This is a genomic window from Hymenobacter convexus, from assembly GCF_030580955.1.
GTDB lineage: Bacteria > Bacteroidota > Bacteroidia > Cytophagales > Hymenobacteraceae > Hymenobacter.
In genome coordinates this window covers 230,686-343,285 of record NZ_JAUQON010000006.1, presented here as the reverse complement: position 1 = coordinate 343,285, position 112,600 = coordinate 230,686, and the positions used below count along the sequence as shown (strand labels likewise).

Sequence of the window (112,600 nt, the reverse complement as noted above, 5' to 3'; positions counted from 1 at the left end):
AAAACTAGCTTGCCTTCGTCGCGGCCCTCGCCGCCGGGCCGCTACTACTGGCGCGCCCAGGTGCTGGCCTGGACGCTGTACGGCCTGTTCAATCTGATTATTTTCCGGGTGTTTGTGCCGGCAAACGGGCACACGCCGGCCTGGGTGTTCGGGGCGATGAGCGGCATCATTGCGGCCTCGTCCCTGGGGGCCTCGCACGTGCTGCGGCAGCTGCTGTGGCGCGGCAACTGGCTGGCCCGGCCGCCGCTGGCGCTGCTGGGCCGGCTGCTGCTTGCCAACGCGGCCTTGTCCGTGGGCTGCGTGCTGGTGATTGGGTTGGTGGCGCGGCTGGTGCTGCCGCGGTCAATTGCGGGGCAGGGGCCGCCGGGCTGGGGCGAGCAGCTGGGCTATGCGTTGAACATCAGCATCCTGCTTTCGCTGTGGGCGGCGGCCTACGTGGGCTGGCACTACCTGCAACGCTCGCGCCGGGCCGAGATTGAAAAGTGGCGCCTGACCGCCGCCGTGCGCGAGGCCGAACTGAACACGCTGCGGGCCCAGCTCAACCCGCATTTTTTGTTCAACGGCCTCAACAACATCCGGGGCCTGGTGAGCGAAGACCCCGCCCGCGCCCGCCAGGCCCTGGCCCACTTGGCCGAGCTGCTGCGCTACGTGATGCAGCACAGCGCCACGCCGCTGGTGCCGCTGGCGCAGGAGTTGGAAATCGTGGCCGATTACCTGGCCCTGGAAGCCCTGCAACTGGAAGACCGGCTGCGCTATTCCCTCGACGTGGACCCCGCCGCCCGGGCCGCCCCGCTGCCGCCCCTCACGGTGCAGCTGCTGGTCGAGAATGCCATCAAGCACGGCGTGGCCCCGCGGCCGGCCGGGGGCTTCGTGGCCCTCACGGCCCAGCTCGACGCCGCCGGCTGGCTCTGCCTCACGGTGCGCAGCACCGGGCGCTACGCCCCGGAGCAGGCGGTGGCCGGCAGCGGGCTGGGCCTGCGCGGCCTGCGCGAGCGGCTGACGCAGGCGTTTGGCCCGGTGGCGGAATTCCGCCTGGAAAACGAGCCCGCCGCGGCCGATGCGGTGCTGGCGACGCTGCGCCTGCCCGTCCTCGCTTTTGCGCCACCGGGCCAGGCCCTCAGCCCTGCCACGCACCCCGCCGCTCATTCCCCCATTTACTCATTCACCCCTTGATGAAAGTGCTGCTGGTTGATGATTCGCGCCTGGCCCGCGCCGAGCTGCGCCGCCTGCTGGAAGCCTTCCCCGACGTGGAAGTGGCCGGCGAAGCCCGCGACGCGGCCGAGGCCCGCGTGCAAATCGCCGCCCAGCGGCCCGATTTGCTGCTGCTCGACATCCACATGCCCGGCGAAACCGGCTTCGAACTGCTGGCCACGCTGGACGCGGCACCGCCCGTGGTGTTCACCACCGCCTACGACGCCCACGCCCTGCGCGCCTTCGAAGTCAACGCCCTTGATTACCTGCTGAAGCCCGTGCAGGAAGCCCGGCTGGCCGCGGCGCTCGACAAGGTGCGGGCCCAGCTGCCGGCTCCGGCGCCCCGCCCGGCGCCGGAAACTGCGCCGCCCGCCGCCCCGCTCACCGAGCAGGACCAGGTGTTTGTGAAGGACGGGGAGCGGTGCTGGTTTGTGCGGCTGGCCGAGGTGCGGCTCTTTGAAATCAACGGCAGCTACACCCAGATTTCCTTCGACCAGCACCGCCCGCTCATTCCGCGCACGCTGGCCCAGCTCGAAGCCCGCCTCGACCCGAAGGTGTTTTTCCGGGCCAACCGCCAGCAGATTATCAACCTGAACTTTGTGGCAAGCGTCGAACCCTGGTTCAGCCACAGCCTGCGCCTGACGCTGCGCGGCGGGGGCGAGGTGGTGGAAGTATCGCGCCAGCAGTCGCAGCGCTTCCGCGAGCTGCTGAGTTTGTAGCGGGGGCTGGTTGGTTGAAGGAACGGATTGAACGTCATGCTGAGCGCAGCCGAAGCATGACGTTCAATTACCCACTTTTCAACCATACTCGCTATAATTGGGCATGACGTCAGCCCCGCCCATCCCCATCGAAACCCGGCCGCTCTTTGCCGAACTGGACCGCCTGCTGCTGGAGCTGCTGCGCTCCCTCGCGCCCGACGACTGGCAGCGGCCCACCCTGGCCCGGCTTTGGACGGTGAAGGACGTAGCCGCCCACCTGCTCGACGGTAACCTCCGCACTCTCTCCATGCTGCGCGACGGCTACTTTGGCGAAGCCCCCGACGACTTTTCCTACGCCGGCCTCGTGGCCTACCTCAACCGCCTGAATGCCGACTGGGTGCGGGCCGCCCGCCGCCTGAGCCCGGCCGTGCTGACGGACCTGCTAGCCCAGTCGGGCGCCGAATACACCGCCTACCTGCGCACCCTCGACCCGTGGGCGCCGGCCGCGTTTTCGGTGGCCTGGGCCGGCGAGGCCGAGTCGCTGAACTGGTTTCACATTGCCCGCGACTACACCGAAAAGTGGCACCACCAGCAGCAAATCCGGACTGCCGTGGGCCAGACCGACGCGCTGATGACGCCGGCCTTGTTTCGGCCCTTCATTGAAACGCTGCTGCGCGGCTTGCCGCACGCCTACCGCGCGGTGACGGCGCCGGCGGGCACGCGGGTGCGGGTGGGCATCGAGGGCGGCGGCACTTGGGATTTGCTCAAAACGGCCGAAGCCTGGCAACTGGCGCCACCTACCGCGGCGGCATCCAGCGCCGAAATTACCCTGCCGCCCGACGTGGCGTGGCGTCTGTTCACCAAAGGGATGAGCCCGGCTGAAGCGGAGCCGCTGGTGCAGCTGGCGGGCGATGCGCAACTGGCAAAAGCCGCCCTGAACCTAGTGGCCGTGATGGGCTGAGCAGCGCTCCGCCAGGCGCGGCACTAGTGGCCGCAGGGCTGGACGCTGCCGCGAGCGTATTGCCCTGAAACCGAATTAAAAGCGGATTAAATGCCAACCCTTACTGCGTGGCGGGGGTTTAAGGCATGATTCTGTTTTAATTCTGGTTTTTTATCGGCCTTCCGAGATAGGCTTTTTGCTATGCTTACTTTTACCAAGTTGTATCGCCGGGCGCGGGTAGTGCCCGCGCTGGCGCTGCTGGGTTTGGGGGGCTGTAACCTCATCGAGTTCAGTCCCAACGACCACCGCGTCCCCGAAGAATTTACCAACCTCACCGAGAAAAACCTGGCCCGGCTGCAGGCCAAGCCCCTGGCGGCCGGCGACACGCTGCGCTTCATCTTCACCGGCGACTCGCAGCAGTTCTACGATGAAGCCGAAGCCCTGGTGGCCAGCGCCAATCAGCAGCCCGGCATCTCCTTTCTGGTGGTGGCCGGCGATATTTCCGATTTCGGCCTGGCCCGCGAAATGCAGTGGGTGGACGAGAAGCTGCGCCGCCTGACGGTGCCCTACGTCACGGTCATCGGCAACCACGACCTGGTGGGCAACGGCCGCCCCACCTACGGCCACATTTTCGGGGCTTACAATTACTCTTTTGTGTACGGCGACACCAAGTTCATCATGGTGGACACCAACGGCCGCGAATACAACTTCGACGGCACGGCGCCCGACATGGGCTGGCTGCGCCCCCAACTGGCCAACCGCGACGGCGCCCGCCGCCAGGTGGTCATCAGCCACGTGCCGCCCACCAACGACGATTTCGACCCCGCCCTGCGCCAGCCCTACGTGCGCGCCCTGGCCGAAGCCCAGAACCTGGTGTTTGAGATGAACGGCCACAACCACTCCTTCAGCATCACGCAGCCCTACAAAGACGGCGTGACTTACGTGAATTCCGACGCCTTTTCGGAGCGGCACTACATGGTGGTGACGGTGTGGGGCGACAAGCAGTTTCGCATCAAACGGGTCAAGTTCTAATGAAAAAGCTTTTTCTCCCGACCCTGCTGCTGGCCGCGCTGGCCGCCAATGCTGCCCCCGCTCCGGCGGATACTACAGCTGCCATTGCCGCTACGCCGGCCCCGGCCGCCACGCCGCCCGCTGCCACTACCGAGCGCAAGTGGTTTCGACCCAAGCACCTGATGCTGCAAACCGGCGGCGGCCTGGGCATGGTGGCTGCCGGCGCCGGCTACGAATTCGCGAAAGACCGGCTTGAAACCGACATTCTCATCGGCTACGTGCCCAAGCACTACGCCGGCTCCACACTCAGCCTGGCTTCGTTGAAGTTTATGTACTCGCCGTTCCGGCTGCCGGTGGGCGAGAAATTTCAGGTGGTGCCGCTCACGGTGGGTGCCTATTTCAGCTACACCCACGGCACTCTCAACGACGAGCTGAAGGGCCAGTATTCGGCCGATTACTACTGGTTTTCGACCGATACGCGTTATGGCCCGTTGCTGGGCAGCCGCCTCACGTTTCTGGCGCCGCCGGTGGCCGCCACGGGCCAGCCGCGCAAAATTTCGGTGTACTACGAGTTGGGCAGCAACGACTTGTACCTGGCCAGCTGGCTCAACAACCGCAACGGCGGCCTGGGCTTCGGCCAGCTGCTGACGCTGGCGCTGGGCGTGAAGGCTGATTTTTGATTTTTCAATGCCCTAAAGCCAAACGGCCTCGACGCTCACCCGTAGCGTTGGGGCCGTTTAATTTTAGAGGCCAAGTAGGGAAAGTGGCGACGCAACTTTTGGGCGGGATGGCCGGTCATGGGGGAGCACGGCGCGCGCAGCGGCGGGGCCAATTCCTTCCATTTCTGATGAAAAAGTATCTACTCCTGTGGCCTTTGCTGGCCCTGGCGGCGCCGGTAGCCGCGCAGCACACCGAAATCCAGGCCCGGGCGGGCGTGGGCTTGTCGCGTTTTGGCGGGCCGGATGCGCAAAGCACCTCCTTCATCAACTACACTGATTTTCCGGGGGCCAGCTACACCAACAGCCCGTACGGCAGCCGCTGGGGCGTGGGCGTGGCCCTGGGTGGCCGCGCCGAGCGGGTGAGTGCGCGCAATGGCCTGCTGGCTTTCGACCTCGGGTATGAGTGGCTGCAAAGCCGCACCAACATCACCGCGCTATCGGGGGCAATTCCTATTTATAGCTCTTATGTCGGTTCTTACAGCGCTGACGGCAGCACGGCCCTGCAAACCCACAACCTGACGGGCTTTCTGGGCTTCGGTCATCGCTTCGGGGCCGGTAAGCTGAACGTGGACGTTTTGGCCGGGCCCGAAGTGGCATACGTTTTTAACTTCCGGGAAAAAGGAAGCGGCTCCTTCGACTACAACGGCAGCGCCACCTGGAGCACCGATGTGGACCACCGTGCCTTCAACCGTTTCGATGCGCGCCTGCGGGCCGATGCCACGGTATGGTACCAGCGCCTGGGTTTCAACGCCAGCTACTCGCACGGCCTGCTCAACTACCAGGGCGGCCTAGTAGGCGGCAGCCGGCAGGTGTATGCGCGCGTGTTGCGCCTGGGGCTGGCCTACCGGCTGCGCTAGGCCCGGCCAAAATATGTAGGCTGTTGCTGCGTCTGCGCGAGCAAGCCGCCGAACGCGGCTGTTTTTCAGCCCCCATTTCATGCAGCTTCAAGCCCCCCACAACGGCAAAGTTTACCAGAACGCTATTCCGACTTCCGTCAGCCCGCCCTCCGGCTACGGCGCCCTGCTGAAGCGCTGGCTGTTTGAAAAAGCCGAACGCGAGCCCCGGAAGCCGCTCGGTCCTTTCCGGGCCGATGCCGCCGCACTGGCCGCGCCCGTGCCCGCCGATGCGCTGCGGGCTACCTGGCTGGGCCACAGTACCCTGCTGCTCGAAATCGACGGCCGCCGCCTCCTCACCGACCCGGTGTGGAGCGAGCGGGCATCGCCCTCGCAGTTGATGGGCCCGAAGCGGTTTTTCGCCCCGCCGCTACCGCTCGATAAGCTGCCGAAGCTGGACGCCGTGGTGCTCTCGCACGACCATTACGACCACCTCGACCCGGCCGCCATTCGCGTGCTGGGCCGCACGAGCGTGCCGTTTTTCTGCCCCCTGGGTGTGGGCGCGCACCTGCGCCGCTGGGGCGTGGCGAGTAATAAAATCACCGAGCTGAACTGGTGGGAGCAGGCCGCACTGGCGCCCGATTTCACGCTGGTGGCCACGCCGGCCCGGCACTTCTCGGGCCGCGGCCTCACCCGCAACGACACGCTGTGGGCCTCGTGGTGCCTGCTGGGGCCGATGCATAAGGTGTTTTTTGGCGGCGACTCGGGCCCGCTCGACGAGGGGTTTCGTCAGATAGGGGAGGCCTACGGTCCGTTCGATTTGGTGATGCTCGAAATCGGGGCTTCCGACCCCGAATGGGCCGACATCCACCTCGGCCCCGACCAGGCCCTCGTGGCGCACCGGCTGCTGGGCGGCGGCCCGCTGCTGCCCCTGCACTGGGGCACATTCAACCTGGCGTTTCATGCCTGGCGGCAGCCCGTGCAGCGCCTGCTCGAAGCCGCTGGCCCCCAAGTGTCGCTGCTGCTGCCCGCCCCCGGCCAGCGCGTGGATGCGGCTGTCGGCCCGCTCAACTCGCGCTGGTGGGAGCGATAACGATTCTGCAAAACCGTCTGTCATCCTGAGCGCAGCGAAGGACCTTGTCACGATAGAATGAGTTGCAGCAGTTACTGCTCCAAGCGTGATAAGGTCCTTCGCTGCGCTCAGGATGACGGCGTTTTTGAATAGCAAAGCTGCTTTGGAAACATTTTTCGCGCCCGCCGCTTATACCCGCTCGATGCCGGCCCGCAGTCGTGGTACCGGAATCCGACTTTATTTTTGCCCCGTGATACAAACCCTCGCAGCCGCTCCTTCCCTGGGAAATCGGCTGGCTTCCACCAGCTTTTCCCCCAACCTTGCCAGCCTGCCGGTGCCCATGTGTGCCGCCGTGGCAGGGTGCTGTTGCTGTTGTGGGTAGAATAGGGCGTTAGCCGGTAGGATGTCGTTTCCTTACCCGGCCGAATGCCAAACCAGAAAAATGCGGGAATATGCCCCGGCGCCCCAGTTGCCGCCGGGTAGCTGCGCAATAACCTTTTAGGTATTTCTGGTATATATACTTTATTGAGTGTTGGTGGATGCCTTTTGGCGTTGGGGCTGCCTCGTAGGCGGTTCCCGCCGATGGCTGCTGTGGCTTTTCTTTTTCCTGGGATTATTCGGTTTGAAATGCCCGTGTGGCCGCCGGAATCCCGCTTCATTCCCCTCTTTTCTTGTTATGACACACGCAACAACTACCCGAATCGGGCTGCTGGCGCTGCTTTTGTGGCTGACCACGGCCGCCGCCTGGGCCCAGAACCTCACCGTAACCGGCCGCGTGCTCGACGCCGCGGGCCAAAGCCAGCCCGGCGTGACCGTGCTGGAGCAAGGCACCGCCAATGGCACCAGCACCGACGGCGACGGCCGTTTTTCGCTCAGTAACGTGCCCGGCACGGCCACGCTGGTATTTTCCGCCGTGGGCTCGCTCACCCAAACCGTACCGCTGAACGGCCGCACCAGCCTTGAAATTCGCCTCGCCGCCAACCAGACCGAGTTGAACGAAGTGGTGGTGACGGGCTCGCGCGCCACCGAAGGCCGCTCCAACATCCTCACCACCGCGCCGGTGGACGTGATTTCGGCCCGCGAAATCAAGGCCTACGCCCAAACCGACGTCACCCAGATTCTGACCTACATAGCGCCCTCGTTCCAGAGCACGCGCCAGACCGTGACCGACGGCACCGATTTTGTGGACCCCGCCACCCTGCGCGGCCTCGGCCCCGACCAGGTGCTGGTGCTCGTGAACGGCAAGCGCCGCCACACCTCGGCCCTCGTCAACATCAACGGCACGCCCGGGCGCGGCTCGGTGGGTACCGATATGAACGTGATTCCGCCCGCCGCCATCAAGCGGATTGAGGTGCTGCGCGACGGCGCGGCCGCCCAGTACGGCTCCGACGCCATTGCCGGCGTCATCAACATCCAGTTGAAGGACGACACCACCGGCGTGAGCGTGAGCAGCACCGCCGGCCAGACCGCCAAGAGCGACGGCCAGCTTTTCCAGGCCGATGCCAACCTGGGCTTTGGCCTCGGCCGCCGGGGCTTCGTGAACGTGAGCGGGCAATTCTCGAACCGCAGCTTTGTGGACCGCAGCGGCGCCGACACGGCCCCGCTCATCTACCTAGGCACCAGCGGCGGCGCCTACCCCGGCGGCCTGAGCGACGCGCAAAAGCTCGACCTGAAGGCACGCGACAACGCCCTGGTGGCCCAAAACGGCTTCAATCGCCGCGACATCCGGGTGGGCAGCGCCGACACGCGCACCTACGGCAGCTTCGTGAACGCGGCCTACACGCTGGCCCCCAGCATTGGTCTCGAAGCCTACGTTGCGGGTGGCCTCACGCGCCGCACGGGCCGCTCGGGCGCGCTCTACCGGCTGCCCACGCAGGTGACCCAAACCGATGCCAGCATCTACCCGAACGGCTTTTTGCCCTTCATCAACAGCACCGTGAACGATGGCTCGGCCATCATGGGCCTGCGCGGCCAGGTGCTGGGCTTCGCCGCCGATTTGAGCAATACCTACGGCCGCAACGCCCTCGACTACGACATCACCAATACCCTCAACGCCTCGCTGCCAGCGGGCACCAGCCCCACCAGCTTCTACGCCGGCCAGCTGGCTTTCCAGCAAAATACCACCAACCTGGGCTTCACCCGCAAATTCACCGAAATAGGCCCGCTGGCGACGCTGAACGTGGCTTTTGGCGGCGAATTTCGGGTGGATAATTTCCAGATTAACGCCGGCGAATCGGGTTCCTACATCCTCGGGCCGCGCTTGGTGAACGGCACGCCGGCCGCCGCCGGCTCGCAGGGATTTGCTGGCTACCGGCCGTCTGATGCCTTGAACCAGAGCCGCAACAACGTGTCGGGCTATATCGATTTGGAGAGTGACCTGACCGATAAGCTGCTGGTGGACGTGGCCGGCCGGGCCGAGCGCTACTCTGACTTTGGCTCCAACGTGAGCGGCAAAGTGGCTGCCCGCTACAGCATTCTCAACGGGCTGGCGTTGCGCGGGGCCCTCAGCAACGGCTTTCGGGCGCCCTCGCTGCAGCAGCGCTACTTCACCAACTCCAGCACCCAGTTCACCAGCGGCGAGCTGCGCGAAGTGCTGACCACCAACAACGACGACCCTATCACCAAAGCCTTCGGCATTGGCTCGCTGAAGCAGGAAAAATCGACCAATTACAGCGTGGGCCTCACGGCGCGCATTCTGAAAACCATTACCTTGACGGTGGATGCCTACCAGATTGACATCCGCGACCGGATTGTCCTTAGCTCGCAGTTCAGCCGGGGCAATGCCGTGGTGGCGGGCATTCTCACCGCCAACCAGCGCCCCGGCCAGAACCCCGTGCAGGGCGTGCAGTTCTTCGCCAACGCCGTGAACACCCGCACCCAGGGCATCGACATCGTGGCCAACGAGCGCCTCACCCTCAGCCCCGACAGCCGCCTGACCCTGACGGCCGCCGCCAACTTCAACGAAACGCTGGTGCGCAGCTTCAACAGCTCCGCCTTTATCGACAACAACGCCAGCCTGCAAAACACGCTTTTCGACCGCGCCCAGCGCGCCCGCCTCGAAAACGGCCAGCCCCGCAGTAAAATCAACCTCAGCGCCGACTACGGCTACAAAATCTTCGGCGTGAACCTGCGCACCGTGCGCTTCGGCGAGGTGCAAACCAAAGACGCCGACCCCACCCGCTCGTTCATCGACCAGACCTTCTCGGCCAAATGGGTGACCGACCTGACCATCAGCGCGCAGGTTATCAAGAACATCGGCCTGAGCGTGGGCGTGAACAACCTGTTCAACGTGTACCCCGACCGCCTCTACCAGGACCCTAACAACAACGAGCAGAACCTGGCCTACTCGACGCTGGATGCCACCAACCGCGGCCGCTTCCCTTACAACTCCAACCAGTTCGGCTTCAACGGTGCGTTCTACTTCGGACGGTTGAATTTCACGCTGTAATCATTTCGATTGGTAAACGAAAAGGCCATTCAGCATGCTGAATGGCCTTTTCGTTTTAGGCGTTCGGTATGTTTGCCAGACCGCTTAATTGCCGCTGTACTGCAGCCGTGCCACCTGCGTGCCCGCCGCATTCCGGGCAAAGTAGAGGCCGGCGGGCAAAGCCGCGGCGGGCTGCCACGCCACGCGGCCATCGGTAGCCGTTTCGAGATGCGCCACAGTGCGGCCCAAGGCATCGGTGATGATGACGGGCTGGACGCCCGGCCCCGCAAACTGAAACCGCACCACCTCGCTGAACGGCACCGGGAAGGGAGCTTGTGCCAGCGGCTGTTGTGTGGTAGTGGCCAGCACCTGTTGCGTCACCAGCACCGAAATAGTCGCCACGGTGAATGCCGGTGCCGCGCAGTAGTTGTCGAGCGCCGTAGCGGCCAGCTGATAACGGCCGGGGGGGAGCATGGCGGGCACCTGCCAGTTCAGTTGGGCCTGCCCGCCGCCCAAGTCCTGAACCGTGACGCCGGGCACCGTGCCGGCAGTGCTGCCAAGTAGGGTCAGCGTCTGGCCGGCGTCGGGGTCGGTGGCCGTGAGCCGGAGCGCCAGCTGGGTCCCCGGATTGACGCGGATGGTCTGGCCCAATAGCTGGCCGCTGGGCGCGCTGGCCAGCGCCACGCGGGTGAAAACCGGCACCTGGTTGTTGCCAGCCAGTACGAAGTAGGTCATGTCGCGGGTGATGCTCCCGATTTGTTGCCAGGTGCCGTTCAGGCGGCGGTATTCATCGACGCGGGCGGCCAGGGCGTAGCGGCCCTGCTGCGTGGGACCGGCCACCGTAAGCAACTCGCCGGTAGCGGCGTTGGCCTGGAATTGTGGCGCAATGGCGCCCGTGGTGGGCGTACCGCACAAGGCCGTCGGCGTCGGGCTGGCGAGGGGCTGCACCAACTGGTACACCAGCGAATCGCCATCGCTGTCGAACGCTCCGATGCTGTAGCGCTGCTGGGCCTGCGAGCTGGTGAGCTGAATAAGGCGGTCGACGAGGAAGCGGGGCGAGGAATTGAGGAGGCCACTGGTGCTGTTCAGCGCCGCTTTTACGAAGATGCTTTGCAGCTGCGAGTTGGCGATATTTGCCACGCCCGAGGCTCGGTTCTGCGTATCGAGGCTGAGCGTCCAGCTGGCTGGTGGCAGCTGCACGAGGCCATCGTACGTGCTGAGCGCATAGTTGATGGGGGTGCTGTTGCAACTCGCCGAAATCGTTGTGCTGCTGGTGCGTGGCACCGTCACGGTGAAGCTGCCGGATGTTGCCGTACCACAGCCGTTGCGGCCACAAGTCAACGTCACGAAAGGGTCATCAACCAGCGAGCCCAGGTCCCGGAACAGCCGCACTGTGACATGGTACTGGTCGGGACTGGCCGCGGTGCCGGCGTATTCATAGCTAATGTCGGCGCCCAGCGCATGCGAAGCCCAGGCCACGGAGACGCTCCCCAGCCACAAAAAAAGGACGGCAGACAGACTGCGAAAGCGGAAAATTGAAAACATAAGGGAGAGAAAAGAAAGGATGAGCCACCGGCCTCCGACCGTCGAATTGCCGCACTTCTCAGGCAGCAAAAATCAGGCCTCTTCCCTTGCTTAACTCCTTATTTGCCAGCGGGTGCGGCCGGCGTGCTCGAATTGCTGCCCAGAATCTGAAACAGCTCATCCAGCTTGGGGGTGAGGATGATTTCGGTGCGGCGGTTCATGGCCTTGTTCTGGGGCGTGTCGTTGGCGGCCACGGGTACATACTGGCCGCGCCCCGAGGCGGTGACGCGCTCCGGCGACACGCCGCTGGTGGTGAGCAGGCGCGCAATTTCAGTGGCGCGCAGGGCGCTCAGGTCCCAGTTGTCGGTCATGCCGGCCGTGCCGCGCAGGATGGGCACGTTATCGGTGTGGCCTTCCACCACCACGTTCACGTCTTTCTGCTCCTGGAGCACGGTGGCCAGCTTTTTCAGGGCCTCCTGGCCTTTGGGGTCCACTTTCGTGGAGCCCGATTTGAAGAGCAGCTGCTCGGAAAGCGACACATATACCTTGCCGTCCTTGAGCTTCACCTGCAGGTCGTTGCCGCTGAAGCTGAGCAAGGCCTTGCTCACGCGGGCTTTCAGGTCGTCCACGGCTTTGTCCTTGTCGGCCAGGGCCTGGGTAAGTTCGGTGAGGCGGGCTTCGCGGGTTTTCAGGTCGGCGGCGAGGCGGTCATTGTTGGCTTTGCTTTTCTGGAGCGTGGTTTCCAGCTCGCCCAGCTCGGCTTCGCGGCGGGCCAGGTCCTTGGCCACTTTGTTGTAGTCGGAAGACTTGTTGGCCAGCTCCCGGTCGCTGTTTTTGAGTAGCTTGTCGTAGCTGTTGTTGAGCTCGTTGTAGAGGGTGCGGGTTTTGCGGTAGGCGGCGCCGGTTTCGGCCGAGTCGTTCACCAGCCGCTTTTGGGTGAGGCGGAGCTGGGCCAACTCGTCGGAAGCCTTTTGCAGCTCGGCAGTGGTGCTGCGGAGCTGGCGCTCGGCGGCGTCTTTGCCTTGGGCGTCGGCTTTTTGGCGGGCGCTCAGGTCGTCGTATTTGCGGGCCGTCACGCAGCCGTTGAGGGTGGAGGCAGCTAACAGCGAAAGGCCCAGCAGGGCAGGGGAGAAGCGTTTCACGGGCAGAAAAGGGCACCAGGCCAAGCCATCGGCGGCCGGACTGCCCGGCCGCGTTGGCAGGGCAAGGTAGCGCTTAATGCGCGTCTGGCCCCCTAAAAACCCGTTCTGCCTCCTTTGCGGGCTATATTTGCTTACACCACCCGGCGCGCGTTGGCTGGTTGTCTTCTTCCTGTTTCACCCCGTTCCGCATGGCTGCCTCCCTGTCCCTGAGTCCTGAGAACGAAGCCCTGCTCGCCTACACGGCCGTGGTGAGCAAGGAACTGCTGCACGCCCCCGGCCCCGACTTTCTGGACCGCAGCTTCGGGCCCGGTAGCCGCCCGCCGCAGGTGCTGCGCAGCCTCGGCGCGCTGTATCACCACGGCCGGCTGGCCGGCACCGGCTACGTGAGCATGCTGCCCGTCGACCAGGGCATTGAGCACACCGCCGGCTCCGCCTTCGGCCCGAACCCGATGTATTTCGACCCCGAAAACATCCTGCGGCTGGCTCTGGAAGGCGGCTGCAACGCCGTAGCCACCACCTTCGGCACGTTCGGCACGGTGGCCCGGAAGTATGCGCACAAAATCCCGTTCGTGGTCAAAATCAACCACAACGAGCTGCTGACCTACCCCAATAAGTTCGACCAGATTATGTTCGGCTCGGTGCGGCAGGCCTGGGACCTGGGCGCTACCGCCGTGGGGGCCACCGTTTACTTCGGCTCCGAGGAAAGCAACCGCCAGATTATCGAAGTCAGCCGGGCTTTTGAGGAGGCCCACGCCCTGGGCCTGGCCACTGTGCTCTGGTGCTACACCCGCAACAACGCCTTCAAAACCGCCGATAAGGACTACCACGTATCCGCCGACCTCACCGGGCAGGCCAACCACCTGGGCGTGACCATGGGCGCCGACATCATCAAGCAGAAGCTGCCCGAAAATAACGGCGGCTTCCGCACCCTGAAATTCGGCAAAACCTTTCCGGCCATGTACGATACCCTCAGCACCGACCACCCCATCGACCTGACCCGCTACCAGGTGCTGAACTGCTACGCCGGCCGCATCGGCCTCATCAATTCAGGCGGCGAAAGCCTCGGGGCCGGCGACCTGGAAGCCGCCGTGCGCACGGCCATCATCAACAAGCGCGCCGGGGGGCAGGGGCTGATTTCGGGCCGCAAAGCTTTCCAGCGGCCTTTTGCAGAAGGGGTAGCGTTGCTCCACGCCATTCAGGATGTATACCTCGACGAAAAAATCACGCTCGCGTAAATAGCGGACGGGCCGCCGCCTTCCGCTCGCACAGCATCGACAGGCGCCGCGTTTGACTTATCTTTGACGCCCTGTTTATCAATGGCCGCCAGCCCGAAGCCAGCGGCTCATCCAATGTATTTTAAAGCTACTAGCCACCCGCTAACAGCTCACAGCTAACGATATATGGCCTGGTTTAAGCGCGTAGAAAAGGGCATTGTGACCCCCACCGAGCAGAAAAAAGAAACCCCGGATGGCCTCTGGCACAAGTGCCCCGAATGCAAAACCGTGGTGACCATGGCCGAGCACAAGCGCCATTTGTTCGTGTGCAGCAACTGCAACCACCACGACCGCATCGACGCCGCCGACTACTTCGAGTTTCTCTTCGACGGCGGCCAGTTCACCGAGCTCGACGCCAACCTGACGTCGGGCGACCCGCTGCACTTCGTCGATACCAAGGAGTACCCCAAGCGCGTGGCTGCCACCGAGCGCAATACCGGCCTGAAAGATGCCGTGCGCACGGCCCACGGCCTATCGGCGGGCCAGCCGCTGGTGGTAGCCGCCATGGATTTTAAGTTTATCGGGGGCTCGATGGGCTCGGTGGTGGGCGAAAAAATTGCCCGCGCCATCGACTACGCCCGCCAAACCCGCACGCCGTTCCTCATGATTTCGCGCTCCGGCGGCGCCCGCATGATGGAAGCCGGCTACTCGCTGATGCAAATGGCCAAAACCTCGGCCAAGCTGGCCCTGCTTTCGGAAGCCGGCGTGCCCTACGTAAGCCTGCTCACCGACCCCACCACGGGGGGCGTCACGGCCTCGTTTGCCATGCTGGGCGACTTTAACATTGCCGAGCCGGGCGCGCTCATCGGCTTTGCCGGGCCGCGCGTCATCAAGGAAACCATCGGCAAAGACCTGCCCAAGGGCTTCCAGAGCGCCGAATTTGTGCTGGAGCACGGCTTCCTTGATTTCATCGTGGACCGCCGCGAGATGAAGCAGCGCCTCGCCGACCTGCTGGGCATGCTCCGGCCGGTTCCGGCCGCCGCCCCCGAGCAGCGCGAAGCCCGCCGCACCGCCACAAAAGCCCATTAGCGCGCTGCGAGGGCCGTTTTTTGCTTTCGGCACACTTCTTGAAAAGCCCGTTTCCGATACCGGAGCGGGCTTTTCCCGTATAAGGCTGCATATTCACCAATTCTTCATTTCATGAACACCTCCAAATCCCTTCTTTCGGTCTTGATGGCCTTCGTGCTACTGTTTAGCTCCTGCGCCACCTCGCAGCAAGCCAGCACCACCCAGCCCGACCTTTCGACCAATAACGGCACCGGCGCTCGCAAAACGGGCATGAGCAAAACCACCAAGGGCGGCCTGCTGGGCGCCGGTGGCGGGGCCGTGCTGGGCGGCGTAGTGGGCGGCCTGCTGGGCGGCGGCAAGGGCACGGCCATTGGCGCCATTGTGGGCGCTGCCGCGGGTGGCACCACCGGCGCTATCATCGGCCGCAAGATGGACAAAGCTGCGGCTGAACTGCAAACCGACATGAAAGGCGCCCGCGTAGAGCGCGTAGGCGAGGGCATCAAGATTACCTTCGATTCGGGCATTTTGTTCGATACCAACTCGGCTACGCTGCGTCCGGCTTCGGAAGCCGACATCGCCAAAATGGCTGCCGTGCTCCAAAAATACCCCGACACCAACGTGCTGATTGAAGGCCACACCGACAACTCCGGCACCGACGCCATCAACCAGCCCCTGTCGGAGCGCCGGGCCCAGTCCGTGGCCAACTCCACCATTGCCAAAGGCGTTGCGTCGAGCCGCATCACCACCCAGGGCTACGGCTCGACCCAGCCGGTGGGCGACAACACCACGCCCGAGGGCAAGCAGGCCAACCGTCGTGTAGAAGTTGCCATCTATGCCAACGAGAAGATGAAAAAGGCTGCCGAGCAAGGCCGCCTGTAAACCACGCCCTGACTCCCACGCTGCTTTGCAGCTTGGGTTGAACTTAAAAAAAGGCCGCCCGATTGGGCGGCCTTTTTTTAGATTTTTTCTGGCTGGAACCGGCGGAAGTAATAATGACAAAACCTCTGCGCGCACGTCCTCGTTTAACTCCCGTTGTTTCTGTTTTTCATTCAAAATCAACTTTCGTCATGAAGACTTTCAAAATATATTTCCTGTTGGTAATGGCCTTTTTGATGCTGGCCGGTTCGGCCGCTCAGGCCCAAACGCCCAAGAAGGGCTGGAGCAATAAGGCCAAAGGCGCGGCCATTGGCGGTGGAGCCGGTGCCGTGACCGGCGCGGTGCTGGGCGGCGGCAAGGGCGCCCTGATTGGCGGTGCGGCCGGCGTGGTGGGCGGCGGCCTCATTGGCCGCAACAAAGACAAGAAGAAAGACCCGGCCCGCTACAACGCCTACCACAACAAGAAATAAGCCGGAGCGCGGCCCGGTAATTGTTTCGAACAAAAAGGCCCTGTCTTCACGACAGGGCCTTTTTTTGTGGTCGTACGGCCGAGCCTGAATAGTTTGGCAAGGTGGTTGCAAATAGCGTACTTGCCGCCTCATTGCTCCAGTTGCGCCTGTGGCTGGCCTCTTTTATCCAAACCCTTTTTTAAACATGAAATTTCTTCGTTCGTCCCTCACATTTCTGCTGGCCCTGCTGCTGTTGGTAAACAATTTTGCGCAGGCCCAAACTTCGACCGTTTCGACGGATAAGCCCAAAGGCATGAGCAAAACCCTCAAAGGCGGCCTCATTGGCGGCCTGGGTGGCGCGGTGGCCGGCGGCGTGGCGGGCCGCCTGATTGGCGGCAAGTCGGGCACGGCCAAGGGTGCCATCATTGGCGCTGTGGTGGGTGGTGCCGGTGGGGCCCTCATCGGCCGCAAAATGGACAAGCAAGCCGCCGAGCTGCGCCGCGACCTGGAAGGCGCCACGGTAGAGCGCGTGGGCGAAGGCATCAAAATTACCTTTGCTTCGGGCATCCTGTTCGGCACTAATTCGTCGAGCCTGACCCCGGAAGCGGCCGGCAACATCGACCAACTGGCCGCCACCCTCAAGAAGTACGCCGACACCAACGTGCTGATTGAAGGCCACACCGATGCTTCGGGCTCGGACGCCATCAACCAGCCCCTGTCGGAGCGCCGTGCGCAGGCCGTGTCGAATGAGATTCAGGCCCAGGGTGTTGACTCCGGCCGCATTCAGGCCAAAGGCTACGGCTCGAGCCAGCCCGTGGGCGACAACAGCACGGTAGCCGGCAAAGCCGCCAACCGCCGCGTGGAAGTGGCCATTTTCGCCAACGAGAAAATGCAGAAGGCCGCCAAAAAAGGCCAGCTGTAAGACAAAGCCGGCTGCGGCAAGCGCAGCCGGTATTCAACTAAAAAAGGCCGCCCGGTTAGGCGGCCTTTTTTTATGCTTTGGAGCCTGAACTGGCGCGCCAAAGCAACCTTGTAGCGGGGCCTTGGGTACAACCCGAATGCCTTCTCCCGACGCTACCTACACCTCATCGGCCGCTGAAAAAGCCTGGGCCGACCACCAGATTCTCGACCATTTCTACGGCCACCTGCCGCCCGAGCCGCGCCGCACGCCCATGCGGGAGTTGATTTCAACCGTGTTGTCGCACCGCACCACCCACGCCGACGAGGAATTGGCCTACGACCGCATGCTGGAAGCCTTCGGCAACTGGGCCGGCGTGGAGGCCGCGCCCACCCAGGAGCTGGCCCACGCCATCCGAACCACGCGCTGGCCCGATACGCAGGCGCCGCGCATTCAGGAGATTCTGCGGCGCATTCAGGCCGAAACAGGCGGGCCGTTCGACCTGGATTTCCTGGCCGACTGGCCCACGGAAAAAGGCATGTCCTGGCTCACGGATATGCCCGGCATTGGCCTGAAAACAGCCTCGCTGCTGCTACTTTTCAATTACCACAAGCCGGTGCTGCCCGTCGATACGCATGTGCACCGGGTGGCGCAGCGGGTAGGTTTCCTGGGGCCGAAGGTGTCGGTGGAGAAGGCGCACAGCGTGCTGCTGGCCCTGTTGCCGGCCGATGGGGAAACGTTGTTCAACTTCCATAAGCACAACTACTGGCACGGCCAGCAGATTTGCTTTTTCCTGAAGCCGAACTGTGCGCGGTGCCCGTTGAAGGGCTTTTGCAATTATTACCAGGAGCATTATGGGGAGGCTACTACTGAGGCGCTGGCCTCCACGCCGACGCAGTGGGACCCGGCCGCCTGGGGCAAGCTGCCGCATTAGCTTTGTAGCGCGGACTTTTAGTCCGCGAGTTGAAAACCATTCAGGTGCGTGCTAGGTAGTCCGCGGTTGAAAGTCAGTTCACGCACGGACTAAAAGTCCGCGCTCCCGCCATGCGCCTCGTCAAGCACCCCGTTCTCTGCAATTACTACGTCACCTACCGCTGCAATGCGAAGTGCGCGTTTTGCGACATCTGGGAGAAGCCCTCGCCCTACATCACGCTCGAGGACGTGACACAGAACCTGCGCGACCTCAAGCGGTTGGGCGTGTCGGTGATTGACTTCACCGGCGGCGAGCCGCTGCTGCACCGGCAGCTACCCGAGTTTCTGGGGCTGGCGCGGGAAATGGGCTTCATCACCACCGTGACGACCAACGGCCTGCTCTACCCCAAAAATGCCGAAAAGCTGCGCGGCAAGGTCGATATGCTGCACTTTTCGCTCGACTCGGCCGACCGCGATACGCACGACCTGGGCCGCGGCGTGGCCTGCTACGATTTCGTGCTCGAAAGCATTCGGGTGGCCAAAGAGCTGGGCGAGCGGCCGGATATTCTCTTCACCGTATTCCGCAAAAACCTGAAGGACCTGGAAGCCGTGTACCGCGACATTACCCAGCCCAACGGCCTCGTGCTCATCCTCAACCCCGCCTTCGAGTACGGCGACGTGGAAACCGGCGAGCAGCTTACGCCCGAGGAACTGGATTACCTCTCGGCTTTTGGCAAGCGCAAGGGCGTGTATTTGAACGAAGCCTTCATTCAGCTGCGGCGCGACGGCGGCAACCATGTGGCCGCGCCCGTGTGCCGGGCCGCCAGCACCACGCTGGTCATCTCGCCAAGCAACGAGTTAGTATTGCCCTGCTACCACCTCGGCGAGCAGAAATTCCCCATCGAGGGCCAGTTGTTCGACCTCTACAACGCGCCCGAAACCCAGCGCCTGGCCGCGCTCGAAGGCCGCCTGCCGGCCTGCGAGGGCTGCACCATCAACTGCTACATGCAGCCCAGCTTCGCGGTCGAAACCAGCAAATATTTCTGGCAGGCGCTGCCGAGCACGCTCAAGTATAACTGGGAGAAAGGCACCTGGAAGCGGCTTATTGGCGTTTAAGCCGCAGGCGCCACCGTGCTTAAGCCGGGTATCGCCAGTTGCCCCAGCGCCTGGGTGATTTCGGCGGGGCGCTGGGTGCCCAGCAACAGGCGGTTGCCGTCGCGTAGCACGAGCTGCAGGCCCTGGTCGCCGGAGATGTTGAGGGCGCGGTTGCTGCTTCGGCCTTTCAGGCCCCAGCCGCCGTACTCGCCCAGCGGGTCGTAGGCGCGTACGTAGGCCTGTGCGATTGAGGCCCAGGGCCGGGAGCGCCAGGTCCATTGCAGCGGAAACAGGCGGTAGTGAGCCCCGGCCGCGTCCAGCCGCGTTTCAAGGCGTAGCGTGAGCAGCAGGCAGACACTCAGTAGTACCACCACACCTGCCACCACGGCCGACCAGTCGGCGCGAAAGGGCTTGGCCGGCAGTAGCCAAACCAGCGTGATAATTACCACGGCCGGCGTCAGCAGCAGCGGCCACCAGCGGCGGATAAAAAGCTGACGTTCCTGAAAAAGCATGGGATAAGAAACAAGCTGTTGAACCATAAACGGCCGCATATTTACGGCCGAACTAACTCTTGTATCGCTATGCCCGCCCTCGTATTACCCGTTCACGGCATTTTTCCGCAAATTCCGGCCGACTGCTTCGTGGCCGACAACGCCACCATTATTGGCGATGTGGTGCTGGGCGCGCGGTGCACCGTTTGGTTCACGGCCGTGATTCGGGGCGACGTGCATAGCATCCGCATCGGCGATGAGACCAACGTCCAGGACGGGGCCGTGTTGCACTGCACATACCAAAAAGCGCCCCTCAGCATCGGCAGCCGCGTGAGCATCGGGCACCGGGCGCTGGTGCACGGCTGCACCGTGGCCGACGATGTGCTCATCGGCATGGGCGCCATCGTGATGGACCACGCGGTGGTGGGCACGGGCTGCATCATCGCGGCCGGGGCCGTGGTGCTCGAAAATTTCGTGTGCGAGCCCGGCTTCCTCTACGCCGGCGTACCAGCCAAAAAAATCAAGCCTGTGACGGAAGCGCAGCGCGAAGGCTTGAAGCGAACAGCTGCTAATTATCAGACCTACGCCAGCTGGCTGTAAAGCTAAACTTTGAGTCTTAAAATCCAAAAAAGCCCGTCTGAGATAACAGGCAGGCTTTTTGAACTTTAAGTGGCGTTACAGCTCGTCGCTCAGTTCGCCGCGCGGGGCTTCGCGCTCGGTGGGCGTGGTCACACGTAGCTGCACCAGCTCCACGGCGCGGCGCGAGCGTTGGAGCACCCGAAATTCGTAGGGGTCGAGCACGGCCACGTCGCCCACCTCGGGGATGCTGCCGTAGATGACGTTGAGCAGGCCGCCCACGGTTTCGTAGTCTTCGCCCTCGGGCAGGGGGAAGGGGAGGTACTCGTTGGCGTCGGAAATGGGCGTGGCGGGGTTCACGCGGTACTCATCCTCGGCCACCTTCTCCACCACGGGCACCTCGTTGTCGTACTCGTCCTGGATTTCGCCCACCAGCTCCTCCATGATGTCCTCGATGGTGACGATGCCCGACACGCCACCGAACTCGTCGCTCACGATGGCCATCACAATGTGCTTGCGCTGGAACTGGCGCAGCAGGCGGTTGATTTTCTTGGTTTCGGGCACGAAGTAGGGCGGCCGCATGATGCGGGCCAGCTCCACGGGCTCCTGCCGCCGGATGATGGGCAGCAGGTCCTTCACGTTGAGCACGCCCACGATGTTGTCGATGTTGCCCTCGTACACCGGCAGGCGCGAGTAGCCTTCGGTGAAGATGATGTCGAGAATCTGGTCGGCCGGCGCGTTCACGTCCAGGGCCGAAAGCTTGGTGCGGGGCACCATTATCTGCTTCACCATCCGGTCGTTGAACTGGAACACGTTCTCAATCAGCTCGTGCTCGGAGTCCTGAATTTCGCCGCTCTCCTTGCTCTGGTCCAGCAGCAGGCGTAGCTCGTCGGAAGTGTGCGCTTCGGTGCCGTGCAGGTTGGTGACGCCCACTAGGCCCAGCATGAAATTGGAGGCCTTCGACAAAAACCACGTCAGCGGCAGCGTCACGTAGTAGAATATCCGCAGCGGCAGGGCCAGGGCCATGCTCACCGATTCGGAGCGCTGGATAGCCAAGGCCTTCGGAAATAGCTCGCCAAACAGTACGTGCAGAATGGTGATGATGATGAGGCCAATAACCACCGAAAGCGTGTGCGCGGCGGCCGGGGCAATGGTGAAGCCCGACTTCTCCACCACGCTCTTGATGAGTTCGGTGGTGACCTCCTCACCCACGGCACCCAATATCAGGGAAGCAATGGTGACGCCCAGCTGCGTGGCCGACAAGTAGGCGTAGAGGTTGTGAAGGATGCTCAGAACCAGCTTGGCCAGGCGGCTGCCTTCCTTCGCTTTAATCTCAATGGCCGACATTCGGACCCGGATGAGGGAGAATTCGGCGGCGACGAAAAAGCCATTCAGCAAAACGAGCAGAATGGTGATTAGTATTTTTAAACCCATGTCGGCGGCCCCCGCGACGCGGTCGGTCTGGAGGCCATTATGCTTCAAAAGTACGCAGTTTGGCGCAGGTAGTTGGCTCGATGAACTTTTGCCTCATCTATTTGTCATCAGCCCAACCTTATTTTGTGAGGCCTAAACCAAACCTGCGGCCACCAGTTGCGGCGGGTGCTTAGTGCCTTCAGAGGCGAATGCTGCAACGAGAACCGAGCTTTTTCGGTTATTACCCATCCCGCCCCGCACGCTTGGGGGCTGGCTATCTAGCACGAATGAATACTTCCCGGATACTTAAATTCTTGTTGCTCTGGTTGGGGCTGGCTACGTCAGCCGGCGCCCAAATCCTGACGCCCACGCACTTGACCACCGCCCTCAGCAAGCCCACCGCCAAAGTAGGCGAGGAGGTCGAGCTGATTATCAACGCCCGCATCGACGACAAGTGGCACCTCTACGCCTCCGATTTCAGCGACGAAGTCGGCCCCGTCGTTTTCACCATGGCCTTCAAGCCCGGCCCGGGCTACGCCCTGGTGGGCAAGCTGCAATCCATCAAGTCACACCACGAGCAGGACGAAGTATTTAAAGGCGAAGTAGCGTTCTGGGAAAAAACCGGCCAGATGCGCCAGCGCATCAAAATATTGCAGCCCGGCCCGCTCACCATCAGCGGCACCGCCGACTATCAGTCCTGCACCACCGTCGACGGCCGCTGCGTGCCCGGCAACGAAACTCTCACCTTCGGCCCCCTCACCGTGACGGGCGCCGCCACTGCCGCCCCGGCCAAGCCCACCGGCGCCGTGGTGCCCCCCGCCGATGCACCAACTAAAGCTACTTCGGTGACGACAGCCCCTGCCGCCACCGAAGTAGCCACCGCGCCCGCCGCCGCTGTTGATACGGCAACGCAGGCAACTGCCCTGGCTACTCCCGCTCAGCCGGCAGCCGCAGCAACCGTAGCAACTGCCCCCAGCATTCAGGTGCCCGATGCGGCTCCCGCCACCACCGTGGCGGCGGCCACCCCCTCCAACCAGGCGGGCGGCGCGGGCCTGGGGCTGTGGCAGTACTTGCTGCTGGCATTCGGCGGCGGCCTGCTGGCCGTGATTATGCCTTGCGTGTACCCGATGCTGCCCATGACGGTGTCGTACTTCACCAACATGGGCGGCACGCGGCGCCGCAGCGTACTCATGGCCTGCGGCTACGGCCTCTCGATTATGGCCATTTATACCGGCGCCGGGGTGTTGCTCAGTCTGCTGTTTGGAGCCGACGCGGCCAATTTCATCAGTTCGCACTGGCTGCCGAACGTGATTTCGTTCCTCATTTTCATCGTGTTCGGCCTGTCATTTCTGGGCCTGTTTGAAATCAACGCGCCCTCGGCTTTGGTGAACAAGGCCGATGCACAGGCCGATAAGGGCGGCTGGACGGGACTGTTCTTCATGGCGGCCACGCTGGTGCTGGTGTCGTTTTCGTGCACGGTGCCCATCGTGGGCTCGGTAGCTATTGCGGCGGCCAATGGCGAGTTGCTGCGGCCCACGCTGGGCATGCTGGCTTTTTCGCTGGCCTTTGCCCTGCCGTTCATCGTCTTTGCCTTGTTTCCTACCTGGCTCAAGTCCCTGCCCCGCTCGGGCGGCTGGCTGAACGTATTGAAGGTGGTGCTCGGCTTCGTGGAGCTGGGCATGGCGTTTAAATTTTTGAGCTCCGCCGACTTGTCTTACCACTGGGGCCTGGTGCCGCGCCCGCTATTCCTCACCATCTGGATAGTGCTGGCCGCCGTGCTGGGATTCTATCTGCTGGGCAAAATAAAGCTGCCCCACGACAGCGAAACGGTGCACGTGAGCGTGCCGCGCCTCGTGCTGTCGATGGTGGCGTTTATGTTCGCTGTGTACCTGGTGCCGGGCCTGTTTGGGGCGCCGCTGCCTACGCTGTCGGCTATTGTGCCGCCCGCTACGCGCCACGATTTCAACCTAGCCACGGCCGGCACCTCCCTGCCCGTCACGCCGGTCGCAGGGGCCGACAACTGCGACCCTGCTCGTTACGCCGATATTCTGGAACTGCCGCTGGGCCTGAATGGCTACTTCACTCTGCAGGAAGCCATCAAGTGCGCTAAGCAGCAGGGCAAGCCGATTTTCGTCGATTTCACGGGCCACAACTGCGGCAACTGCCGCCGCATGGAAGCCGATGTGTGGTCGCACGAAGAAGTGTTGCGCCAGCTGCGCGAGAAGTACGTGGTGGTGGCCCTCTATGCCGACGATAAGACGACCCTGCCCGCTACCGATTGGTACACCTCGCCGCGCGACAACCGCCAGAAAACCAGCATCGGCGAGCAGAATCTGGACTTCCAGATTAGCAAATTCAACGCCAACGCCCAGCCGTACTACGTGCTGCTCAACCCCGATGACGCCACCAACAAGCCGCTGCTGGCTCCCATTGCCTACGAGCCCGACGTGGCCAAATTCAGCGCCTATCTGGAAGCGGGCGTGAAGCAATATCAGAGCCAGCGCACCCCCGTAGCGACCCGCTAATGCCGCGTGCTAACCCTCTAGTTTTCAGAGGTAGCTTGTTTCCGCAATCGTTTTAAACCACGAAGAGGCGACCCCCACCCAGAGGTCGCCTCTCACTTGTGTGAGGCGCGCACCCACCCAGATGCGCTGCCTCGTTTTCCCCTCTTCTCCTCCGTATCCAACCACGGCAGCTGCGAAAATAACCGGCCCTGTTTGAGGGGGGTAGCTTGCAATTAGGCCGGAGATACTCCGTTTCTTTGCAAGCTCATCTTTTGCAACCTTTGCGCCGTGGCCTTCTGCCTTGGATTGTGACAAATGTAAGAGGAGAACTGAGGTGGTGCAAATATTTTTGTGGTTCAACTCAAAATTTGCAATAAAATTAATATTAACACCTTAATTTTGTAAAGCATTCAATACACTCCTGCAAAAAATGGCTAGAAATTACGAACTTGATGACACCGACCGTAACATCCTGAACCTGTTGATTCAGGATGCCAAAATGCCGTACACGGAAATCGCCCGCAAAGTCAACGTTTCGGGCGGCACCGTGCACGTGCGCATGGCCCGGCTCGAAGAAATCGGCATTGTGCAGGGCGCTACCCTGCGCATTGACTATCAGAAGCTTGGATACGGCGTGAGTGCCTTCCTGGGCATCTACCTGCTGAAAAGCTCGGTGTACACCAGCGTGGTGACGCAGTTGAAGGAAATTCCGGAGGTGGTGAGCATTCACTTCACCACCGGGGCCTACGGTGTGTTCGCCCGCCTCGTGTGCCGCGACACCCAGCATCTGCGCGACGTGCTCCACGACCGCATTCAACCTATCGACGGCATCGAGCGCACTGAAACGCTCATTTCGCTGGAAGAAGTAGTGAACCGCCCCACGCAATTGACATAGGGCTGGCCGGACAAGAAAACGGCTGCCCAACAAGCCGCGCACAAAGCAGAACGTCATGCTGAGCGCAGCCGAAGCATCTCTACCGCAAGAGTTAATAACTACTCTCGTGGTAGAGATGCTTCGGCTGCGCTCAGCATGACGTTCTTTTTATTCCCTTATGCTTCTATAGCTCTTTCGATTCGGAAGAAGCTGAGGGTTGTGCCGCGTTTGGCGGTAGGGGAGGAGTAGCCGCTGGAGCAGTGTTAGTCAGCTGAGCGGTTTGCTGCTGGGCCAATAGACCGATGAGGGCTTCGACCAGCCCGCCGCCCGCGCCGGTGCCGCCGCCGTTGGCCTGCACCTCGGGCACAATTTTCACCTGCCGGTCGCCGATAATCTGCATCAGCTGCAGGCCGGTGAACTCGCGGGTGCCCAAGGCCTCGACGCCCACGCGGTAGGCTTCGGCCTTGGCGTTACCGATGGCGCGAATGGCTTCGGCCTCGCCCACGCCGCGCAGGCGGGTGGCTTCGGAATCGGCAATGGCGCGGAGGCGGGTGCTTTCGGCCTCGCCGCCGGCGCGCAACTTGGCGGCTTCGGCTTCGCCGCGCACCTTTTTCACCTGGGCATTGGCTTGCAGCTCGGCAATGTTGACGCCCTGCTCGCTTTGCACGAGCGAGTTCTGAATGTCGGCGATGCTGGTTTCGCGCACCAGGGCCTGGCGCTGGGTTTGGGCGGCCTGCTGCACCTCGTAGGTTTTCTTCTGTTCCTCGGCCAGCTTACGGTCGGTCTGGGTGGTCATGAGCTGGGCCGGGGGCACAATGTCGCCGATGAGCGTGTCGACGGCCTGCACGTTGTACTCGCTCAGGGCGGTGCGGATGTAGGCAGAGGCCTCGCGCTGGCGCTCGGCGCGGTTGGTGAGGTAGTCGAGCACGGTGAATTCCTGGCTGGAATTACGGAAGTAGTTGCCCACGATGGGCTCCAACACGTGGTCGACCAGGTTTTTCATCGAGCCTACGCGGGAGATGACGCGGGGCGCGTCGAGCGCGCCGACGTGGATAATCTGGGCCACGTCGAGGTTGAAGGAGAAGCCGTCGCGCGAGCGTACCGTGATGCTGCTCAAATGGTCGTCGTAGTGGTGGGCTTCGGTGCGCACAGCCCAGTTGAGCACGATGTTGGTGGTGGGCATGAGCTCCACTTTCATGATGTGCGTGTTCAGGGGCTGGCGGCCGGGGTAGAGCGGCGTGGCCCAGATGCCCTTGTGGCCCACTTCCACGAGGTTGCCGTGGGTGAAATCGGCCCCGCTCACGTCCACGGCCGGGCGCCCCACGAAGGAAATGACCACGCCGACGTGGCCGATGGGAATTTCCGTCATGGGCACCTGCTCGACGCGGGCAAACCAGGGATTCAGGTTCCAGGAGCCGGACAGCAGAATTTGCTCCTGCAGGCCGCGGCTGCCGCCGGCCGAGAGGAAGGCCTGCGCATCCTGAAAGTTGTTGTGGTTGGGAATGACCGGACCGGCAATTTCGCCGGGCGTGATGGGCACGCCGTCGAGCGTGGTGACGATGCCCACCGCGTCGGGCGCCACGCGGTAGATGAACAATTCCTCAGGCCGCATGCCCATGGTAGCGGCCGTGCGCTGGGTGATGACCGTGAACAGGGCCGTGTTGATGCGGTAGGTGCCGGCCGTGAGCATGCCGATTTGCCGGCCTTTTTCGCCGCCCTTGGTGAGAAAGGCGCGGGCATCCTGGAAGTTGTCGCAGTCGATTTCGCGAGCCAGAATGTGGCTGGGCGGGATGGGCTCGCCGCCGTTGGCCACTACCAGGCCGATTTCGCCCTGCGGCACGATGACCACCGGCTCTTTGGTGACGTCGTATTGCCAGGGCCAGAGGAAGAAATGCCAGCCCGGGGCCAGCGTATCGGCCTGGTAGCCGGCCTCGCCTTCGAGGGCGATGAGGCGGCCGGCGGCCAGGTTGCGGCGCGAGAATTTTTTGGCCACCACGCCCACCTGCATCTCGCCGATGACGACGATGCCGAGTAAGGATTTGGCCAGCAGCACCAGCAGCAGCAGGCCGATGAGGATGCCGAACAAGGTGTAAGCCAAGGTAACGGTAATGACTAAAAGCATAAGCAGAGTAGAAAAAATGATTGGTGAAGCATTCTGCAGCCCCTGAATCGATGAATCGGACCAAAGATTACAGGCCCAGCCAATAATTACACAGGCTAGAACCGGGCTGAAAGGTAGGCGTTGGGCTGAACAGTGCAACAGCCGCTGCTGAAGGTGGCTGGCCCGGCGTAATTTTGCGCTACCCCATGCCCGATTCGCCCCAAGCCACGCTGCTCATCCAAACCGCTTTCATCGGTGACGTCATCCTGATGACGGCGCTGCTGGAATACCTGCACCACGCCGAGCCCGCTACGCCCGTGGATGTGCTGGTGCGGCGCGGCAACGAAGGCCTGCTGACCGGCCACCCACACGTGCGCCAAGTGCTCATCTGGGACAAAAAGCACCGCAAATACGCCGCCCTGTGGGACTTGCTGGGCCAGATTCGGGCCGCGCACTACGGCCGTGTCGTGACCTTGCAACGCTTCGCCAGCACGGGTTTCCTCACCGCTTTTTCGAAAGCGAAGGAGCGGGTGGGCTTTGCCAAAAACCCGCTCAGCCGGTTTTTCACGCGCCGCGTGCCGCACCACATCGGCGACGGGACGCACGAAGTGACACGCAACCTGCGCCTGCTGAGCAAAGCCGTGCCGACGCCACTGGTACCGCCGCGCTTGTACCCGTCGGCGGCCGATGAAGCGGCGGTAGCGGGCTACGCGGCGGCCGGGCCCTACATCTGCCTGGCACCTACCTCGGTCTGGTTCACCAAGCAATACCCGGAAGCCAAGTGGCTGGAACTGCTGGCCACATTGCCCCCGAAGGTGCGGGTGTACCTACTGGGCGGCCCGCCCGACGTAGCCGCCTGCGAGCGCCTGGCCGCCGCCAGCGGGCGCGAAAACGTGGTCAGCATTGCCGGTAAAATCGGCCTGTTGGCCTCGGCGGCCCTCATGCGCGGGGCCGTGATGAACTACGTGAACGACTCGGCCCCCATGCACCTGTGTTCGGCGGTGGGCGCGCCCGTCACGGCAGTGTTTTGCAGCACGGTGCCCGCGTTTGGGTTTGGGCCACTAGCGCCGACCTCGTTCGTGGTCGAAACCCGGGAGCCGCTGGACTGCCGGCCCTGCGGGCTGCACGGTCACGGCGCCTGCCCGCTGGGGCACTTTCGCTGCGCCTACGGCATTGAAGTGGGGCAACTACTGGCCACCTTGCCGGTTGATGTAGCGCGGACTTTGTAGTCCGCGTTTCGCGTCGTTTGTGCCGCGTCATTTATAACAATATCGTTTTGGGACGCGGACTACAAAGTCCGCGCTACGGTACCTTTGCATTACTTATGCTCGATTATCACATTCACGAATATCCTAACGGCATCCGCCTCTTACACAAGCAGGTACCGCACACTAAAATAGCGCATTGCGGGTTTTTGCTCGACATCGGCTCGCGCGATGAGGCCCCGCATCAGCAGGGGTTGGCCCACTTCTGGGAGCACATGGCCTTCAAAGGCACCGAGAAGCGCAAGAGCTTTCACATTCTGAACCGCCTCGAAACGGTGGGTGGCGAGCTGAACGCCTACACCACTAAGGAGAAAATCTGCTTCTACGCCGCGCTGCTCAGCACGCATTTCGAGCGGGCATTTGAGCTGCTGACGGACCTCACGTTCAATTCCGTGTTTCCGGGCCGCGAGGTGGAGAAGGAGCGGGGCGTGATTCTGGAAGAAATGAGCATGTACCAGGACGCCCCCGAGGATGCCATCATCGACGATTTTGACACCGTGATTTTCGGCGACCACCCGCTGGGTGTCAACATCCTGGGCACCCGCGAGAGCGTGAGCCGGTTCCAAACGGCCGATTTCCACGCCTTTTTGCAGGAGCAGATGCGCACCGACCGGCTGGTGTTCAGCTCGGTGAGCAACCTGCCGTTTGAGGCGGTGAAGAAGCTGGCCGACAAGTTTCTGGCGCCGCTGCCGGCCCGGCGCGGGCCGCGGGTGCGCCGCGCGGTGGGCAGCTACGCCCGCAAAACGCAGACGGAAACCCGGCCCATTTCGCAGGCGCACTGCCTAGTGGGCGGCCCGGCCTACGCGCTGACGGACCCGCGCCGCATCCCGTTTTTCATGTTGAACAACATCCTCGGCGGGCCGGGCATGAACTCGCGCCTGAACCTGGCCGTGCGGGAGAAGTACGGCCTTGTGTACACCATCGACAGCACCTACTCGCCCTACACCGACACCGGCCTGTTTGGCATCTACTTTGGCACCGAGGGCAAGCAGCTCAACCGCACGCTGGGCCTGGTGCAAAAGGAGCTGAAGCTGCTGCGTGAAAAGTCCCTCACCACCAACCAGCTGCATACGGCCAAGCACCAGCTCATGGGCCAGCTGGCCATGAGCGAGGAAAGCAACAGCGGCCTGATGCAACTGCTCGGCAAAAGCACCCTCGACCTGGGCCGTGTGGAGCCGCTAAGCGAGATTTTCGAGAAAATCGAGCGCGTTTCGGCCGCGCAATTGCAGGACATGGCCAACGAGGTGCTGACCGAGGACCACCTGAGCGTGTTGCAATACGTGCCGGAAGGGAAGTAAGCAATGCGCAGGATGAGCGGTGTAGCGGTTTGGTTACTAGTGCTTTTTGCGTTGGCGGCCCCGGCGACCGCGCAAACCGTGCAGCGGCAGCGCGTGCAGCCAACGGACCCCGCCGACCTTTACCGGAACGGCAAACACGCCAAAGAACTTGCTTACTACTCGTTGGCTCCGACGGGCCCGCCGCGCGGGGTCTTGCTGTTATTGCCGGGCTTCGGCGGCCCCGCCGAGCGGGTTTTGAAGGAAACGGACCTAGCCCAGGACGCCGCTCGTGCGGGCTTCGTGGCCGTGGTGCCGACGCTGAACAACCGCTTGCACCTGGATTCGGCTGGGATGCGCTTGCTGGGGCAGGTACTGGGCCGGGTGGCGCGGCAATATCCCGCTGCGGGCCGTAACCTGTGCATCGGCGGCTTCTCGGCCGGCGGGCAGCTTGCGCTGGCGTATGCCGAGACACTGCTGCTCGATACAACCCGGCAAACGTGGCGGGTGAAGGCCGTTTTTGGGGTAGACCCGCCCGCCGATTTGGCCAACTTGTGGCACATGGGCCAACGTCGCATCGACCAGAATTGCAGCTCCTTGCTCGTGCGCGAAGGGCATTCCTTGCTTGAAACGCTGGGGCGTGCCTTCGGCGGCTCGCCGGAGCAATTTCCGACCGTGTACCAGCAGTATTCGGCTTTTATCAATACCAGCCCGACCGGCGGCAACCTGGCCCGGCTAGCGGCCACACCCGTGCGGATGTATTGTGAGCCGGATATGGCCTTCTGGCGGTGGCACTTCTGCGCTAGCATGCAACTCGAAGACCTGAACGCGGTGATGCTCCGGCAACTGGTGGCTTGCCTGCAGCGCCAAGGCAACACCCGCGCCGAGTATATTGAAACTACCGGTAAGGGAAGAACGAACGGGCGCCCGTTTCCTCACTCCTGGTCGATAGTGGATGCGCCCGAATGTGTTCAGTGGCTGCAAACCTGTTTAAACCGCTAAGCTCATGCCAGTCCCCGTTTTCGGCCACCCAGGCACCTACCGGCCCGGCGACACCTTCCGCAACCGCATCGACCTGTCCTTGAGCGGCGTGCACCGGCCGCGCCGGGCTGGCGTGTGCGGTACCCCGCTGCTGGGCGCCGAAAGCATTGTGCTGGCCGGCCAATACGAGGAGGATGACTTCGGCGAAGAAGAAATCCTGTACTCCGGCAACGGCGGGCGCGACCCCGAAACCGGCCGCCAAATCATGGACCAGGTGGCCACCACCGGCATCCTGGCGTTGCTGAGAAGCGTCGAAACTGGCCGGCCCGTGCGGGTGCTGCGCAAGGTGCCCGCCGAGGACGGCGGGCTGGAGGTGTACCGCTACGAAGGCCTGTATCGGGTGATGAGCTCCAGCTACGGACCGGGAAAATCAGGCTTTCAGGTGTACATATTTCGGCTGCGGCCACTGCTGGGATAAAACAGTTCTGCGTCCTGCCGCAAAAACCTCCGCGTACCTCTGCAGCGACTTCCCGAACGCCCCATTAGTAAATCTATGACCGACCCCTTCCAAACCTACGCCGAGCTGCACACCGTGCCCGAGCCGCCGCTGCTGGCCCAGCTCACCCGCGAAACCCACCTGCAGCTGCTGATGCCGCGCATGAGCAGCGGCCACCTGCAGGGCCGCTTCCTGAGCATGCTCAGCCACCTGATGCGTCCCCGGCGCATCCTCGAAATCGGCACGTTTTGCGGCTACGCGGCCTTATGCCTGGCCGAAGGGTTGGCGGAGGATGGCCAGTTGCACACCATCGAAATCGACCCGGAGCGGGAGGCGCGCATTCGGCGCTACGTGGCGGCGGCGGGCCTTACGGCACAGGTTCAGCTCTATATCGGCGCGGCGCTCGATGTTTTGCCGGGCTTGGTCGATGAAGTGTGGGACTTGGTCTTTATTGACGCCGACAAGCGCAACAACGACGCGTACTTTGAAGCCGTCATTGAACAGGTGCGGCCGGGCGGGCTGCTCATCGTCGACAACGTGCTGTGGGGCGGCAAGGTGCTGCCCGAACACCCGTTGAAAACCGGCGATAAGGATACGCCCCTGGTTCGAGCTTTCAACGACAAAATAGCCCGGGATGCGCGCGTGGAGCCGGTTTTTCTGCCCCTGCGCGATGGGCTGCTGCTGCTTCGCAAGAAGTAGAGGCTACACAATCGATTGTTTCGATTATCGAACCTTGCCCGACGGATTGCCGTCAGACTTATTTTCAGCGCTTTACTTATCTCTATGCGGCACGTTTTCCTGTTTCTTCTCTTGCTGCTGAGCTTGAGCGCGGCCCGGGCGCAGGCGCCCACCACGGTGAGTGGCCGCGTGGCCGATGGCAAAGACCAGTCGCCGCTCATCGGGGCCAACGTGCTGCTCATTCACTTGCCCGACTCGGTGAAGCGCGGCACGGCCGTGGACGCCGACGGCAAGTTTCAGTTCGACAACGTGGCCGCCGGGCGCTACGTGCTCGATGCCTCCTTTGTGGGCTACGCCAAGCTGAGCCAGGCCCTGACGGTGAGCGGCACGCCCGTGCAGACGGGTACGCTGGCCCTGCAAACGGGTGGCGTGCAACTCAAAGGCGTGGTGGTGACGGGCGCCGCCGCCCAAAGCGTGCAGAAGGGCGACACCACCCAGTTCAACGCCCGCGCCTTCAAAACCAACCCCGACGCCACCACCGGCGACCTGCTGGAGAAGATGCCCGGCGTGGCCCGCGGGGCCGACGGCAAGATTCAGGCCCAGGGCGAAAATGTGGCCCAGGTACTGGTAGATGGTAAGCCCTTCTTCGGCACCGACCCCGACGCGGTGCTCAAAAACCTGCCCGCCGAAATGGTGGACAAGGTGGAAGTATTTGACCAGCGCAGCGAGCAGAGCCGCTTTTCGGGCTTCGACGATGGCAATACGACCAAGACCATCAACATTGTGACCAAGATTGAATTCCGCAACGGCACCTTTGGGCGCGTGGTGGGCGGCGCCGGCCCCGACCACTACAAGGCCAGCGGCAACATCAATAAGTTCAACGGCGCGCAACGGGTGGCCGTGCTGGCCCAGAGCAACAACGTGAACGAGCAGAACTTCGGCACCGAGGACCTGCTGGGCGTGGTGGGCAACTCCAACTCCGGCGGCGGCGGCCGTGGGGGTGGGGGTGCCCGCGCCGGCGGGGGCGGCGGCGGCAACGGCGGCAACGCCGGCGACTTTCTGGTGAACCAGAGCGGCGGCATCACGACCACCAATGCGGCGGGCCTGAACTACTCGAACAACTGGAACAAGAAAACCGACCTCTCGGCCAGCTACTTCTTCAACCACGCCAACAACGCCCTGAGCAGCACCACCCAGCGCTACTACGTCGACACGGCCAACACGCGCTACAACCAGGCCGCCATCGGCCGCAGCCTCAACACCAACCACCGCTTCAACCTGCGGCTGGAGCACAAAATCGACTCGGCCAACTCCATCCTGTTCCGGCCCCGGTTCAGCTCGCAAACCAACAATTCCAACAGCTTGCTCAACGGCATCACCAGCCGCCGCGGTACCGAGCAAAGCCGCATCAACAGCACTTACACCGGCGAAAACCAGGGCCTGAACACCGGCGGCGACCTGCTGCTGCGCCACCGCTTCGCCAAAATCGGCCGCACGGCCAGCCTCAGCATCGGCGGCACGTACAGCCAGAAAACGGCCACTACCACCTTACAAACCGAGGACACGGGCTCGGCCCTGAACAACCTCAACCAGCTGAGCACCCTGAAGCAAAACGGCGGCAGCATCAATGCCAACCTGGCGCTGACGGAGGCTATTTCGCGGCAAAATCAGGTGCAGGCCAACTACGCCATCAGCTACGCGCCCAACCACTCCGATAAATACACCTACGACCGGCTGAACGGCGACACCCGCCAGCTGAACGAGGGGCTGAGCAACGTGTTTGATAACTACTACCTTAACCAGTCGGGCGGAGTCACGTTCCGGCACGTTACGCAGAAGTTCCAGGCGGGTATTGGGGTGGCGGGGCAGTACTCGGAACTGTACAGCGACGCGCAATACCCGCGGCCCAGCATCGGGCGCTACTACTTCGTGAACGTGCTGCCCAACGCCAACCTGAACTACCGCTTCACGCGCCAGAAAAACCTGCGTCTGTTCTACCGTACCAACACCAACCCGCCCAGCGTGAGCCAGTTGCAGGCCGTGGTGAACAACTCGAACCCGCTGCAGCTCACCATCGGCAACCCCACGCTGCGCCAGGAATTCCAGCATTCTGTTAACGTCCGCTACTCTGCTTCGAATCCCGAGGTGTCGAGCAACTTCTTCGCCTTGCTCTCGGGCTCTTACACCCAGAATCCGATTTCGAACCGCACCATTGTGGCCGCCCGCGAAACGACGGTTACGCCCGAAGGCGCCCCGCCCGTCACCATCCCGGCCGGCGGCCAGCTCACCCAGCCCACCAACCTGAGCCAGGAGTACAACGTCCGCTCGCTCATCAGCTACGGCCGGCCCATCAAGCCCATCAAAACCAACGTGAACCTGAGCGGCAACGCCGGCTTCACCCAAACGCCGGGCCTCGTGAACGGCGGCCTGAACTACGCCCGCGTGCCTTCGTTCGGGGCCGGCCTCACGCTCAGCTCCAACATCAGCGCCAACCTCGACTTCACGGCCTCCACCACGTCGAGCAAGAACTACGTCATCAACACCCTGCAAACGCGCTTGAACACCAACTACTTCTCGCAGGTGACGCGCGGCCGCCTGAACTGGATTGTGGGGCCCGGCATCAACATTGCCACCGACGTGGTGCACCAGGCCTATGCGGGCCTCTCGGCCGGCTACAACCAGCAGTACATTCTCTGGAACGCCAGCATCGGCAAGAAGCTGTTTCCCGGCCAGCGCGGCGAAATCAAGGTGTACGCCTTCGACCTGTTGGGCCAGAACCGCAGCATCTCGCGCAACGTGACCGATGCCTACTACGAAGACGTGCAAACCAACATTCTGCAGCGCTACTTCATGCTCATGTTCACCTACAACATCCGCAGCGGCAACGTGATAGCGCCTACCTCTGAAGGTGGCAGCCGCGAAGGCCGGGGCGAGGGCCGCGGCGGTTTCGGTGGCCCTCCCGGTGGAGGAATGGGCGGCGGCATGGGCGGCCCGCCTCCCGGCGGTGGGGGAGGGCCACAATAAGAACGCAGTCAGAACGTCATGCTGAGCGCAGCGAAGTATCTCGCGTGAGGTAGTACCTCAATCGGCTGTGCTCAGGATGACAGGCGGCGCGAGCGAGATGTATCGGCAAAGCGTGACATGACGGGCTTTTTGCTCAAAAATCAGGTTCTTTGCAACTTCCGGGCGGGAGGGGGCCGCGGTGGCCCCCTCCCGCCCGTCTTGCTTATGCGAAATTCTGTTGCCCTGCTCCTGGGCCTGAGCCTGTTCTTGATACGGCCGCTGGCCGCTCAGTCCATTCCTCCAATGCACCCCACCGTGCCCGCCGCGATGGATGTGGCCGGCCTGCACCTCGTGCTGAACGCCGAAGCCCAACGCCTGGTGCAGCAAAAAGCCGACGGCCTGAGCCGCCACCAGCCCTCCTTCCAGGCCCGGGTCGATTTGGCCGATGCCTCGTTCCCCATCGTCGACCGCGTGCTGCGCGAGGAAGGCGTGCCGCTCGATTTTCGTTACCTGGCCTTGCAGGAAAGCGCCCTCATCGGCGACGCCCGCAGCAACCACGACGCCGTGGGCTACTGGCAGCTCAAGCAGGAAACTGCCACCGGCCTGGGCCTCACCGTGAACGGCGCCGTGGACGAGCGCCAGCACCTGGCCGCCAGCACCCGCGCCGCCGCCCGCTACCTCACCCGCAACAACAACGCGCTGCACAACTGGCTCAACGCCCTGCTGAGCTACTACACCGGCCCGAGCGGCGTGCAGCCCTACACGCTCCCTTCGGATTTCGATGCCACCGAAATGGCCGTCACCGAAGCCACCTCGCCCTATGTGCTGATGTTTCTGGCCCACAAGGTGGCCTTCGAGCCGGCCTGCGGGCTGAACCCCACGCCTCCCCTGCGCCTGCAGGAGTTTCCGGCCACCGCTGGCCAGTCGCTCGACGCCCAGGCCCTGGCCCTGCACGTCGACCCCGCCGCCCTGGCCACCCACAACCACTGGCTGCTGGCTGCCGCCGTACCCGCCGACCGTCCCTACTCGCTGATAGTGCCCGTGGGCGACGTGACGCAGGCCGCCGGCATCGCGGCCAACCAGCGCCTGCAAAGCACCGGCCAGCTGCTGAACCTGCCCACCGTGGCCGGCAACACCGCCGAGGTGCGCATCAACAAGCTGCGCGCCCTCATTGCCCTGCCCGGCGAAAGCACCGCCGACCTGGCCCGCCGCGCCCACCAGCGCCTGGGCGAGTTTCTAAAGCACAACGAGCTGAAAGCCTTTGATGTGGCCGTGACGGGCCGCCCGTACTACCTGCAAAGCAAGCGCGACGCGGCCGCCGTAGAATACCACGTGCTGCAGCCCGGCGAAAGCATTTTCGACGTGGCCCAGAAATATGGCGTGCGCCAGAAAGCGGTATTCAACAAAAACCGCATGGCCCGCAACGAGGAGTTGCGCCCCGGCCGCGTGCTCTGGCTGCAGCACACCCGCCCGCGCGAAACGGCCGTGGAATATCGCTCTCTGAATGAAGCCGTAGCCCTGGAGCGCCCCACTGCGGCCCCAACTGCCGCCGAGCAGGAAACCGATGCCCTAGTGAGCACCGCCAACGAAGCAGTGGCCCTGCCCCGGCGCGTGACCACCGAAAGCGGCCAGGTGAAGGTGAAAGTGAAGGTGAAAAGCGAGGACGGCAAAACCAAGTCCAAGCGCGTGGTGACCGACGATGCCGACGGCTGGGGCGAAACCCTGGCCACGGCGGCTGCCACGGCGGCCACCGCCCCCATGCCGGCTCCTGCGCCAGTGCCCACAGCGCCCGCCGTAGTAGCCGCCGCACCTCCGACGCCAGTGCCTCCAACATCGGCGCCGCCCCGCCCATTGCCGCCCCCCGTAGCACCCCGTCCCTCGGCGGCCAAAGTCACTTACCTGCCGCCTGCCGCCGCGGCCCCGGCGCCCGCCCCCCTCGCCGATGAGCCCGGTGAGCCGGAAGCGCCCAGCGCGCCGGCACCCGCGCCCAAGCCGGTCTTGGTGAAAGAAGAAACGGTGAAGGCCCCGGCGCCGGTAGCCAGTGCGCCCAAGCCCGTAGCTGTGGTGCCCGAGCCGGGAGCGGCTGCTTTAGTCCGGCCGGTCAGCGGCAGCCGCACGCACGTTGTAGCGCCGCACGAATCGGTGTATTCCATTGCTCGCCTCTACCAGATGGCCCCGGCGGCCCTGATTGCCGCCAACCAGTTGCCGCCCCCGTATGGCCTGACCGTGGGCCAGGTGCTGGCGTTGCGGGAAGCGGCAACCGAAGCTTCCCCAGCGCCAAAGCCAGAGCCGGCCGCGGCAGCCCACCCCGCCGCGCGGGCGAATCCGGCGCTTTACGTGCCGAAAGCGGCCGCCGCGGCCGCCGCGGGGCCTGCCGCGCCCGGCGCCATTCTTCACACTGTAGCCAAGGGCGAAACGCTTTACAGCATTGCCCGCCAGTATAAGGTAACCGTTGCCGAGTTACAGGCCTGGAACGGCAAGGCGCCCGAAGATGCCTCGGCCAAAATTGGTGAGGTGTTGCGCGTGCAGGCCCCCGCTAAGTAAGAGCCGTGGGGGACAATTGAACTGTCCGTTTGCTTACTTAAAATCAAGGAGACTAACCGGTTTGCAGCTGCGGAAGGCTAGAGAAAACAAAGGTTTTTATGCACATTTGCAACAACCTTTCTTTCATCTAAACTTCATGAAAAACCGTTACGCTACCCTCGCCTGGTTGTTGCTGGGCAGTCCGGCCTGGGCCCAGACAGTCAGCAGCCTTGTGCCCGCACGCAATGCTTCGGCGGCATCCCGTGCCACTGTAGTTTCCGCTACCCTGGTCGCACCGGCGCCGGCGGCCGCGCTGCGCGTGTTCAGCGCCCAGACGGGAGGCCGAAAAGCCGGCAGCGGCACCGTGAGCGGCAATACCGTGACGTTTGACCCGGCGGTGGATTTTCGGGCCGGTGAAACGGTGACTAGCAGTCTCACCGGGGCCGCGCCGCACGTGTGGCAGTTTGTGGCGGCGGCCACGGGCGGCACGGGCACGTTCACCACCGCCAGCTCGGTCGATACGGCGCCCGGCCAAACCAGCGGCAGCACCTCCACCATCACCCCGGCCGACCTCGACGGCGACGGCGACCTCGACGTGCTGGTGCCGGGCGGGTTTGGGTCGCTGCTGATGTGGTATTCGAACGACGGCACCGGCCGGCTCTCCAACCCCAACCGCTCCATCCCTACGACGAACATTGCGCAGAATGTGGCCGTGGGCGACATCGATGCCGACGGCGACCTGGACGTGGTGGCCGCCGCCGCCCGGCCCTCGCAGTTTGACATCGCCCGCAACGACGGCGCCGGCAATTTCACCGTTTCGGCCTTATCCACGTCGGCCACCAACACGTCGGCCAGCGGCCTGCTTTTGTTCGATGCCGACGGCGATGCCGACCTCGACCTGGTGTATTACAACTGGAACAGCGCGGCCGCCCGTCAGATTGAGGTGCGGCTCAACAACGGCACCGGGGTATTTGGGGCCGCCATGGTTTCGGCGGTGCCTACGCAATACGGCTTTGCCACCATCCAACCGGCCGACCTCGACCAGGACGGCGACCTGGATTTGCTGCTCTGCTGCAACTCGACCCTGAACGGGAGCAATGGCTTTGCGCAGTCCTTTTTCAACAACGGGACCGGTAGCTACACGGCCGGCGCCGTTTACCCGGCCGCCAACTACTCGGGCGGTGCCGCACTGGGCGACGTCGACCAGGACGGCGACCTCGACCTGGCCGTGGTGGATTACCAATCGGCCAGCCCCGTTCGGCTGTTGCTCAACAACGGGACCGGCGTCTTCGCGGCGGGCACCACACTCACGTCCGGCTCTGGCGGGCAGCGCGCTGCTTTCGCCGACCTCGACGGCGACGGCGACCTGGACCTGCTGATGCACGGCGTCGGCGACTTTGTGCACCTCAACGACGGCCGGGGAAATTTTGGCGCGGCCGCCACGGTGGCCACCACCGGGGCCCCCAACGGCCTGGCCGTGGTCGATATGGACAACGACGGCGATTTGGATTTGCTCACCATCGAATCGGCCGCCAATGCGCCGCTGCTGGTGCGCCGCAACACCAACAGCACCACCACGGCCACGCGCCCTCATTCCGCCACCGCCTTTCGTTGCGGGCCCAACCCCGTGGCATCAACAGGCCAGTTGCGGGTAGAATTGCAAGCCCCCGCCGCCGCTACCGCCACCCTGCGCAACGCCCTGGGCCGGCTGGTGCAGCGGCAGGCGTTTAGTGGTCAGGCTACTTTCTTGAGCACCAACGGTCTGTGCCCGGGCGTGTACCTGCTCACCGTACAAGCCGCCGCCCAAGCCCCGCTGACGCAGCGCGTGGTAGTTGAATAATGGCAGGTAAAACGCAGCGCTCAGGGAATCAGCGGGCAGCAAAATGGGGTTTGGGAATGCCCGCCGGACGGGGGTATCTTTACTAAAACCGTTTCGCCCGATTATCAACAGCTCACTGCTAATTGATAACTGATAACTGAAAAAATGCCTGTTTTCTCGCACCTTCACTCGCACACGCAATACTCGCTGCTCGACGGCCAGGCCAGCATTTCGGCCCTGATGAAGAAGGCCCAGAAGGACGGCATGCCCGCCGTGGCCCTCACCGACCACGGCAACATGTTCGGCGCGTTCAACTTCGTGGCCGAGGCCAATAAGTACAACGTGAAGCCCATCGTGGGCTGCGAGTTCTATTTGGTAGAAGACCGCCACAAAAAGGCGTTCAGCCGCGAAAAAGGGGAGCGCGACACCCGCCACCACCAACTCCTGCTGGCCAAAGACCAGGCCGGCTACCACAACCTGGCCAAGCTCTGTTCCATGAGCTTTATCGAGGGTGTGTACTCCAAGTTTCCGCGTATCGACAAGGAGCTGCTGGTGAAATACCACGAGGGCCTGATTGCCACAAGCTGCTGCATCGGCGCCGAGATTCCGCAAACCATCCTCTTCGGCACGGAGGCCGAGGCCGAGGAAAAACTGAAGTGGTGGCTCGATTTGTTTGGCGACGACTACTACATCGAAATCCAGCGCCACGGCCTGATGAACTTCGACGGCACCGGCAAAAGCCAGGAAGACGTGAACCAGATTCTGCTGGGCTTTGCGAAGAAGTATAACGTCAAAGTCATCTGCACCAACGACTCGCACTACGTCGACCAGACCGACTACGCCGCCCACGACCTGCTGCTGTGCGTGAACACCGGCGAGGAGCACAGCATCCCGGTGGGCGACATCCGCACCAATTACTACACCCTGATGACGGGCAAGGGCGAGGTGAAATACGACCTGCTCGACAACCTGCGCCGCGACCACTCGCGCGACGAAAACGCCCAGCGCCAGTTGCGCCGCATCGACGAGGAACTGCAGAAGCCCAAGCCGCACACCCGCTTCGGCTTCGCCAACGACCAGTTCTTCTTCAAGACCCAGGCGCAGATGAACGAGCTGTTCGCCGACGTGCCCGAGAGCCTGGATAACACGAACGAAATTGTCGACAAAATCACGCCTCCGAAGCTGGCGCGCGACATTCTGTTGCCGAACTTCCCCATCCCCGCGCCCTTCGCCAACGCCGACGAGTTCCTGCGCGAATTGACCTACGTGGGCGCCTTCGGCCCCAGTGCCGGCCAGGGCGTCGTGACGATGAGCAAGCCCCCGCGTTACTCCGAGCGCACGCCCGAAATTGAAGAACGGCTTGATTACGAGCTGCGCATTATCCAGACGATGGGCTTCGCGGGCTACTTCCTCATCACCCAGGACTTCATCAACCACGGCCGCAACATCGGCGTGGCCGTGGGCCCGGGCCGGGGCTCGGCCGCCGGCTCGGCGGTGGCCTACTGCGTGGGTATCACCAACATCGACCCCATCAAGTACTCGCTGCTGTTCGAGCGCTTCCTCAACCCCGAGCGCGTGTCGATGCCCGATATCGACATTGACTTTGACGACGTGAACCGTCAGAAAGTCATTGACTACGTGGTGAATAAGTACGGCAAGACGCAGGTGGCCCAAATTATCACCTTTGGCACCATGGCTGCCAAATCGTCCATCAAGGACGTGGCACGCGCCATGGAATTGCCCCTGCCGCACACCAACGACCTCACCAAGATGGTGCCCGATAAGCCGGGCACCACCTTGGCTGGTGCCTTCGCCGAAAACCAGGAGCTGGACATGATTCGGCGCGACGAAAGCCCCGAGAACCTGAAGGGCCAGATTCTGCGCCTCGCTACCCAGCTCGAAGGCTCGGTGCGCAACACGGGCATTCACGCGGCCGGCGTCATCATCGCCCCGGACGACATTACCAAGTACATCCCCGTTTCGACATCTAAGGACTCGGACCTGCTCATCACGCAGTTCGACGGCAAGGTGATTGAGTCGGCCGGCATGCTGAAGATGGACTTTCTGGGCCTCAAAACCCTAACGGTCATCGTGGACGCCATGAATCTGATTGAGCGCAACCACGGCGTGAAAATCGACATCGACAACATTCCGCTCGACGACGAGAAAACCTATGCGCTCTACCAGCGCGGCGATACCATCGGCACGTTCCAGTTTGAATCTGAGGGCATGCGACAGTATCTCAAGGACTTGAAGCCGACCAACATCGAGGACCTGATTGCCATGAACGCCCTCTACCGCCCGGGCCCCATGCAGTTCATCCCGAACTTCATCAACCGCAAGCACGGCCGCGAGGAGGTGGAATACCCGCACGAGCTGCTGAAACCCATCCTGGAATACAGCCAGGGCATCATGGTGTACCAGGAGCAAATCATGCAGACGGCCCAGATTCTGGCTGGCTACTCGCTCGGCGGCGCCGACCTTTTGCGCCGCGCCATGGGTAAGAAGGACATGAAAAAGATGGCTCTGGAGCGGGAGAAATTCATCGAAGGCGCCAAAACCATCCACGGTATTCCGGCCAAGAAGGCCAACGACGTGTTCGACGTAATGGAGAAGTTTGCCGAGTACGGCTTCAACCGTTCGCACTCGGCCGCCTACTCGGTGGTGGCCTACCAGACTGGTTACCTGAAGGCTAACTACCCGGCCGAGTACATGGCCGCCGTGCTCACCAACAACATGGGCGACATCAAGAAAGTGACCTTCTTCATAGAGGAAGCCCGCAAGCAGGGTGTGCCCGTGCTCGGGCCCGACGTGAACGAAAGCCTCCTGAAATTCAACGTGAACCAGGAAGGTGCCATCCGCTTCGGCATGGGCGCGGTGAAGGGTGCGGGCGAATTGGCGGTGGAAAGCATGGTGCAGGAACGCGAAAAAGCCGGCGAATACACCGATATTTTCGACTTCTCGAAGCGCGTGAACCTGCGCACGGTGAACAAGAAAACCTTCGAAAGCCTGGCCCAGGCTGGCGCGTTCGATGGCTTCGGCAAGCACCGCCGCCTGTATCTGGACTCGCCGGCCGGCGACCAGAACCTGATTGAGAAGGCCATGCGCGTGGGCCAGCAGCATGCGGCGGCCAAGGAATCGGCCCAGCACAGCCTGTTTGGCGCGGGCGCATTCGGCGCGGTGGCCGCGCCTATGCCCAAAATCCACGAGATGGAGCCGTGGAGCAAAACCGAGCAGCTGCGCCGCGAAAAAGAAGTGGTGGGCTTCTACCTCTCGGGCCACCCGCTGGATAGCTACAAGCTGGAATTGGACGCTTACTGCACCTGTGGGCTGGAGAAAGTTGACGAAATCAAGAACAAGGAAATGGCGGTGGCGGGCCTCATTACCAACGTCTTGTTTAAGACCACCAAAACCGGCCAGCCCTTCTGCACCTTCACGCTGGAGGACTACGAGACGAGCATCAACCCCGCCCTTTTCCGCGACGACTACACCAAGTTTGCGCCCCTCATCAACCCGCGCAACTACCCCAACGAGCAGGTGCCGCCCATGTACGTGCGCCTGAAACAGGAGCTGCGCCGCCACACCCAGGACCAGTGGGACCTGCGCATCCTTACCATGGAACCGCTGGCCGACGTGGCCGAGAAGCGCAGCAAAGGCGTGCGCGTACGCCTCGACTTGCGCACCGTGACCGCGCCCATGCTCGACCGCTTGGAAGAAGCCATTGAGCATGCGCCCGGCGGCAAGCGTCTGGAAATTCAATTTGTGGAGCCACACGAGCATTTGGCGGTAGACATGTTCTCGCGCCGCTTTCAGATTGAGCCCAAGGCCTTTATCGAAAAGATGAAGGAGCTGGATATGGAAGTGTGTACGCTGATTTAGGTTTTCTGTGAAACTCCGAACGTCCTGCTGAACGCCGCGAAGCATCTCGCGTGCTACCATTGATTATTGACGATTGGTTTACTGCGGCATGCGAGATGCTTTGACTACGCTCAGCAGGACGGGCGGCCGATTCAGATAGCAATTCCGGCCATTCGCCGGCCAGCCGCTCGCCCAACCTAGCCCCGCTGAACTTTCCCCCGGCCACCATGTTAAGCATCCAATATCTGCTACCTTGCGACCCCGTTGGCCGTATACGCCAGACTTTCATTAACCCCAACCCAAATTGAAATGGGACACAAAGCAATTGAAATAACCGACGCCAACTTTGAAGAAATCATCGCCGGCGACAAACCCGTACTGGTTGACTTCTGGGCCGAATGGTGCGGCCCCTGCCGCATGGTAGGCCCCGTGGTGGAAGAACTGGCCGGCGAGTACGAAGGCAAAGTCGTGGTAGGCAAGGTGGACGTGGACGCCAACCCCCAGACCTCGATGAAGTTCGGTATCCGCAGCATTCCGACGCTGCTGGTCTTCAAAAACGGCCAAATCGTTGATAAACAAGTCGGCGCCGTGCCCAAGCACGTACTCGCCCAGAAACTTGAAGCCCAGGTAACGGCTTAAGGCTCCTCCTAGGCACAAAAAAATCCCCTTGCTGCATCAGCAAGGGGATTTTTTTGTGCCTAGGAGGAGCCAGTTATCAGTCGTGGGTGTGGCTGCGGCGGATGCGCGACATGAACTTGGCGTGCGTTTTCAGCTGCTTCTGGTGACCGTGGAGCTGGCGCCTGAGTTGGCGGGGCGAGGTCACGGTTTTGCTTTCCTGCAGGCCCAGCACCACCAGCACCATACGCTCCATCTTGGCCGTGAAGCGGCGCGATTTAACCGAAAGCTTTTTCATTTTTGAAACCTGTTTAGCAGCCGTGGCTTTCTCACGGGCGGCCGCTTTCTGCTCGGCCGCGGCGGCTTTGCGCTGGGCATCGGCGGGGTTTTCGGTGGTGGGGAGGCTGCGGACGGCAGCCGTCGCAAAGTTGGGGTTGAAACACAGGAGCCCAACAATAGCCAGTAATGCGTAGAAGTGTTTTTTCATGAGACGGAGGATGTAGGGTGTGAAAGTGTGCTTAGAATATGCACTAAAGTAGTAATAGGTATCATATTCACAAAATAAAGTAATAATAATTCGAGATATGTTCAAAAAATACAACCCAGAGACGTGTTCTGCCTTAATATGTACAATGCGAAGAATGGGTTGGCAGGCAATAATGCATCATCAAATCTTACCTGAGTATTCTGGTAAATAGAAATAGACAAATTATTTCGGCGAACCTCAACTATGCCGGTGGAAGTAGCGTAGGAGGCCCATCTCACACCCTTTTTTCTCTTTCAACATGAAGCGTATCCTCGGTTTTCTTGTATCCCTGAGCTTGTTGGGTGGCACGGCTGCCCTTGCCCAGACGCCCGCGGCCACGATGCCCGCGCCGGCCTCGACCAAGATGAGCAGCAGCTCGTCGACCATGACCACCAAAACGACCCAGCCCGGCACGAAAACCACTGTGAAGTCGAGCACGATGCAAAACCCGGCGGGTATGTCAAAATCGAGCACGACCACCAAAAGCGCGGGCACGATGAGCAAGTCGAGCACCATGACCACGCCCTCGGGCACGACCAAGTCGTCCTCGACGTCGAGCAGCACCCACCTGAAGGCCGACGGCACCGCCGACATGCGCTACAAGGAAAGCAAAATGACCAAAACCACCGGCCCGCTGAAAGCCGACGGCACGCCCGATATGCGCTATAAAGCCAACAAAACGACGGTGAAATCGACTAAAACCAAAATGTAAGGTCTGGCCGTTATGGATTTCGAAAAGCCCTTGCCGCCCCGGCAAGGGCTTTTTTTATTTATCGGCGCGAAGCGGCGGGCCACCGCAACGGCGGCCGGCCTAACTTGCGCCTCCCATTCCCAACTTCCCCTTGCCCATGCGCTACGCTCCCCTTGCCCCCGAGCTTTTTGTTGAGAACCGCCGCCGTTTCCGCGAACTGCTGCCCCCGGCGTCGCTGGCCATTTTCCAGAGCAACGACGTGATGCCAACCAACGCCGACGGCACCATGGCCTTCCGCCAAAACAACGACCTGTTCTACCTGAGCGGCGTGGACCAGGAGGAAAGCATCCTCGTGATTTTCCCGGATGCGCGCCTGCCGCAGTACCGCGAAATCCTGTTTTTGAAGGAAACTTCCGAGCACATTCTCATCTGGGAAGGCTACAAGCTGACCAAGGACGAGGCGCGCCAGAACTCCAGTATCCGCACCATTATGTGGCTCGACAGCTTCAAGTCGGTATTGCCTGCGCTGATGAATGAGGCCGAAAACGTGTACCTGAACTCGAATGAGCACATCCGGGCCGTGGTGGAAGTGGAAACGCGCGACGCCCGTTTCGTGAAAATGCTGCAGAGCCAGTACCCGCTGCATAGCTACCGCCGCGCCGCGCGCCTGTTGCACCAGCTGCGCGCCATCAAGAGCCCGGAGGAAATCCGGGTGATGCGGCAGGCCTGCGACATCACGGGCAAGGCGTTTCGGCGGCTGCTGGGCTTCGTGAAGCCGGGCGTGTGGGAGTTCGAGATTGAGGCCGAAATCGTGCACGAGTTCATGCGCAACCGCAGCCGCGGGCCGGCCTACGGCAGCATTGTGGCCAGCGGCAAAAATGCCAACGTGCTGCACTATACCACCAACGACAACCAGTGCCAGGACGGCGACGTGATTCTGCTGGATTTCGGCGCCGAATACGCCAACTACGCGGCCGACCTCTCGCGCTCCATCCCCGTCAACGGCAAATTTACCACCCGCCAGCGGCAGGTGTACGACTCGGTGCTGGCCGTGATGGCCTTCGCCAAAACGCGCCTTGTGGCCGGCGCCGAAATCGAGGAATACCACCGGCTGGTGGGCGAGTGCATGGAGCAGGAACTCATCAAGCTCGACCTGCTGAATGCCTCGGACGTAAAAAACCAGGACCCCGCCGCGCCGCTCTACAAGAAGTATTTCATGCACGGCACCAGCCACTACCTGGGCCTTGATGTGCACGACGTGGGCTACAAATACCGAGTTTTCGAGCCCGGTATGGTGTATACCATTGAGCCAGGCATCTACATTCCCGCCGAAGGCCTGGGCATTCGGCTGGAGAATGACGTTCTCATCACGCCCGGCGGCAACGAGGACCTGATGGCCGATATTCCGCTGCAAGCCGATACGATTGAGGATTTGATGGCAGCAGGGCGGTAGAGTCAAGCCGGAAAAAGCAGAACGTCATGCTGAGCGTAGCCGAAGCATCTCGCGTGCAATAGTAAACCCAATCGTCAGGTTTAGTTATGCGGTAAAGATGCTTCGATTACGCTCAGCATGACGGTCTTTTTCTGGTGCTTTTTGACCAGCTAAGTGCGCGCTACTTTGCCGTGGCCTGCACCAGCTGCGGCAGGTACTTGCCCAGCGCTTCCACTTGCGACTTGGTGAAATTGCCCTGCACCGAAACCAGCACGAACGAATCGGCCACATCCGGCAACGTGCCGAGGGCGGCAAATTCCGACACGCTGTTGCCCGAGCCGCGGGTGGAAATGGCGTAGTTGCTCCCGCCAAAGCCGGCCGTGGAAAGTGGGTCGTACTTGTTATTTTGGAGGATGCCGGCGGCTTCGGCGCGCAGGCCTTGGGCGGCCAGTTCTTTGGCCGAAGTGGTGGTGGGCGTGAAGCTGATGACGCGGGCCGAGCGAATGCCGGTGATGCCGTTGGTGAGGTCGGAGCCGCCGAGGAGCTTGGCGGCTTTCACCAGGGCAAGGCGCTGGAGCAGGTCGGCTGACCATTCGGTGGCCTTGAAGCCTTCGCGGTTTTCGTATTTGGAAAAGAAGGAGGCCACGGTTTTGGCCGGCGTGCCGGGCCCGCCGGCGCGGCAACTGGCCAGCAGCAGAATGAGGAAAAGGGCAGGAAGACGCAGTTTGGTAAGCATACAGGAGCGGTGGGATGAATGAGGAACGGAAAATCAGCGTACGAAAAGAATAGAAAAAACGTCATGTCGAGCTTGCCGAGACATCTCGCGTGCTTTACAAACCCAATCGTTAAAAGGGGATTATTTCGGCACGCGAGATGTCTCGGCAAGCTCGACATGACGTTGCTTTTCCTCGTTTTGCTTTTCCGTTACTCTGCCTAAAAAACCACCGCATTCAGGAAGAATACCTGGCGGTCGGGGCCGTGCTCCACTTTCACACGCTGGTAGCCGGTCGCCACGAAGCGGCTGCCGAACCACGGCAGCAGGTCGGCCTGCGAGGTGTCGGTCACGCGCTCGGGAGCGGTTTCAGCGGGGCCGCTGCCGGTCCTGATGACGACCTGCTGGTCGTTTGGGGCGTCTTCGCCGCGACGCACCACCTTATAGTGCAGCTTTTCTTCGTCGAGGTAAGCCAGCACGAGGCGGCCATCGGGGAGGGTTTGCAGGCGTACGGCTTCCTCAAGCTCGACGCGGCGCAGGTTTTCTACCACGAACGTGTTGTCCCAGATGAGGGCCCCGGTCCGGTCGAAGCCGCACACCACGGCGTGGGTGGTCTGGTAGCCGTCGAACACCCGGGAGTTGGCGTAGGGGGAAGTGCCAAACTGGTTGCCCAGATTGTTGAACGGGCCGGTGTAGGTGCCGTAGCTGTTGTAGCGGTAGTGGGGCACGTAGGCTTCGGCCACCAGCACGTAGCCGCCGTCGGGCTGGGGCAGCAGCTCGTGCAGCAGCAGGCGGTAGTGCCAGCGCATGGGCGGCGCGGAGTGGGCCAGGCGGCGGGCCATGCGCTTGCGCAGCCGGGCCTGGCGCGAAGGCTTGAGGTAGTCGAAAAAGTGCTTCAGGTGCAGAAAATCGTAGAAACGCAGCGGCTGCTTGGTGCCGGGGCTGGCCGCCGTGCTCAGGTCGGTGGCAAAAAGACCCTGCGCATAATCGAGGCCGCGCAACGCATACGTGCCCATGAGCAGGCGGGCGGTGGTGTCCTGCGGGGGCGTCACCTGGGCCGTGATGAGGCTGCGCTCGCTCTCGGCCTGCACGAATTCGGACTTCACGAGTTGGCCTTTTTCGGTGAGCTGCTTGAGCAGCAGGCGGGTTTTGCGGCCGTTGGTCTGGCTCAGCACGTACTCGGCGCGGCGGGTGGCGGCATCGGCCACAAAGGTGAGCTGCGTGGGCAGCGGCTCGTACACCGAGGGCAGGTACTGCATCTGGCCGGTGGCCAGGTCGAGGAGCAGGGCCGTGACGTGCAACTGGTCATTCAGCAGCACCGTGGCAAACAGGCGGCTGTCGAGCGCTTTCAGCTCCACCACTTCGCGGCTCAGCTTGGTTTCGAACTGCTGGGTGCGTACCTGGGCCAGGTGGCCGTTGTAGGCGGCGGCCCACAAGCGGCCGGGGTTGCTGTGCGACGAAAACAGGGCGTACACGGTACTGCCTTCGGCGCACATGCGCGTGAAATCGAACTCGTCGGGCACTTCCAGCGGGGTTTCCTGCCGCAGGTGCAGGTTGCGGTCGTACTGCTGAAAGGTGAACGTGGACTTGCTCGACAGCGGCCGGTCGCGGCCCAGCAGGATAACCACGGTGCTGTCGGCGGGCAGGGCCTGCACGTGCACTTCGCTGTCGGAGGGTTCGAGGGGCAACTCGGTGCGGGCCGTTTGCACGGGCGCGCCGGGCGCCGGAATGGCCGCCAGCTGGCCCCGTTTCTGACCGAGCGCGCCGGAGACTCCCGCGCAGGTGCAGACCCAGGTTAGCAGAAGAAAGGAGCGGAGTTTCATGCCCGTGTGCTCAATAAAAGCAGTTGGAAATACCTACTCCAACGAGCGGTTGCTTCGCTAAAGTTAAGCCCAAATGCAGCGGTTTCGTGCCCCGTCAAATCAGTTTATTTCGCCCCTAATGCCAGCACCACGTCGAACTCCTCGGGCCGCACCGGCAGCACCGACAGGCGCGACTGGCGTAGCAGGGCCAGCTCGCCCAGCCGGGCATCGGCTTTGATTTGGGCCAGGCTCACGGGCTGGGGCAGGCGCTGCACGGGGCGCAGCTGCACGGCCACCCAGGGCGAACCGGCCTCGGCGGTGGCATCGGGAGCGGCCGGGGCGGCCACTTCGGCAATGCCTACCACGGCTTTTTCGCTCACACTGTGGTAGTAGAGCACGAGGTCGCCGGGCTGCATCAGGTTCAGGTTGTTGCGGGCCTGGTAGTTGCGCACGCCGGTCCAGGCCGTGCCGTCTTCGGCCACAAAAGTGGCCCAGGAGTATTTGTCGGGTTCTGATTTAACGAGCCAGTGTTTCAAGGTAAATGAGCAAATGAATAATGGAGGAAATGGGCGCACACGCAAAACGGCCGGCACAGGCATAGATGCCGGCCGGCCGCTGGTTTGCACACCGCAAAGGAAATAAATCGGCGTCTTAGTTGCGCGCCAAGCTAAAGCGCAAAGCCCAAATCGAAGCTGATGATGTTGGCTTTCAGGTCGGCGCGGTCGGCGGTGGTGTAGATGGTCGAGCCGGTTTGCTGGTAGTTGGCGTAGCGCAAATCCAGCGACTTGAGCCGCATCACGCGCGGCCGGCCCTGCCCGTCCTGCCCCGGCACGCGGAAGCGCGTGATGCCGTACACCGGCGAGTAGCGCAGGCCCAGGCCAATTTTGTTGGCCGAAAAAGCCGCCAGGTCGTAATCCGACGTGTAATACGTGTCGGCAATAGAGTGCTGGGCGAAAGGCGCGAAGTAAGTGGCGGCCGTCTGGGTGTGGTAGCGGTAGAAGGGGTAGAGCGCGAAAAACTGCGTCACCTTCACCGGCAGTTCCACCTCAAACGTGTGAGCCCGAACGCCGAAATTGTCATTGTAGAAGCGGTAGAATCCGCGCACCTGCACCAGGTCGGTGGCGTAGAAATTCAGGCGCAGGCTCACCGGGTATTTGAAGCGCGAGCGGGGCAGGTTTTCGATGCGGGCCGCCGTAGGGAAGCGCGTCGAAAAATCGCTGCCCAGTGCTGGGGCCGGGTTCAGGTCGGGATTGTCGCGGAAGTAAACGCGGTGAAACGGCGTGCTCAGCAGCCCGTTCTGAGACACCAGCTCGGTGCTCACGGCCGCCTGCAGCCGCTTGGTAAGCACCTGCGAGTAGGTGGCGGTTAAATTGTACGTCTGGCGCTTGTCGGTGCCGTAGTTTTTCTCGCCGCGGCTGCTGGCAGAGCCCGCCACGTAGCCCGCCCGTAGCTCATAGGGCGTAATCAGCGTCACTTGGTCGAGGAACACCTGCCCGGCCAGGCTCAGCTGGCGGTTGCCGTCCTTCGAGGTTTTAGCAAACGAGCCGGCCACGTTGAAGGACAGGTAGTCGTATTCTTTCGATACGCCCGCGCCCACGCCCCAGATGGTGCCGTTGTACTTATGCTCGCGGCTGTAGCCGAAGTCGCCGTGGTAGCGCACGTCGTGGGCCGAGGGCGTGCTCAGCGCGAAATCAATCCGGTCGGTCGAGGCCGAGGCGTAGAAATCGGCGCCCACATTGGCCGTGAGGCGGCTCACCGTATCCAGCGGCACGTTCACGATAATGGCCGGGGGCACGTCGGTGAGTTGCTGGGTGCCGCGGCCACCCTCCACGGCGCCGTGGCTGCCGGTCTGCTGGTAGTACCCGCCGATGATGTCGATGGTGGTTTCCTCGGCGGCCCGGCTGGTGGGCACCGCTGGGTTCACCGGCGCTCCGTAGCCGTCGATGCGATTGGGGTTTTGGGTGGTGCCGGTCTGGGCCATGGCCGGGGCGGCCAAAGCGGAGAAGGCTAATAGGGGAAGAAGTAATTTTTTCACAGGAGAACTAATAATTCTGGGCGGTCATGCTGAGCGCAGTCGAAGCATCTCTACCGCTTCGTTGAAACGACATTGATTACTGTTGCAGTAGAGATGCTATGGCTTCGCTCAGCATGACGTTCTTTTTCTAACCGCCAACTTCTTGCCCTAATTACAGCCACAGCCGCCGCCTACTTTGCCGCCATTGGCGCCGCCGGCGCCTTCGCGGTAGCTCTCGAAATTGGTTTCGGGCGTTTCCACAGTTTTGCTGGCCAGCTTCATGTCCTCATCGTTGAGATACACTTTTTGGTAGGCCGCTACCGATACGCAACTGGGCAGCGCCGCGCCCAGAGGGAGCAGGAGCAGGGCCAGCGCCAGGCGGGGATGGGAGAGGATTTTTTGCATGGAATGAGTACGTAAAATCAAGGCTGGGTGGCGGTACTGCCGTGGTAGTAATTCAGCTTCATGCCCCTGGACACGAGTGTGCGGTTGTCGTCGGTTATCAACGTGCAATCAACATTTTTCAAGCCGTTTATAAACGCCAAACCGGCGGTTGGGCCTTTCACGAAGACGACTTCGTCTAATCCATCGGCCAGTTCCACATCGGGGCACAGAATGGTGACCGAGCGCAAACCCACCGACGGGTAGCCCGTGTGCGGGTTGATGATGTGCCCGTACACCTGCGGGCCCACCGTGAAATACTGCTCGTAGTTGCCGGCCGTCACCACGGCCATGTCGGTCACGTCAATCCAGGCGGCCACGCTGCGCGGGTGGTCGGGGTCGCCAATGGCCACGCGCCAGAGCGAGCCGTCGGCCTGCCGGCCCCAGCAGTAGATGTCGCCCGAGCCGTTCATCAGCCCGCCTTTGATGCCCATTTGGTCGAGCACCTGCTTGGCCCGGCGCAGGCCGTAGCCCTGCAGAATGCCCGCCAGATTAATTCGCATGCCCTTTTCGGGCAAGAAAACGGTATGCTGCGCGGCATCCATTTTAATTTTCTGCCAGCCAATGCGGCGCACCGAAGCCCGCACCGTGGCCGAATCGGGCAGGCCGGCGTGGGCCTGCCGGTCGAACTTGTACAGCTTGTCGGCGCTGGCGAAGGTGATGTCGAAGGCGCCGTCGCTAAGCTGCGAGAGGCGCAGCGTGCGGCTAATCAAATCAAACGTTTCGGGCGACACAGCCACCGGCCGGATGCCGGCCATGCGGTTGACGCGTACCACTTCGGAGGTGGAGTCCCAGAACGACATCAGCCGGTCGATGCGACGCACTTCGAGCAGACCGGCGCGCAGGGCCCGCTGTCCGGCCGAGTCGTCGGCGGCCACCACCGTGAAGGTGAAGTGCGAGCCCATGAGGTGGGCACTGCGCGTGAAGGTGTGGCGCTGGGCCGGCGCCGCGGTTTGGGCGCGGCCGGTCTGGCTGCTCAGTAGCCCCAGCAGCAATAGAATCAGCAGAAGTTTGCGGGGCGTTAGCAAAGGGATGGCGCTGTAGAGACGCGACGCTTCGCGGCATTGAACGGAATCGGTGAGATGGCGCGGACGCCGAGACGCGAACCGAAGGTCGGCGTAGCCAAGTGGCGCGTTTCTACAGCGTGGGCACCACTTTTTTCAAATATGCCTCAAAGGCGGCGGGGCCGCCGGCAATGTAGCCGGTTTTGGCCAGCACCTTGCCTTCGGGCGAGAGTACCACAGCCAGCGGGAAATCACCCTCACGGTTGAGCTGGGCAGCCGCTGCCTCGTTCAGCTTGAGCTGAGCGGCGGAGGGCTGGTTGCGCTTCTGGCGCGGGAAATCGAAGTGGGCCAGCACCAGCTTGTCCTTGGCGTAGGCCGCGAATTCCGGCTTGGCAAATACTTCCTGCTCGTACATGATGCAGGGCTTGCACCAGTCAGAACCCGAAAAAACCGCCAGAATGGGCCGGTTGGTGGCTTTGGCCTGCGCCTGCGCGGCGCCCAGGTCCGAAATCCAGCCCGTAATGCCTTCGGCTTTGGCTTCCACGGGCGCGGTGGCCACAGCCATGGTGGCCGGTTGCACCACTTGCGGAGCCGAAGCTACCGGCGACGTAGGCTGCGGGGCCGCCGGGGCGGTGGTAGCGGCTACCGTCTTGGTTTTGCTCACGGTGCCATCGGCCGCTGTGGTTTTGGCCTTGACTTTATCGTTCTTGGCTTTGAGGGTGGTTTTCTGGGCCAGCGCGGGGCCGGCGCTAATGGCCAGACCCAGCAGAATGGCGGGCACAAGGCCGAAGGAAGTGCAGCGTGACATGGGAATAAAGAACTGAGTGGAGGGACTGAAACAACCGTTGTCAGCCACGAATGGGTTCTTACGCGGGGCCGCAACGGATGTTATCGTCCGTTGCAACGACCGTGCCTTGCTCCCGTAAAGCTGCCGCCGCTTCATGAACGAGGCATGAGTAACGGCGGTGTCCGTCGCCCAATGGCAGAAAGGAATCGGCCAATGGGCAAGCTCGACATGACCGTTTTAGTATTTGGCCTCCCTATCGGGCCTTTTCAACCGGTTGCTTGCGGAGCTTGAGAACCTTGTTTTTCAGGGAGAAAACCTCCATCTCGTAATCGGGCTCCTGGCCTTCGTTGAGGTGAATGCGAACCTTGTTGAGGCTGTTGCCCTCAATAACCCAGGTGCCGGGGCGGCCGGTCAGGCCGTCGGTGGGCGCAATGTCGAACTGTTCGAAACGGCCGTATTCCTTGAACGCAAAGCCCGTGCGGCCGCGGGCCGGCGGGAAATGGTAGGTGTTGGGCCGGTATACCAGCGTATCGCCGGCGTTTTCCTCGTGCGAGTTGAGCCAGGTGCCTTCGAGCTGTTTCATGGACGCCGGGGAGTAGATGACGACCGACTTGCGGCGTTCGCAAGCCGCCACGAGCAGCAGAAAGGCCACCGCCAGTGGGCGCATGGAGGGGCGGAATATCATAGCAAAATCAAAAAGGTGGGCGCGCCAAGGTAAGGCGTTTCAGGCGCGTACGCTGAAATGGCCCGGCTGGCCGTGGGGGCCGCTTTCCGCGTAAGCACCCGGGTACGCTACATTCGTTCTCCCAACAACAACTCTCCCGTGGATAACCGCGCCCTGACCCGCGCCTTCAAGCTGGCCGCCCAGCTAATGGAGCTGCACGACGAAAACCCGTTTAAAATCCGCGCCATCGAAGGCACGGCCAACGCCCTCGATGCGCTGAGCTTCCCGGTGGCCGAGGTGGAGCGCTCCGGCCTGCCCGACCGCACCGGCCTGAGCAAAACCGCCGCCGCCAAAGTGGCCGAGCTGCTCGACACCGGCACGTTCTCGGACCTGCAGCGCCTGCTGGAAATCACGCCACCCGGCGTGGTGGAGATGCTGAAAATTAAGGGTATTGGTCCGAAAAAAATCCGCAGCCTGTGGCGCGAGCTGGGCCTCGAAAGCATTGAGCAGCTGCGCGAGGCCGCCGAAACCGACCAGGTGAGCAAGCTCAAAGGCTTCGGCAAAAAGACCCAGGAAAGCATTCTGGAAGCGTTGGAATTTGCCGGCCAGAGCCAGGGCAAACTGCTCTATCCACAGGCCGAACAGCTGGCCGACGACCTCGCCCGCCGTCTGCGCGAAGCCCTGAAAACCGAGCAGGTGGCTGTGGCCGGCGAAATCCGCCGCCGCCTCGAAACCGTGGAAACCGTGCGCCTCGTGGCCGCCACCGATAGCCCGGTGCAGGCCCACGAACTACTAAACGGCCTGGACGGCCTCACGCCCGACCCGCGCCGCTCGGGCCCGTTTGCCTGGCGCGGCCGCGCCACCGAGTCGGGGGTGCAGGTGGAAGTGCTGCTGGTGGCGCCCGCCACTTTTGCCACCGAAGTTTTCCTGAACTCCGCCGCCGAAGCGCATTTGGGTGAGCTAATTCCAAATTCCACCGGTCCCAACTCCACCCTGCGCCAGTGGGCGCGGCGCGAGCAATTTCAGCAGGAAGAAGCGCTGTATGAAAAGGCGGGCCTGCAATTCATCGTGCCTGAATTGCGCGAGGGCCTGGGCGAAATCGCCCTCGCCGCCGACAAAAAGCTGCCGCATCTGGTGGAAGACGGCGACCTGCGCGGCTCCCTGCACAACCACAGCACCTACTCCGACGGCAACCACAGCATCCGCGAAATGGCCACCTGGCTGCGCGACCACGGTTACGAGTACCTCGGCCTCTGCGACCACAGCCAGGCCGCCCACTACGCCAACGGCCTGAGCGTGGAGCGCGTGCGCCAGCAGCACCTCGAAATCGACAAGCTGAACGCCGAGCTGGCCCCGTTCCGCATCTTCAAAGGCATTGAAAGCGACATTCTCGGCGACGGCTCGCTCGACTACCCCAGCGACGTGCTGGCCAGCTTCGATTTCGTCGTGGCCAGCATCCATTCCAACCTGAAAATGGACGAGCGCAAGGCTACCGACCGCCTGTTGCGCGCCATCGAAAACCCTTACACCACCATGCTGGGCCACCCCACCGGCCGCCTGCTGCTGCGCCGCCAGGGCTACCCCATCGACTACAAAGCCGTCATCGACGCCTGCGCCCAGCATAAAGTCATCATCGAAATCAACGCCAACCCCTGGCGCCTCGACCTCGACTGGCGCTGGGTGCGCTATGCGCTGGACCAGGGCGTGATGCTGAGCATCAACCCCGATGCCCACCACACCAACGGCTACGAAGACATGCGCTACGGCGTGCTGATGGGCCGCAAAGGCCACCTGACGAAAGAAATGACCTTCAATGCCAAGTCGGTGGAGGAAGTGGCCGCCTATTTTGAGCAGCGCAAAGCCAACATCACGCCGCCGCTGGAATATAAGAAGTCGTTGTTTGAGTAGCTGAAGCTGCGCAAGGATTACCATTGAACGTCATGCTGAGCGCAGCCGAAGCATCTCTACCGCGAAAAGTAATTCAATTCAGCAGGTTTACTACTGCGGTAGAGATGCTTCGGCTGCGCTCAGTATGACGTTCTTTTTGCCTGTTGCTGGCCATTAACCAATGAAAATCCTCGTTCTCCGCTTTTCGTCCATCGGCGACATCGTGTTGACCACGCCGGTGGTGCGGGCGCTGGCCCAACAGGTGCCCGATGCGGAAGTGCATTTTGCCACCAAGCCCGCCTACCGCGGCCTGTTGGAGCCCAACCCCTACATCACCAAAGTCCACTGCCTCACCGGCAGCCTGGGCGAGCTGGTGCGGACGCTGAAAGCCGAGCGGTTCGACTACATCATCGACCTGCACAACAACCTGCGTACACGTCTCATCAAGCTGCAGTTGGGTGTGAAATCCAGCAGTTTCGATAAGCTTAATTGGCAGAAGTGGCTGCTGGTCAACTTCAAGATTGACCGGCTGCCGCGCGTGCACATCGTGCAACGATACTTAGACGCCGCCGCGCCGCTGGGCGTGCAGGACGATGGCCGCGGCCTTGACTATTTCATTCCCGCCGGTCAGGAAATTGACCTGACGACGCTGCCCGCGCCCTTCCAGCGCGGTGGCTATGTGGCCGTGGCCATCGGCGCACAGCACGCCACCAAGCGCCTGCCACTGGAGAAACTGGTGGAACTGTGCCAGCGGCTGGCCCCGCGCCCCGTTCTGTTGCTAGGCGGCCCAGAGGATGCACCAATAGCCGAGGCGATTATTGCGGCATTAACAGCTTCGGAAACCAAGTCTCTAAGTCCCCAAGTCCCCAATCCTCCAATCCACAACGGCTGCGGGCGCTACTCGCTGCATCAATCGGCGTCGCTGGTGCGGCAGGCGCAGTTTGTGGTGAGCCACGATACTGGGCTGATGCACATTGCGGCCGCTTTTGGCAAGCAGATTTTCAGTGTGTGGGGTAATACCGTGCCCGCCTTCGGCATGTACCCTTACAAAACCGATTTCCAGTCGCTGGAAGTGCAGGGGCTGCCCTGTCGGCCGTGCTCTAAAATCGGCTTCGCCAAGTGCCCGCAAGGCCATTTCAAGTGCATGCGCGACCAGAATCTGAACCTGGATTGGGCGTCGCAGAGTGACTAGGCCTCGGCCTGCTGCTTTATTTCCAGTACGATGATAATGGCGTCGTTGCTTAGCGCTTCCAGTTCAATTTCGCCCGCATTCCACAGCGCCAGCCCGTCTTTCTCGTGCATCAGCCGTCCTTCCACTTCGAAAGCCCCGGCCAGCACAAAGGCGAAAAAGCTGGATTCTATATTGCCCATCTGGTAAATGGCCTCCTGACGGCCCGCAAAGCGGCCCAGGCTTAGGGCCACGGGTAGCGCAACCCCAGCTGGCTCGGGAACCAAGAGTTGTAGTTGCCCAGGCGCCGCTTCCAGGCTGAATGTGGCTTGTTGGATGGTTACGGCCGACACCGGCGCATCGGCTAGCAGCCACACGTGCAGAAAGCTGACTAACTCTTCCGGGTAAGGATTTTGCACGCGCAATATGCTGCCAGCGGGCACGGTCAGTACCAGCATTTCTTCCACGTCCACGGCGGTTTCAAGCGTTTCGCTGGCAACCAGCGTCACCGCGCCGGTGACGGGGATGATGAGAACGTGCGAGGCCTCGGCCACCGTGAAATCCAGGGCGTGCCCGCCCGCCAGCGTTTCCTCATTCCAGCCATACAGCCGCCCAAATGGCCCCTTGTGCGGATGAGCGAACAACCCAAAGCTGAACGTGCTGAACCGTCGGAACCGGTCCGATTCGGCCACGCCCCGCTCATCGGCAAGAAGGATTTTACCCGGCGTTGGCTGGCGCATGAGGTTCAGGCGTTTGAATAGAATAAATACTCAAAAAGGGCTGCAACTGGACCAGATGCGTCAGCATCTCGCCCGCCGCCGGTACGGCCGCGGCCTCCGATACCAGCAGTAATTGACCCACCGTGTCGTGCCACCGCAGCGGCGTCGACACAAAGTTGATGGCCACCTGATGCTTGCTCTTATCCTGTAAATCGGAGTTAATCAGCTCGAACTGAAATCGCTCGAAGCGCAGGAAATGCCGGCCCAGGTTGTTGAGAATGTCCGGCATCCGTTCGTTGAGCTGCTGCACGTAGCCCGTCACGGCCCCGCTCACCAGGAAGTGCAGCCGCTCGGCGCCCGGCACATAATGCAGGATTTCGCCGAAGGAGCGGTAGCGGTTTTCGGGGTTGAAATTCTGCGCCTGCAGCCGAAATTCCGCGTAGCTGTCGTCCCACACCAGCTTGTCCCAGGGCCGGGTACTGCTGGCATCGATGATTTTGCGGTAGCACAGGCAGATGGTGCGGTCGGGCATGGGGTTTGTAGGAAAGAAAGAGAACGTCATGCTGAGCGTAGCCGAAGCATCTCGCGTGCAGCAGTAATCCAATCGTTTCAACGAAGCGGTAGAGATGCTTCGACTGCGCTCAGCATGACGGGCATGATTAATTCTTCATCACGCCGGCACCGCCAGTGCCCACGCCAGCTGGAAACCAGCTAAGGTGCTGCCCGTCACGGTGGCCAGTTCCAGGGCCACGCCGTCGCTGAACACGTTGTCGCTGGCGTTGGAAGTGTAGCCGCTCAGGCCTTTGGCGTAGCCGTTCACGGCCGCCACGGCCGTGCCGCTGCCTTCGGGGAAGGCAATCTGGGTCACTTTCAGCGAGGTGCCGGTGGCTGAATACACGTGCACGTGGATGTGCGTGGCCCGGCCCGAATACCAACCCGGGAAGATGCTCGTGAACGTGACCTGCCCGGCCGCGTTGGTCACCTGCCGGCCGCGCAGAAAGTGTACCGACTGGTAATTAGTCGCCTGCATGCCCGTGCCGCCGTATTCCGAGTAGTTGCCCTCGGCGTCGCAATGCCAGATGTCGACCAGCGCGCCGGCCAGGGCCGCGCAACTGGCGTTGCTGTTGTTCACGGTGATGGTGATGGTCAGCGCGTAGCCGGTTTTGCCGTCCGTGATGTTGCTGCGCACGTAGGAAGCCGGCGTTTTGGTGGGGAAAGGGCCTTCGGTTTCGGTGGGGGCCACGGTGCAGCTGCCCGAGCCGCTGGTGGTGCCCGTGGTTCCGGTGGTGCCCGAGGTAGTGCTGGTGCCCGATGTGGGCGAAACGGTGTCTTTGCCGCAGGCCGAAAGCAGCACCGGCGTCGAAGCGGCTCCCAGCAACAGGCTCTTCAAAAAATGTTTTCTTTCCATGACGTTGGGGGAGGGGATAAGGTGAGGTGAAAGACTGCGGTTGCTGACTGACAATCCGAAGTTGCCGTCCAGGATTCCCCATTGCGACCTCCAATCGCCGGTTGGCGGGCTGTAGTCGACAGTTGCACCGTTTGGGGCGGGGGAATGGATAGTTGAATAATTCCCTTTTTTCGCTCTTTGCCTGCCGGCCCATTGCCCGTCGCTTCCTACCTTCAACCCATGCCTCAGCCCTGCCAGCACCTCACCAGCCTCACCAGCCTCAAAACCGCCCCTTCGCACGTTTGTCCCGAATGCGTGGCCCTCGGCGACACCTGGGTGCACCTGCGCGTATGCCAGGACTGCGGCCACGTCGGCTGCTGCGACAATTCCAAAAACCAACACGCCACCAAGCACTTTCACGCCACCCAGCACCCCGTCATCGCCTCCGCCGAGCCCGGCGAACGGTGGCTCTGGTGCTATGTGGACGAGGAAATGGCCGAGTATTAACCGCCTCGCGTTTGGCCCTTCTGTCATTGCGAGTAGAGCGCAGCGCAACGCGGCAATCTGTCCTTTTCTCAGCGCCCAGTCTTCCAATGTGGCAAACGCTAAAATCGCAAAAAGCCCCGGCACTGCGCAGTGTCGGGGCTTTCTGGTAAAAGAAAGTGTCTGGTTTTGACAGGACAGATTGCCGCGTTCCGCTACGCTCCACTCGCAATGACAACCGGCTGCCCACACCCGACGCCTACCCAATCCGGCTGAACCCGCAATACGAGTGTAGCACGGCCGGCAGCTCAATGCCATCGCTCGTCTGGTTGTTCTCCAGCAGCGCGGCCACGATGCGCGGCAGTGCCAATGCCGAGCCGTTCAAGGTGTGCAGTAGCTGGGTTTTGCCGCCGTCGGCCTTGTAGCGGCACTTGAGGCGGTTGGCCTGGTAGGTTTCAAAGTTCGACGCCGACGACACTTCCAGCCAGCGGCCCTGGGCGGCGCTCCACACCTCTAAATCATACGTCAGGGCGCTGGTGAAGCCCATATCGCCACCGCAGAGGCGCAGCACGCGGTAGGGGAGGCCCAGCTGTTGGAGCAGGCTTTCGATGTGGGCCACCATGGTATCGAGGGCCGCGTAGCTGTGCTCGGGCTCCGTGATTTGCACGATTTCCACCTTGTCGAACTGGTGCAGGCGGTTGAGGCCGCGCACGTCGGCGCCCCACGAGCCGGCCTCGCGGCGGAAGCAGGGCGTGTGGCCGGTGATGCGGATGGGCAGCTTCTCGACCGGAATAATCTCGTCGCGGTAGATGTTGGTCAGCGGGACCTCGGCGGTCGGAATCAGGTACAGGTCGTCCTTGGCGTCGTGGTACATCTGGCCCTCCTTGTCGGGGAGCTGACCGGTGCCGTAGCCGCTGGCCTCGTTCACCAGAATGGGCGGCTGCATCTCCGTATAGCCGGCGCTGCGGGCCTCATCAAGGAAAAAGTTGATGAGCGCGCGCTGCAAACGGGCGCCCTGGCCCTTGTACACTGGAAAGCCCGCGCCCGTGATTTTCACGCCCAGCTCGAAGTCGATGATGTCGTACTTCTTAATCAGGTCCCAGTGCGGCAGGGCGTCGGCGCCCAGCTCGGGCTTGGCGCCGTGCTCGCGCACCACTTCGTTGTCGGCGGCGGCGCGGCCTTCGGGCACGCTGGCGTGGGGCAGGTTGGGCAGCTTATACAGCAGCTGTTGCTGCTCTTTTTCCACCTGGGCCAGCTCGGCGGCAGCACTCTGGGTGTGCTGCTTGAGTTCGGCGGTGCGGATTTTCAGGGTTTCGGCGCCGGCTTTGTCGCCGGATTTCATCAGGCCGCCGATTTGCTGGGCCAGCTTGTTGGCTTCGGCCTGGGCCGAGTCGTGGCTGGTTTGGAGCTGGCGGCGGCGCTGGTCGAGGTCGAGGATGGCGGCCACGTCGGCGGGGCCGGTGGCGTAGCGCTTTTTGGCGAGGCCGGCCAGCACGAGGTCGGTCTGGTCGCGGAGAACGGAAAGTTGCAGCATAAATCGGGATGGAATGCGGGCAAAGGTCGGAAGAAAAACGACCCGTGCCGCGCCCTCGGGCCGCGACCTTGACCATGCACCGCAACTTATTTCCCGGCGCCGCGCGTTTAAACCCCACTGAGCCGCATCCGATTTGGCGGTTTGCCCGTAATGCTCTAACATTGCGGGAGCAACCGGCCGCCGTGGCTGGATTCGCGGGCCGCAGTGCCCGTCTCCGGCCCGTCACTTGCTGAAAATTCCAGCGGCCCATTCTGCACCTCATTTCCTGCTTATTCCGATTGCGCCCCGGGCGCTTATCCGGTGCCGTTTGCGCACCCCGCGAGTACTAGCTGCGGTTTTGCCGCCTTGTGCCGTTGCTGGCCCCGCAAGCCCATTTTGGGTTTATGCCAAGCTGCCAGCCCTCTCCTCGCTCTAAGACGATGTTTCCCCCTTATTCCCTTTATGTACACCATTAACGAGCTCAAGGACCGGCTGCTGTCCGACCTCAAAGAGATTGCCGAAAAAATGAACGTGGGCAATTTCAAACGGCTGAGCAAGCAGGATTTGATATACAAAATCCTCGACCAGCAGGCCCTGACTCCCACCGCCGCCGAGCAGCCGGCCGCCGCGCCTGCCCCGGCGCCGGCCGTAGCCGAAGCCCCCGCCGCTGTGGCAACTGCCCCGGCCCGTGCCAACAAGCCCGCCGCCCGCCGCCCGGCCCCCAGCACCGTCGAGCAGCCTTTTTCCGACGTGGCCCCGCCCACTCGCAAAGCCCAACCCGCCCGCCCGGCCCGCGAGCCGCGCCGCGAAGCTGCCCCGACCGCCGAAACCGCTGCCGCCACCGTCGAAATACTCGACCCAATTGAAGGTTTGGCCCTAGTGCCCGCTGCCGCCGCCACCGGCGCCGTGCTAGCTGCCGAGCCCGATACTTCTTTTACTTCAGTAGTAGAAGCTGCGCCAGAAACCCCAACCGCTGCCCTTGAAACCTCGGCCGAAAACGCGGCTAGCGACCAAAACGGCAACGCAACTGCTGCCCAGCCCCGCCGCCGGGAGCGCGTGGACCGCGCCGGCCGCCCCATCACCGAGCAGCGCGCCGCCGAGATGGCCGCCGAAAAAGCCGCCAATGAAGCAGCCGCCGCTGCCGCGAAACTGGCCGATAACGGCACTGAAAACCGCGAAAACAACTCCGAAAACCGCCGTCGCGAGTTCGGTGGCAATGGCTTTGCCGACCGCCGCGAGAACCGGGCCGACCGTTTCGAGCGCGACACCCGCGAACAGCCGCTGCGCGACAACCGCGACCAGCAGCGCCCCGCTCGCCAGGACCAGCAGCCCCGCGAACAGCAGCCACGCCAGGATAATCAGCCTCGCGAGCAGCGCAACGACCAACCGCGCGAAGCCCGGCAGGACCAGCCGCGCGATAACAATCAGCCCCGCGAAAACCGCGACGGCCAGCCGCGTCAGGACCAACTCCGCAACAATAACAATAATAACAACCAGGACCAGCCGCGCGACAACCGCAACCTGACCCGCGAGGAGCGCTACGCCCTACGCGACCAGCAACGCCAGCAGCGCCAGCAAAACCCCGACAGCACGCCTCGCACCGACCAGCCGCAAGGCCAGAACCAGCAACAGCATCGTCCCCAGCGCCAGGACTTGGATTTGGTGGTGCCTGGCGGTGGCACGTTTGAGCTGATGCCTGACGGCGGCTACGGCTTCCTGCGTTCGCCGTATTACAACTACCTCAGCTCGCCCGACGACATTTATGTGTCGCCGCAGCAGGTGAAGCAGTTTGCCATGAAGGCCGGCGACACGGTGGTCTGCACCATCCGGCCGCCGCGCGAGGGCGAGAAATACTTTGCCCTGGTGGGCGTGGAAAGCATGAACGGCCGTACCGTGGAGGAAGTACGCGACCGGGTGCCGTTCAGCCACCTCACGCCGCTTTTTGCCGATTCTAAGCTGAAGCTGACCACGAAGTCGACCCAAATCAGCACCCGTGTGCTCGACTTGTTCGCGCCCATTGGCAAGGGCCAGCGCGGCCTCATCGTGGCCCAGCCCAAAACCGGCAAAACCGTGCTGTTGCAGGAAGTGGCCAATTCCATTGCCGAAAACCACCCTGAAGTCTACCTCATGGTGCTGCTCATTGATGAGCGCCCCGAGGAAGTGACCGACATGGCCCGCACCGTGAGGGCCGAAGTACTCAGCTCAACCTTCGACGAAACGGCCGACCGCCACGTGAAAATCGCCGAAATGGCGTTGGATAAGGCGCGTCGTTTGGTCGAATGCGGCCACGACGTGGTGATTCTGCTCGACTCCATCACCCGCCTGGCGCGGGCCTATAACACGGTGCAGCCCAGCTCGTCGCGCATTCTCTCGGGTGGTATCGACGCGGGCGCGCTGCAAAAGCCCAAGCGTTTCTTCGGCGCGGCCCGCAATGTGGAAGGCGGCGGCTCGCTCACCATCATCGCCACGGCCCTCATCGAAACCGGCTCCAAGATGGACGAGGTTATCTTCGAGGAATTCAAGGGCACCGGCAACATGGAACTGCAGCTCGACCGCAAGCTGGCCAACAAGCGTGTATTCCCGGCCATTGACATCCCGGCTTCCGGCACCCGCCGCGAAGACCTGCTGATGAGCAAAGACGAACTGAACCGCGTGTGGGTACTCCGCAAGTTTATGTCGGACATGACGGCCACCGAGGCCATGGAATTCCTCAAGGACCGCATCAAAGGCACCAAGGACAACGAAGAATTCCTGCTGGCCATGAACGGCTAAGCCCGTTTCGTTGGCGCATAAAAAAGGCCCGCTGCAGCAATGCAGCGGGCCTTTTTCTATAAATCACAAATAACCTGTTGTCCTATCGATAAGCTAACCTAGCACCGCACAAACCAGGGGCCCGTCAAATAAATTCACCGCCGGCCCAAAACTTCGGTAGTCGATAGAAATAGCGCCGACCAGCGCCAGCAGGGGCTACTTTTGCGGCAGATTATTTCCCCGCCATGACGCCCACACCAGCCGAAAACCGGCCCGAACTGCTTTACATTCAGGACCCGCTCTGCGGCTGGTGCTACGGCACAAGCCCGGTCATCAACCGTCTGCAGGAAGAGTTTGCGGGTCGCGTTGACGTATCCGTCCTCTGCGGCGGCATGGTGAAGGGTGAGGACGTGGGCCCGATTGCTGAAATATGGGATGGCTTGAAAACCAGCCTTAACGACGTGGAAGATGTAACCGGCGTGCAGTTCGGTGAAGCCTTTAAAGCCCTTGCCGCGGCCGGCCACTACCGCTACGACTCGGAGCCGCCGAGCCGGGCCATTGCTACTTTCCGCCAGCTCACGCAGGACCCATCCCGCGCCGTGGCCTTCGCCCACGCCGTGCAAACGGCCCTTTTCCGCGATGGCCACGACTTAAACGACCCTTCGACCTACAACGAGCTGCTGGTGCCGTTTGGAGTGGACGTGGTGGAATTTCAGCGCCGCTGGGCCGCACTGGAAAGCGCCCGGGCCGCGCAGCAAGAGTTTGCGGCCGTGGCCCGCATTGGCGTGGAGGGGTTTCCCACGGCCGTGGTGCGCATCGGCGAGCAGGGCTACGTGCTGGCCCGCGGCTTTCAGCCTTATGAGCAGATGCGGGCGGGACTGGAGCAGCTGTTGCGCGAGGAAACTGAGCGTTAAAAAGACGCTATTGCACCCGAACCACCTGTTTCTTAAGCGGCGACCAAGCAATGCGCTGCCGGTCTTCCTTGCCTTTCAGATAATCGAAGCCGATGGCGTCGGGCCGGTGCTGCAAATCGTCCCAGGTGGCGCGTTCAAGGTTCACCAGGTCTGCCGGAAACTCGGTGCTGGGGTCGATGGCCGGGGTGTGGAACTGCGAAGGCACGAAAAACCGGTCGATGCGGCGCAGCACGAAGGTTTCGCGCTCGGCACGGCTGGCGGTGGGGTTTTTCATCTCATACACCAATGAAGCTTCAAGGTCGGGCTCGGTCAGCATCTCGCGGAAAATGACCTGGCCGCTGGGGTCGGTGATGGTGAATTCGCCGGTGCCTTCGAGGATGGACGGGCCGCGAAACACCAGCTTGAACAAATCGGCCGGGCCCTTGGGGTTGCTGAAATTGTGCTTCTGGCGCACAGTGCGCAACGTGTCGCTTACGGCCGAAACGGCTTTGGTGCTGGCGGTATCGGGCGTGGGCAGCACCCCGGTGCTATCGGCCGGACTCGTTTGGTCGGCTGCGCCGAAGCCCGGTTCCCCATTCTCCGACGAAGGATTGGAATTGCAGGCTGCCAGCAGCGGCAGCAACAGGAGCCAGGAGTAACGCATAGCCAAAATGGATTGGTGGAATGAAGCCCCGATAATACGCGCCAAGGGCTGAAATAAGTTGCCGGCCTACCTGCCGCCGACACTTAGTGCCACAGCAACATCGCTATAAAAGCTGCGCTCAAACACAACGACGAAACCTGATTCATCCGCATGGTGTGCTCAAAGTCGGCGGCCTTTTCATCGTGCCATACGGCCCAGGCCCAGCGGCTGAACAGGAACACCACCGGCCCCGTAGCTACCAGAAAAATGAGCAGCGGCCGTATTTCGTGCCGTAGCCAGTAGGCCAGCCCCAGCGCCGCCGCGCCCGCCAGCAGCCCCACCGCCGCAAACACGAACGTGCCCCGAACACCCAGCCGCAAGCTCAGCGTGCGGTCGCCGCGCCGGGCGTCCTCCTCGTGCTGGTACACTTGCGTAAGCGGGTAGGAGCCGCACAAAAACAAGGTGCTCACCAGCGCCAGCAGCAGGTTGGTTTTCTCGAAAAGCTGCGCCGGCGTGGCGCCCACGCCCACCTGCGTCATGAGGAGTGTGAAGGCGCCTTGGAAGACCACCACCACCAGCGTGCTCAGCAGCGGGTACTTTTTTAGCCGAATGCCCTCATAGCTGTACGCCTTCGAAATCAGCAGATAGACAACTACCAGCGCCGCAAACGGCCACGAGAGCAGCGCCGCGCCCGCCACGGCCAGCGCATCGAAGAGCCACACCAGATGCAGCAGTTCCGGCGTCACTTTGGGAGGGGCTTTCAGGCCGCCGATGCTGCCTTCGTCCTTGTCGTAGTAGGAATTGTAACCGTTGGAGGCCGGGTACGCCAGCAGGTGCAGCACCACAAACACCGCTGCTGCCCGCCATCCGCTCCAGGGCCCGCGCAGGGCGCTCAGCCCAAACCAGAACACCGGCATGAGGTACACCGAAAACGGGATGCGCAGCAGCAGCAGGGCTTTTTTGTAGTTGGCGAGACGCAATTAACGGGAAGCAATGAGTGGTGAGAAACAAAGGCTGTAAAGAACGTCATGCTGAGCGCAGCGAAGCATCTTTACAGCACAACTATTCAATTTTAGGATTGCGGTAGAGATGCTTCGGCTGCGCTCAGCATGACGTCCCAAATCATTTACTCTTTGGGCCACCCAATCAGATACGTCACCTGCGGCCCCCACCAGTGGCGCTTTTTGCCGGCCTGCCAAGCGAAGCGGCTCTCCGGGTCGGCGGCGTGGGCCAGGGCCAGCAACTCCTCAGCCGTGTACATGCGCAGCACCGACACTGTGCCATCCCAGATGGTGCAGAGCGGGATGAGCGGCACGAGGTAGGTAAATACCAGCCGGCTGAGCCGGAACGGCCGAAAAAAAGGCGTGAGCAGCAGTTGCGCCACCGGCAGCACCGTCCAGGCCAGCAGCAGCTCCAGCCAGTGCTTGCCCGCGCCCTCAAATACGCCGATGCCGGTATTGGCCCGCACGGCATCGCGTAGCAGGGCGGTAGCCGCCTCGGGCGGGAAGTGGTGGAAGGCCGAAAAAAGGATGCGAAAGCCCGTTAAATGCGCGGGCACGGCCAGCGCATTCACCGAGGCCGGCTCGTAGGCGATGGCGCCGCGGGTGCGCTCGGCAATGTCGGCCCAGGCGGCGGGCTGGGGGTAGAGGTCGGTGAGGAGGATGGTGGCTTGGGACTGGCCGTGGGCGCGCAGGGCCGCCAGCACAGTTTCGGTGCCGCCGCCGGCGCCGGCGCCCAACTCCAGCACGCGGGTCTGGCCGGTGCGGGCCAGGCCCTCGGCCAGCAGCGGCGCGATGGGCCGGTAGGTGCCCAGCGCGGAAATCATGAACCGCAAATAATCCATCATCCCGGCCCGGATGACGGCCGGAAACCACGGCAAATCTTCAAACTCAAACAACCGCAGGCGTAGGCGCATGGCCCATCAGTACGCACAAACGCCGAATCCGGCCGGTTTTGTCGGCTTAAACCCGCGTTGCCTGCCCAGGGCTAATGCGCCAGATTCGCCAGGGGCTGCTTAGCTGCGCGCTGCCGCCACGCGCTGAGCAGCGGAGCGGAGCGGGATGGGCGGGGCCGCGCCAGCCGCCCGGCCACGGGTTGTGGCCAGTACAGCCACGCTACGGTGAGCACGGCGGCGGCCAGATAGGGCCACGTCATGCGCAGCAGACTTTCCGGTGGGCCCAAAGGCAGCCAGTGCAACAGCAGATAGTTGGCCGCGGCAAAGGCGAGCAACACCCCAGCCAAAGCCGTGAGGCGGCATTTCCAGCCCGTGCAGGCGCGCTGGGCCAACGCGAAAATGGGCAACGCGAAAGGCACGGCAACCAGCGAAACCACACCTGTCAGCAGGCCGATGAGCAGCGGTATCTGCAAATCCTGGGGTTCCTCAAAGCCAAAATCAGCAATGAGCTTTGCCGTGCCGCCTAAGTTGCTGAACAGCCAGATATACAGCGTGCTGGCCAGGGCCGAAGGATAAGCGACGGGTGCGGTGGCAGGGTAAGTCAACTTCATAGCAGCAAAAAAGGAGAGTAGGGAGAGCTAACCAGCAAAAAGCGTGCGCGAATAAGCGCGGGCTTTTGAGCAGGCTGATTTACGGTGCGCTGTAAATGAGCGGTTTGCGGTAGTTGTTGTTATATTTTTGGGAATAATCCGGCCATTTTGGGACGCTTGGTCTATTGCGACTTTGTGAAGTTTGCGTAATGAAAATCAATACGTTGAAAAATATCGAATTTTGTATCTAAACTTAATTTCCGAGAGGGTTCCTGTTTTGGGAAATGACGTCAGATGCTGTCGGATGGATAACGCCCGATTGGATGACTGCATTGTCCGAGAATTGTGGCAAAGCCAGGCTTTTTCAAATGGGTGCAGTTGGCGCCAGCTACATAAGTAGTAGCGCCGCAAACCAATTGGTCGCTAGCCTAAAAACAGCCATTAATGATTCGCCTTCCCGGACCAATGGCTGCTGGACACCACGGCAAGGCTCTGAGCGCTCAGTTGCGGCGCGCTTGTCTGGCGCTAAAGGGTTGGCTCGTCCTGCGGGGCTTCTTGGGCCTGCATCATTTTGTAAGCCGTTTGAAGCGAAGCACACAGCCAGGGCAAGCTGGCAAGCTGGCAAAGCATCCCATTGCTAATTGGATACCAACGAGCCGGGCTGATGAAAAAGGCAAGCAGTATTACCGGAGTCTCAAAAATGACCAAGGTGCCGAACAGTAAGCCCACCATATCGGGGCCCGCCGGGTCGCTTAGACAATGCCTGAACAACCAGTTCATAGGCCAAATTCTCAGCAAGCCGACCAGAGCTGCCGGAATGCCTAGGAAAATACTGCTCCAGAATACGGCCCCCATTGTATACACCGCCAAAGTGATGCCACCAGAAGTAACCCAGGTGCTCAGCGGCACATTCGTCGTTAGATAGCCATTGTTGCCCCACGTCAGGTAGGCCAGCGTCGCCACCATTGCGCAGGGTATCAGATACAAGAAACCCAACGCAGTAGCCCGGGCCCAGTGCGTAGTGGCCAAGGAGGAATTGTGTGCGCGGCTCACGACTAAAAAAACTTTACCCAAATAACGAAAAATCTGGTCGTTTAAGTTAGCTTTGCACTACAAAGTACTTCTATGGTTATGAAGCCTGCCAACCCCGACCCATTAGCCCAACTCACCGAAATCCGCGCCATCATGGAGCGCAGCTCGCGCTTTTTGTCGCTCTCCGGCCTGAGCGGGGTAGGGGCTGGCGTGGTGGCGCTGCTGGGCACGGCCTTCAGTATGCGGTTCTTGGAGAGTGCCTTTCAGGATGAATCCGTGGTGGGCGGTTATGCGCGCCTGCTGCACTCCTCGGCCGAAGCGCGGCAGCGGGAGTTGCCCGGCCTGCTGTTCCTCACGGGTGGTATGATTGCGCTGGCGGTGCTGGTGGCGTTTTACTTCACCCGGCGCCGCACCCACGACGGCGGCCAGAAGCTGTGGAGCGCCCCCGGCCGGCGGCTGGCCGTGGCCCTGGCGGTGCCGCTGGTGGCGGGCGGCCTATTCTGCCTGCGCCTGTACCTGGGCGCCGACGTGGCCATGGTGATGCCGGGCCTGCTGGTCTTCTACGGTCTTGCGTTGCTCAACGCCAGCAAGTACACGCTGGACGAAATCCGCTGGCTGGGCGTGACGCAAATCGGGCTGGGGCTGGTGTGCATGCTGCTGCCCGAGTACGGGCTGCTTTTCTTTGCGCTCGGTTTCGGCCTGGGCCATATCGGTTATGGCCTGGTGATGTATAACCGCTACGAGCGGCCGGGCGCGGCTGCCAAACCTGTCGTCTCTTCGTGAAGCACCTCATCCACACCCTCAACAAGGCTTTCGACCACCGCGTGCGGCTGGGCGTGATGGCTGTGCTGATGGCCAACGAATCCGTAAGCTTCAACGACCTCAAAGAAGCCCTCGACCTCACCGATGGCAACCTCGCCAGCCACGTGGCCGCCCTCGAAAAAGCCGAGTACGTGCTGGTCAGCAAGCAGTTTGTGGGCAAAAAACCCAACACCACCTACACCGCCACCGCCGCCGGCAAAGTGGCTTTCCAGCAGCACCTCGCCACGCTGGAAAAGCTGCTGCGGGGGTAGGCCGTCTGTCATCCTGAGCGGAGCGAAGGACCTTATCAAGCCATAACTATGTCTGGTAATTCGGTCGTGAGAAGGTCCTTCGCTCCGCTCAGGATGACAGCCAGAATTAGTTAGCTCTCTTTTTTTGTCCATAAACTTTGAAATGCAAAGTTCTTTAAAATGAAAGTAAAACTCATTCTCCCCGCTCTTACCGAAGCCACCAGCCCGTACTGGCGGCCCATCAAGTACTCGCTGTTCCCGCCGCTGGGGCTGGCCACGCTGGCAGCCTACCTGCCGGGCGAGTGGGAAGCCGATATGCAGGACGAACACGTGGAAACGCTGCGCCTGGACGATGCGCCCGACCTTGTCATCATCCAGGTGTACATCACGAATGCCTACCGGGCCTACGCGCTGGCCGACCACTACCGCGCCCGCGGCGCCTACGTGTGCCTGGGCGGCCTGCACGTGACGAGCCTGCCCGAGGAAGCCGCGCCTCACGCCGACAGCATCTTTCTGGGGCCGGGCGAGGAGATATTCCCGGCGTTTCTGCGCGACTGGCAGGCGGGGCGGGCCCGGCCGCGCTACGTGTCGGGCGCGGGGCGCACACTGGTGGGCGTGCCGCCCATCCGGCGCGATTTGATTAAGCGGGAGCGCTACCTCGTGCCCAACTCCATTGTGGTGACGCGCGGCTGCCCGCACCACTGCGACTTCTGCTACAAAGACGCTTTTTTTGAGGGCGGCAAGGGCTTTTACACCCAGACCGTGGACGACGCACTGGCCGAAATCGACCGCCTGCCCGGCCGGCATCTGTACTTCCTCGACGACCATTTGCTGGGGCACACGCGTTTTGCGGCGGGGCTGTTTGAGGGCATGCGCGGCATGGGGCGGCTGTTTCAGGGAGCCGCCACGGTGGACAGTATTCTGCGCGACAACGGGCTGCTGGAAAAGGCGGCGCAGGCGGGATTGCGCAGCTTGTTCGTGGGCTTTGAAACGCTGAGCCCGGTGAACCTGAAAGCCAGCAACAAGCCTCAGAACCTGGGCCGCGACTACGCCGCCGCCATCCAGCGGCTGCACGATTTGGGCATCATGGTGAATGGCAGCTTCGTGTTCGGGCTCGACGACGACCGGCCCGATGTGTTCCGGCGCACCGTGGATTGGGCGGTGGGCCAGGGCATCACCACGGCCACCTTCCACATTGCCACACCCTACCCCGGCACGGCCCTTTTCCAGCGCATGGAGGCTGAGGGCCGCCTGCTGCACCGCCGCTGGAACGAGTACGACACCCGCACCGTGGTGTGCCAGCCGGGCCCGCACCTGACGGTCCGCCAACTCAAGGAGGGCTACGATGGCGCCTACCGCGACTTCTACTCCTGGGCCAACATCACCAAAGCCAGCCTGGTGCACGACACCCTGCGCCACCAGCTCAAGCACTTCGCCTATGCCGGCGGTTGGAAAAAATTCGAGCCCCTCTGGAATTTCATGATAAAGTCGCGCCACCTCGACTCGATGCGCCCGCTCTTGGAAGCCATTCTGAGCAAGGTGCGCGGCAAGGACGGGAAGGCTGGCCCGGGAGCGTTGACGCCGACGGCGAGTGATTCCGGGATGCTGTTGCCACTGCCGGTGCTGCAGCAGTGAGAGCATCGGCTGACTGAGGATTTGCAAGCTTTTTATAGACAGATTATTGATGCGTAACCCCTTCGAAGTACCCGTAACCTTGCCGCAATGGCTGGTCAGCAGCTTGTGCTGGGCGGCTAGTTGTGTAGTTGTTTTTAACCTGTTCAGCTGGGGTAGTATGTGGCTGTGGAAGAGTGATGATGGTATGTATTCAGTCTTTGCCGCAGCCGGGCTGGTCTGCATCCTAATGTGGAAACGCGCCATTAAAGTTGGGTGGCGCCTTTGGTCCGACAACAAGGCTGGACTATCCATCAACATCGTGGGAGGATTGTGGCTGCTGCTCCTCACGGCGGCGTTCGTTTTGTCTGTCCTCGGCATTGCCTTTGGAACCCTGATATGGATAGCGCTTTCCGGTGACTCGAGCGGAAGCAGCGTGGGGTGGGGGGATTTTTAAACAACAAACGCTCACTTCAATCACATGACTTTCACCGACGTCAAAACCTACTTCCAGGCCAACCGCGGCAGCGCCGCCGGGCTGCCCTGGCATGACGCCCAGCCGCTTACACCAGCCGAGCAGCGCGCCGTGCGTACCTCCCTCCAAACCTTCCAGCGCGGCGAAGGTACCGGCGGCGACCACCTGCTGGACCTGGCCCGGCAGTACGGTGTGCCCGACTACGCGGCGGCCATGCAGCTGTTCATCGAAGAAGAGGAGGGGCACGCCGCCATGCTGGGGCGGTTTATGGACCAGCAGCACATTCCGCAGCTGCAAACGCACTGGCTGCACGAGGTTTTCCGCACGCTGGGGCGGCCGCTGGGCCTGGAGCACATGGTGCGCGTGATTCTAACCGCCGAAGTAGTGGCCGCCGTCTACTACCGGGCGCTGCGCCAGGCCACGGGGTCGGCGCTGCTGCGGGGCATTTGCCGGCGCATTCTGCTCGATGAGGAAATGCACCTAGTGTATCACTGCGTGGCCATTCGGCAGTGGTCGTTTGGGCGCGGCCGGCTGGCTAAGTGGCTGTGGCGGCAGTTCTACCGCGGGCTGATGGCGGGCACGGCGTTGGTGGTGTACACGGCCAGCCGGCGCACATTCCAGGCCGGCGGCTACAGCGTTGGGCGCTTCGGCGCGGCCATTGCGGCCGAGTACGCACGCCTCGAACGCATGCAGCAAGCCGGCGGCACTCTGGCACTACGCCAGGAAAGCGAGTTGATGGATGTAATGAAACATGAGCCGGGCATCACCCAAGCAACAGTGCCCCCGCCAATTGAACGTCATGCTGAGCTTGTTGAAGCATCTCTGCCGCTTCGTCAGGCTCCCCTCTCCTTGGGGAGAGGGGCCGGGGGTGAGGCGTAACGTCAGAACGAAGCGGTAGAGATGCTTCGACAAGCTCAGCATGACGGTCTTGAGACCTTCGACCCATAGCCGCACGGCTAATTTTTTTGAAAATCTACTTTGAAATACAAAGCGTTTTAATTGATGGAAACTTCCCTTCAACCCGGGGCCCAATGGCCCGCTGCTGCCTCAGCGGCAACTTTTGCTACCACCACGCCTCACCCGCCGCTCACCAAGGCGCAGAAAGTGCTGCTGCCGCTGGGCATGGTGCTGTTCGACTGGCTGTTCTGGCAGGAGAAGGGCGGTGTAAACATGCTCGTTTTCACGCTTTTTGTAGTGGTGGCGCAACTGCTTTTGTTGCCACGCATGGCGGCGGTGCGCCGCTCGGGCTACTTCTGGCTGGCGGTGGCCGGCACACTGTTCAGCGGCGGCATGATGGCCGTGTACGGCTCGGGCGCAGCGGCGCTGGCCTGCTGGGCCTCGGTGCTGCTGCTGCTGGGCTACGTGAACCAGCCCCACCTGAAACTGGTGCTTTACGCGGTGCTAACGGCCACCAACAGCGTGGCGCAAGCCTGGCTGCGGGTGCTGCGCGGGCTGCGGGCACCGCGCCACGGTGGCGCGGGCGTGCGCCGAAGCTGGTTCTACGGCCGGCTGCTGGTGGTGCCGCTGGTCATTCTGGGTGCGTTTCACCTGCTCTTCGCGGTGGCTAATCCGGAGTATGAACGTATCAGCGGGCGGGCGCTGGCACTGCTGGGCAGCTGGCTGGCCCGGCTGATTCCGGATGTTTCGCTGGCGCATTTGCTGTTCGTGGGCGTGGGCTTCGTGCTGGTGGCCGGGGTGCTGGTGGCGGTGCCGGTCTACGTGTTTGCCGACCACGAATCACGCTTCGGCGAGTTTATCCGGCGGCAGCGCGATGGGGTGGCCTCTTTCGGCGTGCGCCGGCCCGACTTCCGCCTGAAAACCCGGCGGGCGCTGGACTTGCGCAAGGAATTCTACGCGGCGGCGGCGGTGTTCGGCCTCGTCAACCTGCTCTTGTTGGTGGTGAACGCCATCGACATCCGCTGGCTGTGGTTCGGCTTCGAGCCCGCGCCGGGCTTCAACCTGATGCAGTTTGTGCACGAGGGCACGTATGTGCTCATCTTCAGCATCTTGCTGGCCATGGGCATTGTGCTGTGGTTTTTCCGCCGCAACCTCAATTTTTACCAGCCCGGCCTGCCCTGGCTGCGCGGCGGGGCCACGGTGTGGGTGGTGCAGAATGCGGTGCTGGCCGTGTCGGTGGGTTTGCGCAACTACTACTACATTCTGCACTGCGGGGTGGCCTACAAGCGCATTGGGGTGTGTTTCTTCCTGCTGCTGGTGTTTTTCGGGCTGGGCACGGTGCTGCTCAAAATCTGGCAGCGCCGCTCGGCCTACAGCCTCGTGCGGCTCAATGCACTGGCCGTGTACACCGTTTTACTGCTGCTGGCCGCCGGCAACTGGGAAGTCTGGATGGCTGAATACAACCTGCAGGCCCGCTTCCGCAGCATCGACATCGGCTTTTTGCTTACCATGCCCGACCGGGTGCTGCCCACGCTGCAGGCCCGCCGCGCCGTGCTCAACCAAGTGCCCCAACTCACCGCCGACACCGAGTACGGCACCTACCAGGTCGTCGACGCCGCCGAAGCTCAGCGCCGCCTCGATGTTGCCCTGGCCAACGCCCGCGCCGCCTACGCTGCCCCCACCGACTGGCAAAGCTTCACCTACGCCAATTGGCAAACGGCCCAGGCGCTGAAATAACCATCCCAACTATCTCACCCTCTCCCCATGAATGCCCTTCCCCAGTTCGCCCTCACTTTTCTCGGTATCCTGTTTTGCATCGGCGACGTGGCCGCCCTGGGCGTGCTGCTCACCTGGCAGGAGCGGGGCGCCACGCCCGATGTGCGGTGGCAGCGCCTGGTGCGCGGCGTACTGCCGGCCACGGTGGTGCTGCTGGGCCTGCTGCTGCTGGCCTTCACGCAGCTCATGTTGCTGTGGTCGTCGAAGTAAGCCTTGGTACCAGCTCTGCTTTCCGCTTTCTCCATTTGCTTGTTTATGCTACATCACCATTTGCGGCACTATTTGCCCTACTGGCCGGAGGTGCCGCCCCGGCTGTGGCTCACGGGCGCGGGCATTGCGCTGGCCGGCCTGAATCTGCAGTTCGAGCAGGAAATCTGGCGCAACTCGCCGCAGGCCGTGTTCTGGACCTGGGTAGCCCTGACCTTTTTGCTGCTGGCGGGCGGGCTGCAAACCATCGGCGTGCTGCTGCGCTGGCCCATCAGCTACAGCGGGCCGCGTTGGCTGCGGTTTGCGCTGGGCTGCATTTCGCTGGCTCTGGGGCTGGGCGTGGCGCTGGTCACGCTGCTGCTGTCGTTTCTCAGCGGCCTGCGAGCGGCGTTTCTGAGCTACGGCTGAGGCCAGAGCGAAAAGCTGTGAGCAAACAGGAGACAGGTGGCCGCCTTTAATAGGAGCTTTGCTATAAAAAAATTGATTCTAAACAAGAAGACGGGCCGGTAATAGCGGCGAATTTGCATTGCCAATGCGCCGATTTACAGCTAGTCAGCACGCGCAATGGCGAAAGCGAGTTGACGGCTGAATAGTAACGAATCCAAGTTTCTTGTTTAGCTTGGCGGCCCGTTGGGCTTTCCACGTCTGAGAAAGGCCCGGCCCGGCTTCACGCTTGCCTTTGCTTCATGGCCCGTACGCTGCTTTTGGTTGTGTTATCCATCGCTCTGCTCCTTGAGGTGGCGCTGACGGGCGGCGCGTTCTTCGCACCGGCTTTCACCCTCACGCAGTTCGGTGTGAAATACGGCCCCGAAACCACTTTTCTGACATATATCGTGGGCTGGCTGCTGGGGTTTGTGTCGCTGGTGGCACTGGTGGCGCTGGTGCAGGTGTGGCAGCGCCAACGGGGCTACGCTACGTGGTGCTACGTGCTGGGACTGTGGTGGATTGGCATTGGCATCGGGATTTACTACGCCTTCGGCAAGCCCGACAACCTGCTGCTGGATTCCGTAAAAGGCCTGCTCATCGTGATTCTCACCTGGCGCTGCCAGGCCAGCCGCGTCATGCTGCGCCGCTACTAGCGGCGGTTGCCTATCTTGGCAGCGTATTGGCCTCTGTTTCTGCCCGCGCTATGCCCACGACGCACCTACACCCGCTGCCTTCCATCCCGAAAATTTCGCGCCTGGGCCGTGGCCTGGCCGCCGCGCAGGTATTGAAGGAAACGCTCAGCATTGTGTTTCTGGGCCTGCCGCTGGTGCAGGAAGAGCCGCTGGTGCTGCTGTCGGCGCTGCCGGGTCTCACGCTCTACCTGCTACACTGGCAGCTGGCGCTGGGCCGGGTAGGGCGGGTGTTTGCCGGCGTGGTGTGGGTGCTCACGCTGCTCGATGAGTTGTGGGGCCTGCTGCTGTTCAAGGAGTTGGAGGCGCCCACGCGGGGGCAGGTGCGCATGCTGCACTGGAGCTACTTCCTGGGGCTGGGCTTCATTCTGCTGGCGCTGGCTGAGCTGGGCTGGCGCTGGCAGCGCAACAAGGCCCGGGCCCGGCGCAACGTGCACCACCAAGCCATCCTGGCCGGCCGGCAGCGCCGCTAGCCGCCCCCCACCGTTTCGCTTCCGTATGGCTTGGTGCTGATTTTTGGGGCCATGAACCGGTATATTTGTTGTTCTTCGCGGCGGAGCTTCGGCTCCGCTTCCCACTCTGTTGCCTCGCATGGCCGATTCCCAACCGACAAGCTCTTCTGCCTCTTCAGCCCCCAAACCGAAACCGCGCCGCCGCCGCTGGCCTCTGCGGCTGGCCAGCTGGGCCTGGGTGCTGTTCGGGCTCGTCGTCATCCTGTTTCTGGTGTACCCGTTTCTGGTGAGCACCAATTTCATGTTTCTCTTCGGCAAGTCGCCCAGCCTGGCCGATTTGGAGAACCCCAAGGTGGAGCAGGCGTCGGAAATCTATACGTCTGATGGGGTGCTTATCGGCAAGTATTTCCGCGAAAACCGCTCGCCGGTGGCCCTTAACCAGATGTCGCCGCTGCTCATCAAGGCCCTGATTGCGACCGAGGACGTGCGCTTTTACGAGCACTCGGGCATCGACCTGCAGGCCGTGGTGGGCGGCGCGTTTTCGTCGTTGCGCGGCGAGAAGCGCGGCGGCTCCACCATCACCCAGCAACTCGCCAAAAACCTGTATAAAATCCGCCGCCAGCAGAGCCGCGGCGCCCTGGGCTACATTCCGGTGGTGAGCACCATCGTGGCCAAAACCAAGGAATGGCTCACGGCCGTGGACCTGGAGCAGCGCTACACCAAGGAGGAAATCCTGCGGATGTACCTCAATACCGTGGAGTACGGCTCCAGCGCCTTCGGCATCAAGGTGGCGGCCAAAACCTTCTTCCACACCTCGCCCGACAGCCTCAAGCCCGAGGAAGCCGCCATGCTGGTGGGTGTGCTCAACAACCCTACGGCCTACAACCCCAAGTTCCACCCGGCCGCCGCCCTGCGCCGCCGCAACGTGGTACTCGACCGCATGGGCCAGGCCGGCGTGCTGCCCGCCGCCCAAATCAAGGCCCTCAAGGCCACGCCCATCGTGCTCAACTACCACGTCGAGCCCCACATCGACGGGCCCGATACCTACTTCCGCAGCGCCATCAGCCAGTTTGTGGATGCTTGGTGCGACAGCACCGGCCACGACATGTACCGCGACGGCATGAAAATCTACCTGAGCATCGACTCCCGCATGCAGGCCCACGCCGAGGAAGCCCTGCACGAGCGCATGAAGGCCCTGCAACGCCAGTTCGACAACTTCTGGCGCAACCGCGGCTCCAACCCCTGGGTGGACGAGAAAGGCCAAGAAATCCCCGACTTCATCCTCACCCAGATGAAGCGCACCGAGAGCTACAAGAGTCTCGCCAACCGCTACCGCAACCAGCCCCAGCGCCTCGATTCGGCCCTGAACGCCAAGCGGCCGATGAAAGTCTTCACCTGGAAGCACGACGACAACGACACCACGCTGGTGATGTCGCCGCTCGATTCGCTGGCCTACTACAAGCACTTCCTGCAATCGGGCATGATGTGCATGGACCCCTTCACCGGCCAGATTAAGGCCTGGGTGGGCGGGCTCGACTTCCGCTTTTTCCAGTACGACCACGTGAAGCAGGGCAGGCGTCAGGCCGGCTCCACGTTCAAGCCCTTCGTGTACCTCACGGCCCTCGACAACGGCTACTCGCCCTGCGACCGCATTCGGGACCAGCGCGTGACCATCAACTACGTCGAAAACGGCCAGCCCATGGAGTGGAAGCCCGACAACGTGACCCGCGAATACACCGGCATCAACATGACCCTGCGCCACGCCATGGCCCGCTCCGTGAACTCGGTGACGGCCCAGCTGACCGAGAAAGTGGGCTGGGAAAACGTGGCCAAGTACGCCCACAAAGTCGGCATCACCTCGCCGCTGCTGCCGGTGCCCAGCATCGGCCTGGGCTCGGCCGGCGACGTGAGCGTGTACGAAATGGTGGACGCCTACAGCACCTTCCTCAACAACGGCTTCCGCTCCGACCCGCGCCTCGTCACCCGCATCGAGGACCGCAACGGCAACGTCATCCAGCAGTTCGACCCCGTGCAGCACCGCGCCATCCCGGCCGAAACCGCCTGGCTGATGACCTACATGCTGCGCGGCGGCATGGAAGAGCCCGGCGGCACCTCCCAGGCCCTCTGGGACTACGAACTGTGGAAAAACGACAACCAAATCGGCGGCAAAACCGGTACCACCAGCAACTATTCCGACGGCTGGTACATGGGCATGACCAAGGACCTGATGACCGGCGTGTGGGTGGGCGGCGAAGACCGCAGCATCCACTTCGTGGGCTCGCAGCAGGGCGAGGGCGGCCGCACGGCCCTGCCCATCTTCGGCAAGTTCATGGAGAAAATCTACCAGGACAAGGAGCTGGGCTACACGCCCGGCCACTTCCCCAAGCCCACCGTCAAAATCAACAAGAAGTACACCTGCGTGTCCGAATCGGAGCCGCGTCGCCGCGCCGTGGCCGTCGATACCATCGCCGCCGACAACCTGCTGGAGCAGATGAACAACGGCGGCGGCGTGCCGGATAGTTTGCGGCGCTAGTGAATCCCGAGTTGCTGGCGCATGTCGTTGCTGAACATCCAAAGCTCTTGGATGGGCACTGGTTTCCGCATAACCTTATTGATTTTCTTGCCTTCTGTGGTGAATAAAAAAGGGTAACAACTGATGCCTTGGTTGCCATTGAGACTGGCTACTTCCTGCTGCCAGCCTTTCCAACGCATCTTGCCATAAAACTTTTCCAAATCGCCGGAAAAGCAGAAAACCAAAAAATCAGAATAGCCTTTGTTTAGCGGCTCCCACTCCAGGTTTTCGGGTGCGAGGTAATAAATTTTGCCGAGCGTAGCTTGTCCAAAAGCGCCGCCATTGACCGCAAAAAAGCCTCCCAATGCATCATCGGCAATCAGCAGAAGCCCTTTCTGCTTGTCCTTGTTCCAACCCATCAGGTCTCGGTCGAGGCCCGGCGAACCAGAACCCAGGATGCGGAGCCAGCCATTATCCACGAGGATGCCGCCCGTTTCGTGAACCACCGCGCCCATTGGCGAACGGGTCGTTACCTGTGCTGCCAGTAAGGCGCTGTCGGCACGGGCCGCCGTTTTGGGCAATACTTGCACCTTGTTCTTCGCGGCTGCAATCCAGCCCTGCACCAACGGCCAGCCCGGGTCTTGGGTATTAATAAGCTCAGTCAGTGGACGGGTTTGCATCGATTGGGCACATGAGCAAACTGCTTTAAGCAGGAAAAGGGCAAGTAGAAAGACAATGCGCATAAGCGAAACTACTCTTCACCCTCGTCACCTCAGCTACTCAACGCTTCAATGGCCGCATACACCGTCCGCACGGTCATGCGGTCCAGCTCCTTGGCCGGCTCGCTGAGCTGGGCATAAGGCACCATCAGCTCCTCGCCGGTTTCGCTCTGGCGGGTGGTCACGCCCTGGTCCTGCTTGGTTTTCATCCAAGACTCGTGGACTTTCTCGGCTACTAACTCAAGGTCGGGTAATGCAGGCATGGGGAATTGCTAAGAGGGAAAGGAAACGCATCGTTAAACGTGTTTCCGGATGCATTGGCTGACTTTTACTCCCCTCCATACAGCGCCTCCAGCGCCCCGCGCAGCTCCGGATACTCAAACCGGAAGCCCCGCGCCAGCACCTTGGCCGCGCTCACGTTCTGCGAGGCCAGCACGATTTCGCTCATCTCGCCCATCGCCAGCTTCAGCCCGAAGGCCGGCACTTTGGGCAGAATCAGCGGCCGGTGCAGCACCTGCGCCAGCACCTCGGTGAAAGCCTGATTGGTGGCGGGGTAGGGAGCCACCGCGTTATAAGTGCCCTCCCAGGCCGGGTCTTCCAGCATGGCGATGAACAGGCGACAGATGTCATCCAAGTGAATCCAGGACATGTATTGCTTGCCGCTGCCCAGGGCCGCGCCCGCGCCCAGCTTCACCGGCTTGGCAATCTGGGGCAGGGCGCCGCCCTCCGTGCTCAGCACCACGCCAATGCGCGGAATCACCGTCCGGATGCCCAGCGCCGCAATGGGCGCCGCGGCCAGCTCCCACTGGTGCGACACATCGGCCAGAAAATCATTGGTAGGCAGGGCGGGAGGCGTTTCTTCCGTCACCACCTGCTCGCCGGCATCGCCATAAATGCCCACCGCCGAAGCCGAAATCACGGCCTGCACATGGTGGCCGGGCTTGGCCAGCTCGCGGGTCAGCAGCTTCAGCCCGCCCAGCCGGCTGGTCATAATCTCGCGCTTGCGCTCATCGGTCCACTTGCCGTCGCTCACGCTGGCGCCGGCCAGGCTCACAATGTAGTCGGCATAGGGCACGGCCGCCTCGTCGATGGTGCCCGCCTGCGGGTCCCAGCGGAAGCTGCGGAAGTGGTTGCTTTTGGCAGGTTCGCGGCTCAACAAAGCCACTTCGTAGCCGCTGTCAATCAGCATTTCGGCCAAGCGGGTGCCAATGAGCCCGGTGCCGCCAGTGATGAGGACTTTGCGAGAAGAAGTTTCGGTCATGGAAGTTATTTCAGACAAAAGTAAAACCGCTGCTCTGCACCAACATCGAACCGGGCCCACAGCCCCGCCCGCCAAACCTAAACCACACCTTCCTTACTTCCCAATCTGCCGCAGAAACTCGTTACGCAACGCTTCGTCAGTGGCAAAGCGGCCGCTGTATTCGCTGGTCAGAGTCGAACTGCTGGTATCGTTCACGCCGCGGCTCATCACGCAGAGGTGGTCGGCTTCGATGAGCACGGCCACGTCGTCGGTGCCCAGGCTTTGCTTCAGCTCCTCCGCAATCTGGCGCGTGAGGCGCTCCTGCACCTGTGGGCGGCGCGCGTAATACTGCACCACTCGGTTGAGCTTGCTCAGGCCCACCACGTGGCTGCCCGGCAGGTACGCCACGTGCGCTTTGCCGATGATGGGCACAAAATGGTGCTCACAGCACGAAAACAGCGTAATGTCGCGCTCCACCAGCAGCTGGTGGTAGTCGTAGCGGTTGTCGAACATGCGCACTTCCGGTCGGTTGGCCGGGTCAAGGCCCTTAAACCATTCCTTCACGTACATCTTGGCCACCCGGCGTGGGGTGCCGGCCAGGCTGTCGTCGGTCAGGTCGAGGCCCAGCTCCCGCATAATGGCCTCGAAATGGCCGCTGATGGCCGCAATTTTCTCCTCATCGCTGCGCGCGAATGCGTCGTCGCGGAGCGGGGTGCGCAGGCCCGTGGGCAGGTGCGAATCGGTTGCCGGGGCCGGCCCGGAAGGATTATCCATGGTATTCTACAAAGTTACGGTCCGTCTCGTAGAGGGTGACCGATAAGGCCAGGCCGGCGTCCAGATGTGGCCGCAGGCGCTGCCAAATGACCACGGCGATATTTTCGGCCGTGGGGTTCAGGGTACGGAATTCTTCCGTATCGAGGTTTAAGTTGCGGTGGTCGAAGCGGTTAAGCACCTCGTGCTTAATAAGGTCGCTCAGGCGCTTCAGGTCGTACACATAGCCCGTTTCGGGGTCGACCGGGCCGGTCAGGCGCACAGTCAGGTTGTAGTTGTGGCCGTGGTAGTTGGGGTTGTTGCACAGCCCGAAAACCCGCTGGTTTTGCTCGTCGCTCCACGCGGGGTTGTGCAGGCGGTGGGCGGCATTAAAGTGCTCGGTACGGCAAACGGTGATTTGCATAGGGCCTTACAACTCACACGCACCAGCCTTTGTTACGATTGGCAAGAACATCCGAAGCATTCAACGAATTGGCCTATTGTTAATTCGTATACTTAACGGATTATGAGTTGTACTAAAATAATAAAAACAGTATTATTCCTAAAAAAATCCTTGGGAAAAGAATTTGCATGAAAGAAAGGTCTTAAATTTGAAAAACCGGAAAAAGACACTGACGTCTTAACCCTTTGCACAGGCCATCTTTAAAGTTCTCATTAAGTTATTATTACCATGAAACGAAGCCTACTCATCTTACTTCTTGTATGCTTGGCTACACTGGGCGTTTATGCTCAGAAATCCCCTGTGGATGAGGCCGATATGTCAATCGGCAACGTGCCCCGCACGGGCCAGCGCGTGAGCATGCAGCTCGATAACAAGCGCGTGGAAGCGGCTTGGCTGAAGCAGCTGAACGACAAGTTTGGCAGCAAGGTAAAGAACACGAAAGGCGTGGTGACGATGGACGGCGTCATCATCGAAGAAATTGCACCTACCCCCATTCGGGTCATTTCAAAAGTAGATGCCACGCCCACCGGCACCACCGTGTGGTGGAGCATCGACTTGGGCAACGCCTACTTGGCTAAAGACAAAACGCCGGTGCAGTGGAAGTCGGCCGAAAAGTACCTCAAGGACTTCGCCCGCATGATGTACCGCGAAGACCTGGTGTCGCAGATTGCGGAAGCTGAGCGCGCCCTCGTTGCCTCGCAAAACAACCACATGGCGGTGATTACCAAGGCTGAAACCATCAAGAAAGACATCGAGAAGAACAAAGCGCGCAAAATTGAAATCCAGCAGATGCTGGCGGCCAACGCGGCCGAATTGCAGCAGTTCAACAACCTCATCGATGCCAACTTGAAAGAGCAGGAAGCCGCCCGCGGCGACATTGTGAGCATGCGCGTGGCCCTGGAAGCCGTGAAAGACCGCATGAACAAGATTGAGTAAACGCAACGCTGCTTTCGGGCCCAAACAAAAAGCCCCGCCAACTCCGGCGGGGCTTTTTGTTTGGGCCCTGGGGCCAACCCCCGGGGGCTTTGCTACGTTGGCAAGAACGGCGGCACGCCAAGCGCCGCCGTTGCCCACCGATTACCAACAACACCCCACCCATGGAAAAGAAAGATTCGCAGCACCAAGTGCACCTCGACGGCGCCATTCACCTGCTCACCGGCGACCTCGCCGCTACCACCGAAAAAGCCGGCCTCGACAACCAGCTGCAGCGCTGGATTGAAGACCTGAAGGAAGCCAACAACCCGGCCCTGCACCAGTTGGTGGTCGACCTGCAGGCCCTGAAGGCCCACTTCGGCAGCGGCACGCTCGACGTGAATGTCATTGCTCCGCTGCTGGCCCGCTTGGGCACCGGCACCACCCAGGCCGCCAATTTCGCCGAAAACGTGAATACGGCTACCCGCGTAACCAAACTGGGCGAAGTCCTCACGGCCGTGGCCCAGCAGCTGCAAGGCAGCTCGGTGGAAGTGGACGGCAGCCTGCCGCAGGACTTTTCGTCGCATAGCTAGGCATTTGGCAAAGCATCCGGAAGGTTATTGCTTGCCGGATGGTAAACCCAAAAAAGCCGGCCCCACGCGTGGGGCCGGCTTTTTGTTTTATAGGCAGCTGATGGGCTGCGGCGGAGCTTAGGCGGTAGCCTTGGCCACCACGTTCAAGCGACGCTCTTTGATACGAGCTTGTTTGCCCGACAGGCCGCGCAGGTAGAACAGACGGGCGCGACGCACTTTACCGCGACGCACTACCTCGATTTTCTCGATGTTAGGCGACAGCAGGGGGAAAATACGCTCAGTGCCGATTTGGTTCGAAATCTTGCGCACGGTGAAGGTTTCGCCGTTCGAGCTGGGGTTGCGACGCTGCAGCACCACGCCCTGGAACTGCTGAATGCGCTCCTTGGCACCCTCGCGGATTTTCACGTGCACGTTAATGGTGTCGCCGGCGGCAAAGTCGGGGAAGCTGGCGCGGCGCTCCTGCGATTCGGCCTGGATAAAGTCAAGTAGTACGCTCATGGCTGAGAAAATTGCGAAAGACGGCGCCGCCGTCGGGAATTAGTATTTTACGAAACGGAGCGCAAAGATAGCGCTTTCCGGTGATGATAGCAAGTCATTGCCAGAACAACCTTCAGCTTGTTCCTTGATTTGCTGTTAATTCGATTGGTCGCAAGCGGAAGCCTGCGCTACTGAAGTAAATCGGGGCGGCGCTGCTGGGTGCGGGCCAGGGCCTGCTCGTGCCGCCACTCCTCAATTTTGGGCGTGTTGCCCGATAACAGAATGTCGGGCACGGCTTGGCCGCGCCATTCGGCCGGGCGGGTGTATACGGGCGGCGCCAGCAGGTCGTCCTGAAAAGAATCGGACAGCGCCGACTCCTCATTGCCCAGCACGCCGGGCAGCAGCCGCACCACGGCATCGACCAGGATGGCCGCGCCCAGCTCACCGCCGCTCAGTACATAGTCGCCCACGCTGATTTCGTGGGTGATGTAGGTTTGACGGATGCGCTCATCGATGCCCTTGTAGTGGCCGCAGAGCATGATGATGTTCTGCATCAGCGACAGGCGATTGGCCAGCGGCTGGCGCAGCGTCTCGCCATCGGGCGTGAGGTAGATGATGGCGTCGTAGGGACGTTCGGCCTGCAGCGCGTCCATCCACGCGGCAATGGGCTCCACGCGCAGCACCATGCCCGCGCCGCCGCCAAACACAAAGTCGTCAATCTGGCCGTGCTTGTTGATGGCGTGCTCGCGCAGCTGGTGCACGTGGATTTCGGCCAGGCCCTTGTCCTGCGCCCGCTTCACGATGGAATGGGCAAAGGGGCTGACCAGCAGCTCCGGCAGGCAGGTGAGGATGTCGATTCTCATGCAAGTAGCGCGGACTTTGTAGTCCGCGAGTCGTTCAATTCATTTGGCGTTCAGGCACTCGCGAACTACAAAGTCCGCGCTACTCTGCCTCGTCGGCTTCGTCTTGCTGGCGGGTGCTGGGCTTGAGGTACACGTCGAGCAAGCCGTCGGGCAGGTTTACGTAGACCTGCTTTTTGGCGTGGTCGGCGTGGCTCACCAGCTCGTCTACTACCGGAATCAGCACTTCCTGGCCTTGGTAGCGCATGGCCAGCATGTCCTGTTGAGGCAACTCGTAGAAGTTCTCCACGGTGCCCAGTTCGCCCAGGTTTTCATCGACCACGGTGAAGCCGATAACGTCGTGGAAGTAGAACTGGTCGTCTTCCAGTTCGGGCAGGGCGGCCAGGGGCAGGTGTAATTGGGAGCCGCGTAATAGCTCGGCTTCCTCGATACGCTCGATGCCTTTCAGCTTGAGCAGCACTTTGTTGCCGGACTGGGGCTGCACCTTCTCTACTTTGTGCTCCACCAGCTTAGTAGGGGCGCCGGGCAGCGTGAGGTACACCGTCTTGAGCTTGAGGTAGTCGGCTACGTCGTCCACGTCGAAGTGGGCGGCAACGTGGCCGCGCAGGCCGTGCGTTTTGAGGATATAGCCGAGCTGATAGGTTTCGTCGAGGGTCATGGCGGGGAGAGGGGAAACGAAAAAGCGTTTGGGGGTTGCCAGCCGGTCCGGCTCACAACTCCCAAACGCTTTCGGTTTTCAGAAACCTAAAAACTACTCGGCAGCAGCTTCGGTAGCTTCTTCGGCCGGAGCCTCGGTAGCTTCTTCAGCGGCCGGAGCGGGGGCGTTAGCAGCCAGCAAAGCAGCAGCTTTCTGACGCTGCGCTTCGGCGCGGGCTTCTTTCACCTTGGTTTCGGCGTCGAAAGCAGCTTTCTTGGCGGTAGCCTTGGCATCAACGAGGCCGGTGCGCTTACCTTCAATCTTCGCATCTTTCTCTTCTTTCCAGGCGCTGAAGCGCTGGTCAGCCACTTCCTGGGTGATGGCACCCTTGTCGACACCCAGCTGCAGGTGACGACGGTAGAGCACGCCGCGGTAGCTAAGCATGGCCCGAACGGTGTCGGTGGGCTGCGCACCGGTCATCATCCAGTAGAACGCGCGGTCGGCGTCGTAGTTGATGGTGGCGGGGTTGGTTTGGGGGTTGTAGGTGCCGAGTTTCTCGATGAAACGGCCGTCGCGCGGGGCGCGAGCGTCAGCTACTACGATGTCGTAAGTCGCGGCCTTCTTGCGGCCACGGCGGGCGAGGCGGATTTTAACTGCCATAAACCGGTGGGGTTGTGCGACGCAACTCGTGCGTCTGGTGAGGGTTTCCCGAAATTGGGAGTGCAAAGGTAGCGTTTGTTCAGGGCATTAGCTAGCGTCGGTACAAAAAAGCCGCCCTGCGCACAAGGCTATTTGCTGTCGGCCTGCTGGCAGTTGTCGGGCGTGAGCTTGGCCATGTCGCGCTTGGCGGTGTTCTCGGTCACTTCCGAGAGCTCCATGCGGGCCCGGGTGATGCTGGTTTTGATGTCGCCGCGCACGTAGTATTTGTGCCCAGCCTCCACGGTCAGCTCCAGGCCGGTTTCTTTTTTGAAAACCTCCACGCCGCCGTTTTTGGCCATGATGTCGAGCTTGCCGGGCTTGGCTTTGTACTCAATGTAACGCTCGTTGCTGAGCTTACAGATTTTTTGGCCGTTGACGTACACGGCGTAGTTGGCGAGGGCGCCCATGAACTGGCCGCCACGGTAGATGCACACGGTGGCCATGTCGTCATCGGCGGCAGGGGCTGGGCGGAAGGCGGAAGAGAAGGCAGCCATCAGGATAACGGCCGGGAAGAGAACCAATTTTTTCATAAAAAAAAGAAGGGGAAAGAAGATGAAGTCGCAAATGAACGACAAATCTTCTTTCCCCCAACTCACTCTTTTTTAGCCGGTGGTGCTGAATCTTTTTAGCAACTCAGTCATGCCTACTTGTGCTTCATCTGTCATCCTGAGTGCAACGAAGGACCTTATCACGTTGGAACAAATTGTTCACTCGTAATAAGGTCCCTCGCTGCGCTCGGGATGACAAACGTGTTTTTACGCAGCTACGGCCTCGCGTTTGGTCCGAACCTGTTTGGAAATCGTGTTCAGGTTCATGTTTTTGCGCTTCACCTTGATGATGCCCACCTTGTCGAGACCCCAGATGGCGACGTAGGTCGGGTCGAATTCCCACCACTTCACGCCGAAGTTGACGCGCATGGGCAGCTTGTGGTGGTTGTTCTGGAACAGCTCGCCGAAGGCGAGAAAATCCAGGGCCAGCGTGTTCATCGACTTATCGTTGTTGTCGAAATTCTGGTAGCCGTATTTGTGGCCGCCCCAGTTCACGATGGCGCCGTGGATGGGGCCCATCAGGAAGTGGATGGGCAGCAGCAGGTACTGCCACCAGGCCGTGGCAAAGTTGATGTAAAACAGCACGTAGGCCGTGCCCCAGCCCAGACGCGAATATGCCGTGCCGCCAAACTTATCGAGCCAGTTCCACTCCGGAATGTCGCCCTCGAAGCGCTTGGCGCCCTCGTGGTTGTGGTTCACCACGTCGTTGTAAATCACCTTGGTTTTCCACATCATATCGAACGCATTGTTCGAGAAGTGGGGCGAGTGCGGGTCCAGCTCAGTGTCGGAGTAGGCGTGGTGCATGCGGTGCAGCAGCGCGTAGGCCCGGGGCGAGAGGAAGCTGCTGCCTTGGCAGAGGTAGGTGAAGAGGAAGAAGAACTTCTCCCAAAACTTGTTCATTGTAAACATTTTATGCGCCGCATAACGGTGCAGGTAAAACGTCTGCGTGAACAGCGAGAGGTAGTAATGGGCAATGAAGAAAACGAGAATCGCCATAAAGGTTGCTAAAGCTGAACTGACCGCACAAGCAAAACGCCGACGCTTAGGTTCAGTGGTATGAACGCAAAATTACGGCCTATGCGAAGGCAGCTGGATTTTCAGTCCCGGAAGGCCAAAATCTTGCACCTTTGGCCGCAGGGTAGAAGCTGCGCTCAGGATGACGAATGCCTACGCTTCCTGATAAAACGCGCGGGCCGCGTCCCAGTGCGGGGCATCGGGTAGGGGCGCGGTGAAGGTCAGGGCTTCTTTCGTGACGGGGTGCTGCAGCTGCAGCTGGCGGGCGTGCAGGGCAATGCTCACGTCGGGCAGTGGGGCGATGAAACCGTACTTCACATCGCCCACGATGGGCGTGTTCAGGCCGGTGGCCAACTGGGTCCGAATCTGGTGGGGGCGGCCCGTTACGGGATTTACCTGGAGCAGGTAGCGGTTGCCGGCCGGGCCTAGCAGCTCGTATTTGAGCTCGGAACGCAGGCCCTGGCCGTGGGCGGTGGGGTAGGCCTTGGTTACGTTGCGCACGGTGTCCTTCACCAGCCAATGGATGAGCGTGCCGCTTTCGGGGATGGGCGGCTTGCCGGTGAGGGCCCAGTAGGTTTTGTGAATCTTGTCGTCCCGAAACATCTCGTTCAGACGGCTCAGGGCCTTGCTGGTTTTGGCCAGAATGACGATGCCCGACACCGGCCGGTCGATGCGGTGGCACACGCCCACGAAGGCCTCGCCCGGCTTCTTGTACTTGAAACGGAGGTACTCGGCGGCTTTTTTGGAGAGGGGCTCGTCGCCGGTGGCGTCGCCCTGCACGAGGATGCCGGCGGGCTTGTTGATGACGAGGAGGTGGTTGTCTTCGAACAGAATTTCTCTGCCTTCAGACCAGAGGTTTGGTCGATTCACGCGGCGGGGGCGGGAGGTTGAGAGGGAGCAGGAGCGGGCCAGGGGCCCCTCGGGGGCTTCCGCACGTCATCAGACCACACTCACCGGGCGCTCCGCTCTTGCTTTTGCTGGCGCGAAGATACAACGCCGCGCGGAAGCGAAACCGGAGCGGCTCAAGCCACTGCCGACACGTCGCCGGGCAGCTCAGGCGCAGCCGGCAACTCGGGCGCGGGGTTATACCAGTTTACGTTGCGCGAGAGGAACATCACCGCGCCCAGCACCACTACTAGGCCCAGGCTGCCCACCAACAGGGCGTAATCCTGCAGCTGGAGCACTACGAAAATAAAGGCGTACACCAGCGTGAGCACGCCGGCCGTGACCAGCGTGAGGCGCCGCTGCCGGAAGCTGGCCGCCGCGTAACTCGTCACGAGGCCCACAATCACCAGCGCCGACAGGCCGTAGGCGGCATTGAAGGGCATTTGCTCGGCCAGGGCCAGCAGCAGCACGTAGAAAATAACCAACGCCAACCCCACCAGAATGTATTGAAACGGGTGGAACCGCCGCCGCGTGAGCACCTCCACAAAGAAGAAAATAAGGAAAGTGAGGGTGAGCGGCAGCAGGGCGTATTTGGCGGCGCGCATGGTTTTCTGGTATTCGTTCACGGGCACCAGCAGGCGCACGCCAAAGGTCGACTCGTCTACGGCGGGGCGGTCGGTGTCGGTGCGCCAGTGCTGGGGGAAGTTGCGGTTGAGGTGCAGTACCTGCCAGTCGGCCGTGAAATCCTTGCCGGTGAGGGTGCGGCGAGTGGGCAGGAAGGCCCCGATGAAGCTCGGGTCGGCCCACGGAGCGCTGAGGTGCAGGGTGGTTTGGCGGCCGAGGGGCGCCAGCAGCAGGCCGGTACTGCCGTTCAGGTCGAGGTCGAAGGAGAAGGTGTGGCGGCGGGTGAGGGCGGCCTCGTCGGGCATCGGAATGGCCACGTTCAGGCCATTGGTGGCCGAGCCGCTGTTGCGTTCATCGTCGTCGCCCTGGTACTTGGAGTAGCGCCGCCGCTCGTTCAGCACCGTGCTGAACTGCGTGGAAACGGTGGGCGCGCTGCCCGCGGGCAGCACCGCGGCGTTGGGCACGCCGGGCTCGAAGGGGTGGCTACGGCCGTCCCAATTCAGCGCCAGACCGTTGCGGATGCCTTTCATGTCGGAAATGCCCACGGCCACAAAGGCTTCGGACCAGCGCACATCGCCGGCCGGCACGCCCAGGTCGGCCAGCGGCGGCGCCTGAAACGCCCCCCGCACACGCAAGCCTGCCCGGTACACCACCGCCTCGTAGATGCCGCGGTGGCGGCGCTCGGGCGCCAGGGTTCCTGTCGTGGCCAGGGTATCGGGCAGCAGGCTGAGGTAGCGGGTTTCCTCCGTTATCACGCCCTTTTCGCTTTGCGAGCGCACCGTGTAGGGCAGCACCAGCACGGGGCCCAGCACCAACTGCGGCCCGCCCCACTGGCTGCTGATTTCGGCGGTGGCCGCGTCGCGGTTTTCGGCGCGCTCGGTTATCAGGCCTTCCACCATGTTTGAGGGGATGAGCAGCAGCACCAGCAGCACCGAAATGATGACGAGCTTGATGCTGATTGCCCAACTGCTGGAGGAATTCTGGCGGGTGGGGAAGGCGGCGAAAGGGCCCATGTTTTATTTAATCACGAAGTTCTTTGATTGGCAAAGCTAACGAAGTGAATGGAATAATTGATATATGCTTGAAGAAAATAAAAAAAGGCCGGGGCCGACGCACAAAAACGTGCGTCGGCCCCGGCCTTTCCTGTGCCTTTAGGCACGGCTATTAAACTAGTAACCTTCCTCTTTGCTCGGAAATTCGCGGTTTTTTACATCGGCTACGTAGTGCTGCACGGCCTCGGTCATGATGTCGTGCAACTCGGCGTAGCGGCGTAGGAAGCGGGGTTTAAATTCCTTGGTGAGGCCCAGCATGTCGTGCACCACCAGCACCTGGCCGTCCACGTCGGGGCCGGCGCCGATGCCGATGACCGGAATGGTCAGCTCCTCGGCTACTTGCTTGGCCAGGGAGGCCGGAATTTTCTCCAGTACCAACCCGAAACAGCCGATTTCCTGCAGCAGGCGGGCGTCTTCGAGCAGCTTCTGGGCCTCGGCTTCTTCCTTGGCGCGCACGGTGTAGGTGCCGAATTTGTAGATGGACTGGGGCGTGAGGCCCAAGTGGCCCATCACCGGAATGCCGGCCGTGAGGATGCGGATGATGCTGTCCTTCACTTCGGCGCCGCCTTCGAGCTTGACGCCGTGGCCGCCGCTTTCCTTCATAATGCGGATGGCCGAGCGCAGGGCCTCGCTGGAGTTGCCCTGGTAGGAGCCAAAGGGCATATCAACCACCACAAACGCGCGCTTCACGGCCCGCACCACGCCCTGGGCGTGGTAAATAATCTGGTCGAGCGTGATGGGCAGGGTAGTTTCGTGCCCGGCCATGACGTTGGAGGCCGAGTCGCCGACGAGCAGCACGTCGATGCCGGCGCCGTCGAGAATCTGGGCCATCGAGTAGTCGTAGGCCGTGAGCATGGAAATTTTTTCCCCCCGCTGCTTCATGGCGAGCATCTGGTGGGTGGTGATGAGTTTGACTTCCTTGTGCTGGGACATGGGGATGGGCCAAACGGCAGTGGTTGGGGTGAGGGGGCCGTTTGGCGGGGCAAAGCTGGCAACAATTTCGTTACCCGGCACGCCACAGCCACAAAAAGCCCCTGGCCGAAGCACAGGGGCTGAATTATTCGCCAGAAAAAAAGGCATTCAAACCAAGCGGCCGCTTACGCCGCTTCCCCGGCTTCGGGGTCGATGGCCGCTTCGGGCAGCGACGAGGCTTCGGAATGGCTGGGCCAACTGGCGGACGGTATTTGCCGCGCCAGCAGGCTGGGCAACTCGGCTGGGTCCGTCACAACGATGATGGGTGTGGGTGCCAGCACGTGGCGCGCCAGGGCTTCGGCCAGGCCCTCCTCGCCGGGGCCGCCGGGCTGGGGGGCGCTGAGCACCACCAGGTCGGGATGGACCAGGCGGGCGGCTTTGAGGGCAGCGTCGCTACGGGCCTCCACGCGCACCACTTCGTGGCCGGCATCGTGCAGGTAGTGCTCAAGGGCAGCGGCTTCGCGGGCCGAATCGGCGGCCAGCAGCACGCGGAGGAAGAAGGGGTTCATGGCAGTTGCGGAAAACAGAACGTTTTCAAAACAACCAACTGGCCAGCGGCCGTGCCGGCAATGGCGTCCAACACGATGCCCCGCCCCGCCAACGCGGCCAATCCCTCTGCGAACGAAACCGGCCCTACTGGAACTGCGCGTAGCGGTTCCGATTAATCTTTAAATCCTGCAATAAACTGCTCTTCGCCGCAATGGTGAAATTGTAGCCCTTCGTGATTCCGAAGGGAATCCAGGTGCCGTTGATTTGCCAGCAGTGCAAATCGCGGAAGAAGGTGATGTTGGGGTACGTCACGCTTTGGTTGGTGATGTCGTAACCTAGGTTGTAGCTCAGGCGCAGGTTCTCGGTGAGCTTGACGGAGCCCGTGACGCCCACCGTGTTCAGGGCCAGAATGGGCGGCCGGCCGTTGGCCCGGATGTACTCGGCCGTGAGCGGCGCCGTGTTGGTGGTGTAGCCAGCCGCGTAGGTGAGGGCCAGCTCCCACGGAATGTCGAAATCGACGTAGTCGGCGTAGTAGTTGGTGGGGCCCACCGTGCCCAGGGTGGGGTCGTTGGACGGGGCCACGGCGCGCGGAACGGTGCTTTTCTTCTTGCCCGTGGCGGGGTTGAAGCTGTAGGTGGCCCCGAAGCTGGCCGACGACAAGCGCAGCAGCTTGCGCGGGTCCGATTCGAACAGGAACTTGTTGATGACGCGGCCGTTGGCGTCGCGCTGGTAGGCGATGAAGCTGGCGTTGCTGTTCAGGTTCAGCTTCTTGGCAATCTGGGTGCGGAAGTTCACGCCCAGCGGCGTGAGTTTGAGGGTGTCGCCGGGTGCATTGAAGTTGTAGCCGATGTTGAAGTCGAGCCCTTCAATGAGGTTGGATTTCCTGAACGGGTTGAGGCCAGTGGTGTCGTTGGAGTCGCGGATTTTCATTTCCACCGCGTTTTGCAGGCTGAAGGAAATCTGGCTCTGCGCCGTGCCGCCAGGCGTGCCGTAGAGGAAGCTCTGGTAGTTGTCGAACGTGTAGTTATTGAGCAGTAATGCGTCGGCGGTGATGCGATTGTCGAGCTTCCGCCCAAACTGGTCGACGTACCCGTTTAGCACCGACGAGCCCAGCGGGAACCGGTCTTCGGTGCGCAGGTTGGGCGCGAAGGTGTAGTTGAGGCTGGGCGTCATCTTGTGGCGCAGGGCCTGAATCTTGTGCGTACCCCGGCGCACCACCGTGCCGTAGATGGTGGTGTTGAGGCTGGCCGAGGCGGAGTAGGTATTCAGGCGGTTGAAGCCATAGGTTGTGTCAATGCGCACAGCCTGGGCTACGGGGCTGTACACGTATTTCAGGCTCTTGGCGTACCACACCTCGCTGTAGCTCACCGAGGGGCTGAGTTTGACGTGCGGCCCCAGGTTGTAGGAGCCCAGCCCGATGCCGAACTGGTGCTGCATGCCGTTGTTGGAGTTTTGCAGCAGCCGGCCCAGGGTGGCGAAGCTGAACGGAATGCGCGTATCGGTGGTGGTGCCGCCCAGCAGGGGCAGGCCGTTGGCCAGCGTGCGGGCGCCGATGACGTTACTCACCTCGTTGCGGGCCGTCAGGTTGTAGCTCAGCGTGAACTGCTCGTAGGTGGCCGCCCCCAACTTGCCGCCCTGGCCGGGCTTGATGCCGAACCACTGATAAGGGTATTGCCGGGCCACGCCCACGCTGATGTCGGGCAGCGTGAAAGTCATGCGGCCGTCGGTGCCCTGGCTCTGGCTCAGGCGCACGTCGTAGTTGACGGGCGAGTTGCGGATTTGCTTCGAGTAACTGATGCTCGAGCTGAACTGCGTGGACAGGTAGCGCCGGGCGTCGAGGCTATTGATTTGGTTGTAGCTGCTGGTGCCCGCGTTCACGCTGGCCGAGAAGCGGCCGCCGCCGGGCTTGGCCTGGGGCGTGTGGTTCCAAGTAATCCAGAACGAGTTGGCGGCCGGCGGCCGAATGTAGGTCTGGCCCACGCCCACGGCATCCTGGGTCAGAATCTGGTTGCTGGGCCGCGTCGAGAAGCGGAAGTTGAAGTTGCCCTGGTAAGTGTAGCGCTTCAGGTAGCTCACGTCGGCCGTGGCGCCCCAGCCGCCGAAGGTGTCGGCGTTGCCGGCGTAGATGTCGCCGGTCAGGCGCACGCCGATGTAGTCGTTCGGCGCAAAATAATAGCCGCCGTTGGTGAGGTAGTAGCCCCGGTCAGCGGCCTGCCCGAAGGTCGGAATTAGCACGCCCGAGCCCCGGCTCCGGTTCGGCGTCGGGAAGAAGCCAAACAGAAAGCCCAGCGGCGTGGGCACGTCGCCAATGACGAGGTTGAACGGCCCGGTCACCACCTTATCGCCCGGAATCACCTTCATCTTCTTGGCCTGAATGTAAAAGTGCGGGTGTTCCAGGTTGCAAGTGGTGTAGCGGCCCATCAGGCCGTTGATTTCGCCGCTGGGCAGGCGCTTGATAACCTGCGCGCCCACGTAGCCTTCGCCCTGGGTGGTCACGGCCTCGGTCACCTTGGCTTTCTTGCTCTTGAAATTGTAGGCAATGCTGCGGGCCTGGTATTTCTGGCCGTTGTCGGTGAGGATGGGCGTGCCCACCCGCTTGTTTTTTACCGTATCCTGCCGGCCCTCGGCCTGCATGGTGTTGTTGCCGTAGTTCACCGTGATGAGGGCGGCTTTCAGGTCGGTTTGGCCATACACCACGCTGGCGCTTTCATACAGCCGCGCAATCTTTTTGGGCACGTCGAACTGAATAGAGTCCTTGGCCGTGTAGGTGATGGTGGTGGAAATCTGGCCTTTGGGCCGGGCAGCCACTTGCAAGGAGTCGCCGTTGCCGCGCACGCCGTTCACCAGCCCGCTGGTGTCGGTGGGCGCCGTGCCGCGCTGCCGGGCGGTGCCGCCCGGGGCCAGCGTGTCGGGCACGGGCTGGTGCGAGGCGCCGGGCACGCGCGACTGGCCGGTGTTGCGCACGCCGGGCGGCGGCGGCCCCACGGGGTCGCGCGGGTCGGCCGAAATGTTGCGCACCGGCGGGGTAGGGGCCGAGGCGGGCCGCTGGCCGGGCTTGGCCGGGGCCACCGTGGCGCCGCGCCGCGGCGTGGCCACGGTGCTGGAATCGACGCCCGGCGTGGTGGGCGCCTGCCGAATGGCGCGGGCCCGGGCCTTGCGGGCCTGGATTTTGGCCTTGCGCTGGGTCTTTTTGGGCGTGGGCTGCACCGTCTGGCCCCAGGCCGAACCTGCGAGGCCGAACAACAGTAGAAAGAGGCACCCTAGCACGCCAGGGCGAAGCCGCGCCGCCGTCAGGCAGAGCGGCCGGGGCCGAAACCCGGCTTCGGGACGAAGGCTAAACCTAGCAGGCAAAGTATAGTAGCGGTTAATTCGTTTACTTTTGGGGCTTCTACAAAGGTAGCAGGTCGCTACCGCCTCTTCAACGAACAACGTGCGGATTATTGTCATCCTGGCCAGCGCCGCCCTTCTGCTTTTGGGCGCCGCCAGCGGCGAGTGGAAAGCGAAAGCCCAGACCACGGCCGACTCCACCCGTGACGCTCCCGACCCGGCCCCCGCGGCGGCGCCCGATTCGCCCGACCGCTACCGCCTGCGCACCGTGGTGCTCGACGCCGGCCACGGCGGCAAGGACCGGGGCTGCGCCGGCGCCAGCGCCCGCGAGGCCGACGTGGCCCTGGGCATCATCCTGGCCCTGGGCAAGCAAATTGAGGACAACCTGCCCGATGTGAAGGTGGTGTACACCCGCAAAACCAACGTGTTTGTGGAGCTCGACGAGCGCGCCGCCATTGCCAACCGCAACCACGCCGACCTGTTCATCTCGGTGCATTGCAACGCCGGCCCCAGCGCCGGCCACGGCACCGAGGTGTGGACCATGGGCCTGCACAAAACCACCGCCAACCTGGGCGTGGCCCAGCGCGAAAACTCGGTTATCCTGCAGGAAAAAAACTATCAGACCCGCTACAACGGCTTCGACCCGAACTCGCCCCAGAGCCACATCATGTTCTCGCTGTTTCAGTCGGCCTACATCACCAACAGCCTGCGCTTTGCCCAGCGCGTGGAGCGGCAGCTGCGCACCAGCGTGAAACGCCCCAGCCGCGGCGTGAAGCAGGCCGGTTTCATCGTGCTCTGGAAATCGACCATGCCCTCGGTGCTCATCGAATCCGGCTTCCTCACCAACCCGGCCGAGGAGCAGTATTTGAACGACAAAGCCAATCAATCGTATATGGCCGCGGGCATCTACCGCGCGTTCCGCGAATACAAGCGCGAGCTCGAAGGCGGGTAGCTTCCGGGGGCTACGGTCGGGGCTACTCTTTCGCCCCCGACCGACCTTTTGGCGGCTGGCTCTCGTAGGTTGTCAAGCGCATCGGCCTATTCCTCCATTTATCACTCAATACCTCGACACGTGTCTAAAGAAATAAAAGTGGCGCTGCTGGCCATCGTCGCCATTGCTGCCCTGGTCATAGGCTATAACTTCTTGAAGGGCAGTAACCTGCTTTCCAATGACCGCACTTACTACGCGGTGTATCCCTCGGCCGACGGCCTGACGGTGGGCGCCCAGGTGCTGCTCAACGGCATCAAGGTAGGGCAGGTGAAAAACCTGGAGTTGCAGCCCGAAAAGGGCAACACCGTGCGCGCCACCCTGGAACTGGAAAAAGGCATCACCGTGGGCGACTCCACCACGGCCGGCCTCAGCGGCTCGCTGCTGGGCTCGAAGAGTATCACGCTGTTTATGGGCAAAAACACCAAGGAGTTCAGCGGCGGCGAGGAGCTGCGCACCAAGTCGGCCATCAGCAGCATCGACGCCTTTCAGGCCAAAGCCCTGCCCGTGCTCGACACCGTGGGCGCCACGCTGGCCCACATCAACGGCTTCCTGAACAAGGACGCCCAGAGCAATATCCAGGGCACGCTGCTCGGCGCCCGCGCCAGCACCGAGGCATTGCAGAAGCTTATCATCGCCAACCAGGCCAACGTGGCGCTCATCACCCGCAACCTAGCGCAGATGAGCACGGCGTTAAATAAGACGACCAGCAAGCTTGACCGCATCGCCGTGAACTTTGGCCAATTGTCTGACTCGCTGAAAGCTGCGCCCGTGGGACCGGCTCTGCGCCGCCTCAACTCTACCTTGGCCGATGCCCAAACCACCGTGCAAAGCCTCAACACCGCTCTCAGCGACCAGAAAGGCTCGATGGGCCGCCTGTTGCACGACTCCACGCTCTACAACAACTTGGCCGCCACCACCGCCAGTTCCAACGACCTGCTGATGGACCTGAAGGCCAACCCCAAGCGCTACGTACACTTCTCGGTGTTTGGCGGTGGCGGTAGCAAGAAGAAAACCGAGGTAGAAACCACCACGACCAAGCCCAACGGCAGCGTGGTGGAAACGGAGAAAAAGACGACGGTTAAGTAAACCATTCGGCTGTCATCCTGAGCGCAGCGAAGGACCTTATCACGTCTGAACAGTTTGCAGTAACTACGGGCTGCGGACGTGATAAAGTCCTTCGCTGCGCTCAGGATGACAGCCGAGTTTTAGGCAACGTTCTGATAGCCCGCCGTACCTTTGAAATCCGCCTTCGGGCGGATTTTTTTGTGCCGATTCCCACCAAATTCCCACCCGCTTTTCTTATGAACGTCGAGTTCAACCGCAACGAAGACCAACTCAAGCAACTCAGCTTCAACCTCACCCAAAAGCTCCAGAAAGTCGCCCTCGGCGGCGGCCCAAAGCGCATCGAAGCCCACAAGGCCAAGGGCAAGCTCACCGCCCGCGAGCGGATTGAATACCTGCTCGATAAGGGCGCGGCGCAGGTGGAGATTGGCGCTTTCGCGGGCGAAGGCATGTATAAGGAGGAGGGCGGCTGCCCCGGCGGCGGCGTGGTCGTCGTTATCGGCTACGTGGCCGGGCGGCAGTGCGTGGTGGTGGCCAACGATGCCACCGTAAAGGCCGGCGCGTGGTTCCCCATCACCGCCAAGAAGAACCTGCGCGCCCAGGAAATCAGCATCGAGAACAAGCTGCCGATTATCTACCTCGTCGACTCGGCCGGGGTGTACCTGCCCATGCAGGACGAGATTTTCCCCGATAAGGAGCATTTCGGCCGCATCTTCCGCAACAACGCGGTAATGAGCAGCATGGGCATCGTGCAGATTTCGGCCATTATGGGGCCGTGCGTGGCCGGTGGGGCGTATTTGCCCATCATGTCCGACGAGGCCATGATTGTGAACGGCACGGGCTCGGTGTTCCTGGCCGGCTCGTATCTGGTGAAATCGGCCATTGGCGAAAGCATTGATAACGAGGCACTGGGCGGCGCGAGCATGCACTCCGAAATCTCGGGCGTGACGGACTACAAGTTCGATACCGACGAGGAGTGCCTAACGCACATCCGCAATATCTTCGACAAGATGGGCGGGCAGGCCACGGCCGGTTTCAGCCGCGCTACGCCAGCCAAGCCGGCACAGGACGAGCAGGAAATCTACGGCCTGCTGCCGTCGGACCGCGTGAAGCCCTACGACATGATGGACATCATCAACCGGCTGGTCGATAACTCCGAATTCGAGCCCTACAAGGACCTGTACGGCCAGACGCTTATTTGCGGGCTGGCGCGCATTGATGGCTGGGCCGTGGGCATCGTGGCCAACCAGCGCAAAATCGTGAAGAGCAAGAAAACCGGCATGCAGATGGGCGGCGTCATCTACTCCGACTCGGCCGACAAGGCGGCGCGCTTCATCATGAACTGCAACCAGAAGCGCATCCCACTGGTGTTTCTGCACGACGTGTCGGGCTTCATGGTGGGCAGCCAGAGTGAGCAGGGCGGCATCATCAAGGACGGCGCCAAGATGGTGAATGCCATGAGCAACTCGGTGGTGCCCAAGTTCACGGTCATCGTGGGCAACAGCTACGGGGCCGGCAACTACGCCATGTGCGGCAAGGCCTACGACCCGCGCCTCATAGTGGCCTGGCCCACCGCCCAACTGGCCGTAATGAGTGGCGCGGCCGCCGCCAACACCCTGCTGCAAATCCAGGTAGCCTCCCTCAAAGCCAGAGGCGAAGTCATTACCCCCGAAGCCGAAAAGGAGTTGCTCGACCGCATCAAGGCCCGCTACGAGGAGCAACTCTCGCCCTACTACGCCGCCGCCCGCCTCTGGGTCGACGCCGTGATTGACCCGCTGGAAACCCGCAAGGTGATTTCGGAAGGCATTGCGGCCGCCAACCATGCGCCCATTGAGAAGGCGTATAACGTGGGGATTATTCAGGTGTGAGGTTTAGTTACAATTACCGACGATGTACTACGACTTGAATAAGCAGCAGCAAGCACTCGCAAGTTTGATGAGTGACATCTCGGAAGAGGGTTAGGCGGCCGGTTGGATGGATGGTTTGGAGTATGCACTGTGGCACATGGTGCTACATGACCCAGCGCGATACGGCTTCAAATTCGTGGACGAACAAACCATTCAGCAACTTAATTCTCTTTCGCAACAGGCAGGGTGTTGGATAGTATTTGACGATGTGACGGACGAAAGGGCAGTTTCATTAGCCGATTGGCAGCGAATTTTCCAAGCGGCCAATCCTGCGGATTTTCATTTGGGTATGCCCGACATAGACTGATGAAAACCCTTTACCTCCTGGCCGGCTGCAACGGCGCGGGCAAAGCCGCCGCCACCTTCACCCTGCTGCCCGGCTTGCTGGCCTGCTGCGAGTTCGTGAATACAACTAGGAAGAGGCAGCAATGACTTAAACCGCCCCAATTCCCTCCGCCACCCGCTCAAAAAGCGGCATGCCGTGCAGCGCGGCAAACTCCTTGATGTGGCTGCGCAGCCGGGTTTCTTCGGCCGCATCGGTGCCTACGGCGAAGTGCAGTTCCACCAGCCAGATGTGGACCTGGAAATAGTCGAGCAGCCAGCTGTTGGTTTCCAGGTTGAAGAGGGAGTGCAGGTGCGGGGCGCGGGCGCTGATGAGCCCGGTGCGCAGTTCGGCCACGGCCTGGAAGGCCCGCAGCAACTGGTCGAATACGTTGGTTTCGAGCCAGGCCAGGTCGGGAAACTCGCGGTTGGTGAACGCCAGCCAGTCGAGCAGCGCCGGAAACTGGCCGGTGAGAAACAGCGCCTCGGCCACAAAGAAGTGGTAGCCGGCCGGAAACAGGTTGTAAAACGCCGGCAGCGGGGCCTGGGGCACCACGGTGCGCGGCACGCTGGCGGCCTCCTTGCGTATCTGGAAGAGAAGTTCGGCGGGCACCACGCCGTCGGGCGCGTCGTGCCAGGCCGTCACGATTTCGGCAAACGCCCGCCGGCCCCGGGGGAAAGCGTGGACTTCGGGCGGCACCGGCAACTCCCGCACCACGGCTAGGCGGCGGCGCCAGGCCGGCTCGTCCTGAGCCAGAAATTCGGCCAGAAACAGGGCCGCGTGGCCGAAAAGCTGGGCCTCGGGCGTGTGCTTGTGCTGGAGGTAAGTAGTTAGCACTTCGCCAAACGCGCCGGTGAGGTGGGCCAGGTCCACGAACGATTCGACGTAGAATTCCTGGCCCGCCGGGTGGGTTGCCAACTGCAGCGCCAGCGGCGCGGCCGGGCCCCCGGGCTGGGCCGGCCGCGTGATGCGGCCCAGAAAATACCCCAGCAGCAGGCGCTCGGGGTAGGCCAGCTGCTCCATGGCCAGCAGTTCGGGGATGTCGATAGCCGCACCCGGAACAGTGGTTTCCTTCATGGCCAAGCCCGAAACCGACTGGCCGAAGGCGGCAAAGTCGGCGTGGCCGGCGTAGCGGGCTAGGGTGTCGAGGGTGTGCAGGTGGTAGCCGCCGTCTTTATCAACCAAGCCAAAGAAGCGCCGCAGGGTACTGGGGCTCAGGCGGCGGCCGGCGGTGGCGGCGTTCTGCTGCAGCTCCAGTTCGAGGGCATCGCAGTGGCTGGGGTAGCGCAGCGGCTGGCCAAAACGGGCCGCTACGGCCTCACGCAGCGCGGTTTGCAAGGGGAGGGGAAGGCGAGGCACGGCAAGAATGGTAGATTCTATACAAAGAAAAAGAAATTTTTGACCTTCGCATCGTCCTACGCGGCCCTTGGATATTTGAAGTTTCGTTAGCAGCCAGATATTTTATGCAAACCAAGTATTGCGAACGTGGCCACATCGTGCTGGGCGATACCTGTAGCCACTGCGCCCGGCGCAACCGGCTGGCCATTGTGGGCAGAAGGCAGAAAGCCACCGTCGGCACCGGCCCCAATGCCACCCTGACGGAACTACGCGCCCTGAAATGCCTGCTGGAGCAAGCCCTCATCACGGAAGCAGAGTACGATGAGCGACGCAACCTCATTCTGGCGAGCTTTTAGGGGGTTGTAGTGCCTATTTGAACGTCATGCTGAGCGCAGTCGAAGCATCCCTACCGCAGGAGTAATCCAATCGCTGCAACGAAGCGGTAGAGATGCTTCGACTGCGCTCAGCATGACCTTATTACAATGCGCTAAGTAAATTTCTAACTGCAAAAAGCCCTTTTTTCATTGGAAAGGGCTTTTTCGTGCCGTCTGAAAAATAAAGTTTGCGCAGATGCAAAACGTCCGCTTATGTTTGTGGTGTGCTAGATAATTAGTACACTAAAACAACAAGCACATGGTGCGCATCCGAAACCTCGATTTTGGGTACTCCCGGCGGGTCCCGCTCTTCCAAAACCTCAACCTCTCGCTCGACCGCGGCCACATTTACGGGCTGCTGGGCAAGAACGGGGCGGGCAAAACCACGCTGCTCAAGAACATTGTGGGGCTGGCCTTCCCCTGGACCGGCACCTGCCTTATTGACGAGCAACCGGCTTCGGCCCGCCGGCCCGAGGTGCTGGAAGACCTGTTTTTCCTGCCCGAAGAAGTGTATGCGCCGGCCCTCACGGCCGAGCAGTTTGTGGCGCACACGGCCGGCTTCTACCCGCGCTTCAACGCCGAGCAACTGTATGAGTACCTGCAGGAGCTGGAGGTGCCGCGCGGGGCCAAGCTCAACAAGTTCTCGCACGGCCAGCAGAAGAAGTTCATGATTGCCTTCGCGCTGGCCGCCAACACCGGCCTGCTGGTGCTCGACGAGCCCACCAACGGGCTGGATATCCCCAGCAAAGTGCAGTTCCGCAAAATCCTGGCCTCGGCTCTGAGCGAGGAGCGCTGCATGGTGATTTCAACCCACCAGGTGCGCGACCTCGAAAGCCTGATTGACACGGTGGTGGTGGTGCACAACCGCGAAATCGTGCTCAACGAGGAAATCGACCAGCTGGCCGAGCGGCTCACCTTCGCCACGGGCCCGGAGGCCGAGGCGCCGGGCGCCTTCCACACCGGCATGTCGGTGCGCGGGCCGGTGGCCATCCGGCCCAACGACACCGGCGCCTACAGCCGCGTCGATTTGGAGCTGCTCTTCAACGCCCTCACCGACGCGAACGCCGCTAAACTCTATTCCTACCTCAACCAGCCCAGCCATGCGTCCGTCCAGTAACCAAACCTTCAGCTTTCCGCGTTTCGCACGCCTGTTTGGCCGGCACACGGCCGAGCACCTGCCGGCCTACCTCCTCACGGCGGCCGTGGGCCTGGGCCTCATGTTTGTGGTGATGGGGTTGCTCACCTACCTGCAAAAAAGCGCCCCCAGCGTCATGGCGCAGGGTATTTTCTTTATGCTGTTTCTGCTGGCCGGCGGGGTTGTATTCGCCAGCACGGTGTTTGCGCAGTTTGGCGAGCGGCGGCGGGCTTCGGTGGCGCTGCTGTTGCCGGCCTCGCACTTCGAGAAATGGCTGGTGGCCTGGCTCTACTCGTTGCCGATTTTTTTGCTGGTGTTCACGCCGCTGTTCTACCTGGCCGACGTGGCGGTGGTGCACGCCGGGGCCGCGCCGGGGCAAGCGCCGGAAGTGGTGAACATCTTCGCCGCTTCGGTCCGCGAAAATATCGTGTCCGTGCTCTGGTTTCTGCTGCTGCTGAACGGCGTGGGCCTGTGGGGCGCCATCTATTTTGAGAAAGGGCACTTCATCAAAACCGCGTTTGCCGTGCTGCTGCTGATGGGTGTGCTCTCGGTGCTGAACCACCAAGTGCTTAAAGTGCTGGTGGGCTCGGCCGACCTGCGCCCGGCCCCGCCATTCACGGGCGTGGTGTTCGCGAATGGGCAGCAGTTTTACACTATTAGCCTGCCCGAAAACCAAGCCACCTGGATGGCCTGGGTGCCCGTGCTGCTGGCCGGGCTGCTGTGGGCGGCCTCGTATTTCCGCGTGACGGAAAAGCAGCTTTAATCTTCATAAATCCCCATGGAATTCCGCGATAACGAAGCCATTTACCTGCAGATAGCCGGGTACGTGAGCGAAAAAATCCTGCGCCAGCAGTGGCCGCCCGACGACAAAATCCCCTCGGTGCGCGACCTAGCCAGCGAGCTGCAAGTGAACCCCAACACGGTGATGCGGACCTACGAATACCTGCAAAACCAGGGCGTGGTGTACAACAAGCGCGGCATCGGCTTCTTCGTGGCCCCCGATGCCGGCCAGAAAGTCAAGCAGATGCGCCGGGCGCGCTTCCTGGAGCAGGAACTGCCCGAAGTGTTCAAAACCATTTTCCTGCTCGACATCAGCCTCGAAGAGCTGGAGCAGCGCTACACCGAGTTCAAAGCCGGGCAACCGGCCAGTCTTTCCATTCCCACCGCAACTTCCAACGGACAATGAAAACCAGTAATAAATGGCTGCTGGCGGCCCTGCTGCTGCTGCTGGGCTCCCTCACGGCCTACAACATGGGCCTGCGCGCCGAGTTCCGCAAAGGCACCTATAAGGACCCCATGTACGACACCGTGGCCCTCAATTTCAAGGATTTTACCGAAATCGACCTGCAGGCGGCCAACGTGGTGGGCCTGAAAGTGGTGGCTGGCCCCTATAGCGTGCGCCTGAACAAAGCCGCCGAAAAGTATGTGAAACTGACCCAGCAGGGCCAGCGCCTGACCATTGCGCTGGTTTTCCCCGAGGACCGGCAGTCGCTGAACAGCCGCCAGAACCTGACCATCAGCCTGCCCCAGTTGGCCAAGCTCACTGCCACCGGGACCTACCTGATGAACGGCAAGCCCGTGACTGAAAAGCACCACACCGGCGTCTCCCTGCGCATTGAGGGCTTCCACCAGGACAGCCTGAACGTGCAGCAGGACCACGGCACCCAGGTAGAGCTGGCCCGCAACCAGCTGGGCTTCCTGCGGGCCGAGGCCGGCCACAGCCCCGGCAGCCACCCCGTGTTGCGCATCGAAAACAGCAACCGCATAGCCGCCGCCTACCTGAGCGTGCAGAGCGAAGGCCAGCTGCAGCTCGATGCCGGCGGCATTGCTAACCTGCGCACCCAGTTCGGCGACAGTGCCCGGGCCACCCTCACCGGCGCCGGGCTGCACAACCTGGGCCAGCGCTAAAAACTACGCTTTTCTCATCCTTTTCTGCAACAGAGGGGCCGGCTGCGGGCGAATCGATGGATTCGTTGGCGGCCGGCTTTTTTGCTTTTCAAACAGCACTACCAGTTGTCTTCGTTTGCTCCAAGGTGCCAGTAGCTTTGCGCCTCGAACGGGTGGCCCGGCTTCTGCCACTGCAATACACGAATGAACAAAACGGCAACAGGTGCACTACTACTGGCTTTTTCAGCGGCCGCAAGCTTCCGAGCCCACGCCCAAGCGCCCCTCAACCCCGTGCAGCCCTGGGGCAGCTGGGTGATTCTCACGGCCCAGCTACCCGGCAGCGCCGAGCACCGCTGGGGCGGCTACGTGGAGCTGCAGGGCCGTTCCAACGCCCTGGCCCGGCAGTTTTTCTATTACGAGATAAAAGGAGGGGCCAGCTTCGACATCGACCCCAATTTCACGGTGCTGGTGGGCGGCGGCCGCTACTCCACCTCCGACTACCGCGCCCTGGAAGACGGCCCCCTGAACACCGAAAAGCGCCTTTGGGAGCAACTCGTGCTCACCCAATACTCCAAGCGGCTCAAGCTGGAACACCGCTACCGCATCGAGCAGCGCTGGTTCTCGTTCCGCGACGACAGCACGGCCTTCCGCCAGCGCATCCGCTACCGGCTCAACGGGTTTTTCCCGCTCAACAAGAAAACCATCACCACCGGCACGCTCTTCCTCTCGGCCTACGACGAGATTTTTCTGAACCCCAACGGGCCCGTGTTCGAGCGCAACCGCGTGTATGGCGGCGTGGGCTACCAGTTCACCAAGCACCTCATCGTGCAGCTGGGCTACGTGAACCAGGCCAACTACAACTACACCACCCGCCAGGGCCAGTTTGTGCTGCAAAACACGGCGGCCAAAAACAACATCGTGCTGGCCCTCACCTACAAGTTCTCGCACCGCGCCGTGCCGCCGGGCCAGGAACGCCTGCCCTCGCAGCAGGATTAGCGAACAGCGTTTTCTGCGAATAAAAGGCCCGGCAAATACTGCCGGGCCTTTTGTTTTCGCGTACAGCCTTTGTTACTAACGCAGAAAGCCATGCCCAAAAAATCCGTAGCTGAAATCATTGTCGACACCCTCGTAGCCGCCGGCGTTAAGCGCGTCTTCGGTGTGGTGGGCGACTCCCTCAACGGCATCACCGACAACATTCGTACCCGCGCCGACATTGAATTCATCGCCGTGCGCCACGAGGAAGGCGGCGCCTTCGCCGCTGGCGCCGAGGCCCACCTGACGGGCGACCTGGCCGTGTGCGCCGGCTCCTGCGGGCCCGGCAACACCCACCTCATCAACGGCCTGTTCGACTGCCACCGCAGCCGCGTGCCCGTGCTGGCCCTCGCCGCCCAGATTCCGAACGTGGAAATTGGCACCGGCTACTTCCAGGAAACCCACCCTGAGCGACTGTTCAAAGAGTGCAGCCACTACTGCGAGCTGATTTCGGTGCCCGAGCAGGCCGTGCGCACCATCGAAAGCGCCGTGGCGGCCGCCCTGGGCCAGCGCGGCGTGGCCGTGGTGGTGCTGCCCGGCGACGTAGCCTATCTGGAAACCGAAGCGCCCGAAACCCTGCTGCCTACGCACGGCCGCCGCAGCGCTTTGCGCCCTTCGGAAACCGATATTAAACAGGCGGCTGAATTGCTAAACGCGGGCGAAAAGGTGACCATTCTGGCCGGTATCGGCTGTGCCGGGGCGCTGGATGAGCTGGTGCACACGGCCGCTGCGTTGCAGGCTCCGGTTGTTCACGCCCTGCGCGGCAAGGAACACGTGGAGCCCGGCAACCCCTACGATGTGGGCCTGACGGGCCTGCTGGGCATGCCCGCCGCCTACCACGCCCTGATGGACGCCGACACCATTCTCATGCTGGGCACCGACTTCCCGTACCGCCAGTTCTACCCTGAAAAGGCCCGCGTGGTGCAGGTTGATATCCGGCCCGAAAACATCGGCCGGCGCACCCGCGTCGAAATCGGCCTGGCCGGCGACGTAGCCGATACCCTGCGCCAGCTGCTGCCCCACCTCACGCCGCGCACCGACCGCGCCCACCTCGAAGAAGCCCAGCAGCGCCACCGCGACGACGATGCCCACCTCGCCGAACTGGCCACCGGCGACGCCGGCGATACCAGCCTGCACCCCCAGCACGTAGCCCGGTTATTGGATGAAATAGCCGCCGAAAACGCGATTTTCACCTGCGACGTAGGCACGCCTACCATCTGGGCCGCCCGCTATCTGCACATGAATGGGCAGCGTCGGCTCCTCGGCTCGTTCGTGCACGGCAGCATGGCCAACGCCGTGTCGCAGGCCTACGGCGCGGCCCTGGTGGAGCCCGGCCGGCAGGTCATCGCCATGTGCGGCGACGGCGGCCTGGCCATGCTGCTAAGTGAGCTGCTGACCATTCGCCAGCACAAAATCCCGGTCAAAATCATCGTTTTCAACAACTCTGCCCTCAGCTTCGTGGAGCTGGAAATGAAGGCCGCCGGCATCATCGAATACGGCACTGAATTGGACAACCCCGATTTCGGCGCGTTGGCCACGGCCGCCGGCCTCAAAGGCTTTCGCGTGAGCGACCCGGCCAAGCTGGAAAGCGTGCTCCGCGAAGCCCTGGCCCATGACGGCCCCGTGCTGGTGGATGCCGTGGTGAAGCGCCAGGAACTGAGCATGCCGCCCAGCATCGAACTGAAGCAGGCGCAGGGCTTCGGGCTGTACGCGCTGAAAGCCCTGATGAACGGAAAAGGTAGTGAACTGCTGGAACTGGCCAAGACGAACCTGTTTCGGTAGGAATTTGCTCGCGCCGTCTGTCATCCTGAGCGAAGCGAAGGACCTTATCAGGCCTGAATGGTTTGCAGTAATTTATTAGGCACAGACGTGATAAGGTCCTTCGCTTCGCTCAGGATGACACTCTTTTTAATGCTGTCAATTACCGCTACGAAACCCAAAAGGCCCTTCCGCGTGTTAAATTCGGCCCCGCAACCCTAGCGGCGGCCGTTTCGCATCCAATGACCAACAAAGAAATAAAAGCCCTCATCTCGCTGCTCGACGACCCGGAAATCGCGCCCCAGATTCAGGATAAAATTCAGAACCTGGGCGAGAGCATCATTCCGTTTCTGGAAGAAAGCTGGGAGGAAACCCTCGACGGCCAGCAGCAGCAGCGCCTGGAGGACCTCATTCACCACCTGCAATTTGAAGGCCTGCAGCAGCGCCTGAAGGTATGGCGCGAAGCCGGCGCCACCGACCTGCTCGAAGGCATGTGGCTGCTCAATACCTATCAATACCCCGACGCCGACTACCAGGCCCTGAACCGCGCCATCGAGCAGCTCCGCTTTGAGGCCTGGACCGCTCTGCGCCCCGAAATGCATCCCGCCGACCAAGTGCAAACCCTGAACTATGTGATGTTCCGCACGCACAAGTTCGCGGCCAACACCCAGCACTTCCACTCGCCGGCCAATTCCATGCTGCAGCGTGTGATTGAAACCAAGCGCGGCAACCCGCTCACCCTCTGCGTGATTTACCTGCTGGTGGCCCAGCGCCTCAAGCTGCCGGTTTTCGGTGTGAACCTGCCCAACCTGTTCGTGCTCACCTTCCGCCCCGAAATCAAGGGTGCCGAGCCGTTTTACATCAATTGCTACAACCGCGGCCTCGTGCTCTCGCGCACCGATATTGAGCACTACGTTTCGCAGCTCAACATCTCCTCCAACCCGATGTTCTACGAGCCCTGCTCCAACCTCGACATCGTGCGCCGCGCCCTGCGCAACCTGCAAATGAGCTTCGAGAAGCTGCAGGAGCCGATGAAAGCGGCGGAGGTTGCGGTGCTGCTGAGCATCCTAGAGTAGTTGTGTCGCCTGTCATTGCGAGGCCGCAGGCCGTGGTAATCCGTCCTGTTCTCAGCGGCCAGCCTGCTAATGTGATAAAGCTCTAAAACGTGAAAAGCCCCGGTACTGCGCAGTGCCGGGGCTTTTCACGTTTTAGAGCGGGTCTGATTTTGCTAGGACGGATTGCCACGGCCTGCGGCCTCGCAATGACAGTTTTCCTTACCGCTTAATCAGACAGCCGGCGGCGCGCTTGTCCTCCACGCCGGCGGGTCGGCCGGCCAGCACGTTATCAAGCACTTGCTTGAGGTAGTATTGTTGCACGCTGCCCGCTACCTGCGGGTTGTCGTCGATGGCGCCACGGTAGCGCACGGCAAAGCCGCCGGATACAGGCTGCAGTACCACGGCTTCAGCGGTTTTGCTTACACCGAGCAGGCCGGCCACCTGCTGGCTGGCGTCGGTGAGGGTGGGCAATTCGACTTCGCCGGGGGCGGCGGTGCCGGGCGCGTCGAGGTTGATGGGCACGTTGATGAACAGAAACTGCACGCCCCGGCTCCGGTAGCTGCTGCTGAGCGAGGCCAGCCGCTCCTGGTAGAGGCGCGAGAAAGCGCAGGCCGGGTTCAGAAAAACCACCACCACGGCCTTGTCGCTGGCGTAGCTTTTCAGGCTCACGTCGGCGTTGGCAGCGGTTTTGAGGGTGAAATCGGTGACGGTGCCACCGCCCTGGGCGCGGGCCACCCCGACAGCCAGCGTGAGGGCCAGAAGCGCAACGGCGGCAACAATGGAAATTCGGCGGAAGGACATGGCAAGGGAGTTAATCAATCAAATGTAAGAGCCGGCGGCTAGGCGTGCGGTTCGTGGCAATACGTAAGTACATAGCCCGGTGCCGGTTGATAGTAGCAAATGCAGTGCCGCGTCTGCAAACCATTCAGTACCAACGTAGCCGGGATTTCGCCGGATTCGCGGGGCTCAAAATACCCTAGCAAAAGCTGCGTCTTGAAAATAATGCCGCGCTGGGCCGCCAGCTTATACAAAGTCTCTTTGGCGCTCCACAGCAGCGTGTAGTGGGCGCTGGCATCGGTACTATCAGTCTGGCTGACAGCCTGTGCAGCGTTCCATTCATCGGGGGCCAGAAACTTGCTGGCCAGGCGGTGCGCTTTATCGCGAATCTCCTCCACATCGACGCCGGCCCGGCTGCCCTGGGCCAATACCGCCGCCACCCAGGTGCCGGAATGCGACAGCGAAACCGTTAACCCTGGCTCGGCGCCGGCTAGCCAGGGGCGGCCAGTAGCCTCGTTTTGCACCAGCACTTTGGCTGCCAGCGGGGCTTGCATTTCGGCCAAAAGGTGGTGTACCAGCACCCGGCCGCCCAGCCACTGCGCCTGTCGCTTGGCATCAGCGGTGGCGGGCAGCAGCGCTTGGTACGCATCCGGCTGCGGCAACAGCGGCCACAGTTCTGCGGGCGTTTCGGTGAGCTGCCAAAGGCCCAGCACGGCGGTAGGGGAGAGGCGCTGGAGGAAGTGAAGGGGCATAGTTAAAGAGTCGTCGCTAGCAAAGAACGTCATGCTGAGCGCAGCCGAAGCATCTCTACTGCATCGCTAAATGAAGATTAGTTGCGCGGTAGAGATGTTTCGGCTGCGCTCAGCATGACGTTCTGGTTTATTTCGTGCTCATCCAAGTGGCTCGAAGCTACCTTTGCGGCCCCTGTATGTCTGAAATCTTCCGCCCGCCCGTTACCAAAATTGCCACCTTGGCTGGCCACCGCGACGCGGTGTACGCCCTCACCGGCGGCGCGGGCAGCACCGTATACTCGGGCAGTGCCGATGGCATGGTGGTGGGCTGGGACACCGCCGAACCCGCCCGCGACGGCGAGCTGCTGGCCCGCGTCGAAAACTCCGTGTATGCCCTGCGCCACCTGCCGGAACTGAATCTGCTGGTGCTGGGGCACAATTTCCAGGGCATTCAGGCCATCGATTTAGCGCAGCGCAAACTGGCCCACGCCACGGCCCTGCCGCCGGTGGCCATCTTCGAAATCGTGTATTCGGCCAGCCGACAGCGGCTCTACGTGGCCATGGGCGACGGCACGCTGGCCGTGCTGGCCCTGCCTGATTTTCGGCTGGAAAAATTCCTGCGCCTGGCCGATAAAAGCCTGCGCTGCCTGGCCCTGCACGAGGGCCGCGCCGAGCTGGCCGTGGGCAGCTCCGATACCTTCACCCGCATTCTGGATTTGGATTTGCTGGAAACCAAGTACACGCTGGGCGAGAGCACAAATTCGGTGTTCTCGGTGGCGTATTCGCCCGACGGCGCGCGCCTGCTCACGGCCGGCCGCGATGCCCAGATTCGGACCTGGGACGTGGCGGCCGGTTATGCGCTGGCCGGCACCGTGCCGGCCCACATGTATACCATCAACCACCTGGCGTTTAGCCCCAGTGGGCAGTACGTGGCCTCCTGCAGCCTCGATAAAAGCATTAAATTGTGGGATGCGGCCACGCTCACATTGCTGCGCGTACTGGACCGGGCGCGCTCGGCCGGGCACGGCACGTCGGTGAACCGGCTGGTTTGGCCGGGCGCCGAAAACCGGCTAGTTTCGTGTAGCGACGACCGCAGCCTAGCCGTATGGCAATTAGCAGTTAGCAATTAACAGGGAACAGTTAGTAGAAAACCTGCTTGACGCTCACTTTATCCCCCTAAACTGTCAACTGCTCACTGATAACTGTTAACTGAAAATGAAAATCACCGCCCTCGACATCCGCCAGAAAACGTTTGAAAAATCCTTTCGTGGGGTTGATAAAGACGAGGTGCAAGCCTTTTTGAACACCGTTTCGCAGCAGTGGGAGCGGATGGGCGACGAAAACCGCGAGCTACGCCTCAAGCTCGAACACGCCCAGCAGGACGTGCAGAAGATGCGCGAGGTGGAAAGCAGCCTCTACCGCACCCTGAAAACGGCCGAAGACACCGGCAATAACATCACCGAGCAGGCCCAGCGCGACGCCGACCTGCGCATCCGCGAAGCCCAGTTTCAGGCCGAAACCATCCTCAACGACGCCCGCCAGCGCGCCCGCGAAGTGGTGGACGGCGCCTACCAGCAGGCCGAAAAGACCGTGGCCGACATGCAGCGCGAGGTATCGGGCCTGGGCCAGGAGTGCCAGCGCCTCGAGCAGCAGCTCGACGGCCTGGTGCGCGACCTGCACCACCTCGCTTCCGATGCCCTCGATAAAGTAGAAAAAGCCCGCAACCGGCCCAAGGGCGGCACAGCGGCCATCCTTTCCCGCGCCGCCCGCGTACACGTGGAGCGGCCGAAAGAACCGGTCGCTGAGTCCACTCCTGAGCCCACTCCCGCCATGCAGGTCACTACTTCTTCCGCCGTTTCGCCCGCCGCTGCCGTGGCCGGCGCTACACCCGTTTCGTTTGTTCCCTCCGCCCTCGGCCGCGCCGAAGAGCAGCTGGAGCGCGCCGCCGAAACCACCGGCTACAACCCCAAGCCCGGCCAGCAGCCCGACCCCGGCGCCCCGGCCCAAAACCCGCACCCCGAGATTGAGCGCCCCGGCGCTCCCGCCGAAAACCCCGGCATCTCGCCCGCGCCCCACATCGACCCGCCCGCTCCTTCGCAGGTGCCCGAGCCCAACCCGCCCTACGTACAGCCCGCCGCCCCCGATATTCAGCCCGTGACGCCTAACCACCCCGAGATTGCGCAGCCTGAACCGGCCATTCACCCCGGCCAGCCCGGTATGGCGGTTAAGACGCCCGAACCAGCCGTGGCCGTGGCGGAAAAGTCGTTTTTTGACGAAATTTAGACCACGGATTTATTGGATTCGACGGATTCATCAGATTGTGCAGTCGAGTTCAGCTGAAAAGCCCGTCCGTGAGGACGGGCTTTCTTTTTTGTGGCTGACCTTTGCGCGGCATTACTGTTGCTGGAGCAATAGTGGGGGTTGCTGCTTTAGCACGGCGTTATAATGTCATACAGAGCGCAGCGAAGCATCTCGCGTGCTGTCACTAACCCCTGACGATTGAGTTATTACCACACACGAGATGCTTCGCTGCGCTCTGCATGACGTTTGTATTCAATTGTTAGTCTCCAACTCGCACCTCATTCTTTACTATCTCACCTCATGGGCCAAATCGCACTCGAAGGCATGGAGTTTTTCGCTTTCCACGGCTACTACGACGAGGAGCAGAAAATCGGCAACAAGTACGGCGTCGACTTATACATCGGCACCAACCTGCTGGCCGCCGGTGCTTCGGATAAGCTGCAGCAAACCGTGAACTATGAGGTATTATACCGGCTCGTGGCCGAAGAAATGCGGGCCCCCGCGCGGCTACTGGAACACGTGGCTCACCGCGTGCTCGACCGCATCATGGCCGAATTGCCGCACGTGCGCAAGGTGAAAATCAACGTGAGCAAGTTTAACCCGCCGCTGGGCGGCATCTGCCACCGCGCCCGCGTGACGCTGGTAAAGCGGCGAAAGCAACTGGAGTAATCCCAGGACGATGTAGAGACGCAACACTTTGCGTCTCTCGTTGAACGACGTTCAGCGGAATCATTACGGGTATTGGGTAGCAGCTGCGCCAGAAACCCTTTGGCATTGCGCGCCTTATTCAGGAATATTTAACTTCCCTGGTAAAAATTATACGCCTTTAAACCAATAGATTAAGAGGCAATTGCTCATTATACGAATTATTTCGTAGCATATTCTTGCAACTACGAATGTGTTCGTACCATCTTTGCCTCATCCTACGAAATAATTCGTAGTAACCTCACGTTTCCACGGCATGAGCAAAGCACCGCCCCCCAAACCTACGGATTCCGA

107 protein-coding genes (3 of these 107 only partly in view) are annotated in these 112,600 nt (G+C 61.9%); 65 read left to right on the top strand and 42 right to left on the bottom strand.

Translation table 11 applies throughout. From position 1 onward, the window contains the following. Nucleotides 1–8, top strand: partial view of a DUF7010 family protein gene (locus tag Q4S41_RS15200; protein ID WP_305031972.1) — the end only. It extends 589 nt beyond the left edge of the window; the window shows 8 of its 597 coding nt (coding positions 590–597); its start codon lies beyond the left edge, outside the window; it ends in the stop codon at nt 6–8. Further along, nucleotides 1–1,173, top strand: the 3' portion of a protein-coding gene (locus Q4S41_RS15195) for a sensor histidine kinase (RefSeq protein WP_305031971.1). It extends 6 nt beyond the left edge of the window; only the last 1,173 of its 1,179 coding nucleotides appear in the window; its start codon lies beyond the left edge, outside the window; its stop codon occupies nt 1,171–1,173. Before Q4S41_RS15200 ends, Q4S41_RS15195 begins: the two co-directional genes overlap by 14 nt. Then, on the top strand, nt 1,173–1,910 hold the full coding sequence (locus tag Q4S41_RS15190; protein WP_305032010.1) for a LytR/AlgR family response regulator transcription factor: 738 nt from the start codon (nt 1,173–1,175) through the stop codon (nt 1,908–1,910). The genes Q4S41_RS15195 and Q4S41_RS15190 overlap by 1 nt, the downstream gene beginning before the upstream one ends. Nucleotides 1,911–2,013: 103 nt before the next feature. Next, nucleotides 2,014–2,850 (top strand): maleylpyruvate isomerase N-terminal domain-containing protein, encoded by an 837-nt coding sequence (locus Q4S41_RS15185; protein ID WP_305031970.1) that lies wholly within the window; start codon nt 2,014–2,016, stop codon nt 2,848–2,850. Nucleotides 2,851–3,030: 180 nt separating this feature from the next. Then, nucleotides 3,031–3,861: a metallophosphoesterase family protein gene (locus Q4S41_RS15180; RefSeq protein ID WP_305031969.1), complete on the top strand. Its 831-nt coding sequence runs from the start codon at nt 3,031–3,033 to the stop codon at nt 3,859–3,861. After that, nucleotides 3,861–4,520 carry a hypothetical protein gene (locus Q4S41_RS15175; RefSeq protein WP_305031968.1) on the top strand — a complete coding sequence of 220 codons (660 nt, stop codon included), beginning with the start codon at nt 3,861–3,863 and terminating at the stop codon, nt 4,518–4,520. The genes Q4S41_RS15180 and Q4S41_RS15175 overlap by 1 nt, the downstream gene beginning before the upstream one ends. A 167-nt stretch (nt 4,521–4,687) precedes the next feature. Then, the gene (locus Q4S41_RS15170) at nt 4,688–5,416 is read left to right on the top strand and encodes an outer membrane beta-barrel protein (RefSeq protein ID WP_305031967.1); all 729 of its coding nucleotides are present in this window, start codon (nt 4,688–4,690) and stop codon (nt 5,414–5,416) included. Nucleotides 5,417–5,495: 79 nt separating this feature from the next. Next, nucleotides 5,496–6,485, top strand: a complete 990-nt coding sequence (locus Q4S41_RS15165) for an MBL fold metallo-hydrolase (RefSeq protein ID WP_305031966.1) — start codon at nt 5,496–5,498, stop codon at nt 6,483–6,485. 655 nt (nt 6,486–7,140) lie between these two features. Further along, complete coding sequence (locus tag Q4S41_RS15160) at nt 7,141–9,912, top strand: TonB-dependent receptor (RefSeq protein ID WP_305031965.1); 2,772 nt, start codon at nt 7,141–7,143, stop codon at nt 9,910–9,912. 84 nt (nt 9,913–9,996) lie between these two features. Here the strand turns inward: Q4S41_RS15160 and Q4S41_RS15155 are convergent, their stop codons facing one another. Together Q4S41_RS15155 and Q4S41_RS15150 are read right to left on the bottom strand one after the other, a co-directional pair. Then, complete coding sequence (locus tag Q4S41_RS15155) at nt 9,997–11,436, bottom strand: hypothetical protein (RefSeq protein ID WP_305031964.1); 1,440 nt, start codon at nt 11,434–11,436, stop codon at nt 9,997–9,999. A gap of 98 nt (nt 11,437–11,534) precedes the next feature. After that, a complete protein-coding gene (locus Q4S41_RS15150) occupies nt 11,535–12,557 on the bottom strand; it encodes an OmpA family protein (protein WP_305031963.1) in 1,023 nt (340 codons plus the stop codon). A gap of 188 nt (nt 12,558–12,745) precedes the next feature. On the opposite strand from Q4S41_RS15150, the gene Q4S41_RS15145 reads away from it, so the two are divergent. The 7 genes from Q4S41_RS15145 (at nt 12,746) to Q4S41_RS15115 (ending at nt 19,090) form a co-directional block, all read left to right on the top strand. Beyond that, entirely contained in the window at nt 12,746–13,792 is a 1,047-nt protein-coding gene (locus Q4S41_RS15145) for a class I fructose-bisphosphate aldolase (RefSeq protein WP_305031962.1), read from the top strand. A 165-nt stretch (nt 13,793–13,957) separates the two neighbouring features. Further along, nucleotides 13,958–14,860, top strand: coding sequence for an acetyl-CoA carboxylase, carboxyltransferase subunit beta (accD, locus tag Q4S41_RS15140; protein WP_305031961.1), 903 nt, complete (start codon nt 13,958–13,960; stop codon nt 14,858–14,860). A gap of 111 nt (nt 14,861–14,971) precedes the next feature. After that, nucleotides 14,972–15,718: an OmpA family protein gene (locus tag Q4S41_RS15135; protein WP_305031960.1), complete on the top strand. Its 747-nt coding sequence runs from the start codon at nt 14,972–14,974 to the stop codon at nt 15,716–15,718. Between the two features lie 188 nt (nt 15,719–15,906). Then, nucleotides 15,907–16,185, top strand: coding sequence for a YMGG-like glycine zipper-containing protein (locus tag Q4S41_RS15130; protein WP_305031959.1), 279 nt, complete (start codon nt 15,907–15,909; stop codon nt 16,183–16,185). A 184-nt stretch (nt 16,186–16,369) separates the two neighbouring features. Beyond that, the gene (locus Q4S41_RS15125; protein WP_305031958.1) at nt 16,370–17,086 is read left to right on the top strand and encodes an OmpA family protein; all 717 of its coding nucleotides are present in this window, start codon (nt 16,370–16,372) and stop codon (nt 17,084–17,086) included. Nucleotides 17,087–17,222: 136 nt separating this feature from the next. Then, nucleotides 17,223–17,996, top strand: a complete 774-nt coding sequence (locus Q4S41_RS15120) for an endonuclease III domain-containing protein (protein WP_305031957.1) — start codon at nt 17,223–17,225, stop codon at nt 17,994–17,996. Nucleotides 17,997–18,106: 110 nt separating this feature from the next. After that, nucleotides 18,107–19,090: a radical SAM protein gene (locus Q4S41_RS15115; RefSeq protein ID WP_305031956.1), complete on the top strand. Its 984-nt coding sequence runs from the start codon at nt 18,107–18,109 to the stop codon at nt 19,088–19,090. Here Q4S41_RS15115 and Q4S41_RS15110 read toward each other — a convergent pair. After that, complete coding sequence (locus tag Q4S41_RS15110) at nt 19,087–19,581, bottom strand: hypothetical protein (protein ID WP_305031955.1); 495 nt, start codon at nt 19,579–19,581, stop codon at nt 19,087–19,089. The genes Q4S41_RS15115 and Q4S41_RS15110 overlap by 4 nt on opposite strands. Before the next feature lie 69 nt (nt 19,582–19,650). On the opposite strand from Q4S41_RS15110, the gene Q4S41_RS15105 reads away from it, so the two are divergent. Beyond that, on the top strand, nt 19,651–20,160 hold the full coding sequence (locus tag Q4S41_RS15105) for a gamma carbonic anhydrase family protein (protein ID WP_305031954.1): 510 nt from the start codon (nt 19,651–19,653) through the stop codon (nt 20,158–20,160). 75 nt (nt 20,161–20,235) lie between these two features. Here the strand turns inward: Q4S41_RS15105 and Q4S41_RS15100 are convergent, their stop codons facing one another. Next, nucleotides 20,236–21,618 carry a hemolysin family protein gene (locus Q4S41_RS15100; RefSeq protein ID WP_305031953.1) on the bottom strand — a complete coding sequence of 461 codons (1,383 nt, stop codon included), beginning with the start codon at nt 21,616–21,618 and terminating at the stop codon, nt 20,236–20,238. A gap of 245 nt (nt 21,619–21,863) precedes the next feature. Here Q4S41_RS15100 and Q4S41_RS15095 point away from each other — a divergent pair, with 245 nt between their 5' ends. Both Q4S41_RS15095 and Q4S41_RS15090 read left to right on the top strand, forming a co-directional pair. Further along, the gene (locus Q4S41_RS15095) at nt 21,864–24,074 is read left to right on the top strand and encodes a protein-disulfide reductase DsbD family protein (RefSeq protein WP_305031952.1); all 2,211 of its coding nucleotides are present in this window, start codon (nt 21,864–21,866) and stop codon (nt 24,072–24,074) included. A 409-nt stretch (nt 24,075–24,483) separates the two neighbouring features. Then, a complete protein-coding gene (locus tag Q4S41_RS15090) occupies nt 24,484–24,948 on the top strand; it encodes an Lrp/AsnC ligand binding domain-containing protein (RefSeq protein ID WP_305011549.1) in 465 nt (154 codons plus the stop codon). 163 nt (nt 24,949–25,111) lie between these two features. On the opposite strand, the gene Q4S41_RS15085 is transcribed toward Q4S41_RS15090, so the two are convergent. Next, nucleotides 25,112–27,049, bottom strand: coding sequence for an SPFH domain-containing protein (locus Q4S41_RS15085; RefSeq protein WP_305031951.1), 1,938 nt, complete (start codon nt 27,047–27,049; stop codon nt 25,112–25,114). Between the two features lie 185 nt (nt 27,050–27,234). On the opposite strand from Q4S41_RS15085, the gene Q4S41_RS15080 reads away from it, so the two are divergent. The 10 genes from Q4S41_RS15080 (at nt 27,235) to trxA (ending at nt 43,564) form a co-directional block, all read left to right on the top strand. Further along, a complete protein-coding gene (locus tag Q4S41_RS15080; protein ID WP_305031950.1) occupies nt 27,235–28,257 on the top strand; it encodes a glycosyltransferase family 9 protein in 1,023 nt (340 codons plus the stop codon). A 95-nt stretch (nt 28,258–28,352) separates the two neighbouring features. Beyond that, nucleotides 28,353–29,591 (top strand): M16 family metallopeptidase, encoded by a 1,239-nt coding sequence (locus Q4S41_RS15075; protein ID WP_305031949.1) that lies wholly within the window; start codon nt 28,353–28,355, stop codon nt 29,589–29,591. A 93-nt stretch (nt 29,592–29,684) separates the two neighbouring features. After that, nucleotides 29,685–30,569 carry an alpha/beta hydrolase gene (locus tag Q4S41_RS15070; RefSeq protein WP_305031948.1) on the top strand — a complete coding sequence of 295 codons (885 nt, stop codon included), beginning with the start codon at nt 29,685–29,687 and terminating at the stop codon, nt 30,567–30,569. Nucleotides 30,570–30,573: 4 nt separating this feature from the next. Continuing rightward, nucleotides 30,574–31,026, top strand: coding sequence for a YDG/SRA domain-containing protein (locus tag Q4S41_RS15065; protein ID WP_305031947.1), 453 nt, complete (start codon nt 30,574–30,576; stop codon nt 31,024–31,026). A gap of 75 nt (nt 31,027–31,101) precedes the next feature. After that, the gene (locus Q4S41_RS15060; protein WP_305031946.1) at nt 31,102–31,743 is read left to right on the top strand and encodes an O-methyltransferase; all 642 of its coding nucleotides are present in this window, start codon (nt 31,102–31,104) and stop codon (nt 31,741–31,743) included. 84 nt (nt 31,744–31,827) lie between these two features. Next, the gene (locus Q4S41_RS15055; RefSeq protein WP_305031945.1) at nt 31,828–34,746 is read left to right on the top strand and encodes an outer membrane beta-barrel protein; all 2,919 of its coding nucleotides are present in this window, start codon (nt 31,828–31,830) and stop codon (nt 34,744–34,746) included. Nucleotides 34,747–34,950: 204 nt separating this feature from the next. Continuing rightward, nucleotides 34,951–37,269 carry a LysM peptidoglycan-binding domain-containing protein gene (locus Q4S41_RS15050; RefSeq protein ID WP_305031944.1) on the top strand — a complete coding sequence of 773 codons (2,319 nt, stop codon included), beginning with the start codon at nt 34,951–34,953 and terminating at the stop codon, nt 37,267–37,269. Between the two features lie 136 nt (nt 37,270–37,405). Then, nucleotides 37,406–39,088 (top strand): T9SS type A sorting domain-containing protein, encoded by a 1,683-nt coding sequence (locus Q4S41_RS15045; protein ID WP_305031943.1) that lies wholly within the window; start codon nt 37,406–37,408, stop codon nt 39,086–39,088. Nucleotides 39,089–39,232: 144 nt separating this feature from the next. Beyond that, a complete protein-coding gene (gene dnaE / locus Q4S41_RS15040; protein ID WP_305031942.1) occupies nt 39,233–42,946 on the top strand; it encodes a DNA polymerase III subunit alpha in 3,714 nt (1,237 codons plus the stop codon). A gap of 288 nt (nt 42,947–43,234) precedes the next feature. Further along, nucleotides 43,235–43,564, top strand: a complete 330-nt coding sequence (gene trxA, locus Q4S41_RS15035) for a thioredoxin (RefSeq protein ID WP_305011559.1) — start codon at nt 43,235–43,237, stop codon at nt 43,562–43,564. A gap of 76 nt (nt 43,565–43,640) precedes the next feature. Here trxA and Q4S41_RS15030 read toward each other — a convergent pair whose 3' ends face one another. After that, nucleotides 43,641–44,027, bottom strand: coding sequence for a hypothetical protein (locus Q4S41_RS15030; RefSeq protein ID WP_305031941.1), 387 nt, complete (start codon nt 44,025–44,027; stop codon nt 43,641–43,643). Between the two features lie 298 nt (nt 44,028–44,325). Between Q4S41_RS15030 and Q4S41_RS15025 the strand changes: the two genes are divergently transcribed. Next, a complete protein-coding gene (locus tag Q4S41_RS15025; protein ID WP_305031940.1) occupies nt 44,326–44,778 on the top strand; it encodes a hypothetical protein in 453 nt (150 codons plus the stop codon). A 136-nt stretch (nt 44,779–44,914) separates the two neighbouring features. After that, nucleotides 44,915–46,210: an aminopeptidase P N-terminal domain-containing protein gene (locus Q4S41_RS15020; RefSeq protein ID WP_305031939.1), complete on the top strand. Its 1,296-nt coding sequence runs from the start codon at nt 44,915–44,917 to the stop codon at nt 46,208–46,210. A gap of 160 nt (nt 46,211–46,370) precedes the next feature. Here the strand turns inward: Q4S41_RS15020 and Q4S41_RS15015 are convergent, their stop codons facing one another. The 8 genes from Q4S41_RS15015 to Q4S41_RS14980 all read right to left on the bottom strand — a co-directional run bounded on the left by Q4S41_RS15015 (nt 46,371) and on the right by Q4S41_RS14980 (nt 53,634). Next, the gene (locus Q4S41_RS15015) at nt 46,371–46,925 is read right to left on the bottom strand and encodes a DUF4252 domain-containing protein (RefSeq protein WP_305031938.1); all 555 of its coding nucleotides are present in this window, start codon (nt 46,923–46,925) and stop codon (nt 46,371–46,373) included. A 197-nt stretch (nt 46,926–47,122) separates the two neighbouring features. After that, entirely contained in the window at nt 47,123–48,724 is a 1,602-nt protein-coding gene (locus Q4S41_RS15010) for a hypothetical protein (protein WP_305031937.1), read from the bottom strand. 104 nt (nt 48,725–48,828) lie between these two features. Next, the gene (locus Q4S41_RS15005; RefSeq protein ID WP_305031936.1) at nt 48,829–49,239 is read right to left on the bottom strand and encodes an EVE domain-containing protein; all 411 of its coding nucleotides are present in this window, start codon (nt 49,237–49,239) and stop codon (nt 48,829–48,831) included. A 131-nt stretch (nt 49,240–49,370) separates the two neighbouring features. Next, nucleotides 49,371–50,699, bottom strand: coding sequence for a DUF3570 domain-containing protein (locus Q4S41_RS15000; RefSeq protein WP_305031935.1), 1,329 nt, complete (start codon nt 50,697–50,699; stop codon nt 49,371–49,373). Nucleotides 50,700–50,885: 186 nt separating this feature from the next. Continuing rightward, the gene (locus Q4S41_RS14995; RefSeq protein WP_305031934.1) at nt 50,886–51,122 is read right to left on the bottom strand and encodes a DUF4266 domain-containing protein; all 237 of its coding nucleotides are present in this window, start codon (nt 51,120–51,122) and stop codon (nt 50,886–50,888) included. A 17-nt stretch (nt 51,123–51,139) separates the two neighbouring features. Beyond that, nucleotides 51,140–52,186, bottom strand: coding sequence for an FAD:protein FMN transferase (locus Q4S41_RS14990; protein WP_305031933.1), 1,047 nt, complete (start codon nt 52,184–52,186; stop codon nt 51,140–51,142). Between the two features lie 109 nt (nt 52,187–52,295). Continuing rightward, complete coding sequence (locus Q4S41_RS14985; protein ID WP_305031932.1) at nt 52,296–52,970, bottom strand: thioredoxin family protein; 675 nt, start codon at nt 52,968–52,970, stop codon at nt 52,296–52,298. A gap of 232 nt (nt 52,971–53,202) precedes the next feature. Further along, nucleotides 53,203–53,634 (bottom strand): lipocalin-like domain-containing protein, encoded by a 432-nt coding sequence (locus Q4S41_RS14980; protein ID WP_305031931.1) that lies wholly within the window; start codon nt 53,632–53,634, stop codon nt 53,203–53,205. A 138-nt stretch (nt 53,635–53,772) separates the two neighbouring features. On the opposite strand from Q4S41_RS14980, the gene Q4S41_RS14975 reads away from it, so the two are divergent. Further along, nucleotides 53,773–55,521 (top strand): helix-hairpin-helix domain-containing protein, encoded by a 1,749-nt coding sequence (locus Q4S41_RS14975; RefSeq protein WP_305031930.1) that lies wholly within the window; start codon nt 53,773–53,775, stop codon nt 55,519–55,521. A gap of 160 nt (nt 55,522–55,681) precedes the next feature. Beyond that, the gene (locus Q4S41_RS14970; RefSeq protein WP_305031929.1) at nt 55,682–56,692 is read left to right on the top strand and encodes a glycosyltransferase family 9 protein; all 1,011 of its coding nucleotides are present in this window, start codon (nt 55,682–55,684) and stop codon (nt 56,690–56,692) included. Here the strand turns inward: Q4S41_RS14970 and Q4S41_RS14965 are convergent. The 3 genes from Q4S41_RS14965 to Q4S41_RS14955 form a co-directional block, all read right to left on the bottom strand. Next, entirely contained in the window at nt 56,689–57,408 is a 720-nt protein-coding gene (locus Q4S41_RS14965) for a pirin family protein (protein WP_305031928.1), read from the bottom strand. The two genes, Q4S41_RS14970 and Q4S41_RS14965, sit on opposite strands and share 4 nt — an antisense overlap. Next, complete coding sequence (locus Q4S41_RS14960) at nt 57,386–57,919, bottom strand: hypothetical protein (protein WP_305031927.1); 534 nt, start codon at nt 57,917–57,919, stop codon at nt 57,386–57,388. Before Q4S41_RS14960 ends, Q4S41_RS14965 begins: the two co-directional genes overlap by 23 nt. A gap of 138 nt (nt 57,920–58,057) precedes the next feature. Then, entirely contained in the window at nt 58,058–58,795 is a 738-nt protein-coding gene (locus Q4S41_RS14955; protein ID WP_305031926.1) for a dioxygenase family protein, read from the bottom strand. A 219-nt stretch (nt 58,796–59,014) separates the two neighbouring features. On the opposite strand from Q4S41_RS14955, the gene Q4S41_RS14950 reads away from it, so the two are divergent. Next, nucleotides 59,015–59,281 (top strand): UBP-type zinc finger domain-containing protein, encoded by a 267-nt coding sequence (locus Q4S41_RS14950; protein WP_305031925.1) that lies wholly within the window; start codon nt 59,015–59,017, stop codon nt 59,279–59,281. A gap of 235 nt (nt 59,282–59,516) precedes the next feature. Here the strand turns inward: Q4S41_RS14950 and serS are convergent, their stop codons facing one another. After that, nucleotides 59,517–60,791, bottom strand: coding sequence for a serine--tRNA ligase (serS, locus tag Q4S41_RS14945; RefSeq protein ID WP_305031924.1), 1,275 nt, complete (start codon nt 60,789–60,791; stop codon nt 59,517–59,519). A gap of 441 nt (nt 60,792–61,232) precedes the next feature. Between serS and rho the strand changes: the two genes are divergently transcribed. After that, nucleotides 61,233–63,542 carry a transcription termination factor Rho gene (rho, locus tag Q4S41_RS14940; protein WP_305031923.1) on the top strand — a complete coding sequence of 770 codons (2,310 nt, stop codon included), beginning with the start codon at nt 61,233–61,235 and terminating at the stop codon, nt 63,540–63,542. Nucleotides 63,543–63,766: 224 nt separating this feature from the next. Next, nucleotides 63,767–64,435, top strand: a complete 669-nt coding sequence (locus tag Q4S41_RS14935) for a DsbA family protein (protein ID WP_305031922.1) — start codon at nt 63,767–63,769, stop codon at nt 64,433–64,435. 7 nt (nt 64,436–64,442) lie between these two features. Here Q4S41_RS14935 and Q4S41_RS14930 read toward each other — a convergent pair whose 3' ends face one another. From Q4S41_RS14930 to Q4S41_RS14910, 5 genes are all read right to left on the bottom strand, one after another. Further along, nucleotides 64,443–65,078, bottom strand: a complete 636-nt coding sequence (locus tag Q4S41_RS14930; protein ID WP_305031921.1) for a hypothetical protein — start codon at nt 65,076–65,078, stop codon at nt 64,443–64,445. Nucleotides 65,079–65,161: 83 nt separating this feature from the next. Beyond that, complete coding sequence (locus Q4S41_RS14925; protein WP_305031920.1) at nt 65,162–66,037, bottom strand: UbiA family prenyltransferase; 876 nt, start codon at nt 66,035–66,037, stop codon at nt 65,162–65,164. A 146-nt stretch (nt 66,038–66,183) separates the two neighbouring features. Next, nucleotides 66,184–66,972, bottom strand: a complete 789-nt coding sequence (locus Q4S41_RS14920) for a class I SAM-dependent methyltransferase (RefSeq protein WP_305031919.1) — start codon at nt 66,970–66,972, stop codon at nt 66,184–66,186. A gap of 71 nt (nt 66,973–67,043) precedes the next feature. After that, nucleotides 67,044–67,562 (bottom strand): hypothetical protein, encoded by a 519-nt coding sequence (locus Q4S41_RS14915; protein ID WP_305031918.1) that lies wholly within the window; start codon nt 67,560–67,562, stop codon nt 67,044–67,046. A 504-nt stretch (nt 67,563–68,066) separates the two neighbouring features. Further along, nucleotides 68,067–68,507: a hypothetical protein gene (locus Q4S41_RS14910; RefSeq protein WP_305031917.1), complete on the bottom strand. Its 441-nt coding sequence runs from the start codon at nt 68,505–68,507 to the stop codon at nt 68,067–68,069. A gap of 165 nt (nt 68,508–68,672) precedes the next feature. Here Q4S41_RS14910 and Q4S41_RS14905 point away from each other — a divergent pair, with 165 nt between their 5' ends. The 11 genes from Q4S41_RS14905 to Q4S41_RS14855 all read left to right on the top strand — a co-directional run bounded on the left by Q4S41_RS14905 (nt 68,673) and on the right by Q4S41_RS14855 (nt 78,691). Next, nucleotides 68,673–69,356, top strand: coding sequence for a hypothetical protein (locus Q4S41_RS14905; protein WP_305031916.1), 684 nt, complete (start codon nt 68,673–68,675; stop codon nt 69,354–69,356). Then, complete coding sequence (locus Q4S41_RS14900) at nt 69,353–69,646, top strand: winged helix-turn-helix domain-containing protein (protein ID WP_305011587.1); 294 nt, start codon at nt 69,353–69,355, stop codon at nt 69,644–69,646. The genes Q4S41_RS14905 and Q4S41_RS14900 overlap by 4 nt, the downstream gene beginning before the upstream one ends. 159 nt (nt 69,647–69,805) lie before the next feature. Next, nucleotides 69,806–71,260, top strand: a complete 1,455-nt coding sequence (locus Q4S41_RS14895; RefSeq protein ID WP_305031915.1) for a B12-binding domain-containing radical SAM protein — start codon at nt 69,806–69,808, stop codon at nt 71,258–71,260. Between the two features lie 49 nt (nt 71,261–71,309). Then, complete coding sequence (locus tag Q4S41_RS14890) at nt 71,310–71,693, top strand: hypothetical protein (protein ID WP_305031914.1); 384 nt, start codon at nt 71,310–71,312, stop codon at nt 71,691–71,693. Between the two features lie 24 nt (nt 71,694–71,717). Continuing rightward, on the top strand, nt 71,718–72,590 hold the full coding sequence (locus tag Q4S41_RS14885; protein ID WP_305031913.1) for a ferritin-like domain-containing protein: 873 nt from the start codon (nt 71,718–71,720) through the stop codon (nt 72,588–72,590). Between the two features lie 123 nt (nt 72,591–72,713). Further along, nucleotides 72,714–74,345: a DUF4153 domain-containing protein gene (locus Q4S41_RS14880; protein WP_305031912.1), complete on the top strand. Its 1,632-nt coding sequence runs from the start codon at nt 72,714–72,716 to the stop codon at nt 74,343–74,345. 27 nt (nt 74,346–74,372) lie between these two features. Beyond that, on the top strand, nt 74,373–74,594 hold the full coding sequence (locus Q4S41_RS14875; protein WP_305031911.1) for a hypothetical protein: 222 nt from the start codon (nt 74,373–74,375) through the stop codon (nt 74,592–74,594). Between the two features lie 45 nt (nt 74,595–74,639). Continuing rightward, entirely contained in the window at nt 74,640–74,999 is a 360-nt protein-coding gene (locus tag Q4S41_RS14870; protein WP_305031910.1) for a hypothetical protein, read from the top strand. Nucleotides 75,000–75,277: 278 nt separating this feature from the next. Further along, nucleotides 75,278–75,670, top strand: a complete 393-nt coding sequence (locus Q4S41_RS14865; RefSeq protein WP_305031909.1) for a hypothetical protein — start codon at nt 75,278–75,280, stop codon at nt 75,668–75,670. Between the two features lie 50 nt (nt 75,671–75,720). Beyond that, nucleotides 75,721–76,179: a hypothetical protein gene (locus Q4S41_RS14860; RefSeq protein ID WP_305031908.1), complete on the top strand. Its 459-nt coding sequence runs from the start codon at nt 75,721–75,723 to the stop codon at nt 76,177–76,179. 118 nt (nt 76,180–76,297) lie between these two features. After that, nucleotides 76,298–78,691, top strand: coding sequence for a penicillin-binding protein 1A (locus tag Q4S41_RS14855; protein WP_305031907.1), 2,394 nt, complete (start codon nt 76,298–76,300; stop codon nt 78,689–78,691). Here the strand turns inward: Q4S41_RS14855 and Q4S41_RS14850 are convergent. The 5 genes from Q4S41_RS14850 to Q4S41_RS14830 all read right to left on the bottom strand — a co-directional run bounded on the left by Q4S41_RS14850 (nt 78,688) and on the right by Q4S41_RS14830 (nt 81,803). Further along, on the bottom strand, nt 78,688–79,413 hold the full coding sequence (locus Q4S41_RS14850) for a DUF2625 domain-containing protein (protein ID WP_305031906.1): 726 nt from the start codon (nt 79,411–79,413) through the stop codon (nt 78,688–78,690). The genes Q4S41_RS14855 and Q4S41_RS14850 overlap by 4 nt on opposite strands. Before the next feature lie 29 nt (nt 79,414–79,442). Then, on the bottom strand, nt 79,443–79,652 hold the full coding sequence (locus tag Q4S41_RS14845; protein ID WP_305031905.1) for a RyR domain-containing protein: 210 nt from the start codon (nt 79,650–79,652) through the stop codon (nt 79,443–79,445). A gap of 65 nt (nt 79,653–79,717) precedes the next feature. Next, a complete protein-coding gene (locus tag Q4S41_RS14840; RefSeq protein ID WP_305031904.1) occupies nt 79,718–80,650 on the bottom strand; it encodes a TIGR01777 family oxidoreductase in 933 nt (310 codons plus the stop codon). A 93-nt stretch (nt 80,651–80,743) separates the two neighbouring features. Continuing rightward, on the bottom strand, nt 80,744–81,403 hold the full coding sequence (folE, locus tag Q4S41_RS14835; protein ID WP_305031903.1) for a GTP cyclohydrolase I FolE: 660 nt from the start codon (nt 81,401–81,403) through the stop codon (nt 80,744–80,746). Beyond that, nucleotides 81,396–81,803: a 6-pyruvoyl trahydropterin synthase family protein gene (locus Q4S41_RS14830; RefSeq protein ID WP_305031902.1), complete on the bottom strand. Its 408-nt coding sequence runs from the start codon at nt 81,801–81,803 to the stop codon at nt 81,396–81,398. Before Q4S41_RS14830 ends, folE begins: the two co-directional genes overlap by 8 nt. Nucleotides 81,804–82,070: 267 nt before the next feature. Here Q4S41_RS14830 and Q4S41_RS14825 point away from each other — a divergent pair, with 267 nt between their 5' ends. Next, entirely contained in the window at nt 82,071–82,778 is a 708-nt protein-coding gene (locus Q4S41_RS14825) for a hypothetical protein (RefSeq protein ID WP_305031901.1), read from the top strand. Nucleotides 82,779–82,939: 161 nt separating this feature from the next. After that, entirely contained in the window at nt 82,940–83,347 is a 408-nt protein-coding gene (locus Q4S41_RS14820) for a hypothetical protein (protein WP_305031900.1), read from the top strand. Between the two features lie 117 nt (nt 83,348–83,464). On the opposite strand, the gene rplS is transcribed toward Q4S41_RS14820, so the two are convergent. The 11 genes from rplS to Q4S41_RS14765 all read right to left on the bottom strand — a co-directional run bounded on the left by rplS (nt 83,465) and on the right by Q4S41_RS14765 (nt 94,847). Then, entirely contained in the window at nt 83,465–83,845 is a 381-nt protein-coding gene (rplS, locus tag Q4S41_RS14815; RefSeq protein WP_305031899.1) for a 50S ribosomal protein L19, read from the bottom strand. Nucleotides 83,846–84,012: 167 nt separating this feature from the next. After that, the gene (gene trmD, locus Q4S41_RS14810; protein WP_305031898.1) at nt 84,013–84,687 is read right to left on the bottom strand and encodes a tRNA (guanosine(37)-N1)-methyltransferase TrmD; all 675 of its coding nucleotides are present in this window, start codon (nt 84,685–84,687) and stop codon (nt 84,013–84,015) included. Between the two features lie 79 nt (nt 84,688–84,766). Then, entirely contained in the window at nt 84,767–85,342 is a 576-nt protein-coding gene (rimM, locus tag Q4S41_RS14805) for a ribosome maturation factor RimM (protein ID WP_305031897.1), read from the bottom strand. A gap of 93 nt (nt 85,343–85,435) precedes the next feature. After that, on the bottom strand, nt 85,436–85,981 hold the full coding sequence (locus Q4S41_RS14800; RefSeq protein WP_305031896.1) for a 30S ribosomal protein S16: 546 nt from the start codon (nt 85,979–85,981) through the stop codon (nt 85,436–85,438). A 128-nt stretch (nt 85,982–86,109) separates the two neighbouring features. Then, complete coding sequence (locus Q4S41_RS14795; RefSeq protein WP_305031895.1) at nt 86,110–86,550, bottom strand: DUF2846 domain-containing protein; 441 nt, start codon at nt 86,548–86,550, stop codon at nt 86,110–86,112. Nucleotides 86,551–86,775: 225 nt separating this feature from the next. After that, nucleotides 86,776–87,564 (bottom strand): acyl-CoA desaturase, encoded by a 789-nt coding sequence (locus tag Q4S41_RS14790; RefSeq protein ID WP_305031894.1) that lies wholly within the window; start codon nt 87,562–87,564, stop codon nt 86,776–86,778. Between the two features lie 171 nt (nt 87,565–87,735). After that, a complete protein-coding gene (locus tag Q4S41_RS14785) occupies nt 87,736–88,452 on the bottom strand; it encodes an RluA family pseudouridine synthase (protein ID WP_305031893.1) in 717 nt (238 codons plus the stop codon). 152 nt (nt 88,453–88,604) lie between these two features. Continuing rightward, entirely contained in the window at nt 88,605–90,104 is a 1,500-nt protein-coding gene (gene creD / locus Q4S41_RS14780) for a cell envelope integrity protein CreD (RefSeq protein ID WP_305031892.1), read from the bottom strand. A 156-nt stretch (nt 90,105–90,260) separates the two neighbouring features. Then, on the bottom strand, nt 90,261–91,076 hold the full coding sequence (gene panB / locus Q4S41_RS14775) for a 3-methyl-2-oxobutanoate hydroxymethyltransferase (protein WP_305011618.1): 816 nt from the start codon (nt 91,074–91,076) through the stop codon (nt 90,261–90,263). Nucleotides 91,077–91,240: 164 nt separating this feature from the next. Then, nucleotides 91,241–91,624, bottom strand: a complete 384-nt coding sequence (locus tag Q4S41_RS14770) for a hypothetical protein (protein ID WP_305031891.1) — start codon at nt 91,622–91,624, stop codon at nt 91,241–91,243. 124 nt (nt 91,625–91,748) lie between these two features. Then, on the bottom strand, nt 91,749–94,847 hold the full coding sequence (locus tag Q4S41_RS14765; protein WP_305031890.1) for a putative LPS assembly protein LptD: 3,099 nt from the start codon (nt 94,845–94,847) through the stop codon (nt 91,749–91,751). A gap of 343 nt (nt 94,848–95,190) precedes the next feature. Between Q4S41_RS14765 and Q4S41_RS14760 the strand changes: the two genes are divergently transcribed. From Q4S41_RS14760 to Q4S41_RS14745, 4 genes are all read left to right on the top strand, one after another. Continuing rightward, nucleotides 95,191–95,883, top strand: coding sequence for an N-acetylmuramoyl-L-alanine amidase family protein (locus Q4S41_RS14760; RefSeq protein ID WP_305032009.1), 693 nt, complete (start codon nt 95,191–95,193; stop codon nt 95,881–95,883). Nucleotides 95,884–96,003: 120 nt separating this feature from the next. Then, nucleotides 96,004–97,008: an MlaD family protein gene (locus tag Q4S41_RS14755; protein ID WP_305031889.1), complete on the top strand. Its 1,005-nt coding sequence runs from the start codon at nt 96,004–96,006 to the stop codon at nt 97,006–97,008. A gap of 215 nt (nt 97,009–97,223) precedes the next feature. Continuing rightward, complete coding sequence (locus Q4S41_RS14750; protein WP_305031888.1) at nt 97,224–98,852, top strand: acyl-CoA carboxylase subunit beta; 1,629 nt, start codon at nt 97,224–97,226, stop codon at nt 98,850–98,852. Nucleotides 98,853–99,197: 345 nt separating this feature from the next. Beyond that, complete coding sequence (locus Q4S41_RS14745) at nt 99,198–99,323, top strand: hypothetical protein (RefSeq protein ID WP_305031887.1); 126 nt, start codon at nt 99,198–99,200, stop codon at nt 99,321–99,323. Nucleotide 99,324: 1 nt separating this feature from the next. Here Q4S41_RS14745 and Q4S41_RS14740 read toward each other — a convergent pair whose 3' ends face one another. Then, the gene (locus Q4S41_RS14740) at nt 99,325–100,572 is read right to left on the bottom strand and encodes a hypothetical protein (RefSeq protein ID WP_305031886.1); all 1,248 of its coding nucleotides are present in this window, start codon (nt 100,570–100,572) and stop codon (nt 99,325–99,327) included. A gap of 104 nt (nt 100,573–100,676) precedes the next feature. Here Q4S41_RS14740 and Q4S41_RS14735 point away from each other — a divergent pair, with 104 nt between their 5' ends. The 8 genes from Q4S41_RS14735 to Q4S41_RS14700 all read left to right on the top strand — a co-directional run bounded on the left by Q4S41_RS14735 (nt 100,677) and on the right by Q4S41_RS14700 (nt 107,813). Next, nucleotides 100,677–100,907 (top strand): hypothetical protein, encoded by a 231-nt coding sequence (locus Q4S41_RS14735; RefSeq protein WP_305031885.1) that lies wholly within the window; start codon nt 100,677–100,679, stop codon nt 100,905–100,907. 277 nt (nt 100,908–101,184) lie between these two features. Continuing rightward, the gene (locus tag Q4S41_RS14730; protein ID WP_305031884.1) at nt 101,185–102,042 is read left to right on the top strand and encodes an ABC transporter ATP-binding protein; all 858 of its coding nucleotides are present in this window, start codon (nt 101,185–101,187) and stop codon (nt 102,040–102,042) included. Then, nucleotides 102,026–102,823: a hypothetical protein gene (locus tag Q4S41_RS14725; RefSeq protein ID WP_305031883.1), complete on the top strand. Its 798-nt coding sequence runs from the start codon at nt 102,026–102,028 to the stop codon at nt 102,821–102,823. Before Q4S41_RS14730 ends, Q4S41_RS14725 begins: the two co-directional genes overlap by 17 nt. A gap of 15 nt (nt 102,824–102,838) precedes the next feature. After that, nucleotides 102,839–103,246: a GntR family transcriptional regulator gene (locus tag Q4S41_RS14720; protein WP_305031882.1), complete on the top strand. Its 408-nt coding sequence runs from the start codon at nt 102,839–102,841 to the stop codon at nt 103,244–103,246. Beyond that, a complete protein-coding gene (locus tag Q4S41_RS14715) occupies nt 103,243–103,968 on the top strand; it encodes a hypothetical protein (protein ID WP_305031881.1) in 726 nt (241 codons plus the stop codon). The genes Q4S41_RS14720 and Q4S41_RS14715 overlap by 4 nt, the downstream gene beginning before the upstream one ends. A 183-nt stretch (nt 103,969–104,151) precedes the next feature. After that, nucleotides 104,152–104,943, top strand: coding sequence for a DUF2490 domain-containing protein (locus tag Q4S41_RS14710; protein WP_305031880.1), 792 nt, complete (start codon nt 104,152–104,154; stop codon nt 104,941–104,943). A gap of 90 nt (nt 104,944–105,033) precedes the next feature. After that, nucleotides 105,034–106,761, top strand: a complete 1,728-nt coding sequence (gene poxB, locus Q4S41_RS14705; protein ID WP_305031879.1) for a ubiquinone-dependent pyruvate dehydrogenase — start codon at nt 105,034–105,036, stop codon at nt 106,759–106,761. A gap of 218 nt (nt 106,762–106,979) precedes the next feature. Continuing rightward, nucleotides 106,980–107,813 carry a transglutaminase-like domain-containing protein gene (locus Q4S41_RS14700; RefSeq protein ID WP_305011636.1) on the top strand — a complete coding sequence of 278 codons (834 nt, stop codon included), beginning with the start codon at nt 106,980–106,982 and terminating at the stop codon, nt 107,811–107,813. 198 nt (nt 107,814–108,011) lie between these two features. Here Q4S41_RS14700 and Q4S41_RS14695 read toward each other — a convergent pair whose 3' ends face one another. Together Q4S41_RS14695 and Q4S41_RS14690 are read right to left on the bottom strand one after the other, a co-directional pair. Next, nucleotides 108,012–108,593: a redoxin domain-containing protein gene (locus tag Q4S41_RS14695; protein ID WP_305031878.1), complete on the bottom strand. Its 582-nt coding sequence runs from the start codon at nt 108,591–108,593 to the stop codon at nt 108,012–108,014. A gap of 38 nt (nt 108,594–108,631) precedes the next feature. Next, nucleotides 108,632–109,321: a 4'-phosphopantetheinyl transferase superfamily protein gene (locus Q4S41_RS14690; RefSeq protein ID WP_305031877.1), complete on the bottom strand. Its 690-nt coding sequence runs from the start codon at nt 109,319–109,321 to the stop codon at nt 108,632–108,634. Between the two features lie 176 nt (nt 109,322–109,497). Between Q4S41_RS14690 and Q4S41_RS14685 the strand changes: the two genes are divergently transcribed. The 4 genes from Q4S41_RS14685 to Q4S41_RS14670 form a co-directional block, all read left to right on the top strand. After that, on the top strand, nt 109,498–110,430 hold the full coding sequence (locus Q4S41_RS14685) for a WD40 repeat domain-containing protein (RefSeq protein ID WP_305031876.1): 933 nt from the start codon (nt 109,498–109,500) through the stop codon (nt 110,428–110,430). An 85-nt stretch (nt 110,431–110,515) separates the two neighbouring features. Continuing rightward, nucleotides 110,516–111,583 (top strand): DivIVA domain-containing protein, encoded by a 1,068-nt coding sequence (locus tag Q4S41_RS14680; RefSeq protein ID WP_305031875.1) that lies wholly within the window; start codon nt 110,516–110,518, stop codon nt 111,581–111,583. Between the two features lie 318 nt (nt 111,584–111,901). Next, a complete protein-coding gene (gene folB, locus Q4S41_RS14675; RefSeq protein WP_305031874.1) occupies nt 111,902–112,270 on the top strand; it encodes a dihydroneopterin aldolase in 369 nt (122 codons plus the stop codon). Between the two features lie 292 nt (nt 112,271–112,562). After that, on the top strand, nt 112,563–112,600 hold the 5' end (the start) of the coding sequence (locus Q4S41_RS14670) for a BlaI/MecI/CopY family transcriptional regulator (protein WP_305031873.1). Its footprint extends 388 nt past the window's final position; only the first 38 of its 426 coding nucleotides appear in the window; the start codon lies at nt 112,563–112,565; its stop codon lies beyond the right edge, outside the window.

What these genes read in the sequence shown, in the direction of transcription:
- Q4S41_RS15190 (WP_305032010.1), top strand. Translation starts at nt 1,173, where the DNA reads ATGAAAGTGCTGCTGGTTGATGATTCGCGCCTGGCCCGCGCCGAGCTG.
- Q4S41_RS15185 (WP_305031970.1), top strand. Translation starts at nt 2,014, where the DNA reads ATGACGTCAGCCCCGCCCATCCCCATCGAAACCCGGCCGCTCTTTGCC.
- Q4S41_RS15180 (WP_305031969.1), top strand. Translation starts at nt 3,031, where the DNA reads ATGCTTACTTTTACCAAGTTGTATCGCCGGGCGCGGGTAGTGCCCGCG.
- Q4S41_RS15175 (WP_305031968.1), top strand. Translation starts at nt 3,861, where the DNA reads ATGAAAAAGCTTTTTCTCCCGACCCTGCTGCTGGCCGCGCTGGCCGCC.
- Q4S41_RS15170 (WP_305031967.1), top strand. Translation starts at nt 4,688, where the DNA reads ATGAAAAAGTATCTACTCCTGTGGCCTTTGCTGGCCCTGGCGGCGCCG.
- Q4S41_RS15165 (WP_305031966.1), top strand. Translation starts at nt 5,496, where the DNA reads ATGCAGCTTCAAGCCCCCCACAACGGCAAAGTTTACCAGAACGCTATT.
- Q4S41_RS15160 (WP_305031965.1), top strand. Translation starts at nt 7,141, where the DNA reads ATGACACACGCAACAACTACCCGAATCGGGCTGCTGGCGCTGCTTTTG.
- Q4S41_RS15155 (WP_305031964.1), bottom strand. Translation starts at nt 11,436, where the DNA reads ATGTTTTCAATTTTCCGCTTTCGCAGTCTGTCTGCCGTCCTTTTTTTG.
- Q4S41_RS15145 (WP_305031962.1), top strand. Translation starts at nt 12,746, where the DNA reads ATGGCTGCCTCCCTGTCCCTGAGTCCTGAGAACGAAGCCCTGCTCGCC.
- accD (WP_305031961.1), top strand. Translation starts at nt 13,958, where the DNA reads ATGGCCTGGTTTAAGCGCGTAGAAAAGGGCATTGTGACCCCCACCGAG.
- Q4S41_RS15135 (WP_305031960.1), top strand. Translation starts at nt 14,972, where the DNA reads ATGAACACCTCCAAATCCCTTCTTTCGGTCTTGATGGCCTTCGTGCTA.
- Q4S41_RS15130 (WP_305031959.1), top strand. Translation starts at nt 15,907, where the DNA reads ATGAAGACTTTCAAAATATATTTCCTGTTGGTAATGGCCTTTTTGATG.
- Q4S41_RS15125 (WP_305031958.1), top strand. Translation starts at nt 16,370, where the DNA reads ATGAAATTTCTTCGTTCGTCCCTCACATTTCTGCTGGCCCTGCTGCTG.
- Q4S41_RS15120 (WP_305031957.1), top strand. Translation starts at nt 17,223, where the DNA reads ATGCCTTCTCCCGACGCTACCTACACCTCATCGGCCGCTGAAAAAGCC.
- Q4S41_RS15115 (WP_305031956.1), top strand. Translation starts at nt 18,107, where the DNA reads ATGCGCCTCGTCAAGCACCCCGTTCTCTGCAATTACTACGTCACCTAC.
- Q4S41_RS15110 (WP_305031955.1), bottom strand. Translation starts at nt 19,581, where the DNA reads ATGCTTTTTCAGGAACGTCAGCTTTTTATCCGCCGCTGGTGGCCGCTG.
- Q4S41_RS15105 (WP_305031954.1), top strand. Translation starts at nt 19,651, where the DNA reads ATGCCCGCCCTCGTATTACCCGTTCACGGCATTTTTCCGCAAATTCCG.
- Q4S41_RS15090 (WP_305011549.1), top strand. Translation starts at nt 24,484, where the DNA reads ATGGCTAGAAATTACGAACTTGATGACACCGACCGTAACATCCTGAAC.
- Q4S41_RS15085 (WP_305031951.1), bottom strand. Translation starts at nt 27,049, where the DNA reads ATGCTTTTAGTCATTACCGTTACCTTGGCTTACACCTTGTTCGGCATC.
- Q4S41_RS15080 (WP_305031950.1), top strand. Translation starts at nt 27,235, where the DNA reads ATGCCCGATTCGCCCCAAGCCACGCTGCTCATCCAAACCGCTTTCATC.
- Q4S41_RS15075 (WP_305031949.1), top strand. Translation starts at nt 28,353, where the DNA reads ATGCTCGATTATCACATTCACGAATATCCTAACGGCATCCGCCTCTTA.
- Q4S41_RS15065 (WP_305031947.1), top strand. Translation starts at nt 30,574, where the DNA reads ATGCCAGTCCCCGTTTTCGGCCACCCAGGCACCTACCGGCCCGGCGAC.
- Q4S41_RS15060 (WP_305031946.1), top strand. Translation starts at nt 31,102, where the DNA reads ATGACCGACCCCTTCCAAACCTACGCCGAGCTGCACACCGTGCCCGAG.
- Q4S41_RS15055 (WP_305031945.1), top strand. Translation starts at nt 31,828, where the DNA reads ATGCGGCACGTTTTCCTGTTTCTTCTCTTGCTGCTGAGCTTGAGCGCG.
- Q4S41_RS15050 (WP_305031944.1), top strand. Translation starts at nt 34,951, where the DNA reads ATGCGAAATTCTGTTGCCCTGCTCCTGGGCCTGAGCCTGTTCTTGATA.
- Q4S41_RS15045 (WP_305031943.1), top strand. Translation starts at nt 37,406, where the DNA reads ATGAAAAACCGTTACGCTACCCTCGCCTGGTTGTTGCTGGGCAGTCCG.
- dnaE (WP_305031942.1), top strand. Translation starts at nt 39,233, where the DNA reads ATGCCTGTTTTCTCGCACCTTCACTCGCACACGCAATACTCGCTGCTC.
- trxA (WP_305011559.1), top strand. Translation starts at nt 43,235, where the DNA reads ATGGGACACAAAGCAATTGAAATAACCGACGCCAACTTTGAAGAAATC.
- Q4S41_RS15030 (WP_305031941.1), bottom strand. Translation starts at nt 44,027, where the DNA reads ATGAAAAAACACTTCTACGCATTACTGGCTATTGTTGGGCTCCTGTGT.
- Q4S41_RS15025 (WP_305031940.1), top strand. Translation starts at nt 44,326, where the DNA reads ATGAAGCGTATCCTCGGTTTTCTTGTATCCCTGAGCTTGTTGGGTGGC.
- Q4S41_RS15020 (WP_305031939.1), top strand. Translation starts at nt 44,915, where the DNA reads ATGCGCTACGCTCCCCTTGCCCCCGAGCTTTTTGTTGAGAACCGCCGC.
- Q4S41_RS15015 (WP_305031938.1), bottom strand. Translation starts at nt 46,925, where the DNA reads ATGCTTACCAAACTGCGTCTTCCTGCCCTTTTCCTCATTCTGCTGCTG.
- Q4S41_RS15010 (WP_305031937.1), bottom strand. Translation starts at nt 48,724, where the DNA reads ATGAAACTCCGCTCCTTTCTTCTGCTAACCTGGGTCTGCACCTGCGCG.
- Q4S41_RS14995 (WP_305031934.1), bottom strand. Translation starts at nt 51,122, where the DNA reads ATGCAAAAAATCCTCTCCCATCCCCGCCTGGCGCTGGCCCTGCTCCTG.
- Q4S41_RS14985 (WP_305031932.1), bottom strand. Translation starts at nt 52,970, where the DNA reads ATGTCACGCTGCACTTCCTTCGGCCTTGTGCCCGCCATTCTGCTGGGT.
- Q4S41_RS14980 (WP_305031931.1), bottom strand. Translation starts at nt 53,634, where the DNA reads ATGATATTCCGCCCCTCCATGCGCCCACTGGCGGTGGCCTTTCTGCTG.
- Q4S41_RS14970 (WP_305031929.1), top strand. Translation starts at nt 55,682, where the DNA reads ATGAAAATCCTCGTTCTCCGCTTTTCGTCCATCGGCGACATCGTGTTG.
- Q4S41_RS14965 (WP_305031928.1), bottom strand. Translation starts at nt 57,408, where the DNA reads ATGCGCCAGCCAACGCCGGGTAAAATCCTTCTTGCCGATGAGCGGGGC.
- Q4S41_RS14960 (WP_305031927.1), bottom strand. Translation starts at nt 57,919, where the DNA reads ATGCCCGACCGCACCATCTGCCTGTGCTACCGCAAAATCATCGATGCC.
- Q4S41_RS14955 (WP_305031926.1), bottom strand. Translation starts at nt 58,795, where the DNA reads ATGGAAAGAAAACATTTTTTGAAGAGCCTGTTGCTGGGAGCCGCTTCG.
- Q4S41_RS14950 (WP_305031925.1), top strand. Translation starts at nt 59,015, where the DNA reads ATGCCTCAGCCCTGCCAGCACCTCACCAGCCTCACCAGCCTCAAAACC.
- serS (WP_305031924.1), bottom strand. Translation starts at nt 60,791, where the DNA reads ATGCTGCAACTTTCCGTTCTCCGCGACCAGACCGACCTCGTGCTGGCC.
- rho (WP_305031923.1), top strand. Translation starts at nt 61,233, where the DNA reads ATGTACACCATTAACGAGCTCAAGGACCGGCTGCTGTCCGACCTCAAA.
- Q4S41_RS14935 (WP_305031922.1), top strand. Translation starts at nt 63,767, where the DNA reads ATGACGCCCACACCAGCCGAAAACCGGCCCGAACTGCTTTACATTCAG.
- Q4S41_RS14930 (WP_305031921.1), bottom strand. Translation starts at nt 65,078, where the DNA reads ATGCGTTACTCCTGGCTCCTGTTGCTGCCGCTGCTGGCAGCCTGCAAT.
- Q4S41_RS14920 (WP_305031919.1), bottom strand. Translation starts at nt 66,972, where the DNA reads ATGCGCCTACGCCTGCGGTTGTTTGAGTTTGAAGATTTGCCGTGGTTT.
- Q4S41_RS14915 (WP_305031918.1), bottom strand. Translation starts at nt 67,562, where the DNA reads ATGAAGTTGACTTACCCTGCCACCGCACCCGTCGCTTATCCTTCGGCC.
- Q4S41_RS14910 (WP_305031917.1), bottom strand. Translation starts at nt 68,507, where the DNA reads ATGGTGGCGACGCTGGCCTACCTGACGTGGGGCAACAATGGCTATCTA.
- Q4S41_RS14905 (WP_305031916.1), top strand. Translation starts at nt 68,673, where the DNA reads ATGAAGCCTGCCAACCCCGACCCATTAGCCCAACTCACCGAAATCCGC.
- Q4S41_RS14895 (WP_305031915.1), top strand. Translation starts at nt 69,806, where the DNA reads ATGAAAGTAAAACTCATTCTCCCCGCTCTTACCGAAGCCACCAGCCCG.
- Q4S41_RS14890 (WP_305031914.1), top strand. Translation starts at nt 71,310, where the DNA reads ATGCGTAACCCCTTCGAAGTACCCGTAACCTTGCCGCAATGGCTGGTC.
- Q4S41_RS14885 (WP_305031913.1), top strand. Translation starts at nt 71,718, where the DNA reads ATGACTTTCACCGACGTCAAAACCTACTTCCAGGCCAACCGCGGCAGC.
- Q4S41_RS14880 (WP_305031912.1), top strand. Translation starts at nt 72,714, where the DNA reads ATGGAAACTTCCCTTCAACCCGGGGCCCAATGGCCCGCTGCTGCCTCA.
- Q4S41_RS14875 (WP_305031911.1), top strand. Translation starts at nt 74,373, where the DNA reads ATGAATGCCCTTCCCCAGTTCGCCCTCACTTTTCTCGGTATCCTGTTT.
- Q4S41_RS14870 (WP_305031910.1), top strand. Translation starts at nt 74,640, where the DNA reads ATGCTACATCACCATTTGCGGCACTATTTGCCCTACTGGCCGGAGGTG.
- Q4S41_RS14865 (WP_305031909.1), top strand. Translation starts at nt 75,278, where the DNA reads ATGGCCCGTACGCTGCTTTTGGTTGTGTTATCCATCGCTCTGCTCCTT.
- Q4S41_RS14860 (WP_305031908.1), top strand. Translation starts at nt 75,721, where the DNA reads ATGCCCACGACGCACCTACACCCGCTGCCTTCCATCCCGAAAATTTCG.
- Q4S41_RS14855 (WP_305031907.1), top strand. Translation starts at nt 76,298, where the DNA reads ATGGCCGATTCCCAACCGACAAGCTCTTCTGCCTCTTCAGCCCCCAAA.
- Q4S41_RS14850 (WP_305031906.1), bottom strand. Translation starts at nt 79,413, where the DNA reads ATGCGCATTGTCTTTCTACTTGCCCTTTTCCTGCTTAAAGCAGTTTGC.
- Q4S41_RS14845 (WP_305031905.1), bottom strand. Translation starts at nt 79,652, where the DNA reads ATGCCTGCATTACCCGACCTTGAGTTAGTAGCCGAGAAAGTCCACGAG.
- Q4S41_RS14840 (WP_305031904.1), bottom strand. Translation starts at nt 80,650, where the DNA reads ATGACCGAAACTTCTTCTCGCAAAGTCCTCATCACTGGCGGCACCGGG.
- folE (WP_305031903.1), bottom strand. Translation starts at nt 81,403, where the DNA reads ATGGATAATCCTTCCGGGCCGGCCCCGGCAACCGATTCGCACCTGCCC.
- Q4S41_RS14830 (WP_305031902.1), bottom strand. Translation starts at nt 81,803, where the DNA reads ATGCAAATCACCGTTTGCCGTACCGAGCACTTTAATGCCGCCCACCGC.
- Q4S41_RS14825 (WP_305031901.1), top strand. Translation starts at nt 82,071, where the DNA reads ATGAAACGAAGCCTACTCATCTTACTTCTTGTATGCTTGGCTACACTG.
- Q4S41_RS14820 (WP_305031900.1), top strand. Translation starts at nt 82,940, where the DNA reads ATGGAAAAGAAAGATTCGCAGCACCAAGTGCACCTCGACGGCGCCATT.
- rplS (WP_305031899.1), bottom strand. Translation starts at nt 83,845, where the DNA reads ATGAGCGTACTACTTGACTTTATCCAGGCCGAATCGCAGGAGCGCCGC.
- trmD (WP_305031898.1), bottom strand. Translation starts at nt 84,687, where the DNA reads ATGAGAATCGACATCCTCACCTGCCTGCCGGAGCTGCTGGTCAGCCCC.
- rimM (WP_305031897.1), bottom strand. Translation starts at nt 85,342, where the DNA reads ATGACCCTCGACGAAACCTATCAGCTCGGCTATATCCTCAAAACGCAC.
- Q4S41_RS14800 (WP_305031896.1), bottom strand. Translation starts at nt 85,981, where the DNA reads ATGGCAGTTAAAATCCGCCTCGCCCGCCGTGGCCGCAAGAAGGCCGCG.
- Q4S41_RS14795 (WP_305031895.1), bottom strand. Translation starts at nt 86,550, where the DNA reads ATGAAAAAATTGGTTCTCTTCCCGGCCGTTATCCTGATGGCTGCCTTC.
- Q4S41_RS14790 (WP_305031894.1), bottom strand. Translation starts at nt 87,564, where the DNA reads ATGGCGATTCTCGTTTTCTTCATTGCCCATTACTACCTCTCGCTGTTC.
- creD (WP_305031892.1), bottom strand. Translation starts at nt 90,104, where the DNA reads ATGGGCCCTTTCGCCGCCTTCCCCACCCGCCAGAATTCCTCCAGCAGT.
- panB (WP_305011618.1), bottom strand. Translation starts at nt 91,076, where the DNA reads ATGTCCCAGCACAAGGAAGTCAAACTCATCACCACCCACCAGATGCTC.
- Q4S41_RS14770 (WP_305031891.1), bottom strand. Translation starts at nt 91,624, where the DNA reads ATGAACCCCTTCTTCCTCCGCGTGCTGCTGGCCGCCGATTCGGCCCGC.
- Q4S41_RS14750 (WP_305031888.1), top strand. Translation starts at nt 97,224, where the DNA reads ATGAACGTCGAGTTCAACCGCAACGAAGACCAACTCAAGCAACTCAGC.
- Q4S41_RS14745 (WP_305031887.1), top strand. Translation starts at nt 99,198, where the DNA reads ATGAAAACCCTTTACCTCCTGGCCGGCTGCAACGGCGCGGGCAAAGCC.
- Q4S41_RS14735 (WP_305031885.1), top strand. Translation starts at nt 100,677, where the DNA reads ATGCAAACCAAGTATTGCGAACGTGGCCACATCGTGCTGGGCGATACC.
- Q4S41_RS14730 (WP_305031884.1), top strand. Translation starts at nt 101,185, where the DNA reads ATGGTGCGCATCCGAAACCTCGATTTTGGGTACTCCCGGCGGGTCCCG.
- Q4S41_RS14725 (WP_305031883.1), top strand. Translation starts at nt 102,026, where the DNA reads ATGCGTCCGTCCAGTAACCAAACCTTCAGCTTTCCGCGTTTCGCACGC.
- Q4S41_RS14720 (WP_305031882.1), top strand. Translation starts at nt 102,839, where the DNA reads ATGGAATTCCGCGATAACGAAGCCATTTACCTGCAGATAGCCGGGTAC.
- Q4S41_RS14715 (WP_305031881.1), top strand. Translation starts at nt 103,243, where the DNA reads ATGAAAACCAGTAATAAATGGCTGCTGGCGGCCCTGCTGCTGCTGCTG.
- Q4S41_RS14710 (WP_305031880.1), top strand. Translation starts at nt 104,152, where the DNA reads ATGAACAAAACGGCAACAGGTGCACTACTACTGGCTTTTTCAGCGGCC.
- poxB (WP_305031879.1), top strand. Translation starts at nt 105,034, where the DNA reads ATGCCCAAAAAATCCGTAGCTGAAATCATTGTCGACACCCTCGTAGCC.
- Q4S41_RS14700 (WP_305011636.1), top strand. Translation starts at nt 106,980, where the DNA reads ATGACCAACAAAGAAATAAAAGCCCTCATCTCGCTGCTCGACGACCCG.
- Q4S41_RS14695 (WP_305031878.1), bottom strand. Translation starts at nt 108,593, where the DNA reads ATGTCCTTCCGCCGAATTTCCATTGTTGCCGCCGTTGCGCTTCTGGCC.
- Q4S41_RS14690 (WP_305031877.1), bottom strand. Translation starts at nt 109,321, where the DNA reads ATGCCCCTTCACTTCCTCCAGCGCCTCTCCCCTACCGCCGTGCTGGGC.
- Q4S41_RS14685 (WP_305031876.1), top strand. Translation starts at nt 109,498, where the DNA reads ATGTCTGAAATCTTCCGCCCGCCCGTTACCAAAATTGCCACCTTGGCT.
- Q4S41_RS14680 (WP_305031875.1), top strand. Translation starts at nt 110,516, where the DNA reads ATGAAAATCACCGCCCTCGACATCCGCCAGAAAACGTTTGAAAAATCC.
- folB (WP_305031874.1), top strand. Translation starts at nt 111,902, where the DNA reads ATGGGCCAAATCGCACTCGAAGGCATGGAGTTTTTCGCTTTCCACGGC.